We start from the raw sequence: 108911 nt of genomic DNA on the forward strand, positions 1-108911 counted from the left end.
ACGACGAACCTCTCGTGGGCCGGCAAGAACGTCGTCGTTGGCGGCTACGGCTACTGCGGAAAAGGCGTCGCGAAGAAGGCCGCCGGCCAGAACGCGAACGTCATCGTCACCGAGGTCGACTCCCGTCGCGCGCTCGAAGCCCACATGGAGGGGTACGACGTGATGCCGATGGCCGAGGCGGCCGAAGTCGGCGACGTGTTCATTACGACGACGGGCAACCGCGACGTCGTCACCCGCGAACACTTCGAGAAGATGCAGGACGGCGTCCTGCTCGCCAACGCGGGTCACTTCGACGTCGAGATCAACCTCGACGAACTCGCCGACCTCGCGGTCGACCAGTACGAGGCCCGCGACGGCGTCGACGCCTACGAGATGGACGACGGCCGCCGACTCAATGTCCTCGCCGAGGGACGACTCGTCAACCTCGCTGCACCGCTCGCACTCGGTCACCCGGTCGAGGTGATGGACCAGTCGTTCGGCGTGCAGGCCGTCTGCGTCCGCGAGCTCGTCGAGAACGGCGAGGAGTACGACGCCGGCGTTCACGACGTGCCCGACGACCTGGACCGCGAAGTCGCCGAGATCAAGTTGGAGGCGGAGGGCATCGAGTTCGACTCGCTGAGCGAGGAGCAGCGCGAGTACATGGGGTCGTGGGCCCACGGGACCTAACGGCTCACCGGTAAAGACAGTCTTCTCTGTGGGGTGGTCGAAGCCCCCGAACCGAGCGACCCAGCCCAGGTGTCGAACCGGTGCAGGTCGTCCGACTTAAGCCCGCCCACCTGCGAGTCGGAGTATGGCCGCCAACAGGAAAGGTGACAGGCGGGAACGCGAACTCGTCAACAGACTCGACGAGGCCGGATTCGCCGTGATGCGCGCGCCGGCCAGCGGCGGCGCGACGACGCGCGAACTTCCCGACGTGCTCGCCGGCAACGGCGACACCTTCTACGCCGTCGAGGCGAAGTCGAGTTCGGGCAACCCCATCTATCTCACCGGCGAGGAGGTCGAGGCGCTCGTCTACTTCTCGAAGAACTTCGGCGCGAAACCCCGTATCGGCGTGCGGTTCGACCGCGAGGACTGGTACTTCTTCCACCCGGCGGATCTCTACACGACCGACGGCGGCAACTATAGGGTCAAGAAGGAGACCGCGCTGGCCGACGGCGTCGACTTCGACGAGTTCGTCGGCACGTCGAAGAAGACGACGCTCGCCGACCACGCCGAACCGGACGACGGTCCCTCGAAGGGCGTCCGCGACGTGCTCAACGCGGTGAAGGAGGGCGTCGTCTCGGTCGACGAGGCGGCCGAGATGCTCGAGTGAGTTCCGGCCGTCTCGCGTCCGATTGGTCCGACTCGAGTTACACTGGCGCGGCGTCCGTCGTCGGCGCGGCGGCCACGCGTGGGTGGCTCCGTCCGAGTCGCTGGAGGCGCGAGGCGGGGAAGCCGTAGCGTCTCACGCCCTCGAGGTCGACCACGCCGTCGACGGCGCGGAGCGACTCGACGTAGGCGGCCTCGACGACCGGTTCGTGGCCGCCGTAGTGGACGTTGGTCTCGTAGTCGGCGACGGTGCGCCCCTCCTCGGTCTCGTACTCGTCGGCCCGTTCGGTCGTGAGCTCCGTCACCACGAGCACGCTGCCGGTCTCGCGGTCACGGGCGAACTCCCCCGGCGTGAAGCGGTGGTCGTCACACAGCTGTGGCCCCCGCTCGGCGATGGGGACGAACGTTCGGACGCCGCAGACCGCACAGACGGCACTCCGCTTGCCGGGCGGTGGGACGCGGCCCTCGTTCACTTCGATGGCGACACGGCGGAGATGTTTGCAGCGTGCGCCGCGGATCGCGTGGTCGGGGCAGGTACAGGAGCGTTCGTCGAGATCGACGACGTAGGTGCCGTGGTCGGTCTCGACGACGTAGCGGTCGTCCCGAAGCGGTCGGACGACCATCGGTTCGATCCGTGCGCGGAGCGCTCGTCCGGTGAAGCCGTCGGCTGGCAGGGTCGTCGGCGCGTTCGTGGGGGTCGATCGTGGTGACGCTGGTGTGTGTTCTGGATGCGTCATAGTGTATCACGAGGCTGTCGCCTCGTCGTCGACAGAGTTAGGGGATACAGACACCTAAGGCTTCGGCTGAGCCACGAGAGTCCGCGAATTCGTGGGTTTCGGGGGGTTCGAGAGGGGAGAGTTTCCGAAGTCCTTTTACTACGTCCGCGGAAACGGCCGGACATGGCTATCGAAGGGGAGACGCTCAAGGAAATCATCGTCTCCGTCGTCGCAGTCGGCTTCTTCATCGCACTCATCGTCGCAATCGGGGGCGTCTACGGCCCCAGTCTCACCGGGGCCGGTGGCTTCGCCCTCATCGGTGCGATCGTGTTGTTCGTCGTCGCGATGGCCGTCGTCGGCTTCTTCCTCTCGCGGTAGGCTTACGCCTCGCGTTCGCGCCAGTCTCGCACCTCGTCGGCCTCGTCGAGCGCCTTCTCGTAGTAGCTCATCGGATGAGCGATCGTCTCACAGCGCTTGTCCATGTTCACGCAGTCGCCGTAAGCCTGCATCGTCGCGCACGTGGGTGCGCCGAACTGCGTCCCGGTGTCGTCCCGGAGATACTCCGTCTGGTAGCGGACCGTCTCCTCGTCGAGTGCGGTGTCACGGTAGAAGCGGACGATCTCGTCGGTGTCCATCCCGATCCCGGTGAGAAAAGCGGTGAGCGCGAACGTCGAGTGGGCGTCGAGTTCGTTGTCGCGGCGGACCCGGTCGAGCAGATGCGACATACACGGCGGGAAGAGGTCGGGCGCGACGGTGTCGATGTCGCGGACGTCGCGGCGGTCGGCGAGCAGGTCTCTGAGCGTCCCGACCTCCTCGGCCAGCGAGTCGGCGAGGGCGTCGCCGCCGGCGGTGCCGCGGACCTGAAACGGCAACCCGTCGGCGACCCGGCGCTCGACCGCCTCGCGCAGGAGTCTCGAGAGGTCGCCGCGTTCGACGCGGACGGTGCCGTCGACGACCTCGCGGTTGACGAGCCGCCACCGCTCGCCCCAGTCGGGGTCGGCGAGCGTGAGATACGACCCGAGCGCGACCCGGTACCAGTCGGGGTCGCGACCGCGCTCGAGCGGTTCCGCCCGGACGTCGTCGGCCAGATCGAACTCCCGGAGCACGTCGTCCAGCGAGAGACGCCGCCGACTGGTGCTCTTGAGCCCGTCGTCGGAGGTCTCGAAGTCGTCGGTGAAGCGGTCGGCGGCGGTGGCGGCCTCGGCGGCGGCGTACTTCCGCACGGCCGCCGGGGCGTCGATGAGCGAGACGAGGATACGGGCGATAGGGTAGGAGAGCAGTTCGTCCTGCACGCTCCACTCGCGGGGGGTCTCGGACGCCGTCGTCCCCGAGAGCAGCGCCCGTTCGACCCGCTCTCGACCGCGGGCGACGGCCGGCGCGTCCTCGGCGACGAGCGTCGGCAGCGCGACGCCGGCCGCCTCGACCGCCTCACGCGCGCCTTCGAAGAACGGGTACCGAGCGTGGAGCGGATTCATCGCTCTCAGGTTTCGAAGCCCGACCGATAAACACGACGATATGCGAGGGTTGTGCCACGAGAGAACGAGACGAAACGGGAGAGGAGACGTCGACCGAGACGCCGAACCGTTCGCACACATCCAGAAGTCATATCCCGCCCCCCGAGTTTCACACGAGTATGGACGCCTACGAACGGATCACCCGGAACGTCTCCGAGGTGGTCACCGAGGACGAGGTCCGCGCGCTAGCCGAAGCACCCGACGGAAAGCGGGCGTACGTGGGCTACGAACCCTCGGGCGTCCTCCACATCGGTCACATGCTGACGGCGACGAAACTCATCGAACTCCAAGAGGCTGGTCTCGACGTGACGGTCCTGCTGGCCGACGTCCACGCCTACCTCAACGACAAGGGAAGCTTCGACGAGATCCGCGAGACGGCCGAGCGGATGAAAGAGCAGTTCCTCGCGTACGGTCTCGACGAGGAAAAGACCGAGTTCGTCCTCGGGTCGGAGTTCCAGTTCGACCGCGAGTACGTGCTGGACCTCCACGCGCTGGAACTCAACACGACGCTGTCGCGGGCCGAGCGGGCGATGGCCGAAATCAAGAGCGGCGAGTCGGCGAAGGTGTCGCAGGCGGTCTACCCGCTGATGCAAGCGCTCGACATCGTCTACCTCGACGTCGACCTCGCCATCGGCGGGATGGAACAGCGGAAGGTCCACATGCTCGCCCGCGACGTGCTGCCGGCGATAGAGGAGGAGTCGCCGACCTGTCTGCACACGCCGCTCATCGCCGATCTCTCGACGGGCGTCGGCAAGATGTCCTCCTCGACGGGGACGACCATCTCGATGGAGGACTCCACGGAGGACATCGAAGAGAAGGTCAACGCGGCGTTCTGCCCGCCGACGGCCCACCCCGACCCCGACGACGACGGCAACGACCGCGAGAACCCCGTCCTGCAGATCTTCGAGTACCACGTCTTCCCGCGGTTCCAGCAGGTCGTCGTCGAACGGCCGGAAGAGTACGGTGGGGACCTCACCTACGACGACTACGAGTCGCTCGAGGCGGATCTCGAGTCCGGCGAACTCCACCCGATGGACGCCAAGACCGCGCTGGTGTCGTACCTCGACGAACTCATCGCACCGGGTCGCGAGAAGATTCAGGCGTAGCAGCAGCCGTCACCGGGTTTTACAGACGCGACGGGAACACACTGGGACCGCAGTCAGTCGACGAACAGTCGAATGTCGTCGACAGCGTCGTCGTGGTCCCAGTGGGCGTCGTCGGGGACGGCGTCGAACCACTCGGTCTCGAGTTCGTCCCACGGTCCGAACGTCGGGTCGACACCGAGCGGTTCGCCCTCGACGGGTCTCATCCGGAGGACGACGTCGTAGCTCGTCGCCTCCCGGTCGTCGCCTTTCGTCGAGTGTGTGACTCTTTTGACTCGTTCCACTCGATCGACGGCGATCTTGGCGTCGGTAAGCGTCTCGCCGAGCCGTCGCCCGGCGGCCAGCCAGTCCTCGTCGTCGGCTACCGGCCCGTACGGGAGTCGCCACCCGTCTGGACTGTCCATCAAGAGGACCGCGCCGGTGTGGTTAGTGATGCCGACGACGACCAGTCCGCCGATGGCTGCGAAGTAGTCGAACCCCTCTCGGTCGTCGACGGTTCGCTCCTCGCTGAACGCGACGTCCGACCGCGTTCGGAGCGCGTTCGGGTCGGAAAGCGAGTCCATGGTTCACCTCTCGTCGCCGGCCTTCTTGTCGTTTGGGTGGAACGGCCGACTCAGGCCATCCCGAACATCGCCATCACGTTACCGACGAGTCCTTTCGCGATCAGTCCGAGACCGGCGAGCGAGAGCGTGATGCCGGCGGCGACGACGGGTGCACGGACCGCGACGACGGCGATACCGACGAGCAGGAGCACGACGCCGAAGAGTCCGGTCGTGCCGAGTTTGTCGAGCATGGCAGGGGAGTTTCGAGCGCCGGGAGTAAGCCTGTCGCTTTCGAGAGGGATGCGTAGGTGGCCGAGGTGGGTCGCCTCGACCTTACGAGTCCGGCGCGTCGTTCACGCGGACTGCCGCATCACGTGCCACGACATCGGGAAACTCGCCACGACGAGACCGTACACGCCGCCCATCAGCGGAGCGACGCCCAGCGAGGGCGCGAGCAGATAGCCGGAGGCGAAGCCGATCGGATCGAGGACGAGTGCGAGGACGAGTATCTGAACCGAGAAGGACTTCGAGTCGAACCACCGAGAGAGGGACCGTATCATGGAGGGACACCGACGTGTTCTCTGCACCCTCAATTAAAAATACGGCAACTGGTGTCGCCGAGTCCAACTCCGGGAACGACTCTCCCATGGCGCAGACCGTCCGAGTACCGGGAGATCACGTTCTCCCCCGAGTCGAGCGCGTTCTCCACACAGGAGTGGGTCGGCTTCGTCATCTTCGCCGTGTGGGGCGTCGTCCCGCTGGTGTTCGGCTACCGTCGGTTCGCTCGGGTGGACGTCGAGTCGTTCCTCGAACACGGAGCGAGACGCGGCAACAACACATAACTGTCCGGAGCCGTCACGTTCGAATATGGGCGAGTCTGGACAGCGGCGCGACCTCCGAATGCCGGACGACGACGAGGTGTTTGCAGTCGTAACGAACATGCTCGGCGCGAACCGCGTCGAAGTACGCTGTGCGGACGGCACCGAGCGGACCGCCCGCATCCCCGGGCGGATGCAGAAACGAGTGTGGATCCGGGAAGACGACGTCGTGCTCGTCGAACCGTGGGACTGGCAGGACGAGAAGGCCGACATCAGTTGGCGCTACGAGAAGTCCGCGGCCGAGCAGCTCCGCGAGGAAGGCCACATCCACTGACGACGGTCCACTGGCGACGCGGTTCGCTCTCGAAAAGTCCGGTACGACACCGCACGCGAAACTGCGCGGCGAGAGACGACAGACTGGAACAACAGTTATCCACTGTTGCGGACTGTTTTGACTGCTAGCTCGATAGGCACATCTGTACCCCTTTTCAGGCCGGGGTCCGTACAACAGGGTAAGATGACAGGGGAGTTCGAGTTGATCGAACCGGAGGAGGCCGAGGGGTTCGGCGACGAGTGGGAGGAGATCGACGTCTCCGACACCGACGCCGACCGGATCGCGCGGAAGCGCGACAGAGAGTTCAGCGAGTTCAGAAAGCGCATCAAAGACGCAGACCAGTTCAAGGTCGAGCAGTCGGTGTTCGACGACGCGACGTTCGCCGCCATCTACAAACTCGTTCAAGACGGCCACATCGACGCGTTCGGGGGTCCTATCTCCACGGGGAAGGAGGCGAACGTCTACGAGGCGCTCGGCCACGACGAGACGGACGTCGCGGTGAAGATCTACCGCATCAACGCCTCGAACTTCCGGCAGATGCGGAGCTATCTCGAAGGCGACCCGCGGTTCCAGGGGATCGGCAACGACAAGGGGAAGATCGTCCTCGCGTGGGTCCGCAAGGAGTTCGCCAACCTCGAACGCGCCCGGAAGGCCGGCGTGCGCGTCCCCGAACCGATCGCCGTCGAGCGCAACGTGCTCGTGATGGAGCTCGTCGGACTGGTCGAGGAACGCGCCCGGCGGCTCTCGGAGGTGAACGTCGAGAACCCCGAGACGGCCTACGAGGTCGTCCGCGAGTACATGCGGCGTCTCTACAGCGCCGGTCTCATCCACGGGGACCTCAGCGAGTACAACCTCATCATCCACGAGGGCGAACTCGTCGTCATCGACCTCGGACAGGCCGTGACGATCCACCACCCGAACGCCGACGAGTTCCTCCGGCGCGACTGTACGAACGTGGCGAGTTTCTTCACGCGTCAGGGGCTCGAGGTCGACGACGACGACCTGTACGAGTACGTCACCGACGTCGAACCCGACAAGTAAACGAAACGGCGACAGGTCGAAGTCACCCGGTCGTGTCGGCCCACGACGAGGAGTTGCCACGGGTCTTCGAGCGGTACGTTCGTTGCCAGTTCGAGCGGACGAAGTCCAGGTTCTGTTCGAACTGTTCGGGACCAACGACGCCACAGGTCTCCGAATCCGGGATGTGGGACCACGTCACGGTGAAGTTCTCCTGTGAGCGCTGTGGGCAGACACTCCACTCCGATGTCGCTACGAGTCTCCTCGATTACCCCGACACTATCGCGTTCGCTCGAACACACGGCGTCGACGTTCGTGAGACTGCAATCTGGGAACTCCCACTCGTCACGAACGACGAGACGACAGTCACGGCAGAACCGTTCCGCGTCCGGGTGACGTATCCACTCGACGGCGACGAACTCACCTTCGTCGTCGACGAGGAGTTCACCATCGTCGACGTGAGTGGGGAGAGTGACAGATACGATACGTAACAGGTCTTCTGCCGACGCGGCTACAGAAGTGAAGTTCTGCGGACAGTTATCCGGGCGAGACGACAGTAGACGAGTATGTACGTTCCGTTCCGAGATAACGTCCTCTTTCGCAACGCCAATCTCCGGCGACTCGTCTTCGGGCGACTGGTGACGAACGCTGGCGACAGCGTCTACGCCATCGCGGCGATGTGGCTGGTCTACGATCTGACCGGGTCGTCGGCGTACACCGGCCTTGCGGGGTTGCTCACGATGGGACCGCAGGCGCTGCAGGTGTTCATCGGACCGCTCGTCGACCACTGGCCACTCCGTCGAATCCTCGTCAGTACACAGGCCGTACAGGCTGTGCTCGTCCTCGTCATCCCGCTCGCGTCCTATCTCGACGCTCTCTCGGTCTGGGTCGTACTGACCGTGATGCCGCTCGTCTCGTTTCTCAACCAGTTCGTCTATCCGGCTCAGAACGCCGCTCTCCCTCGCATCGTCGACCAGGAGGACCTCGTCTCGGCGAACTCGCTGCTCTCCCTGGCGTATCAGGGTGTCGACATGGCGTTCAACGCGCTCGCAGGCGTCCTCGTCGCCGCCGTCGGTGCGGTGACGCTCTATCTCCTCGACTCCGTCTCTTTCGCCGTCGCGGCGGCGCTGTTCATCGGTCTCCGTGTGCCGAAGACGAGCGAGTCGGCGGGAGGAGAGGCTGAGAAAGACGCCGAACCGGGTGACGACCCCACGACGACGGCGGCAGCGGTCGTGACCGACGGTGGCGACGACGCCGACGGGTCAGCTACTGCCGACGTCGACGAAGACTCCTCGTACCTCGCCGACCTCCGCGCTGGACTGTCGTTCGTGCGCGGGACGATCCTGCTCCCGCTGCTCGTGACCAGCGTCGTCGCCAACGGGACGCTCGGCGGGGTGTGGGCGACGATGCCCGCCTTCGCCGACGCTCGCGGTGGTCCCGAGGCGTACGGGGTTCTCATGGCTGCCGTCGCCGGCGGGCTGCTCGTCGGTGCGCTCGTCGCGTCGTGGTTCGAGGAGTGGCCGCTCGGACGTCTCACCGTCGCGCTGTACGCGTTCTCGGGGTCGTTGTGGCTTGCGGCGGTAGCGTCGTCGTCGCTGGTGGGGACGGCCGGCCTCCTCGCGCTCGCGCTCGTTCCGGTCGGTATCTCGAACGTCATCGTCGTGACGATGTTCCAGACGATGGTTCCGGACGACCTGCTCGGGCGAGTGATGGCGACCATCGGGAGCATCTCGACGGTGGCGATGCCGCTCGGATCGGCCGCCGGCGGGCTGCTGGCGGACGCGACCAGCGCGAGCTACGTCGTCGCCGGCGGCGGACTGGGACTGCTGTTCGTCGCCGTCTACGTCGTCGCGATCCCGTCGCTCCGTCGACTCCCGCGGGCCGACGAACTGGAGACGCTCCGTCGAACGCCGACGGAGTGAACGGCCGGCAGTGCCGGTGTCACGGGTCGCCAGCGGGACGCAGCGCTAGCCGGAGCGTTTAGATGTGTGCGCAGTGATAACACTGATATGACCGCCGAGGTGAAAGTCTCCGAGTTCGACTACGGGGAGAGCGACGACGGAAAGCTACGCGTCACCGCGACGGTGCGAAACGAGACCGACGAACCGACTACAGTGACGCTCATCGCGAACGTGACAGCGGGGAAAGGCGAGAAGAAACAGGAGCTAGATCGGTCCGAGCGGTTCGAAATCGACGACGGTTCGAGTGCGGACGCGTCGTTCACGTTCGACGTCCCGTACACGCGTTTCGAGCGTAACGGGAGTCTCGACTTGGAGGTCCACTCCGAACGACAGTAGTCGGAGAGTCACACCGGGTAGAACGACGGGACGACGAGTGCGACGGATCGGCGGCGGAACCGTTTTCTGACGTCGACGACTACCGACGGTCGATGCAGTCCGCTCTCGACTGTCACCTCTGGTGGCGCTGGTGGCCGCACGCCTCGAGAGCGGACAGTCTCGCGGTCGTCGCCGCCGTGGCGTAACCCGGCGTCCCCGGTCGCGGGTGCTCACTTCGTTCTCTCGCGTATCGACCCCAAAGCACCAGCGACAGCACACCACCATGCACGAGTTCACCGTCACGCCGTACGCCGTCGAGGGCGACGTCGACTACGACCGCCTTCTCGAACAGTTCGGCGCGGACGAACTGACCGACGAACAGATCGCCGACTTCCCCCAGCCAGTCCACCACCTCGTCCGTCGTGGTATCTTCTACGCCGGACGCGACGTCGACCGCTTCACCGCGGCCGCCAACTGTGGCGACACCGTCTCTATCGTCACCGGCATCGGCCCCTCCGGGCCGATGCATCTCGGCCACGCCTACCACTTCTACCACGCGAAGTACCTCCAAGAACAGACCGGCGCGTACGTCTACATCCCACTCTCCGACGACGAGAAGCGGTTCTCGAAGGAGCTCTCCTTCGATGAGATTCACAAACACGCCCGCGAGAACGTCCGCGACCTCGTCGCCGTCGGCTTCGACCCCGACCGAACCAGCATCGTCGTCGACACCGCCGACGCCGACGTGGTCTACCCGCTGGCCGCCGAGTTCGCGACGGAGCTGACGCCCGCGACCGTCGAGGCGGTCTACGGCCCGCCGCCGAACGTCGGTCTCGGCTTCTACCCGGCAGTGCAGGCGACGCACCTCCTCTTACCCCAACTCGTCCACGGCCCCCACCCGACGCTCGTCCCGATCGCCGTCGACCAGGACCCTCACGTCCGCGTCTGCCGTGACCTGGCGGCGAAACAGCGGTACGACGTCGAGAAACCAGCGGCGCTGCTGTCGAAGTTCCTGCCACAGTTGGGCGGGAGCGGCGGGAAGATGTCGAGCAGCGACGACGCGCCGAGCATCCTGCTCACCGACGACCGAGAGACCGTCCGCGAGAAGGTGCTGAGACACGCCTACTCGGGCGGTCGGAGCGACGTCGAGGAGCACCGGGAACACGGCGGCGATCCGTCTGTCGACGTGGCGTACCAGCTGCTCTTCTACTTCTTCGAGGCGGACGACACCGAACTAGAGCGACTGGCCGCCGACTACCGCTCCGGCGACCTGCTCTCCGGCGAACTGAAGCGACACGCCGCCGACCGTATCGCCGACTTTCTCGAAGCCCACCAGCGGCGACGACCCGACGGACCGATCTCCGAAGTCGTCGAACCGTACCGGCTGACCGACGGCGAGCGCGACCAGCTGTCTCCGGAGGTGTTCGACGATGTGTGAGTGACGCGAACGCATCGCGGTTCGGAGACGTGACCGACCGCTCGCCGAGCCCGAGAGAGCCCTGTTCGCTCGGTGGTCGACCGACGAGTTCGCCGAACCAGCCGGTCTGTGAGAGGGCGTCTCCGTGTGTCGGTTCTCCGCACGGGGCGACGACGAACAAACGCTTAAACGGCTCGAACGGGTAGCAGCGTTCATGCAACACGTGAAGGTTCCGCAGGACCGCATCGGTGTCGTCATCGGTGACGGCGGTGAGACCATGCGGGAGATCGAGAGTCGGGCCGAGGTCCGGCTCGACATCGACTCCGAGAGCGGGTCGGTCGCCATCGACTCGGTCGGTGACCCCGTCACGGGACTCGCCGCTCCGGACATCGTCCGTGCCATCGGTCGCGGCTTCAAACCCGAGGTCGCTCTCTCGCTGCTCGACAACGACATGCGGATGTTCGACCTCATCGACATCGGCGAGGCGACGCGAAACAAAAACGACATGAAGCGACAGAAGGGCCGGCTGATCGGCGAGAACGGCCGGACTCGCGAACTGATGGAGGAGCTCTCCGGTGCCCACGTCGTCATCTACGGATCGACGCTCGGCATCATCGGCCAGCCCGAGGAGGTCGAGACGGTCCGCCGTGCCGTCGGGATGATCCTCGACGGCGCCCCCCACGGGGCTGTCTACTCCTTCCTCGAGCGGAAGCACAACGAACTCACTCGCGGCGCGCAGCTCTCGGGGCCTTCGGACGAACAGCTCTGAGCGGCGACGCCCACCGGGTTCGGCTCTCCTCTCCGATTTCGACCGCTCGGTGACCGCTGTTGTCCCCGACGACGGCTACTTATACCACCTCTTTGGGAGACCGTGACACGACGAGCCGTGGTACTCACGTCTTGCGTTTCTGTGGAGTGCGAATCGAAGTATTTTTATAGAACCACAGACAATCCTTGCGTGAATATGGCTCAGCGAATGGGTAATCAGCCGATGATTGTACTCTCGGAGGAGAGTCAGCGCACCTCCGGGAAGGACGCACAGTCGATGAACATCACAGCTGGGAAGGCCGTCGCCGAGTCCGTCCGGACGACGCTCGGCCCGAAAGGGATGGACAAGATGCTCGTCGACTCGTCGGGCGGCGTCGTCGTCACGAACGACGGCGTGACCATCCTCAAGGAGATGGACATCGACCACCCGGCGGCGAACATGATCGTCGAAGTGTCCGAGACCCAGGAGGACGAGGTCGGCGACGGCACGACGACGGCCGTCGTCATCGCCGGTGAACTCCTCGACCAGGCCGAGGAGCTCATCGACTCGGACATCCATCCGACGACCCTCGCCCAGGGGTACCGCCAGGCCTCCGAGAAGGCGAAGGAACTCCTCGAGTCGAAGGCTATCGACGTGACGAAGGAGGACCGCGAGACCCTCGTCAAGATCGCCGCGACGGCGATGACCGGCAAGGGTGCGGAGTCCTCGAAAGACCTGCTCGCCGAGCTCGTCGTCGACGCCGTGCTGGCCGTCGCCGACGACGACGGAATCGACATCGAGAACGTCTCCGTCGAGAAGCTCGTCGGTGGCTCCATCGACAACTCCGAGCTCGTCGAGGGTGCGGTCATCGACAAGGAACGCGTCGACGAAAACATGCCCTACATGGTCGAGGACGCCGACGTGGCCGTCTTCGACGGTGCTCTCGAAGTGAAGGAGACCGAGATCGACACCGAGGTCAACGTCACGGACCCCGACCAGCTCCAGCAGTTCCTCGACCAGGAAGAGGAGCAGCTGAAGGAGATGGTCGACGAGCTCGTCGACGTCGGTGCCGACGTCGTCTTCGTCGGTGACGGCATCGACGACATGGCTCAGCATTACCTCGCGAAGGAGGGTATTCTCGCTGTGCGCCGCGTCAAGAACAGCGACCTCAAGCGTATCGCCCGCTCGACGGGCGCACGTGTCGTCTCCAGCGTCGACGACATCGAGGCCGACGACCTCGGCTTCGCTGGCTCCGTCTCCCAGAAGGACGTCGGCGGCGACGAGCGCATCTTCGTCGAGGACGTCGAGGACGCGAAGGCCGTCAGCCTGTTCCTCCGCGGCGGCACCCAGCACGTCGTCGACGAACTCGAGCGCGCAATCGACGACTCCCTCGGCGTGGTCCGCACGACGCTGAAGGACGGGAAGGTCCTGCCCGGCGGCGGTGCACCCGAGACCGAGCTCGCTCTCGAACTCCGCGACTTCGCCGACTCCGTCGGCGGCCGCGAGCAGCTCGCAGTCGAGGCGTTCGCCGACGCGCTGGAGGTCATCCCGCGCACGCTCGCCGAGAACGCCGGTCTCGACCCCATCGACTCGCTGGTCGACCTGCGCTCGCGTCACGACTCCGGCGAGTTCGGTGCCGGGCTCGACGCCTACACCGGCGACGTCATCGACATGGAGCAAGAGGGTGTCGTCGAACCCCTCCGCGTGAAGACGCAGGCCATTGAGTCCGCCACCGAGGCGGCCGTCATGATCCTCCGCATCGACGACGTCATCGCCGCTGGCGATCTCTCCGGCGGTCAGATCGACCCCGACGACGGCGGCGACGACGAGATGCCGCCGGGCGGCGGTGGCATGGGCGGCGGTATGGGCGGCATGGGCGGCATGGGCGGTATGGGCGGCGCGATGTGAAGCAGGCGCTGAGCCACTAACGCCCACCCCCAGTCCGTTCCCGTATCGACTACCGACCGTCGGCCCGCGCGTTCCACGCGTTCACCGATCCGACTTTCTTTCGGCAGTTCCCTTCAGCCGAGAGCGACGGCGTCGCCGAGACGACCGCGTCGTCGACGCCGGCCACAACTCATTCCCGTTGCCCGCGAGGGAGTGACGATGGGTTGTCAAAATGGCAGACAATCGACGTATGTTTCTCAAGAGCGCGGGTGCAACGATGCTCGGCGTGTCGACCGCCGGATGCGCGGGGAACGGTTCCGAGGGGGACGACGGAACCACCGAGGCGACGACGACCACGACCGAGTCGACGGGGACGACCGACGGCGCGAACTCGTCGACGGCAGAGAGCGGCGACGTCGAGGGGACGGTGGGGTCGGAGTCAGACGCCGACCTTGAGATCACGGAACACACGTTCTTCCAAGAGGGGTCGACCGAGGGCGTCCGTGGGACGGTGACGAACGTCAGCGACAAGACGTTCTCGCTCGTCGTCGTCCACGTCAACCCCGAGAGCGAGGACGGCGACACGCTCGGACGGTTCGAAACCGACAGCAGCGAGTCGACCGACACGCTCGAACCGGACGCGACGTGGGAGTTCGAGGTCGTCTTCGACGGCGACCTCGAGTTCACCCAGTACACCATCTGGGCGACGGGACAGACGGAGGGGACCGCGGAGAACGCCTCGACCACGGGCGATTCGTCGGCCTGACGGCTCCGTCAGCGTCTGAGCTTCTTTTCGAAGAAAAACGAGCGACGATGGAGGCGTATCGGTCCTCTTACAGGAACCAGAGGACGAGACCGATGATCAACAGGAGCAGTCCGATTCCCGACGTAGCCGGCTCGGGGAAGATGAGCAGGATCGCTCCGATGATGATGAGCAGGCTAGCGCCACCCGTCGTTGGTGCGGATCGTCGTGCCATACCCCCACGTTCGACGGAGACAATCAAATGCGCTGTGGCCGATTGGCACACCGTTTCGTCACGACCGAATCGAGGCGGGCGACGACTCGGGGGATGCCATTGGCGTCAGCGAGAGGTACATCTCGAAGTCGAGCGGCTGGCGATCAGTGACAGTGAAGCCGGCCTTCCGGAACACGGCGAGTGCAGCGTCGTTGTCCCGAGCGACGTAGAGGACGAGTGCGTCGAGTCCCGCGGCGGCCTCTCGGCACACGTGACGCGTCAGCTCAGTCCCCAGACCGCGACCCTGAGCGCGGCGGTGGACGTAGATGAAGAACTCGGCGTCGTCACCCTTCCGTGGGACGAACCCCGCGTGGGCTACGATGTCGTCTCCGAGCCACGCGACGAAGCCCGTCCCGCGCTCGTGGAGTCGTCCGACCCACGCGCGAATCTCCCGCTCGTCGACCGGCGGGAGCCCCATCGACCGGTCTTCCGGCGCGTAGTCGCGATACATCGAGACGAGGGAACCGACATCGTCGTCCGTCAGGGGCAGAATCGACACCTGCTCTCCAGCCTCGCCGGTCGCCTGCGAACGGTCCGCCGGAGAGAGCCCACTGCCAGGTCGGATACCGTCGTCCACGGGGGTACACACAGTCGAGGCACTCATCGCTATCACCGTCTATACAACGGTGGTCGAGTCTCAAAGCCGTGTGCCAGCGTATAGACTGGCTTTTTGTACTCGCTGGCGACGCGCGTCGGACGAGCCGAGCAAGGCCGAGCGAAACGAGGCCCAAGAGGTCCGATGGGATTTGAACCGCGGTCGCAGCGGAGCCGCTCTCTGCTTCAAATCCCACGAGGCTCGATACCGGTCGCTCACTGTCGTTCGCAGAGAAGCGAGCACGATGGGATTTGAACCCACGACCGTCGGATTAGAAGTCCGACGCTCTATCCAGACTGAGCTACGTGCCCTCGTTCACAGCCACACGCGGTGGCCTAAAAAGCGATTTGGGTTGCGTTCACCCGTTGAACCGGTACAGCGACGTCACGTAGGGGAGGCGGTCGAACATCCAGTAGGCGACCGGCAGTCCGACGATCGTCACCGCGAGGAACGCCGCCACGTTCGCCCACAGCCAACTGAACCACCAGCCGACGAGCACGAAGTAGACGGCGCGGACGAGAAGCGAGTGCTGGCCGCGAGTCGCCTCGGGGGCGACCCTCGACCGCGGTTCCTTCAGCGACAGCACCGTCGGGACGAGATTGGTGAGCTTGATACCGATCGGGATGAGCACGATCGTCGCGTTGAGAGACCACGCGACGTTGACGACGGCGGGCGTCGCCCACCAGCCGACGACGACGAACCACAGCGCACGGATTACCAACGAGCGTTCGGCCATGCGTATCACTCGGTCGCCGAGCCGTATGTCGATTTCGTCGAGGGCACTGACATTCACAGGGCTTAACCTCGGGAGCGGTGTATGGCCACCTAATGAGAATCATCGGTACCGTCGGACTGCCGGGTAGCGGCAAAGGGGAGGCCGCCGCCGTCGCCCGCGAGGCGGGCATCCCGGTCGTCACGATGGGCGACGTGATTCGACAGGAGTGCCGCAACAGGGGGCTCAACCCCGCCGAGCACCACGGTGAGATCGCGACGGCACTCCGCGAGGAGTACGGCCTCGACGCCATCGCCGCCCGCTCGCTCCCGCTGATCCGCGACCACCTCGACGACCACGACACCGTCCTCGTCGACGGCCTGCGTTCGACGTACGAGGTCGACCGGTTCCGCGAGGCGTTCGGCGACGACTTCCTCGTCGTCAGCGTCGAGGCACCCTTCGAACTCCGCGCCGAGCGACTCGGCGAGCGCGGCCGCGACGACAGCGACAGCGACGTCGAACGCCTCCGCGCCCGCGACGAGCGCGAACTCGGCTTCGGGATGGGCGAGGTGATGGACGACGCCGACGTCGTCGTCGACAACACCGGTTCGTTGACGGCGTTCCGCTCGCGAATCCGGACGCTGCTCCGCGACGGTCCCGAGGCATCGACGGAGGCCGAGCGATGATCTACAGCGTCGACGTGCGCATCGTCGCGCCCGTCCGCGACACCGAGGTGACGGACCGCGTCGCCGACGCCGTCTCGAACCTCTTTCCCAACGCCGAACTCGAACACGAGGCGGGCCAACTCGTCGCCGAGACGCACACGCTCGACCCGTTCTCCGACAGACTCCACGAACAGGAGATCCTCGACACCGCCCGTCGAGAGTTCGAGAAACGCAAGACTGAGGAGGGCTTTTCCTTCGCGCTGAAGAAGCAGGCGGCGTTCAAGGGCGTCGTCAACTTCGCCGTCGGCAACCCCGACGAACTCGGCGACATCGACGTCCACGTCACCGTCCGCGAACCGAGCGTCGACGAGTTCATCGCCCACATCGCGCCGCCGACCGAGGACGGCAGACCCGTCGACACCGACCGCCGCGACTGAGAGCCCGGGCGCGCCGCGGCTCTCACTCGAACAGGTCGCCGTGACGCGCCGCGAGATCCGTGTACGCTCCGGAGTGGTGCGCCTCGAAGATCTCCTCGGGGTCGAGCGTCGTCTCCGAGAGCGGCGTAACGATAGCGGGGACGCCGCGGACGAACGACTCGGACGGGATGTCGTACCCTTCTGGAACGACGGCCCCGGACGCGACGATGCTCTGAGCGCCGACGGTGACCTCGGAGTTGATCGTCGCGTTGAAGCCGACGAGCGCGCCGTCCTCGACGACGGCGTCGTTCAGCACCGCACCGTGGCCGACCATCACCCGGTCGCCGACGACCGACGCGTGGAGCGTCGCGTTGTCGCCGACGTGGCTCTCGCGGCCGACGCGGACGAGGCCGACGTCGCCACGAAGCACCACGCCCGGCCAGACGCTGGCGTCGGCGTCGATTCTCACGTCGCCGACGAGCGTCGCGTCGCGGGCGACGAACGCTTCGTCGCTGATCTGTGGAGACGTACCGTCGAACTCGTAGTGTCGTCGATCGACCATGTGTTATGACAACAACCGACGAGACCAAAACGTTGTCTCCGAAGTCGACGTGACGCCAGTGGGCACACGACCGATGGTCGAGGGCGACCGGGTCAAGGCCGACGGGGAGAGGGCGGCCGAATCGGAGTCGAAAACGATCGGTGAAATCCTCACGGGACGAGGAGGACGGCCACCGCGAGGCCGATGAACACGACCTTCAGCGTGGTGTTGACCGCGACGACCTTCGACCCGAACGACGGCCCCCAGATGCCGTACTGGAACGGGATCGAGCGCTTGAACGTCGAGACGGTAAAGGAGACGATACCGCCGACGAGCATCGTCGCGACGGCCTGCCGCGGTGTGAACACCGACCCGATCTGCGGCGCGACGGTCGCCGCACCGACGGTCGTGTCGAACGTGAACGCGACGACGACGGGGACGGCCGCACCGGGGAGGCCGAGGATCGACGTGAGCGGCGCGGCCGCCTGCGTCACCGTCGTGAGGTCGGTCGTCTCGACGAGCAGCGTCACGAGCACGTAGACGACGGCGAGTCGCGGGACGATGCTGCGGAGCTTCGACCACGTCTTCTCGCCCGCCGTCCGGAGCACGTCACGCGGCGTCTCGTTCTCCTCGTCGGTCGCCGTCGACCGACCCGGTCGGCCGGAGCCGTCCGTCTCGGCCACGGCGGACGCAGACCGAGACCGCGTCCGTCCGTCGAGGAGGAGCGCGCCGGCGAGGACGCCGACGAGCGTGATGGCGAGTGCGATGGCGGCGCGAGCACCGACGTACATGAGCCCGACCTCCAGTCCGAGGATCGGGACGAGGACGGGAACGTAGAACGTGAAGATGTGCTGGACGAAGCCGAAGAACGTGTTCATCGTGACGGCGACGAGCGTCGCGCGGTCGTCGAGCGTCCCGGACTCGCGGAACTCCGCGAGCATGCCGTAGCCCGCCGTCGTCGACGCTGCGGTCGTGAGGATGGCGGTACCCACTTCGTCGGGGAGGTTCGCCGGGCGAGTGAGATATCGCGAGAGCGCGGCGATCCGTTCGACGAGGCCGAAGCCGACGGCGACGTTCGCGAGGAAGACGCCGACGGCGATGAACGCCGCGATGCGGGCGACTCGTGGGAGCACGTCGACGAGAAGCGGCGCGACCGACTCGGCGAGAGTGACGACCGACTGCACGGAGAGGTCTCGGAGAGCGACGGTCAAAGGGCCGTCGGTCGTTCTCGGACGGTGGAACCGACCGTCAGACGAACAGTCGGACCGCGCCGAACAGCACGAGCACGCCGAGCACGTCGCAGGTGTTGGTGACGACCGGGAGGACGACGTCGTCGGGGTCGAGTTCGAACCGGTAGGCGGCGTAGGTCGCCACGAGCGTGACGACGACGGCGAGGACGGCCAAGCAGACGCCGCTCGTGAGCGAGACGAGAAGCACCGTCGAGAGCGCCAACTGCGTCGACCCGAGCAGCGTCGTCAGGAGCCACGCACCCGCGCCGATGAGCGGGAACGCCGAGACGGCGAGGGCGACCGTCGCGATGGCGTTGCCGGCGAGTTCGTCGTCGGTCGGCGAAAACGAGAGCGTCCCGAGGTGGAACGACGTCGAGAGGCGGGCTGCGAGGATGCTCCCGAGGTTGCCCGCGGTGCCGATGGTGACCGGCACGAGAACCAGGAGCGAGGGGAACTGCAGCAGCGACCCCTCGAAGCTCCCGAGGACGAGGCCGCTGCCGATCTCGACGAGTGTTAGCACGAGCAGGACCGGGAGCATCGCCCGGGAGATCGCCCGAACGGTCCACTCGGTCGTCACGCGACCCCTCCCACGAAGAGGACGGCCCGGACGGCGACGAGCAGGAACAGGATACCGAAGACGTCGCCGGTCGTGGTCACCACTGGCCCGACGAGCGTGTCGGGGTTGTAGCCGCGGCGGTAGCCCGCGAAGACGACGGTGACGACGACGACGGTGAGCACCGTCCCCGAGAGGACACCCGCGACGAGTGCGATACCGAGCAGCGTCGGCAGTGGTGCGACGGTCCACCCCAGGAGCGTGAGCAGGAGGAACGCCGCCGCCGCGGCGAACAGACTCGCGAGGATGCCGTTGCCGAGGGCGGCGGCGACGGCCGCGTAGAGTCGTCGGTCGGCGCCGGTCACCCGAGGTTCGACCAACCCCTGGTGGAGGGCAGTCGCGATGCGTGCGCCGAGGCTCCCGTAGACGTTGCCACGAGTCGCGAGGAGGGCAGGGACGAGTACGAGCAGTCCGGGGACGGCTTCGAGTTCCGCCCGCATCCCCCCGAGGACGACGCCCGCGAGGAGTCCACCGAGGAGGCTGGCACCCAGCGCCGGGACCGCCTCGCGGTACGCCTCGACTGCGACCTCGCGCACGCTCATGTCCGGACTCACACACGGCGACGGCATAAATGGCCGTACAACCGACAGGCCCTGCCACGGTCTATCGGTTCCGACGAGTTTCGCCTGTCGCCGCGAACCTCGGAGTAGTCAACCGATGTCCGACCCGCGCGTTCGAACCGCACGTCCCACTCTAGAGGCGCGAGAACTGGAGGGCTGCATATACAACCACCAGAAGTATGTGCTTGGCGCGTCGTCATCCGATAGAACGAGCGCGACTCGCGGTGCGTCCACCCCCGTGGTGGGGTCGTGACAGTATTTTAGCTCGCACGTGCTCGGTCGAGCACGGTTCGCACTCTGGTTCACTCGTTCTACGCGACTGGAGTACACACTATGACCGGAATGCCTGCGGATGTCGACGAGGAGTATCAACGAGAACACTGCGACGTGTGTGGTGACGAAACCCCACACGACGTGACGATGGAGATTCAGGAGACGCACACGGACGCTCCCCGAGAGGAGAATCAGAAGTTCGCCAAGTCACCTTGCCGGGTCATCACTTGCAAACGCTGCGGGAACGAATCCCGGACTCTTCAGCGGTAACGACGCCGCTATTCGGCTCTTTTCGATCGTCGTACACCGACCGTCCGCTCGTCGCGAGCGACAGCCACAGGTCGTCGTCGCGGACCGACGTTGGTCGAGCTAGCGGTCATTCTCAGAGTCTTGGAATCACTGTACAATACTATCTTCGTGGGGGACGAACGTCTCTCTGTGAACGGTGACCGACTGTAACTGCGCGAGACAACGCAGAGGCGGCAGTCGTCGCCGAGGAGACAGCTATGACAACTCAGATCAACGCCGACGTCACCGTCGATGCTCGTGGAGCGACCTGTCCCGGACCGCTGATGGACCTCATCGGGAAGACGAAGACCGTCGACTCGGGGACCGTCATCGAACTACTGACCGAGGAGAAAGGGTCGACGAACGACGTGCCGGAGTGGGCGGCGAAGGCCGGTCACGAAGTGCTCGAAATCGTCGAACGAGACGGTTACTGGGCGATCTACGTGGAGAAAGCGTGATGGAACGGATCGTCATCGTCGGTGGCGGCACCGGCGGACTGGTGCTGGCGAACCGGCTCGCAGACGAGCTCCGAGCGGAGATCGACACCGGCGACGTCCGCGTGACCGTCGTCACCGACGATACGGACCACGTGTACAAGCCGACGTTCCTCTACGTCCCGTTCGGGAAGAAGACGGTCGCGGACGCGAAGCGACCCGTGGCCGAGCTGCTCGACCCCCGGGTCGAGGTGCGGTACGACAGGGTCGTCGCCGTCGACACCGATAGCGAGACCATCACGGTCGAAGACGGCAACGAGATCGTCGGCTACGACCACCTCGTCCTCGCGATGGGTGCACAGCTCTCCCCCGAGGAGGTTCCCGGCCTGACAGAGGGAGGGCATCACTTCTACGGTCCTGAGGGAGCGGAGGCGCTCCGCGACGCGCTGGCGACGTTCACCGAGGGCCACCTCGTGCTCAGTGTCGTCGGCGTGCCACACATGTGTCCCGCCGCGCCGCTAGAGTTCGTCTTCATGGTCGACGACTGGCTCCGCGAGCGCGGCCTGCGCGAGAACGTCGACCTCACCTACACCTACCCCATCATGCGGGCTCACGGGATGGAGTCGATCGCCGAGTGGGCGACGCCGCTGCTCGACGAGCGGAACATCCACCTCGAGACGTTCTTCAACCCCGAGAGGGTCGACCCGGAGGGGAAGATCATCGAGACGATGGAGGGTGAGGAGATGGCGTACGACCTACTCGTCGCCATCCCGCCGCACGCCGGAAACGACCTCGTGACGGAGGCCGGACTGGGCGACGACGGCTGGGTTGACGTCGACAAACACACGCTGGAGGCGACGAACGCGACCGACGTGTACGCCGTCGGCGACGTCGCGGACGTCCCGACGAGCAAGGCCGGGAGCGTCGCCCACTACGAGGCGGGCGTCGTCGCCGACCGCATCGCCAGCCGCGTCCGTGGGCAGGTGCCGACCGCCCGCTTCGACGGGAAGACCGTCTGCTTCATCGAGACGGGGATGGACGAAGCGACGTTCGTCGAGTTCGAGTACGGCCGCCAACCGCAGGTGCGTGACCCCTCGAAACTCGTCCACTGGTCGAAGCTCGGCTACAACGAGGCGTACTGGCTGACCGCACGGGGGCTACTCTAGGAGACAGTGATGACGAACACCAAGACGACTTTCGACGAGACGGTACCGGACGCGCTGGCGGAGGCCATCGCGGAGAACCCTCACGAGGTCGCACGGTTCCTCGAGCGACTCAACCTCGTCAACGAGTTTCTGGACGCGGCCGACGTCGCCGTCTCCGGACTCGACGACGACATGGTCGCGGAACTCGCCGGCACGTCGACGACGCTCGCGCTGGCCGCGAACGGACTTGCGACGTCCGAGACGGTCGAACTCGGCGAGACGGTCGGCGAGAACGCCGACGACCTCTCGGCGGCTATCGAGACGCTCGTCGGACTCCAGCGCGACGGGACGCTCGACGACCTCGCTGCACTGGGCGATCTGGTCTCGCTCGGGTCGGCGGCGCTGGACGACGAGATGGTCACGTCGCTGGCACACACGGGCGGACGACTCGGCGAACTCGCGGACACTGCTGCCGACGACGACACCGCTCGGGGGGTCGGGACACTCCTCACCGCAGTCGGTGCGGCGAACGCCACTGACGCCGAACAGGTCGGACCGGTCGGGATAGTCCGGGCGCTCCGCGACCCGGAAGTTCAGACCGGGATGGGGTTCGTCGTCGCGTTAGCGCGGGAGCTCGGACGGGCGAAGAACGCCTGAGAGGAGGAGAGAAAGCGCGACGCGTTGCCGGCAGGACAGCGGCGATTAGCCGAACGGACCGAGACCGCCACCGCCCATGCCGCCCATCCCGCCGCCGCCCTGGTTCTCGAGTTTCTTCATCATCCGCTTCATGTCGCCGTCGCCCATCTGCCCGAACTGTTTGAGCGTCCGCTCCATCATCTTGTGCTGCTCGAGCAGTTCGCGGACGGTCTCCTCGTCCTTCCCGCTGCCGCGGGAGATGCGTTCGATCTGTGAGGCACCGATGGAGCGGGGCTCTTCCATCTCCGCCTCGGTCATGGAGTCCATGATGACCTCGAACGACCGCATCCGGTTCTGCGTGACGTCCATCGCGTCGTCGGGCAACTGGTCCATCAGCCCGCCGCCGAGACCGGGGATCATGTCCATCACCTGGTCGAGGGGACCCATCTTGTTCATGGCGTCCATCTGACGCTTCATATCCTTCAGGGTGAACTTCCCCTTCATGATGTCCTCGGGGTTCCAGTCCTCGTCTTCGGCCTGCGTCTCCTGCATCGCGCGTTCGACGCGTTCCGAGAGCTGTTTGAGGTCGCCCATCCCGAGGAGTCGCGAGATGAACCCGTTGGGCTCGAACCGTTCGATGTCCTGGACCGTCTCGCCCGTTCCGAGGAAGGAGATGGACGAACCGGTCTCGTTGACGGCGGTCAGCGCCCCACCACCTTTCGCCGTGCCGTCGAGTTTCGTGATGACGACGCCGCCGATGCCGATCGAGTCGTTGAACTCCTTGGCCTGCTTCTTCGCGCCCTGACCGATGGCGGCGTCGAGCACGAGCAGGTTCAGGTTGGGGTTGACGGCTTCCTCGATCTCCTCGATCTCGTCGATGAGGTCCGCCTCGAGGGCGTGTCGACCGGCGGTGTCGACGATGTGGACGTCGGCGTCGTCGGTCGCCTCCATCCCCTCGCGGGCGATCTTTACGGGGTCCTCCTCGTCGGGGTCGCCGTAGAACTCCACCTCGGCGCGCTCACACATCTGCTTGGCCTGGTCGTACGCGCCGGGGCGGAAGGTGTCCGTCTGGATGACCGCTGGACGGAGCCCCTTCTTCGAGAACCACCACGCCATCTTGGCGGCGGTGGTCGTCTTCCCCGACCCCTGCAGACCGGCGAGCATGATGGTCTGCGGCTCCAGCGGGATCTCCGTGGAGTCGCCGACGAGCTTGACCATCTCCTCGTAGACGATCTTGAGGATGTGGTCGCGGGCGGTCGTCCCGCCCGGCGGCTCCTCTTCGAGCGCCCGCTCCTTGATGCTCTGTGAGAGGTCCATCACCAGCGAGACCTCGACGTCGGCTTGGAGGAGCGACCGCTGGATCTCCTTGACGATCTCCTCGACGTCCTCCTTCGAGAGCCGGGACTTCCCCTGCAGTTTGTCTAGCGAACTGCGAAGGGAACTCCCGAGATCATCGAGTACCATTTGCCGTCGCTACGCTGTGGAGTCGTTAAAGACTTTGCACCTGTGATTCGCGGGCGTGTGTTGGGTCACGAGCGAGAGCTGAAGCGGAATGCGAAGGGAACGGTATCGCTACCACTGCAGTCGAGAACATCTCGAAAGCCCACGCGCTCTCGCCGCGACCACCGCCTCCCCAACCGATTCCAACGGAATCGCCCTGCTCTTCACTTATAGCGATTAGCGGAAGTCTTCGTACTGTTCAACGTCACAGATTTCCCACCCTCAAAAATCTGCGTGCTGAATAGAGAGCGCATATGTTGCACGTTGGCACCAGAACGTTTTTTATGGCCTCAATTCTCAAAAGTGGCGTAGTGGTGACAGCTAGTGAACACACGCCCAGACGACTCGGGTTGGGTATTCTCGTGGTCAGCGTCACATACGCTCTGACGCTGACTGTAGCCGATGCGTGGGCAGCAGCCTTCACCGTGGGTTCAAGTACCACTGAAGTTGCTGAGCGACTTCCAGTCAGAATCGCGGGGGGGTTCCTGCTCGGATTTACACTGAACCTACTCGCCGCTCAGATGCCTGGGTCCCGACGACGCCATTTTCTCGTCTGGTGGTCGCTGGTGTATCTCAGCACCGTTGGAGTCATCATCGAAGGGAGAGTCTTCGCCCCCAACCTCGTCCCGCTGGCGACGGTTCCCTGGGACCTCGCAGCACAGGCCGCCGTCGCTGCCACCGTGGCTGCATCCCTCGCGTTCGTGCACGTTCCCGAGAGGACCTCCGGCGCCACCATGCCTGAACTCCCCGATGCCCGGCGGTTGCTCGTGGGGCTACTCGTGGGGACGATGACGTACGCGGTCCTGTACTTCGTCGTCGGTGCCCTCAATTACGCACTCGTGACTGGGCCCTACTACGAACAGAGTGTCGAGGGGCTGGTCAATCCACCATTGCAGGTCGTTTTTATGGTCTTTCTCGTCCGTGGAGCACTGCTGTCTATCTCACTAATCCCATTAGTGCGTACGGTCGAGACCCCTCGCCAGCGGGCCTGGATGGCCGCGCTGGCTGTTGGCGTGCTGACCGGATTTCTCCCGTTACTGACCCAGGTTGGTCGGCTCCCAGTAATCGTTCTCGTTGCAAGCAGCTACGAGATTGTGCTCCAGGTCTGTCCAACCGCTGTTGTGGTCGCCGCCATCCTTGGGAAGGACGCTTCCACATCGTTCCGGACTGAGATTAGGCAGATGTGGCGAGGGCGTTCAACCCAGTGAGTGCGTTACTGAGGTCAAACCCTTGCTGTAGGCGGGACTTGGATACTTGCTTGCGATTGCTTGTGTCCCCTCTGAGTGTTGCACGACGCCTCTGACAGCACCTGGAGAGGTCTCTGAGGCCGTGCTGAACTCAGCGCGCATAGTCAGCACTGTGTATTCTCGGTTATCGTGACCTCCCCATCCGAGTCAACTGAAACCGCGAGATGTTCACAGGACTTGAGATTACTCTCCCAGATAGCTTCGCCATCCATAGAGAGTAAAACAACGTAGGGCGGGTCATCCAAGATGTCCTCAAACGCGAGTTCATCTGTGAGTTCCATCGAGTGAGAACGGTCGTAGATTGCTGAACCGCTTTTCGAGTCGGTAATCTGGATCGTGAGTGTTAGATTACCTGCAGCCCAAATCGCGAATCTTGTAGACGATTTCGTTGATACTGTTTCCTGCTCACCTTCTGTGGAGGGTTCAGAAGATGATAGACAGCCACCCAACACGGAGAGGGAAACGCCTGATACATTGCGAAGAAATCTTCTCCGATATGATAGAGAGGGCATTGAGTAGATGGTTGATTAGTTGATAATATGCTTTCTGCTGCATACACCCTCTGTATGTGTCACGTACCTCCTGACAACTCCCCGAGAATAGACAGAGTGACTATCTGAATCCTTTTGCTAACTCCTAACACTCACTCTCGTAAAGACCTCGCCTGCGTGGGTCGTCGCACAGAGGCGACGAAGCCACGCCCCACGGTGGTTGCCCGGTTGTTCCACCACAGCTTTGAACTCGACCACTCCCCCGGACCTTTATCCGCGAGAGCGCCTCACCTTCTCCCGTGCTCGGTATCGTTCCCGACCTTCAGACGCTCGCGCTCTACCTCGGCGCGGCGGTCGCGCTCATCCTCGCGCCCGGTCCGGACACGATCTACGTCCTGACTCGCGGGATGCAGGGCCGGTCGGCGGGCGTCCAGTCGGCGCTCGGCGTCAGTACGGGCGTGCTCCTGCACACGCTCGCCGCGGCGCTCGGACTGGCGGCGCTGCTCCGCGCTGCACCGGCCGCCTACGAGGTGGTCAAGTACGCCGGCGCGGCCTACCTCGTCTATCTCGGCGTACAGGCCGTCCGGAGCGACGAGTTCGCACTCGAGGAGGGATCCGATCCGACGAACAGCTACCTCCGCGGTGTCGCGGTCAACGCGCTCAACCCGAAGGTGGCGCTGTTCTTCCTCGCCTTCCTCCCGCAGTTCGCCGGCAGCGGCCCCGACGCGACCGGTCGGATGGTCGTCCTCGGCGTCCTCTACGCGGCGATCACGGCGCTGTACCTCTCGGCCGTCGCGCTCGCCTCGAGTCGCGTCCGCCACGTCGTCGCGACCGACAGAGTCCGGTCGAAGCTCCAGTGGGGGGCCGGCAGCGTGTTCGTCGCGCTGGGGCTGTCGGTCGCCGTCGGCGGCCGGTAGCCTCACTCGTTGGCCAGTCGCCAGACGTCGACGTCGTCGCCCGTCTTCGGGTCGCGGTCCGCGGCCGCCTCGAACGCTTCGCGGACCGCCGTCTCGGCGGTGTCGAGGTCGACGTCGTCGACGTCGAGCGCGCCGAGGAGTATCGGCGCGCCGCTCCCCCGTGCCGCCGGCGAGTCCTCGAGGACGCTCCCGTCGTGTCCGATCGCCCGGATACGGGCGACGCGGTCCTCGTCGGGACCGGCGACGATCGCCTCGACACCCTCGTCGGCGGCGATCGACGACGCCCTCGTCGCCAGCGGGTCGACGGTCATCTCGCCGCGCTCCGTTCGGTAGGACCGGACCTCCTGGTCGAAGCGACGGACGAACTCGTCGACGCCGCCGGCGGGGCCGTGACAGACCGCGGCCACCTCGTCGTCGACGACGACGAGTCGCTCCCGCGACGTACTCTCGACGCGGTCGTCTTGGACGAGCAGTCGGTCCGCGGCTAGTAGTGCGCCGTCCGTACACTCGACACCGACGATGGTGCTCATACCCCAGCGGACACTCGCAAACGCAAAGAGTGCTGTTGCCGTTCGCACGTCGACCGTGAGCTTTGACTCCCGGTGGCTCGAACGACGAGCATGAGCCGCTTTCAGAACACCCGCCAGCCCGACTGGGACTGGTGGGGAGAGCTGTGGGACGATCCACACGCGACGCTCCGTGCACTCGACGTCGGCCAGGCGTCCTCGGTACTCGATCTCGGCTGTGGTGACGGCTTCTTCACGATCCCGTTGGCCGAACTCGTCGACGGGCCGGTCTACGCCGTCGACCTCGACGAGGACCACCTCGAACGCGTCCGTTCGGCGGCCGCCGAGGCCGGCGTCGACGTGACCACCGTCGCGGGCGACGCGCGAGCGCTCCCGTCGCTGCTAGCCGAACGCGTCGACTACGTCCTGCTGGCGAACACGTTCCACGGCGTCGACGACCCGGAGTCGCTCGCCGCGAGCGTTCGAGCGGCGTTGCGACCGGGCGGTCGCTTCGGCGTCGTCAACTGGCACGACCGCCCCCGCGAGGAGACGACCGTCGCGGGCGAGGTTCGCGGCCCGCCCGAGGAACTACGACTCTCGCCGGAGGCGACCCGCGAGGCGATCGAACCGGCCGGGTTCGACCACGTCGAGACGGTGGAACTCCCGCCGTATCACTACGGGGTCGTCTTCGAGCGACGCGACTAGTCGGAGAGAAGAGCGCGGCGAAGGCGAGCCGAACGCCTACTCCTCGTCGGCGAGGAGGCTCGACACCAGCGCTTCGGGGTCGAACCGTTCGAGGTCGTCGTACCCCTGTCCCGTACCGAGGAAGAGGATCGGCTTGCCCGTGACGTAGGCGATGGAGATGGCCGCCCCACCCTGCGAGTCGGCGTCGGCTTTCGTGAGGATGGCGCCGTCGATCTCGGCGGCCTCGTCGAACTTCTTGGCCCGCTGGACCGCGTCCTGGCCGGCGACCGCCTCGTCGACGAACAGCGTCATGTCCGGGTCGACGACGCGGTTGATCTTCTCGAGTTGGGCCATCAGGTCGTTGCTCGTGTGGAGACGACCCGCCGTGTCGCCGAGCACGACGTCGACGTCGTGGGCCTCGGCGTACTCGACGGCGTCGTAGATGACCGCCGCCGGGTCGCCGCCCTGTTCGTGGGTGATGAGCTTCCGGTCGAGGTTCTCCGCGTGCTTACGGATCTGCTCGTTCGCACCGGCACGGTAGGTGTCGCCGTTGGCCATCACCGACGAGAGTCCACAACTCTCGAGGTACTCGCTCATCTTGGCGATCGACGTCGTCTTCCCGACGCCGTTGACGCCGGTGAAGATGACGACGACCGGTTTGTCGGCCTGCTGGATGCGCTCCTCGAAGTCGAACTGTCCGACGCTGATGACGTCGAGCAGCGCGTCGTGCAGCGCCTCCTCGACGAGTTCCGCGGTCGTGTCGACCTGCTTGCGGGACTCGCCGATCATCTTCTCGCGGATGGTCTCGAGGATGCGCTCGGCGACGTTCATCTCGACGTCGCTCTCCAACAGCGCCATCTCGAGGGCCCACAGCGGCTCTTCGAGGTCTTCCTCCTCGATGATGATGCGACCGGTGGCGAACGCTTTCGCTCGCTTGAACCGACTGACGGTACTCTCGTCGTCGGCCTCGTCTTCGCTCGCGTCGATCGCGTCGGGGTCGGTGTCCCGCTCCGAACGGATCCCGACCGCCTCTGCCGGCTCGGCGGCCGCCCCGCCGGCCTCGTCGACCTCCTCGTCGACGAGCGACTCGGTGGAGGCGGTCGCGTCCGTCTCCGTCGCGACGGCGTCGTCGGACTCGTCGCCGACGTCGTCCGTCTCGGTCGGAGACGCGTCGGTATCGACGTCTGTCGGGTCGGCTTCGACGTCGGTCGACGCCGCATCGACGTCGGTCTCGGCCCCGGGGTCGGCTGCCGCGTCCGCTTCAGCCTCGGGTTCGGATTCGGCTGCTGCGTCCGCTTCAGCCGCAGCTTCGGCGTCGACCGCCTCCTCGACGTCGGCCTCCTCGGCCTTCTCCTCGGCGGTCTCCTCGACGTCTTTGCGGAAACTATTGAGCTTCTCCTTCAGTCCGTCGAACATCGGAGCTTACTCGTCGTTGCTCTCGTCTTCCTGCATCTGCTGCATCTGCTGCATCTGCTGTTGCTGCATCTGCTGCTGCATCTGCTGGGCCTGCTGTTCGAGCTCCTGGCTCTCCTCTTCGAGCCCCTCGACCTCGCCGCGGAGTTCGGCAATCTGCTCGTCGAGCAGATCCTGACGGCGGTGGAGCGCCTCGATGGCGTCGCCCTGCTCCTGCTCTGCTGCGTAGCCGCCGCCGAGCGAGACGACGACCTCGTCGATGTTCTGGACGTCCGCGCGGAGGTACGCGCCGCCGCCGAGCGGGACCTGCACCGTCGAGCCGGTCTCGAGCGTCTCGATGGCCTCGACGGCCTCGTCGATCTCGTTCTTCTCCGTCTCCAGGTCCTGAATCTCGCCTTCGACCTCGTCGATCTCTTCGTCGATCGCCTGCAGTTCCTGCGAGAGCTGCTGGAGCTGCTGCTGACCGCCGCCCATCATGCTGCGGTCACCTCCGAAACCTCGACGTGGGTGCGCTTGAGGCCGTGTTCGCTGCCGAACCGCGAGAGCACGTGTTCGCTCGCGACGTTCTCGTTTGTTGCTTCGACCTGCTTCGTGAAGGGCTTCCAGCCGTCGCGCGACCGGAAGCGACCGCTCACAGTAAACTGACTCATAAATAGGGTTGCGAGAGCGAGCGGGAAGTATCTTCCTACTCGGCTTTCCAAGCGGGGTCGTCAGTCGATGAAGCCCAGCGTGTCTTCGATGCGGCCGATCTCGGGACCGGTCGTCTCCTCACCGACGAGATAGCCGGCGTCGTTGGCGACGAGTCCGGAGCCGACGAGCGGCGCACCGTAGTTGACGGTGCCGATGTCCGCGTGGACGTCGAGATGCGTTTCGAGCGCCTCGAGTTCGGGTTCGTTGGACTTCGGGTGACAGAGGACGCCGCGGTTGTTCGCGACGGCCGCTGTGCCGACGGTCCGGACGCCGCCGAGGTCGCCGTGTTCGACGGGAACCTCGAGCGCCTCCTTCACCGCATCGAGCGCCTCGTCGCCGAGGTCGGGGTGGACCCACGCGCCGTAGTCGTTCGCGAGGACGACGTTGCCAGCGGCGTTGATGCGACCGGGGAGGTCGACGACCGGGAGATCAGTTGCGTCGGCGATGCGGTCCTTCTCGCGGTCGGTCGCACGGCCGGAGACGAGGATACCGTTCTCGTTGCCGGTGGCGAGCGCACCGACGGTTCCGGAGCCGCCGACGTTGGTTCCGACGACCGGAACGTCGAACTCCGCTTCGAGGTCGGCGACGAGTTCCTCACTCAGGTCGGGGCGGACGAGGACGACGTCGTTGGTCGCACGCGTGAAGACGCCGACGTACGACGATCCGGCGAAAGAGGCGCGAAGCACCGTTATTCGGCCGTCTCAGCCTCGACGACCGCTTCGCCTTCTTCTTCGAAGCGCGCAGCGCGCACGCGAAGCTTCTGCGGCGGGGACTGTCGTCCTCGCGACCAGACGGCCTCGTTGATGCTGGGGTCGAGACGGACGTCGCGCTCGTCGACCTTGAAGTGCTTCGCGAGGTGCTTGCGGACCTCTTTCATCGCGCGGTCGGCCTGTTTCTGTGTCGGTGCCTGCTTCACGCCACGGAGCGGGACGGTGACGACGCGCTCCTCGAAATCACTTGCGCTCATGGCTTACTCGTCGGTGTTGCTTCGCCGCCAGTTACGGCGCTTGGGGTTTCGCGTGACTTCCATGTCGGTCTTCATCATGACCCACGCGGGGACGCGGCTGTTCTGACGCTCCAGCTTTGCCAGACGCTTCTTCTTGGCCTTCGATTTCTTACCCATAGTAGGACAGAGTTCCCCTGCGCGCCATAAAGAGTTGTTCCTTTCACTCGGTCGCCACGGCGAGGACGTGGCGTTCGTGGCCAGAACAGCCAAACCCGTCGCGGCCGGCCATGTTACCATGGCACGCTCATTCCGCGGTGAGGACAGGGGAAAGACCGTCGTCGACGACGAGGGGAACACGGTCGGCACTATCTCGCTCGTCGAGGACGACCACGCGGAGATGGACGCGACGCCGGATCTGACGGGGGCGCTCCGGGAGTTCCTCGGTTGGGGTGACGACGACGACAGCGGTCGCCTCGAACGCGACCACGTCGACGAGATCGGCGAGGAGAAGGTCCGGTTGCGGAACGTCAGAGGCTGAACCGCGTCACCGTCTCGTAGGTCGGACCGTCGGGCGTCAACGTACTCTCGGTGAGTCGGACCTGTTCGACCCGAAACGATCCGAGGTTCGGTGGGTCTCCGCCGACGGCTCGCTGGACCGTCTCTTTGCCGCGAGCGTCTTTCATCCGTCCGAGCGTGACGTGCGGCGTGAACTCGTGGTCCTCGGCGTCGAACCCGATGGCGGTCGTCTCCCGCTCGACGGCCTCGTGGAGGCGCGTCATCTCGTCGGCCCCGTCTTCGACACCTGCCCAGACGACGCTGATGTAGTCCAGGCTCGGGAACACGCCTAGCCCCGCCACCGTCGCCTCGAACGGACCGACGGCGGCCGCGTCGACGGCGGTCTCGATCGCCTCCTCGACGTCGGCGAGGCGGTCCTCGTCGACGTCGCCGAGAAATTTCAGCGTGACGTGGGTCTGCTGGGGGTCGACGAGCGTGAGTCCTTTCGCATCGCGGAGCGGTTTCTGGACGTCGGCGACGGCGTCGGCGAGCGCGTCGGGGAGATCGATGCTGACGAACAGACGCATGCGTGAGTGTCACGCGGCGAAGCGAGTAAGCTTCTGCGGCGGACGGTCGCGGTGCGACCTGTGACGTAGGGCTTAACCACCGTGACCGCCAAAGCCGCGGTATGAGCGACGACCGCGACCGACCGCACCAGTTCTCCGAGGGGCAGGGACTCGACGAGGACTACGACGAGTTCACGCTCGACCCGCCGGAGCTCAAGATCGACCCGACGAAGGTCGACCCGGTCGACTCACACGTACTCGCCGACATTCTCGACGAGCGGAACGTCACCCACGACGAGGTCGACGTCCAGAGTCTCGTGGACGTGGGGCTGTCGTACATGCAGATCAACCGCTTCGAGGAGGCCACGGAGGCGTTCGACCGCGCCGCCAAGTTCGCCGAGGACGACTCCCTCGACGAACAGGAGGCGTGGGTGAACAAAGGAGCCGCACACGCCCAACTCGAGGAGTACGACGACGCGATCGGCGCCTACCGGGAGGCGCTCCGCATCGACGAGGACTCCGAGCACGCCGCCTCGGCACACACCAACCTCGCCTACGCGCTGTGGGAGTGGGGTCACACCGAAGACGCGCTCGAACACGCCGAGCGTGCCGTCGAGGTCGACCCGCGGTTCCCGCAGGCGTGGTACAACCGCGGCTTCTTCCTCGCGGAGCGGGGGCTCCACGAGGAGGCAGTCAACGCCTACGACAACGCGCTCCGTCTCGGGATGCGTAACGTGAACATCCTCGAGGAGAAGGCGCGGGCGCTGGAGGAGCTGGGTCGCGAAGAGGAGGCCGAGGAGCTGGTCGAACAGGCCGAGGAGATGCGCGAGGAGGCCGAGCGCGAACTCGTCGAGGAGTACTAGATGCTACTCAAGGAACGTGAGACACCCGAGGGACTACTCGTGTCGGTCTGTGACCCCGACTGCCTCGGCGAGACGTACGAGAGCGGTGAGGTGTCGCTGACCGTCACAGAGGACTTCTACGGCGGCGAGGAGGCGAAGGACGCAGACGAGGACGCGGTCGTCGACAGCCTCCACCGGGCTACCGTCGCCAACCTCGTCGGCGAGGAGACCGTCCGCGTCGCCATCGAGGCGGGCGTCGTCGACGAGGAGACCGTCCTCGACCTCGAGGGGACGTTGCACGCGCAGTTGCTCTGGCTACGGTAGAAAAGCCACGATGGGTCGTCGCGTTCGTCAGACGGTCGGGCGGTCGGGGCGCTCGGAACTGTTCTCTCGGACGTAGAGGTACGCCGCGAGCGCGAGCAACCCCGGTAGGAGGCCGGCGAAGAGGAGCGCGAGGATGCCCAGCGCCCACGCCGGCGCGTAGGAGACGCCGTGGCGACTCGCGTCCCGGTAGACCCAGTACGCCACAGCGAGTGGGACGACGAACAGGACCAAGAGGACGGCGAGTTCGACCGCGCCCGGAACCCCGAACTGCAGAATGACGGACATAGAGAGAAAGACGTCGGCCAAGGAGATAAACTCGTATCCCGTAACCTCCAGATGACAACTCTCGCGTCGAATGTAACCAGATGTAGTTCACTCGGGCTCTCACGACCGAAGACGTGTTATCCCCACAGTTCGTAGCCGTCTCCAATGAAAGCGCAGGAGTCGTACCCTATCGACGTCGCGGCCATCCGTGAGGATTTCCCCATTCTCGCGCGGAAGGTCGGTGGGGACGTGACCACGCCCGGTGAGGGCGAGGGCGACACGGAACCGTTGGTGTATCTCGACAACGCGGCGACGAGTCAGACGCCGAAACAGGTCGTCGAAGCGATCGTCGACTACTACTACGGCTACAACTCTAACGTCCACCGCGGTATCCACCAGTTGAGTCAGGAGGCCTCGGTGGCCTACGAGCAGGCGCACGACCGCGTCGCCGAGTTCGTCGGTGCCGACGGACGCGAGGAGATCGTCTTCACGAAGAACACCACCGAGGCGATGAACCTCGTCGCCTACGCGTGGGGGCTGAACGAACTCGGTCCGGGCGACCGGATCGTCCTCACGGAGATGGAGCACCACGCCTCGCTCGTCACGTGGCAGCAGCTCGCGAAAAAGACCGGCGCGGAGGTGAAGTACATCCGCGTCGACGACGAGGGTCGCCTCGACATGGAACACGCGAAGGAGCTGATCGACGAGTCGACGAAGATGGTCTCGGTCGTCCACGTCTCGAACACGCTCGGCACGATCAACCCCGTCGACGAACTCGCCGACATGGCCCACGAGGTCGGCGCGTACATCTTCGTCGACGGCGCGCAGTCGGCCCCGACGCGACCCGTCGACGTCGGCGACATCGACGCGGACTTCTTCGCCTTCTCGGGACACAAGATGCTCGGCCCGACGGGGATCGGCGTCCTCTACGGGAAGGAGGCGATCCTCGAGGAGACGGAGCCGTATCTCTACGGCGGCGACATGATTCGACGCGTCACCTACGAGGACGCGACGTGGGAGGACCTACCGTGGAAGTTCGAAGCCGGGACGCCGAACATCGCGCAGGGGATCGGTCTCCACGCCGCCGTCGACTACCTCGACGACGTCGGGATGAAGAACGTCCAGCGACACGAGGAACTGCTCTCGAAGTACGCCTACGACCGGCTGAGCGAGTTCGACGACATCACCATCTACGGCCCGCCAGGCGACGACCGCGGCGGACTGGTCGCGTTCAACCTCGACAGCGTCCACGCCCACGACCTCTCGAGCATCCTCAACGACTCCGCCGTCGCCATCCGCGCCGGCGACCACTGTACGCAACCGCTCCACGACAAACTCGGCGCGGCCGCGTCGGCGCGGGCGTCGTTCTACATCTACAACACGCGCGAGGAGGTCGACGAGCTGATCGAGGCCGTCGACGGCGCGAGAGAGTTGTTCGCCTGAAGCGGCGTGAGTCACGCGCTCCGAGATACGAACACACCTCGTCCGTTCCGTGTCGCTTTATTACGACTCACCGACTCACCGTAGCCATGACTCCACCCACGCTCTCCTGTGTCGCCTGCGGCGAGACCGTCGACGAGTGGACGGCCACACGCTGTGACTGCGGCGGACCGCGTTGGATCGACGTCGACGCCGACGACTTCGGCTGGGACGACGTCACCGACGAATCGGGCATGTGGCGCTACGGGTCGCTCTTGCCCGTCTCGTCGCCAGGCGGCCTCGGCGACGTCGCTGGCGACACCCCACTGGTTCGGACGCCCCGACTCGACGGCGTCGCCGGTGTGAACGTCCACGTGAAGTACGAGGCGGCGAACCCGACGGGAAGTTTCAAAGACCGCGGGAGCGCCGTCGGCGTCGCGTGGGCGCTCGACCACGGCGTCGACACCGTCGGCACCGTCTCGCACGGCAACATGGCGATGAGTATGGCCGCCCACGCCGCCGGCGTCGACCTCGACTGCGTCGTCCTCGTTCCGACGGACATCCCGGCCGAGCGGTTGGGGAACATCGCACAGTACGACCCGACGCTCGTCCGCGTCGACGGCGACTACGGGAAGCTCTACGAGCGATCGCTGGAGCTCGGCGCAGAGGTCGGTGTCGAGTTCGTCAACTCCGACGCTCCGCTCCGCGTCGAGGGGCAGAAGACGACGGTCGTGGAGGTGCTGGAGGCGTTCGCCCCCGACGTACCAGACGCGATCGTCCTCCCCGTCAGCAGCGGCGGGCACGCCAGCGGCGCGTGGAAGGCCGTCCGCGAACTCCGTCGGGCAGGAGCCATCGACCGCGTCCCGCGGCTCTACTTCGTGCAGGCGACGGCCTGTGCGCCCATCGCCGAAGCGTTCGAAGCCGGCGCGGACGAAGTGACGCCCGTCACTGCAGGGGAAACCGTCGCTTACTCCATCGCCAACGCGAACCCGCCGAGCGGGAACCGGACGCTCGCGGCGGCACGCGAGACGGACGGCGCGGTGCTCGCGGTCGACGACGAGGAGATTCTGACCGCCCAGCGCGCGCTCGCCGCACGGGCCGGGCTCGCGGTGGAGACGTCGTCGGCGACGACGCTCGCGGGCGCGAGACGACTGGCGGCGCGAGGGGAGCTCACCTCGGAGGAGGACGTCGTGCTCGTGGCGACCGGGAGCGGGTTCAAGGAACGCGGGACGAGTGAGACGCCCGACGTAGAGACGGTCGCGCTCGACGACCTCGAGACGGTGCTCGGGCGAACGCGGTAGTCGGGGCCCGTGTAGACCCCGTACCCCGGAATCCTTTTACAGCGCACTCACCTACGAACGCCCAACTATGGGCATGGGCTCCGACATGTATCGGCAGCAGATTCTCGACCACTACAAGAACCCGCGCAACTACGGCGAGATGGAGGACCCCACCTTCTCGCACGTCGGGGAGAACCCCTCCTGCGGCGACACGATCAAGATGGACGTCCGACTGGAGGACGACGGCGAGACCATCGAGTTCGTCTCCTTCTCCGGCGACGGCTGTGCCATCTCGCAGGCCAGCGCCAGCATGCTCTCGCAGAAGCTTCCGGGGACGAGCCTCTCGGAGCTGAAGGAGATGGACCGTGACGACATTGTCGACATGCTGGGCGTCGACATCAGTCCGATGCGCATCAAATGTGCCGTGCTGGCCGAGAAGGTCGCACAGGACGGTGCGAAGATCTACGAGGGCGAGATCGACCTCGACAAGACGAAGACCGAAGACTGAGCGGCGTCTCTTCGACTTTTCTCTGCTTTCTGGCCGCCTGCCGAGAGTCGTCTCTGGCGCGTGGCTTTGCCGACGTTTGATCGGCGGGAGACACGTACGCGAGGGTCTTTCAGAACGAGAGGCTACCTGCTCCCCGTCTCAACACCAACCTCGTACGCAAAGAGAGAGATCCGGGGGAAGAACCGAAAACCAACCGAAACTCGTGCCTATTCGGGCTTCAGACCGCCGTCCTGCACGCGCATGACGGCCTCACCGTCTGCCAAGTTGGGTGCGTCGACGAGGCGAACGATCCGCTTGTCGCCCTTCGACTTCCGGAGGTAGATCCGGAACGTCGACTTGTGGCCGAGGATGTTGCCACCGATGGGCTGGGTCGGGTCACCGAAGTAGGAGTCGGGGTTCGAGGCGACCTGGTTCGTCACCAGAATCGCGGCGTTGTAGAGGTTGCCGACGCGGTCGAGGTCGTGGAGGTGGCGGTTGAGCTTCTGTTGGCGGTCGGCGAGCTGGCCACGGCCGACGTACTCCGCACGGAAGTGGGCGGTCAGCGAGTCGACGCAGACCAGTCGGATCGGCCACTCGGTGTCTTCGTGTTCCTGTGCGAGTTCCTCGGCCTTCTCGGCCAGCAGCATCTGGTGGTTGGAGTTGAACGCCTTCGCGACGTGGATCTTGTCGAGGATGTCGGAGATGAGTTCGTCCATCGCGTCCTCGTCGTCGGGCGAGCCCTCGATCTCGCGGTCGTCCATCGCCGCCTGTAGCACTTCGTCGTCGAGGCCGCGGACCATGTCGTCGATACGCTCGGGACGGAACGTGTCCTCCGAGTCGATGAAGATGACGCTGCCACGGAGCCCGCCTGCCTCTTTGGGGAGCTGGACGTTGACGGACATCTGGTGGGTGACCTGCGACTTGCCGGCACCGAACTCACCGTAGGCTTCGGTGATCGACTGGGTCTCTAGTCCACCGCCGAGGAGGTCGTCGACCTCCGGAATCTGCCAGCTGAGTTTACCGATCTGCTGTCGGTGTTCGAGGACGGCCGTCCCGGTCTCGAAGCCGCCGATGTCGGCGGCGTTCTGGGCGGCGCGGACGATGTCGCTCGCCGTACTGTCACCGACGTCTGCCTTCGTCGCGAGGTCCGAGGGGCTCGCGACGGCGAGGCTCTCGTAGGTGTTGAAACCGGCGTCCGTGAGCTTGTCTGCGGTTGCGGGGCCAACTCCGGGGAGGTTTTCGAGGTCGTCGTCTGCCATCGTACTCACGGCTTGTGCCCGTCCGCACATAAACCCTCGTTAACAGCAGAGTGAAAGTGAAACTGGCGGACGGCGTGGGGTTCGATAGCACGCACTGGCGGGGGTTTAGATGCGATAAGCGCGCCTCGACGGACGAGAGGAAACGAGAAGAGGAGGGAGCGGCGGGTCGTCGCGGTGCTCTCCGCAGAGAGCGAGGACGAGTTCGCCGCTACTGCCAGGGGTGGCCGTCGGGCGTGTCGGGCCACAGCGGGTACCAGTACTGCTCCTCGCTTTCGATGCCCAACTCGCCGTCGAGGACGGTCTCCAGTTTGAACTCGAGTCGCTGGTCGCGCTCGTGGCCGCGCTTCGGGGCGAAGGGGTAGTACTTCCCGCGGCGGAACGAGTAGATCCAGTACGCCCGGGAGTCGTCCTTCCGGAAACCGAAGACGGCAGCCAGCAGTCGAGAGCCGTACCCCTGTTCGATGAACTCGTCGGCCGCGAAGTGGATGCTCGTGACGAGATCCTCGGGGTCGTCGTCCTCGAGGACGACCCAGTGGTAGCCGTGGTCGTCGGCGTGACGGCGGAAGACGGTCCCCGTCTCCTCCTCGCCGGCGGCGAGGATCGCTTCCACCTGGTCTAAGGTCTCGGCGAAGTCGGTGCTGTCGACGGAGGAGAAACAGAGCGCCGCCTCGCCGGCGGGGTCGAAGTCGAGGTCGGCCTCCATCGTCAGATACGCAGTGCTCATCCCGAAGAGGTCCTCAGGGTCGGCCGCGCGGGTCGCGTCGGCCTCGGCGCGGAGTCCCAGCGCCGACCGGAGCGAGTCGAACAGTCCCATACGCCACTCTGGGAGCGCGGGGGCCTTAGGTCGTTTCCACAGTGCCTCGAAAGAGAACGAAGTGACGAATCAGAGCGGAGTACCGAGTCGAAGACCAGAAGGCCGTTACCGTCCTTCCATCTCCTGTTCGAGTTCGCGGAGTTTCTCGACGCGCTTCTCGGTGCTCGGGTGCGTGCTGGCGATCTTGCCGATGAAGCCGCTCTTGATGGGGATGATGAAGAACGCGTTCATCTCCGCCTGCTCGCGCATGTCCTCCTTCGGCACGTTGTCCATCCGCCCCGAGATCTTCAGGAGCGCGGAGGCGAGCGCCGAGGGTTTCCCCGTGATGACCGCGCCGCCGCGGTCGGCGGCGAACTCGCGGTAGCGCGACAGCGCGCGGATGAGGATGAAGGAGATGATCCACACCGCGAGCGAGAGCAGGATGGCGACGATGACCGGCACACCGCCCTCGCGACGGTCGCCACCGCCGAAGAACCAGCCCCAGCGGACGACGAGGAACGCGATCGTCGAGAGGAACGACGCGATGGTCATGACCGCCACGTCGCGGTTCTTGATGTGCGCGAGCTCGTGGGCGATGACGCCCTCGAGTTCGTCCTGGTCGAGCGTCTGCATGATGCCAGTCGTGACACAGACGGCCGCGTTCTTCTGGTTGCGGCCCGTCGCGAACGCGTTCGGGATGCGGGAGTCGGCGACGGCGACCTTCGGTTTCGGCAGGTCGGCCTGCTGGGAGAGTCGCCCGATCGTCGCGTGCAACTCGGGGTACTCCTCCTCCGACACCTCCTTCGCACCCATGCTGTAGAGCGCGAGTTTGTCGCTGAAGAAGTACTGGACGGCGAGGAACGGTACCATCAGTACGAGGAACCCTACGTATCGTGTCTGCGAGATGACGGCCGCGAACACGAGATAGAGGGCGAACAGGAGGAACATAGTGAGGGCCATGCGACCCCTGAGTCCCCAGTCCGGTTTCCAATCCATGCGCGTCTCTAGCCGCTCCGATGTATAAACGCTGCCGGAGTTGGCCGTTTGCTGGCACGACGCACGGACGTCCAGACGTCGTGTGAACGAACCCCGTGTCACACGGCAACATATTCCTGCCGAAAAAATATTATAATTAGGGGTTGAACGGTTGGACATGGCAACACGCCAGACAGCCACCTCGGAGAACCACAAGTGTAGCTGTGGACAGACGTTCGCCACGACCGAGGACCTCGTAGCACACGCCCGACGGGAACACGGGCTGTGGGCACACTGACGCTCCCGCTCGACGCCCGAACGTAGCGTCCGACGTACTGCCGCCACACCAGCCTACTTGTTCTGCGCGCCCGACGTCAGGCGTATGACCGAAACCGTACTCGTGACTGGCGGACTCGGCCGCTCGGGCCGCTGGCTCGTCGACGGGCTCGCCGACGACTACCACACTGTTTGCGTCGACGTCGACCACCCCGGCTTCGAGATCGACCCACGCGAGAACGTCGACTTCCGCGCGCTGGATCTCACCGACCGCGGGTCGACCTTCGATCTCGTCACCGACCTCGACCCCGACGCCGTCGTCCACTGGGGAGCCATTCCGGCCCCCGAACGCCACGCCGGCGGCGACGTCTTCGAGAACAACACGCTGTCGACCTACAACGTCCTCGTCGCGGCCGGCCGCGTCGACGCCCGCGTCGTCTGGGCGTCCAGCGAGAGTTCCTACGGCTTCCCGTTCGCCCGCGAGAAGTCACTGCCCGACGAACTCCCCGTCACGGAGGCCCACGCCCAGCGTCCGGAGGACCCCTACGGGACCTCGAAAGTCGTCGGCGAGGAGATCGCGAAGATGGTCGTCCGCCGAAACGACGTCTCCGTGACCTCGATTCGGCCCTCGTGGATTCAGTACCCCGGCGAGTACAACTGTCGCGACCTCCCGAGCGTCGACTGGGACGACCCCGCCGACCTCGAAGCGGGCGCGGGGAACTTCTGGTCCTACGTCGACGTCCGCGACGTCGTGAGCCTCGTCGACGCCGCGCTCGACGCCGGCCTGCCGGGTCACGAGGCGTTCCACGCCGCGGCGACCGAGAACTATCTCGGCAGTTCCACGACGGAGGCGGTCGAAGCGTTCTTCGACCGACTGCCCGAGAGCTGCGACCTCGACGGCGACGACTCGGCGCTGTCGACGGCCAAAGCCGAGCGCCTGCTCGGGTGGACGCCCGCCCACTCGTGGCGCGAGGCGGCCGACGAGGACGTCGACGACCCCGTCCTGTACTCCTGAGCCACGTCAGAGCGATTCGCCGTCTATTTTCGACCGACGTTCGTTCGCCTCGGTATGGAAACCGTCCTCGTCACCGGCGGCCGCGGAAAGTCGGGCCGCTGGCTCGTCGACAGCCTCGCCGACGACTACCACACTGTCTGTGCCGACGTCTCGCATCCCGGCTTCGCCGAACAGGGAGCGAAGGGGATCGAGTTCCGCGCGCTCGATCTGACCGAGCGCGGGGCAGTCTTCGACCTCGTCACCGACCTCGACCCCGACGCCGTCGTCCACTGGGGAGCCATTCCCGTCGCCGGACGACATCCGGGCGGCGACGTCTTCGAGAACAACACGCTCGCCGCCTACAACGTCCTCGCGGCCGCGGGGCGGGTCGGTGCGCGAGTCGTCCAGGCGTCCAGCGACGGTGCCTACGGCTTCTTCGGCGCGGCCGAGACGCCTCTCCCGGACGAACTACCGATCTCCGAGGCACACGCCCTGCGCCCGGAGGACGACTACGGTCTCTCGAAGGTCGCCGCCGAGGAGGTCGCGAAATCCGTCGTCCGACGCGACGGCGTCCCCGTCGCCTCCATCCGTCCCACGTGGATTCAGTACCCGGGTGACTACCCCTGCCGCGACGGGGGCTACGTCTCGGACCTCGCGGCGGGCGCGGGCAACTACTGGTCCTACGTCGACGTTCGCGACGTCGTGAGTCTCGTCGAGGCCGCACTGGCGGGGACGAAGGACGGGAGCGTCGAGGGCCACGAGGCGTTCAACTGCGCCGCCCCGGACAACGCGCTCGGTCGAGAGCTGACCGAGTTGATGCGGGAGTTCTACGGGTCGCTCCCCGAGGACTGCTCGATCGAGGGCGACGCGTCGGCGTACTCGGTTACGAAGGCCGAGCGCCTGCTCGGGTGGACGCCCGCCCACTCGTGGCGCGAGGCGGCCGACGAGGCCGTCGACGACCCGGAGCTGACGGTCTGAGACGCGACCGCCGAACCTGTTCACTCCCGTCTCTCGTCGAAACGAGGGCCACGTATGGACTGTGGTCCATCCGTCAGAGAGGTATCAGCGATGGGGGTAGTTGCCTGGTGACCCAGTGAAAGAGCCGGAGATCGACCCACCCGCGGTGCGCTCTCTTATCTCGGTGGAGAGCCAAGTCTGCGTATGTCACGATATGAGGCCACCTTCGAAGTCGACTCGAAGACGGATTCGTACGCCGTCAGACGCATCGTCGAGCGCCTGTACGACACAGTTCGAGAAGAGTCACGGAAGGTCAGAGACGGGTCGGACGACGCGAGTGAACTGCTTCGAGAGTTCGAGGCGCTCCGCGATGCGGCGGAGCAGCCGACGGCGGGGAAGTTGACGGTTCGGTACGAACAGTACGACGATTTGGACAACTGAACGACCCGAGGCGAGGGCGAAACAACCCACCGACGCTCCGTGGCGAGTTCGACCAGGGAGAGGGTCGCACGGTGTAGTCGACGCAGATACCAGCCCTTTTCCCCCGTTGGGACCTCGTTCGGGTATGTCTTTCTTCGTGCCCCCCCTGACAGTACAGGGTGTGGCCTCGACTTCGGTGACGGCGGATATGCTCGTCGTCTTCGCGCTCATTCTCCTCGCGCTCGTCCTGTTTGCGACCGAGTGGCTCCCTATCGACGTCACCGCGATTCTGGTGATGGTGCTCCTGATGATACTCGAGCCGTGGACGCAGATCACCCCTCGCGAGGGCATCTCGGGGTTCGCCAGCCCCGCGACGATAACCGTCCTCGCGATGCTCATCCTGAGTACGGGCATCAACCGCACCGGCATCGTCCAGCGGCTTGGGCAGAAGATGGCTGCGTTCGCCGGCACGAACCGACCCAAACAACTCGCGGCGACCATCGGCATCACCGGTCCCGTCTCGGGGTTCATCAACAACACACCGGTCGTCGCGATTCTCGTCCCGGTGATTGCGGATCTCGCACACGAGGGGAAGACGTCGCCGTCGAAACTGCTCATGCCGCTGTCGTTCGCCTCGATGCTGGGCGGTACCCTCACCGTCATCGGAACGTCGACGAACATCCTCGCGAGCGACATCGCGGCACGACTCGGCGCCGAGTCGCCCGAACTGGGGTTGCAGGCGTTCGAGATGTTCGAGTTCACGAAACTCGGCGTCGTCGTCTTCGTCGTCGGTGCACTCTATCTCATGACCGTCGGCGTCCGTCTACTCCCCGAACGGGTTCCGGTCGAAGACGACCTCGTCGAAGAGTACGCCCTCCAGGAGTATCTCGCCGACATCGTCGTCCCGGCGAACTCGTCGTTGATCGGACAGACCGTCGGCGAGGCGTTGGGAGACGACGAACTCGACATCGACGTCCTGCAGCTGATCCGGTACGGTGAGCGGTTCTCCGAACCGCTGGCTCGCAAGGAGATCCACGAGAACGACACGCTCCGTGTGCGGACGAACCGCGGGACGCTCGAACGGATCATGAACGCAGAGGGGGTCACCTTCCTCGGCGGCCCACAAAGTGAGAGTGACCTGCACGAAGACGACGAAGAACCGGTTCTCGTCGAGGTCGTCATCCCGTCGGGGTCGTTCCTCGTGGGAGAGACTCTGGCCAGTTCGACGTTTCGGCAGCGCTACGACGCGAACGTCCTCGCCTTCCGGTCGCGTGGTGAAGTCGTCCGCGACCGGTTCGAGGACATCCGCATCCGTGTCGGTGACACGCTTCTCGTCCAGGCACCGCCCGACAGTCTGACGCGTCTCGTCCAGAACGAGGATTTCATCGTCGCCCACGAGTTCGACAACGTGAACTATCGGTCGGAGAAGATCCCCTTCGCAGTCGCCATCATCGCCGGCGTCGTGGCGCTGCCTGCACTGAACGTCCTCCCGATCGTCGTCTCCGCTCTCGCCGGAGTGGTGGCGATGATCGGGACCGGCGTCCTCAAGCCGAACGAACTGTACAAATCCGTCGAGTGGAACGTTATCTTTCTCCTCGCAGGAGTCATCCCGCTCGGAACGGCACTCCAACAGACCGGAGCGGCGTCGCTCATCGGGGAAGCCGTCGCCTCGACGGCGACGTTCCTCCCGGCGATCGGCGTGCTGTGGGTCTTCTACATCGCGACCGGACTCCTGACGAGCGTCATCAGCAACAACGCGAGCGTCGTGTTGATGATCCCCGTCGCTGCCAGCGCCGCGCAGTCGATCGGAGCGAACGCGTTCGCGTTCGTCCTCGCCGTGACCTTCGCAGCCTCGACCGCGTTCATGACGCCGGTCGGCTACCAGACGAACCTCTTCGTCTACGGCCCCGGTGGCTACACGTTCTCGGACTTCCTCCGAGTCGGTGCCCCTCTACAGTTGCTGCTGTCGGTCGTCACCGTGCTGGGAATCGCGTTCTTCTGGGGCGTCCGCGTGTAGGTCGCGGGTCGTCACGACTACCGACAGAGCGCCTCGCGTGTGGTCTCGTGGCGGTCGCGACGTCGGAGGTCGACCACCGTGATCGTGTACCGCACAGTATCGCAGTCAGTCCACAGCCCGGCAGTGAGAACTGCCGATACCACGGAACGTCGTGCTGATTGTGCCGAACTAGGTACCGTTTCGCCACAGAACCGACATTGTGGCCGAATGTCTACGATACTCCGTCTATTAGCGACATTCGGCCAAGAAAATTTGTGATTTGAAAACAGATACAGAACACTTATCCGTGTCGTCGGGTTGTGTTTGATTGCAATGGCAAACGGTAAGGTTGATTTCTTCAACGACACAGGCGGCTACGGTTTCATCTCGACGGACGACTCTGACGACGACGTGTTCTTCCACATGGAAGACGTCGGCGGCGAGGACCTCACGGAAGGAACCGAGATCGACTTCGACATCGAACAGGCCCCGAAGGGCCCGCGCGCGACGAACGTCGTTCGCAACTAACTAGAGTTTCGTCCAGTCGCCACACGGCGACACAGCGTAACTTCGTTTCTTCCACCGAGTCAGTCGCCGAGAGCCGTCAGTATCCGACGGAACGAGGCGCTCGGTAGCCACGAGTTCTAGCCACCAGTCTCCGATAGTTCTCGACAGACGCGAGCACCAGCCACCAGTTCGCGGGCCTTAAACGCCACGACCCCTAACGACACTCGATATGAGCGAGTTACGCGAGTTCTGCCCGCGCTGTGGCGACCCCATCGAGGAGCGGGAGGAACCGCTCCCCGGGGCGCCCCGTGAGAAGGACGCCGTTCTCTGTGACGCCTGCTACTTCGAGGACTTCGACTTCGTCGACGCCCCCGAACGTATCGAGGTGATGGTCTGCGCCCACTGCGGGGCCGTCTACCGCGGCAACCGCTGGGTCGACGTCGGCGCGAAGGACTACACCGACGTCGCCATCGAGGAGGTGTCGAACGCGCTGGGCGTCCACCTGAAAGCCCGCGAGGTGTCGTGGGCCGTCGAACCCGAACAGGTCGACCAGAACACAATCCGGATGCACTGTCAGTTCACGGGGATGGTCCGCGACACGTTCCTCGAAGAGGAGGTCGTCGTCCCGGTGAAGATCAGCCGGCAGACCTGCAAGCAGTGCGGTCGGAAGGCCGGCGGTTACTGGGCCAGTCTGGTGCAGGTCCGCGGCACCGAACGGGTGCCGACGTCCGACGAGGACGCCCGCGCCGTCGAGATCGCCCAGGAGATCATCGCCGACCGCGAGGAGGCGGGCGACCGCGGCGCGTTCATCACCGAGACTCAGGAGACCGACGAGGGCGTCGACATCAAGCTCTCGACGAACCAGCTCGGACAGACTGTCTCCAACCGCATCACGCGGGAGCTCGGCGGCCGCGTCGAGAGCTATCCGACGCTCGTGACCGAGGACGGCGACGGCAACGAGGTGTACCGCGTCACCTACGCGATCCGTCTCCCGAAGTTCACGCAGGGTGACGTCATCGACCCCGACGACGACGACGGACCCGTCCTCGTGACGAGCGCTCGCGGCAACCTGAAGGGGACGCGACTCGCGACGGGCGAACAGTACGAGGCCCGCTTCGAGGAGGGGGAGACACCGCCGGCGACGAAACTGGGGACCGTCGACGACGCCGAGGAGACCACGGTCGTCACCGTCGAAGACGAACACTCGGTACAGGTGCTCGACCCCGAGACGTACGAGGCGAAAACCATCGCCCGCCCGGAGTTCTTCGACCCCGACGAACCGACGGTCAGAGTGCTCAAGAGTCGCGCGGGGCTCCACGTCGTCCCGGACGACGCGGTCGAAAAGTAGCGAAAACGAACGGCGAGAAAGGCTCAGTCGGCGCTCGCGGGGCGCTCGGACCGCGCGTCGACCGAGAGGCCCTCCGGGCGCTGCTCGATGCCGTACTGGCGGAGGACCGCCTCGAACTCTTCTTCGGTCCGCCCGGCGCGTGAGGCCGCCTGCGAGAGTGTAAACGTCCCGCTGCGGTACAGTGTCAGAGCCTGTGTGAGGGCGTTGGAGTGCATCGGTGTACATACGACGGTACTTGGAGGAGGTATGTAAAGCTATCGTGAGAATCGCTCTCAGTATCTTTCGGATTCTCGTGTTAGGTTGTGACTATGTAAACTTCTATCCGAGTGCAGTTGAATATCTGGGAGTGGAGTTAACAATCGTTTAGAACCCGTCCGGCAATAATCGCCAACCCGGGACGAACGGACAGAAGAGCGCCTGTGTGGGTAGTTCACAGGAGACGATGGAGAAAGTATCACTCGTGAACGAGTAAAACACGCTGCGACGGAGACGGACTAGTTGTCGCCCCAGACGTCCGACAGCGGGTGGTCGTTCCGCCGTTCGGCGCTGGACTGTTTGACGCCGGACGACGAACGGTCGCCGCGTCGCCGACGCCGTCGGCCCGACCCTCCCGTGCGGGGGCCGCCCGACAGCTCGCCGAGCGCCGCCTGCGGGTCGAACTCGGGGAGGTCGGGGCTCGACATCCGCCTCACCTGATCGGCAAACCAGGCGGGCATATCCGGTTCGGCGCGGTCGAACAGGTCGAGCAGACTCGAGTCCGCGAGGTAGGTATCGCCGTAGTCGTCGGGCGCGCGAACGACCCGCCCGCAGGCCTGAATCACGGTCCGCAGCGCCGCGCGGTGGTACCACGCCCACTGACCCTCCTCCAGTCGACGAGCGACCCGCGAGTCGCTGGTGTTCAGATAGGGAGCCTTACACAGCACCTGCCACCGACAGAGCCCGCCTTTCAAGTCGAGCGCCTCCTCCATCTTCACCGAGAGGAACAGTTCGGGTTCGTCGGTCGCCTTCCACGCCTCCAGTTCGGCGTCGCGGTTCTCTCGCGTGTGCAGACGGACTCTGTCTCCGACGCCGAACTCCGCCAGCAGCGTCGCCAACTTCTCTTGAATCCCGTAAGAGTGCGCGTGGACGAGTCCCTTCTGGTCCGGATGTTTCGCCAGCAGGCGGACGAGCAGACGAGCGATCTTCGGGATGGTCTCGTCGCGGTGCTCGAACGTCATCTTTCCCTGCGTCACGTCGTACAGCGGCCGGTTCTCGACCGGGAACGTGTGGCCGACGTCGACCAGCGCGACGTTCTGGGGGTCGAGACCGACCTGTCGGCAGAACGCCTCCTTGTTCAGGATCGTCGCCGAGAGCAGCGCGAACTTGTTGCCGCGGTCCCAGACGGTGTGGTGGAGATACTTCTCGGGGTTGAGCGGTTTGACGACGAGTGCCGTGCCTGCGCCGTCGGGTTGGTCGACGACCCACGTCGTCGCGCTCGTCGGGTCGCGGTAGTCGTCGACGAACCACTTCAACTCGCCGTGAAGCTCTTGCAGGCGGTCGCGACGCGCGGCCTCGTCGGGCGTCAACTCCGGTTTCGCGAGCAGGTCGTCTTTCGCCCGCTTGCAGACGCCCATCAGCGTCTCGGCGAACCGCGACGCGCGGTCGACGGGGTCGTCCGCACCCGAGATATCGGGGATGCCGACGTCGTCCCAGACGGGGACCGTCCGGGGTTTGATCTCGATGGTAGCGTACATCTCCGCCCACTCCGCGAGGCCGTGCGCCTCGTCGACGACGACGACGTCCCGCTTCCTGAACACGTCCGACCCGGCAGTCTGCATGAAGTACGCGAGCGTCATCGCCGCGATAGAGCGCGAGGAGGCGATGGCGCGGTCCGAGAAGTACGGACAGCGATGCCGGACGGTGCAGTCGAACCCCTTCTCCCGGACGCAGGGCGCGCGGTTGACGGGCGTGTCGTGTTCGCCCGGGAGGATACAGTCGTAGTTGCCTTTCCCACGGATGATCTTCAGGTCGTCCAGCAGGTCGTCGGTGGCAACGTCGTCGAGCTGTGAGACCTGCGGCGTGGTGTAGTAGGCGTCGGTCGCCTCCTTCGGTTCGGCCTCGTCGGCGCGACGGGCACAGCCGGCGATGGCGCGGGCGAGGAGGGACTTGCCGCTCCCCGTGGGCGCACGGACGAGGACCACGTCGTTGCCGGCGGCGAACGCCTCCCGGACGTCGCGGAGCGCCTGCTTCTGGTTGCCCCGGTAACTCGGCGCCGGGAACCCCTCGAAGATACGGTCCGGGTTCACGTTCGTCCCTGTCTCCACTCCGGCCTAAATCCACCGTTCGGCGGTGCGGGAGCGGTCCGTCGGCAGTGCGTCAGAGTCGTCGTCGCCCGCGAGTCTCCCCCCTACCGTCGCGGCCTCACAACGCCGCGACGTCGTCCGCTGTCACCTCACGGTCGTCCGGCAACCGCTCGATACAGTCGAAACAGAGGAAGTGTTGACTGCCGTCGACGAGCTCCAGTTCGATGCCGCCAGTCGACTCGGTCTCGAAACTCCAGAAGTCGCCGATGCCGCCGGCGATCCGGACGGCCTTCCCACAGGCGTCACACGGTTCACTCGTCATCGTCTGAGAGAGTCCGCCGAGCGACAAGAGCCTTACCCGACGTACATTGATGTGTCGTGACACCGTCTGACAGATACGGATGGACGTGAACTGTGACGGCTGTGCCGGCTGTTGCATCGACTGGCGTCCGCTCGCCCCCGACGCCGACGACCACGAACGCCGCGGCCGCCGTCCCCCGCTCGACGACGCGTACAACCTCGTGCCGCTCTCCCGCGACGAGGTACGCGACTTTCTAGACGCGGGCTACGGCGACGTGATGACGCCCCGTCTCTGGGAGGCGACCGACGGCGACGACGCGGTGACGGTCGACGGCCACGACCTCGTCGCCGTCGGCGACCGACCGGTGTTCTTTCTCGGCCTGCGCAAACCGCCGAAACCGGTCGGCCCGTTCGGCCTCGACCGCCACTGGCTCGACACCTGCGTCTTTCTCGACCCCGAGACGCTCCGGTGTCGCATCCACGACTCGCCGCTCTACCCCCGGACCTGCAGCGACTACCCCGGGCAGAACCTCGCGCTCGACCGCGAGACGGAGTGCGAACGCGTCGAGATGGCCTACGGCGGCGACCGCCTGCTCGACGACACGCCGCCCGACAACGTCGGCCTCGCGCTCGGCCCGCAGGCGCTGGGCGCGAAACTGTTCGTCTACCCCGACCCCGAGGAGTTGACGGGCGTCGTCGACCGACTCCTCGCGGACGAACTCACCGCCGCCGACCGCGCTCGGTTCGTCGGCGTCGCCGTGGGGTCGAGTCCCGGGACGACGACAGTGGACGGGACCCGCGCCGAGGAGGCCAGAACGGAGGCGCGTGCCGCCGACTCGTGGGCCGGACAGGCGATCGAGGCGTGGGAGATGCGGGCCGACGAAACCGGGTCGCTGGCGACCGACGTCGAGTCGACGGGGGCGACCGTCGAGGAGGCGCGCGGCGCACCCGAAACGGAGGGATAATCCTCGTTCCAGCGGGAACAGTTATCCGCTCGCCGACCGTCACTCAGTACCATGAGAGTTCTCGTCACAGGGGCGACCGGGTTCGTCGGCAATCGCCTCGTCCCAGCCCTACTCGACGCCGGCCACGAGGTGACGGTGCTCGTCCGCGACGCCGACCGCTACAGCGGTCCCGCGGACGTGCGCGTCGTCGAAGGCGACCTGCTCGAACCAGGCAGTTTCGACCGTGCGCTCGACGTCGACGCCGCCTACTATCTCGTCCACTCGATGCAGTCGGGTGGCGACTTCGAGGAGCGCGACCGGCGGGCCGCACGCAACTTCGCCGACGCCGCCAGCGAGCGGGGTGTCGAGCGCGTCGTCTACCTCGGCGGACTCGGGTCGGGCAACGACCGACTGTCGAAGCATCTCCAGTCGCGCCGAGAGGTCGAGTACATCCTCGGTGAGGGCGACTACGAGCTGACGACGCTCCGAGCGGCCATCATCATCGGTGACGGGAGTGCGAGCTTCGAGATGGTCAAACAGCTCGCGAAGCGACTGCCGGTGATGATCACCCCGCAGTGGGTCCGGACGGAGTGCCAACCGATCGCCATCGACGACGTCGTCGCCTATCTCGTCGGCGTGCTCGACGTCCCCGAGACAGCCGGTGAGACGTACGAGATCGGCGGTCCGGACGTGCTGACGTACGGAGAGCTGCTCCAGCGGACGGGCGAGCGGTTGGGTCGACATCCCCGCATCGTCTCCGTCCCAGTGTTGACGCCGCGGCTCTCGGCCTACTGGGTCGACCTCGTCACCGACGTCCCCCGGAGCGTCGCCCGCCCCCTCATCGACGGGCTGAAGAACCCGGTCGTCGTCGAGGACAACCGGATTCGGGAGCTCGTCCCTATCGAGTTGACTCCCTTCGACGTCGCCGTCGAACGAGCACTCGGCGACGATCGGTCCGCCGCGACGCTGTCGCCGTCGGTCGAACCGACGCGAGCGGATTAAGAGCACGTGGGTCGAAGCACTCCGAGATGAGTCTGCTAGGGACGGAGTACGGCGAGGCGTGGACGTACGAGAGCATCGTCGGTGCGCTTCCGGGCATCGAACTGAGCGAGCCACAGGCCGTCGCGTTCCAGTTCGTCCTTTTCGAGGTGCTGATCCTCCTCTTCGCGTGGGTGTACGACCTCTGGAACGCGGCGCTCGCCGGTACCGCCGCCGTCGCCGTCGCCGTCGTCGGTAGCGTCGCGATGCTCCGGCTCGGAGCGGGGACGCGCTCGCTGGAACTGCCTGAGACGTACCGGCGCGTGCTGTTCGGGTCGAGCATCGAGGTCGTCCTCGCAGTGCTCGCGTTCATCGCGCTCGTCACCCACCTGTTCGTTTTCGACCCCCAGCAGGCCGCAGCGGCCGGCAGACCTGCGCTCCTCGATCAGCTGTTCGGTCCACAGCCACCCGTCGTCGTCGTCTATCTGATGCTCCTGGTGCTGTGGGATCTCTGCTATCGCATCGGCACCTCCTGGTGGACGGCCGTCGTCGCGTTGTGGCGGTCGTACCGCTACAGGTTCGACGACAAGACCGTCGGTGCGCTCCGCCGGCTGGACGCGACGAACGTGGGGTTCGCGGTGGCACAGCTGCTGCTCGTGCCGTTCCTGCTCGACGATCCGGTACTGCTCTTCGCCGTCGGCGGCCACGTCGTCGCGGTGACCGTCGTCTCGACGGCGGCGTTGGTCACACTGCGAGAAGCGTAGGGTGGTTACTGACCTTTGATCTCTTTGAACTGATCGAGTAGGTCGTCTGCTGAGTCTCCCGAGTCGAACTCGAGGCGGCCGTGGTACTCCGTGCGCATCTCGGAGAAGTCGGTGTCGACCTGACTCGTCTTCTGCGCACGACGCTCGTGTTCTTCCTCGTCATAGTCACCCATTGACATGGTATATGATGACTTAGAAACAGCTCGTTAAAAAGTTGACGATTAGAATGGAAGATGATGTAGGATTCGGCGGCGAGACGTCGGAGACGGCGACGTGAGGGCCGTGCGGAAGAGGTAAACCAACCCACAGAGTAATCACAGTCGTGGCACGACCCTTGCGATTCCGGTACGCACCCGGTACGTGGACGGAGAACCGGGTCCGGAACGACGTGTTTCATCCTCTCGACGGCAACCTCGGCGCGACGATGCGGTCGCCGTGGTTCAAACCGCCGTCGGACTACGAAGCCTCCCGTTTCGAGATGGACAACGGCGACATCGCCCTCCTGGCGTGGAACGACGAGGGTGCCTACTGGCTCGGCAACACCGAGACGCCGAGCAGCCTCTGGCGCACCGACAAGTTCGCGTTCGAGGAGGTCCCGTACCCCATCGCTCGCTGGGCCGAACGCGAACTGCTCGCGCAACTCCACGAGGAGTCGCCGTGGCTCGAACCGTTCCCCCACGTCTCGTGGTTCTTCCTCCCTGTGTTCCTCTCGAAGGACGGTCGACACACCACCCGCGAGTTCTTCGACGAGCACGCGGCAGGGTTCCCCGACGCGACCCGCGAGGAGGCGCTCGGGTTCTACGAGCGCTTCCTCCACACCGGCGCACTCGACGACTACCGAGAGCTGATGGCCGGAAAGCTCGGTACTTCACAGCAGGTGGATCTCGTCCGGATGTCGGCGTCGATGGGCGAGTTCAACGTCGCGAAGGTGCTTCACGACGCCGGCTACGATCTCACCCCCGAGATCGAGGTGACGACCGGCCACTCGCTGGACTACCGGGCGGACCGTCCGGGCGAGGACGGTACGCTCGTCGAGGTGACCCGACCGCTCCCGCCGAACCGGCGGTCGGCGAACACGCCCGTCGCCGCCGTCCGTGACACTGCCGAGACGAAGACGAACGGCCAACTCGAGAACCACGGCGGCGGCGTCACGCTGTTCGTCGACTGCTCATCGTTCCCCGACGACGACTGGTTCGCCGTCCGCGGCGAACAGCCCGAGGTGCGACACCGCCCGGCGGTCGTCTTCCGGGCACGACCGGACGGTCGCATCGAGGGCTACGCGAAGGGTTCGGTCCCGCTCGAGCTCCAGCAGGGGCTCGAGTGGGTGTAGGTCGGCGAAAGAAGTGGGGAGCGGTCGACTCGGTCGGCGTCAGAACGAGACCGGTTCCGGTCCGCTCTCGCCGATCGCGTAGGCGTCGCGGTCGCTGTAGAACCGTCGCCCGATTGCACGGTGACTGACACCCGTGAAGAGGGCGTCCCGGACGTCCTGTGGCCGCTCGTACGTCTCGGAACCGAGGCGTTCGAGTACCGTCTTGAGCGTCTCGGACCCGTTCTGGAGTTCGATCTCCTGGTCGCCGTGCGCTTCGATGAGTTCCTCGCTCGTCGCAGGGTACTCGTAGCCGTCGATCAGATCGTCAGTGCCGTTCAGGCGCATCGTACCAGGTTGTAGCCCGAAGATGATTATAATTGTTTTCCATGTACTACCTTCGACTCTTAACAGTCATTAATGGTCCTTAATGTCAGAACTGCTTTCGGTCTCCCCGCCAGAGGGAGAGGTATGTTGGACGCAGACGACGACGCCGACACTGGTGCGGCCGAGACGTCGACTCCGGAGGACGAGACGCCGGTCGCCGACCTCCACCTCCACACGACTGCCTCTGACGGAACGCTGACCGTCCCCGACCTCCCCGATGCCGCTCGGGCGGGCGGCGTCGACACCGTCGCCGTCACCGACCACGACCGTATCCACCCCGACCTCGAGGCCCCGGTGACGGTCCACGACGGGGTGATCGTGATCCGCGGGATCGAACTCCGCGTCGACACCAGCGAGTTCGCGGTCGACCTCCTCGGATACGCGGTCGACTCGACGCCGGAACTCCGCGCGGAGTTGACCCGGATACAGACCGACCGGAAGGAGCGCGCCCGGGAGATGCGATCCCGCGTCGAACGTCGACTTGACGTCAACCTCGATCTCGACGTCCGGGAGGGCGTCGGCCGGCCGCACGTCGCCCGGGCTATCGAAGAGAGCGAGGCCGACTACGACTACCAGGGGGCGTTCGACCACCTCATCGGCGGCGGCGGCCCCTGCTACGTCGCGCGCGAGATCACGCCGTTCGAGCGCGGCGTCGACCTGCTGTCGGCGTCGTGTGCCGTCGTCGGACTCGCCCACCCGTTCCGCTACCCCGACCCCGAGGCGGCGCTGGCGCTCACCGAACGACTCGACGCAGTCGAGCGCTACTACCCGTACGGACGCCCAGTCGACACGGACCGACTGGACGCCGTCGTCGCCGAACACGACCTGCTGGCGGTCGGCGGGAGCGACGCCCACGACACGACGCTCGGTCGTGCCGGGCCGCCCCGCGAGGCGTTCGAGCGGATCGCCGCTCGTCTGCCGAGAGCGTAGGCTTAAACCCCGTCGCTCCCGAAGTGAACGTATGCAGTGCCACTACTGCGACCGCGATGCCGCGTACGCCGCAGAGAAGGACGGCATCAAGGTCGGCCTCTGTGAGGAGCACTTCCGCGAACGGCTGGAGGAACTCGCAGAGTCCGACGAACTCGCCGCCCTCCGCGAGCAGATCGACGTCGACCGAACGGAGTGAACGTTTTCCGGCGCTCTCAGAGGAGCCGTCCCGAGAAGACGAACAGCCCCGCGAGGATCAACTCGAACGAGAGCGTCCCGACCGCCGACAGAGCCATGAACCGCCGGCCGTCGAGTTCGGAGAACCCCGCCGGGACGGTCAACATCCCCCGCGTGAACAGCATGCTGTTGCTCAGCGGCACCACGATTGGACCCCACCGCTGGAACCAGCCGTCGAACTTATTGAGTTTCTCCTCGCTGACCCGGAACCAGCGTTTTCCGAGCAGGTAGTCGCGTCCACCGCGCTCGGCGAGTTTGAACAGCGCGTACTGACCGACGGTCGCGCCCGCGACGGCGATACCGATGATGAGGACGTTCTCCGGCGCGAGGAGATTGGTGCGGTCTCCGACGAGGAGGATCGCCCCGGGAACGATGAGTTCGCTCGGCATGATGTACATCAGCATCGCCCCTTCGAGGACGAACACGGCGAGGAGAACGAGGAGTGCGTACTCGGAGCTGAGGAGGTCCTGGAGGTAAGACGGCATCTCCCCGAGTTGCAGCACGGTGGTCATCGTCAGTTCATACCCAACTCCCGAATAAATCAGTTGTGACCTCGTGTACGGGCGTTGAGAGGTGTGTAGCGCGTGTCCGAAGCCGGCTCGACGCCGCATCGTCCCCCGTGGCGCGGAGCTTCGCGTCGTTGGATCGTTTTCACGAGCGGAGTGAGTGAAGGGCGAGAAGACCGCAGTCTTCCCACGGGATGACGAAGTGAACGGAGCCTCGAAGAACAACGATTGTTCGGGGTGGGACGAACGCTCTGCGTTCGTAACCAGTGGCCTTGCTCTTCCGGTGAAACCGGAAGGAGACGCGCTTTCGGAAGCGCCGATAGCTTGGGAGACTGCCGTTCTTCGCTCGGCAGACTGTGATGAACACGCCCGCTCGATTCAGCGCGATCGCTGAAATCTCCCGGTCGTCGTCAAAAGGGCCTCCGACGACGCCGTCGAACAACTCCTTACCGACGACCGTATCGCCGAGATCAAACTGATCAGACGAATTATCTCATAAACCGACCGTTAACCATCAGACTGCGACCATCCAGCGGGGGCGGTGACCGAGAGTACCTGTTCGGACAGACTGTTCGAGTCGAGTGTTCTTCTCGACATACTTTCGTCGTAAAAATAGATTTTATCGAAAGGTAGAAACAACTAACTAATACGACATTTGTCGATATCTGTGACTGTCGGGAACCCCCGGCTGAAAGTAACAATGATCAGTAAACGCGGACAAAAATTGCTCGTCGTCTTCGTCGTCGTTACCGTCGCTCTGAGCGGTCTCGCAGGGGTCGTCGCAGCGCACGACGACCATCACAAGGACCGATCCGACAAGAAGCACGACGAGCACGAGAAGAACGAAGCCGACCAACAGCAGCGAAGCTACGCAGAGGAGTGGGCAAAACAGACGGGCTGGGACAACGACGCCGACCAGACCCAGAAGGTCGACCAGACCCAGAAATCCAGCCAGCGCGGCCACGGGAACGACCAGTCGCAAGACCAAGACGCCACCGAGTCCGCCGAGCTGGTCGCTTCCGGGGACGACATCGACCAAGAGCAGTCCCAGGAAGTGAACCAGAACGCTGCACAGGAGCAGGACGGCAAGCACAACGACCAGTCGCAGGACCAGGACGCGACTGCCGAAGCCAGTCAGACCGCCAAGGGAGAGGACATCACTCAAGACCAAGACCAAAAGATCCACCAGGATGCCAGCCAGTCGCAGGACGGCAAGCACAACGACCAGAGCCAGACGCAGAACGCAGAGGCCGAGGCCGGTCAGACTGCCGTCGGTGACGACATCGACCAAGAGCAGTCCCAAACGATCGAGCAGTCCGCCGAGCAGTCCCAGGACGGCAAGAACGGAGACCAGCATCAGTCGCAGGACGCGTCCGCGACGCAGGTGCAGGTCAGCTTCGCCGGCGTCGGTGGCATGGGGATGCAGGGCGCCTCCGTGACCCACGAATCGACCGACGGCCACTCGAAGGACACCGCCCACACCGCCGCGTCGGCGATGTGCACGGACTCACAGTGCGTCGACAGCGAAGCCTCGATGGCCGCCAACAGCGACGACAAGAGCAGTTCGGCCGACTCCGAGACCAACTCCGGAGCGGGTTCCAGCGAGATGGAACAGGAGGTCAGCGTCAGCAGCGACGACGGTGACTCCGACACCACGGTGAAACAGAGCCAGGAACGTTAACCCCAGCAGTTTCCGTCTCTACTTCCCGGGTATCGAAACCCGACTACTTTTTTACACGTCTCATCCGCTAACTTCGGCTCACGCTTACTGACAGCTCCAGGTAGGGCTCTGCGGGCGTGTTGAATAGAGCGCGCGTATCCATCATCGAGTTACACAACGTCGCTCACCATTCATTGTGAGAGGTGTTGGTTAACGAAGACAATCTCCCTAACCCGAGAAGTAGGAATGACTAGCCCTCCGAAATAGAAGTACTGACCTCTCCCAAATGATACCCGATAAGTGATGGTGCAAACTTTTAGACAATCATTTCCCTAGAAGACAAGAAAATCAAATTTGTCCACCTATATTTATATACTCTAAAGACGAATGTATAAACGCCCACGGTTTCTGTGGGCGATTGAGCCGGAATGCCATCTCTGGCGCAGGCAGTACTGCCTATCCAGAGGTCGTAGATCGGTTCCCAATCTCGACCTCCTCTGCAAAGGGGAGGTCGAGGTGTTGCTGACAATCCTGATACGAGACAGACCCTTTCTATTCAGCACACCATCCTTGTCAAAACTCGAGTAACTCGACAGAACTCGGATCGAGAGGGAGCGATGCGGTTTTCCACGCCCCGACCGAACTCGGTCCATGAACCTGACAGACCGGCCACGTCGACTCCGCACCGACGGCGTCCGCCCGCTGATCAGCGAGACGCGACTGGACGCGACGGACCTCATCGCCCCGGTGTTCGTCGACGCGACGACCGACGAACGCGTCCCCATCGAGACGATGCCGGGTCACGAGCGCGTCCCCGTCGACGAGGCTGTCGCCCGCGTCGAGGAGATCCGCGAGACGGGCGTCGAGGCCGTGATGCTGTTCGGCATCCCGAACGCGAAAGACGAGTACGGGTCGCGCGCGTGGGCCGAGGACGGCGTCGTCCAAGAGGCGACCCGCCGCATCAAAGCCGAGACGGACACCTACGTCGTCACCGACGTCTGTCTCTGCGAGTACACCAGTCACGGTCACTGCGGCGTCGTCGAAGACGAGGCCGCCGAGAACCCCCGACTCACCGTCCGCAACGACGAGACGCTCGACCTCCTGACGAAGACGGCCGTCTCACAGGCCGAGGCCGGGGCCGACATGGTCGCACCCTCCGCCATGACCGACGGGATGGTCGGCGCCATCCGGCAGGGACTCGACGAGGGAGGATACACGGACGTCCCCATCATGAGCTACGCCGCGAAGTACGAGTCCGCCTTCTACGGGCCGTTCCGCGACGCCGCCGACGGCGCGCCCGCCTTCGGCGACCGCCGCCACTACCAGATGGACCCCGCCAACGCCCGCGAGGCGATGCGCGAGGTCGAACTCGACGTCCGACAGGGTGCAGACGTGTTGATGGTCAAACCCGCACTCCCCTACCTCGACATCGTCCGGGCCATCCGCGAGGAGTACGACCACCCCGTCGCCGCCTACAACGTCTCCGGCGAGTACGCGATGCTCCACGCCGCCGCCGACAAGGGGTGGCTGAACCTCGAGGAGACCGCCGTCGAGTCGCTGCTCTCCATCAAACGCGCCGGCGCGGATCTGATCCTCACCTACTTCGCCGAAGACGTGGCCGAGGCGCTCTGAACGAGCGACGGTCGACGACGGCGCGACGTTCGCTCCGCGACGTCCTCGGCGTTGTCGAATCGGCCTGTCGACTGTCTTATTCACCCGCCTCTGTGGCGCGACAGAGTGATGTCGGTCGAGCGATAGTATGCTAGAGCATGTCTGACAAATTACCACGGCGACGGCGGTTTCTCCAGTCGCTGGCACTCGGAGTAGGCGTCGGCGTCGCAGGCTGTTCCACGAACGACGACGGGAGTACCGGAACACCGGGCGAATCACCTGCGGACACACCGCCATCGACGACGGCGTCGCCGACGGACGAGACGACAGAACCACCGAACGTCGACGACCTCCAGTACGCGGCACCGCGGGCCGTCGACGACTTCGACGCAGTGGTCGAGGAGCGGAAACTCGCCGCGCTGCGGCAGGTGCTGGCCGCAGACGGGGTCGGGTCACAGGTCACGGAGGCCGTCTCGTCGACGGCGTACCACCGCATCTACGACGGGGTCGACTTCGTCGAGATCCTCGCTCCGCACGAGATGTCCGTCACCGGCAGTCTCGACGGGGGGCAACACACCATCGAGTTCGGCGACATCAGGCAGATCCGGGGGCTCGTCGACCGGCGGAACGACCGGTTGCTGAAGGTGGACGTCCGGACCCGCGAACCGCACGTCATCGAGCGGTCGTACGACGGCCTCAACATGGACACCGTGAACGCGGCGCTGGAGCATCCCGACGTCGCGGCGGCACTGGAGGGCAAAGACTGGTACGTGCTCGCCGCGGACTACTCCATCATCACGGCGTACTCCGAGGAGTATCCTATCGGCGTGGTGACGCCGGTACTGTTCAACTGGAACAACGACCAAGGGGAGTTGGTCGCCGTCGGGGCCGCAGTGACCACGAAGACGTTCAACGACCAGATCGAGGAGAACGAGGTGCTCGACGTCTACCGACCGACCTCGGAGTCGCCCGACCCGCTCGCGGACATCGTCGCGGAGGTCCAGAACACCGACCCCGGCGACTATCGGGAGGGGACGATCGACCCACCGGGGGCGATGGACGACGAGAACTGGGAGATACGTCGACCGTCACAGACCATCGAGCAGGGTGACTGGACGGTCACGTGGGAGAACACGCTCCACGACGCCTACCGCGTGGAGGCGTCGTACAAGGGGAAACCGGTGTTCGGCCGCGAGACGAAGGTGCCGTGGATGCTGAGCGACTACGAACCGTTCGGCATGGCGGGGCCGGGGACCCCGAGCGGCCGCCGGAACTGGCACTTCTGGGACACGCTCGGCTTCACCGGTCCGGGCGTCATCGAGAAACACGACTTCGCGGACGGGTTCCGCATCCGCGGCACCTACCATACGGGGTCGCTCGACCACTGGGAGTGGCGGTTCGGGCAGAACTGGGCACCCTACCGCTACCTCATCGACTGGAACTTCCACGACGACGGCACCGTCGACGTCACCTCGCGTCACCCGACGACCGGGTTCCGGACCACCAACGGCTACCCGAAGTACACGTTCCACTTCGCCGTCGACCCGGCCTTCGAGTCGGCGACGGTGAGCACGGACGACGGGAGCGGCTGGAGCGCGGTGACCGAGGAGTCGCGCATCGACCGGAGCAACGTCGACCGGATTCGCGTCGAGAACGCCGACGGCCCGGAACGCCTCGTCGTCGAACGGCCGGGGATGCGCACCTACGCACTCCAGTACGACCCCGAACTCGTCGAGTACGAACAGACGCTCGACGGCGTCGCGGCGGAGATGCTGACCGACCGGGAGTATCTCGACCCGGAGAACTACCTGCGGGGGAACTCCGTCGACGGTGAACGCCTGTACCTGCGGATGTACTCCGACCGCGACACGAGTCAGGGGACGCACGCGACGACCGACCCGTTCGCGTTCCGCTTCACGATGCGGGCGGAGAACTACTGAAGGGCGTGAGACAGAGATGAGACTCACACGACGCGACGCGCTCGCACGAGTCGCCGCGACGACGGCTGTCGGCGGCATCACCGGTGTCGCCGGCTGTACCGGTGGCACTGGTGGAACGACGGAAGAGACGACCGAGGCAACGACCGCGACGACGACGGCGGCGGCGACGCCGACAGCGACGGCGGCCGAGACGGGGACTGGAACGTCGACGCCGACACGCGGTGAGTACACCGTCGGGATGTACACCGACCTCTACTTCGACCCCGTCGGGTTGCACGTCGAACCGGGCGAGACGGTGTCGTTCGAACTCGTGAGCGGGGCCCACTCGGCGACCGCCTACCATCCCGACAACGAGAACGCCTTCGAGCGGCGCATCCCCGAGGGAGCACCCGCGTGGGACACCGGCGTCTTCGGCGAAGTCGGTGCGTTCCGGAACGTCACCTTCGAGACGGAGGGGACGCACGACTACTACTGCATCCCGCACAAGATGGTCGGCATGGTCGGTCGGATCGTCGTCGGGAGCCCCGGCGGTCCGGCGGAGGAGAGCGAGAACCCTGACTTCCCGCTCCCGGACTCGACCCGCATCACCGAGGAGGGGTCGATCGCGTTCGACGACTGGCAGAGTGAGCAACAGTGACGCCTGCGCACCGCGGAGCGACGACAGCCGACACATAATTTCGATAACAGCTGTTTCACAACTACTTCCGACAGACGTCCACAACTGAACGAAATACAACCTTATATCGATTAAACTGTTCTAAATTTCGAACGTATGTCCACGATCATCACACTATTCTTGTTCTTTTCAACCCTGTGATTTATGTAGTGCCTCACCATGAGCCACGACCGTGATCGAGAACACGAATATAAATCAGTTTGGTGAATCGTTGTGTGAACGTCCAGCTACGCGGGTAAACGGTGGTGGATTGCTGTGATATCGCTGCCACTGCAGGTCGATCCGTCTACCGTCGCGAACGGCATCAACTACGTGTGGATTCTGGTGGTGTCGTTCCTCATCTTCTTCATGCAGCCTGGCTTCGCGCTGCTGGAGGCGGGGCAGGTCCGCGCGAAGAACGTCGGCAACGTGCTGATGAAGAACATGACCGACTGGGCGCTCGGCGTGCTCGTCTACTTCGTCGTCGGGGCGGGCGTCGCGACCGTCGTCGGCGGGCTGACGTCTCCCGGCGGCGTCGACCTCGCCAGTGCGTTCGCGTACGTCGGCGACTCCGGTGCGTGGCTCGATTGGCTCTTCGGCGCAGTGTTCGCTATGACGGCAGCCACCATCGTCTCCGGCGCCGTCGCCGAACGGATGAACTTCAAGGCGTACGTGCTGTTCGCGGCGCTCATCACGGGGTTCATCTACCCTGTCGTGCAGGGGCTGACGTGGTCCGGCGGGCTGCTCGCCGGGTCGGGCTTCGTCGGACGGGCGCTCGGCGTCGGCTACCTCGACTTCGCCGGTGCGACGGTCGTCCACATGGTCGGCGGCGTCGCCGGTCTCGTGGGCGCAAAGATGGTCGGTCCGCGGAAGGGCCGCTTCGACGAGAGCGGTAACAGCCAGCCCATCCCGGGGCACTCGATGCTCCTGGCAGTCTTGGGGACGCTCATCCTGGCGTTCGGCTGGTACGGCTTCAACGTCGGCACGCAGGCGACGGTGCTCGCCGTCGTCGACGACGGCAGCCTCCAGTTCATGGGCGAGGCGCTCGGCCGCGTCGCCCTCGTGACGACGCTCGGGATGGGTGCCGGCGCGGTCGCGGCGATGGTCGTCTCCACCTCGTGGCAGGGGAAACCCGACCCGCTGTGGATGGCCAACGGACTGCTCGCCGGCCTCGTGGCAGTGACGGGCGCGGTCCCCCACGTCACGTGGTGGGGCGGCCTCCTGCTCGGTGCGCTCGGCGGCGCGATCGTTCTGCCCGCCTACCGGTTCACTGTCGACACGCTGCGGATCGACGACGTCTGCGGCGTCTTCGCGGTCCACGGTGCGGCCGGCGCGCTCGGCACGGCGCTCATCCCCGTGTTCGGCGTGGGCGGCTTCATGGGCGTGAACCAGCTCGCCATGCAGGTGCTCGGCGTCGTCGTCATCGCGCTGTGGACGGTCGTCGCCTCCGGTGTCGTCTTCGGCGTCGCCGACGCGCTGTTCGGACTCCGCGTCTCCGACGAGGAGGAGACCGAAGGGCTCGACCAGGGCGAACACGGCGTCGTCACCTACCCCGAGTTCGTCGGCGACAGCGGCCCCGAGTCCGCGCTCGGCAAGCCCGTCAGAGCGGACGGCGGGTCCGAGTTGGCCTCTGTCGCCGACTCGGTCGGTGGGAGTGCCGACAGTCCCGGAGGTGACGGCGAATGAGCGAGTCGAACCGCGACGAGACGACCGACGAGGTCGAACAGTCGAACGACGGCGACATCAAGCTCGTGATGGCGGTCGTCCGTCCCGACCGCCTGAGCGAGATCAAGACGGCGCTCGCCGAGGTCGGTGCGCCCTCGCTGACGGTCACACAGGTCTCCGGCCGCGGCAGTCAGCCCGCGAAGAAGGGGCAGTGGCGCGGCGAGAGCTACACGGTCGACCTCCACCAGAAGGTGAAAGTCGAGTGTGTCGTCGCCGACATCCCCGCCGACGACGTCGTCGACGCCATCCGCGACGCCGCGAACACCGGCGAACCCGGTGACGGGAAGATCTTCGTCGTCGACGTCGAGCGGGCGGTACAGGTCCGCACTGGCAAGGAGGGAACCACCGCGGTCTGAGCAAAGCACGTCCCGGTAGGTCCGCGCTAACCCAGCCGAGTCGTCTCCGCTCGTTCGGCCCTCCACGAACCTCACGTCGACCGAACTGCGGCTCTTCTCACGCCGATCGAACGTCTCGTCGTCGAACTGCGTCGACTCCGACGTCGGCGTCCGCGTCGACGGGAACAGCTCCGTCTCCGCCGCCGCGCTCGCTCGTTACTCCCCAACTCGGTGCCGTCGTCGGCGCCGTCGCGCACCGGACGAACGCCGAGAGTTCCGTCAGTTTCCGCACAACGATCGTCCAGCCGAGTGGCAACATTTGTCCGCATATCCCCGAGACAAGGCCCTTATACACACTATATATGCTTGTAGTTCTATCGAACGTCCAGTTCAGATCCAAATAATTTGTCTTTGTCGTCATCATACTTATTACCCTCCACGTGCAGACTGTTGACTGGATACGGTTGACAAACATGGCCTCGAATTCAGAAAACATCGACAACTGTCCAAGCACCACTAGCAAAGCACCAGCAGAGGGGAGCGAATGAGTCTCTCGGCCCTCTCACTCCAGACGGGCATGGACGCCGTCGTCACCGGCGTCAACCTCGTGTGGGTGCTCACCGTGACGTTCCTCATCTTCTTCATGCACGCCGGCTTCGCCATGCTCGAAGCCGGGCAGGTGCGCTCGAAGAACGTCGCGAACCAGCTGACGAAGAACCTCCTGACGTGGAGCGTCGGCGTCGTCGTGTTCTTCCTCGCCGGGTCCGCCGTCTCGACGATCGTCGGTGGGATCACCGGCGGCGGGTCGTACTCCGTCGCCGGCGCGTTCATGGACCTCTACGCACCCGACGCGGCGAGCGTCACCGCGTGGACCGACTGGCTGTTCGGCGCGGTGTTCGCCATGACGGCGGCCACCATCGTTTCTGGAGCTGTTGCCGGTCGGGCGAAGCTCCGCGCGTACATCAGCTACACCATCGTACTCGCGGCGGTCATCTACCCCGTCGTCGTCGGCTTCACGTGGGCCGGCGGCTTCCTCGGCGCGATGGGCTTTCAGGACTTCGCGGGCGGGATGATCGTCCACGGGATGGGCGGCATCGCCGGCCTCACCGCCGCGTGGATCATCGGCCCACGGATGGACCGCTTCAACCCGGACGGCTCGGTGAACGTCATCCCCGGCCACTCGCTGTCCTTCGCGGTGCTCGGGACGCTCATCCTGGCGTTCGGCTGGTACGGTTTCAACGTCGGCACCGCCGCCGCGCCGCTGGCGATGGAGGGTGGCGAGGTCACGCTCGGTTCGTTCGCCTACGTCGGCCGCGTCGCGCTCGTGACGACGCTCGGCATGGCCGCCGGCGCGATCGGTGCCGCCGGCGTCGCGATGTACAAGACCGGTAAGGTCGACACGCTCTACGTCGCCAACGGGCTGCTGGCCGGCCTCGTCGGCATCACCTCCATCGCCGACGCCATCGTCTGGCCCGGCGCGCTCGTCGTCGGCCTGCTCGCCGGCGCACAGCTTCCCGTCGTCTTCGGCTTCGTCGAGAAGCGCCTGCAGATCGACGACGTCTGTGCGGTGTTCCCGGTCCACGGGAGCGCCGGCATCCTCGGTGCGCTCCTGTTCCCGTTCTTCGCGACGGGGCTCTGGAACGGGACCGCGTCGTTCGTCTCGCTTGCGATCCCGCAGGTCGTCGGCGTCGCGGTCATCGCCGGGTGGACGGTCGCGGCGACCTACGTCGTCTTCCGCGGCATCAAGACGCTGGGCGAACTCCGCGTCACCTCCGAACACGAACGCGAAGGGCTCGACACCTCCGAACACGGCGTCGACACCTACCCCGAGTTCGGTAAACCTGAGACCGTCACCGACGGCGCGGGCGTCCCCCTCGACGGGAACGTCCGGACCGACGGCGGCGTCGAACCGGCATCGGTCGCCGGTGAGATCGGTGGCGTCTCCGACGTCTCTGGAGGTGACGACGAATGAGCGACGCGCCGAACGACGGCGAGATCAAACTCGTGATGGCCGTCGTCCGCCCCGACAAACTCGCCGACGTGAAGCGCGGCCTCGCCGAGATCGGCGCGCCGTCGCTGACCGTGACGAACGTCTCCGGCCGCGGCAACCAACCCGCGAAGAAGGGGCAGTGGCGCGGCGAGGAGTACACCGTCGACCTCCACCAGAAGGTGAAGATCGAGTGCGTCGTCTCCGAGATTCCGGCCGACGACGTCGTCGACGCCATCCGCGAGGCAGCGTACACGGGCGAACTCGGTGACGGGAAGATCTTCGTCCTCGACGTCGCCGACGCCGTGCAGATCCGGACAGGCGAGCGCGGTCGGGACGCGGTCTGACGACGTCGGACACGGGGCCGACCCTGCGAGTTCGGTCGGCGACGACGACCCAGTAACTACTATCCGCCACCCGTGCGAACTGCCGCCACATGAACCACGAGCGTTCACGCGACCTCTACGACCGGGCTCTCTCAGTGATGCCCGGTGGCGTCAACTCCTCGGTGCGTGCGACCCGACCGTACCCTTTCTTCGTCGAGCGCGGCGACGGCGCACACGTCGTCGACGCCGACGGCAACCGCTACGTCGACTACGTGATGGGCTACGGCCCGCTGTTGTACGGCCACGACGCCCCCGAACCGGTGCAAGCCGCCGTCCAGAAGCATTCCAGCGCCGGTCCGATGTACGGCGCGCCCACCGAGATCGAGGTCGATCACGCCGAGTTCGTCGCCCGCCACGTCCCGAGCGTCGAGATGATCCGGTTCGTCAACAGCGGGACGGAGGCGACCGTCTCGGCGGTGCGTCTCGCCCGCGGCTACACCGGCCGCGACAAGATCGTCGTCATGCAGGGCGGCTACCACGGCGCCCAGGAGTCGACGCTCGTCGAGGGCGACGCCGACCACCCCCGACCCAGCACCAGCGGCATCCCCACGGAGTTCGCGAAGCACACGCTGCCGGTCCCGTTCAACGACGCCGAGGCGGTTCAGGAGGTGTTCGAGGAGCACGGCGACGAGATCGCGGCGGTGCTCGTCGAACCGATCCTCGCGAACAAGGGCATCGTAATGCCGGTCGACGGCTACCACGAGACGCTGCGGGATCTCTGTGACGACCACGGGTCGCTGCTGGTCTTCGACGAGGTGATCACCGGGTTCCGGGTCGGCGGTCTCGGCTGTGCGCAGTCGAAGTTCGGCGTCACGCCGGACGTCACCACCTTCGGGAAGATCGTCGGCGGCGGCTTCCCCGTCGGCGCCATCGGCGGGAAGTCGGAGATCATCGAGCAGTTCACGCCCGCCGGCGACGTCTTCCAGTCCGGAACCTTCTCGGGGCATCCGGTGACGATGGCCGCGGGCCACGAGTATCTGAAGTACGCCGCCGAGAACGACGTCTACGAGCACGTCGACCGTCTCGGCGAGAAGCTACGCAGGGGGATCACGGAGATCTGTGCGGATCAGGCCCCCGAGTACACCGTCGTCGGCACCGACTCGCTGTTCAAGACGGTGTTCACCCGCGACGCGCCGTCGACGCTCGACGGTCAGTGCGAGACCGGATGCCAGCAGCGCCCCGACTGCCCCCGGTACGACCACTGTCCGAAGACCGGTGGTGACGTCGCCGACGCCGAGACCGAGCGCTGGGAACGTATCTTCTGGCACGAGATGAAAGAGCAGGGCGTCTTCCTCACGGCGAACCAGTTCGAGTCGCAGTTCGTCTCCTACGCCCACACCGAGGAAGACATCGAGCAGACGCTGGAAGCGTACAAGAACGCGCTGTAACGCGCGTTGCGCGGGACGTCCACTACGCCGTGAGCGACGTGGTCGCCTCGCGCTCCGAGCGGGTGACGCGTAGTTCGATTCCGTCGGGCGCCACCGACACCGTCACGTCGTCGACGGCGCGGCGGTACTCCGAGGCGTGTTTGCCCGAGCGCCGGACGCGAAGCCGTTCCGAGAGGAGGTCGAGCTCCGTGAGCAGATCGAGCTTTCGGTAGGTCGTCGAGAGTGCGAGATCGCAGCGCTCCGAGAGTTCGCTCGCCGAGAGCGCCTCGCCGTCGGTCGCCGCGAGGATGCACCGACAGTCGGCGTCGTCGAGCGCGTCGAGCATCGCCTGGACGGTCTCATCGTCGTCGACGGTGACGGTCTGCTCCGAACGGGTCGGCTGTGCGGCGGCGGCGAACTGACTCTGGCTCATATCTCATAGAAGTCACCGAGCGACGACTAACTGTCAGCCCCGATAGCGTGGGAGGTTTATATACTCCGGCGAGAGACCTCCCGAGACGGCCGTGTGTTGGTGTTTGACACGGTCGTCAGGACCCGTCTTCGAGGACGTCGCCGAGGAGCTTCGTCTGGGCGGCCGCGAGATGTTCCCGCAGCGTCGACTGGTTGATGTCGAGCGCCGCCGCGATCTCGGTGGCGTTCGCGCGTCGTGGATGGTCGAAGTAGCCTCGCTCGTAGGCGGTCTGGAGCACCTCGAACTGGCGGTCGGTGAGTTTGCTGCGGTCGACGAAGACACTGTCACCGGGCGACTCACCGACCGGCGACCGGACGAGGCGCTTGATGTCGAGTCCGGGGAACCGATCGCGGAGCGCGCCGATAGCGGTCTGTAACTCGACGTAGTCGGCCGCGTAGAACACGACGGTCAGCGAGCCGCGTCGGGCGAAGTAGCGGTCGACGGGACAGCCGAACTCGCCGAGACAGCTACAGGGGCAGGAGACGTCCTCGTGATCGATCCGGTAGAGATGCTTGTTCCCGTACGAGAAGATCGGGTCGACCGGGAGGGTCGCCGGGTCGTGGTCCGTGTCGACGACGAACTCGGTGACGCTCGTCGACTCCGGCGTCGAGACGACGCTCGTCGAGACGCTGTCGACGACCGAGTCGGTCGTCGCCGACACCGACGCGATGGGACACACTTCGGGAGAGTCGAACTCGACGGTCGCGCGGATCCCGGACGACATGAGCGTGATACCGAGTTGTGGGTGGGTAAACTTGAGGATACGGGTCTGCAGCCACGGACGGGTCGAGCGAAGCGACGAGACGACACGGAGTGCGAGGCGGCAGGCAAACGCGAGATGGGGCCGACACGGCGACCGTTAGGGGTTGTCGTAGCCGGCCGGAAGACCAGTGGTCCTCGGCGAGCCACCGGGTTCGATTCTCGCGGAGAAAATCGACGAGCGTCTACGATACCCCTCTCAGTCCTCGGCGACGAGTTCGATCCGGCGACCGTTCAGCGAGTCGGCGGTGAGTTCGTACAGTTTGATGTCGAGATCGCGTTTCGACTCGCCCCAGATCTCGAACAGCGGCCGTTTCGCCTGCCCGTACTGGACGATGCGTTCGGTCGTCATCTCGTCGGTGGTGATACGGTCGAGCGACCCTTCGGCGATGACGCTCCGGTAGGTCTCGCCCTCCTCCTCGTAGACGACGAGGCGGACGCTCGGCGACGAGGAGAGGAACTGTCGTTTCTGACTCTCGGGCGTCGAGACGAGACGCATGTAGAAGCGACGCTCCTCGGGGTCGTATCCGTAAGAGATGGGTATCGCGTAGGGTTCGTCCCCCTGTGCGAGCGAGAGGACGCCGGTCTCGTGTCGTGCGAGGACCTCGTCGATCTCCGCGGGGGTCATCTTCGTCTGTTGGTCCAGAGCCATTCTCGTACCTTGGGATACTTGGGTGACAGGTAATGACTGTTGCTCTTGTGGTGGGCGACGAACGGCGTTCAGACGACGACGCGTTCACCCGTCGATGCTGACTCGTAGAGCGCGTCGATGACCCGCATGTCTACGAGACCGTGTCTCCCGTCGGGTTCGGGCGGACGGTTTCGCTGTAGACAGTTGGCGAAGTAGTCGAACTCCTCGCGCATCTGGTCGACCGGGTCGGGGTGGATCTCCCGGTCGGCGTCGTCCGTCGAGAGCCGTAACACCTTCTCGCTCTGCGGGAAGAACAGCCCCTCGAGCGTCAACTCGCCGTCGGTGCCGACGAGGCGGAGGCTGGAGGCGGTCCGAGCGCTGTGACTCGCGGTACAGGACGCGAGAACGTGGTCGGGGAACTCCAGTTGGAACGCGGTGTGTTCGTCGGTTCCCTCGTATGCCGCCTGTTCGGCCTCGGTGCGAGCGTAGACGGCCTGCGGGTCCGCGTCCAGCACGAAGCGGATCGTGTTCAGCGGGTAGATACCGATGTCGTTGACGGTCGTGCCGCCGGCCAGATCGGGGTCGAGTCGCCAGGAGTCCTCGCTCGCGAACTCGAGCATCGTGTCGGACATATGCCCCAGCACGCTCACGACTTCGCCGACGGCGCCGTTCCGGACCAGTTCGCGGGCCCGTCGAGTGATCGGTTCGGTCTGGACTCGGTAGGCGACCATCAGCGGGACGTCGGCGTCGTCGCAGCTCTGCACCATCGCCTCGGCGTCCGCGACGTCGGCGGCCATGGGTTTCTCACAGAGGACCGCCTTCCCGTGGTCGGCCGCGGACTCGACGTACTCGCGGTGGAGCGCGTTGGGTGTACAGACGTACACCGCGTCGTAGCGGTCGGTCGCCGCCCCGTCGTGGAACTGCTGGTACGAGAGGGTCGCCGTTACGGTGTCGACGTCGGCCGCGACCGACTCGGCCTTCTCGGTCGACGAACTCACGAGCACCGTCGTCTCACAGGCGGTGGCGTCGGCCACCGCCGGGATCGCCTGCTCCCGCGTCCACCATCCGAGGCCGACCATCGCCACGCGGATCGGGTCCTCGTCGGTCGGCCGCTCCCAGTCGCGGGTCAGAACGTCGTCGAGTACGCCATCGAGTGCCATGTCCGGCCGTTCCGTCCGGAGAGGGAAATAAAACGTCCCCGAGGAGAACAGCACCGACCGGCGTTTTCGACGAGCGACGCGGCACTGTGTGACTCGGTTCCCGACGAAGCGAGGGGAGTCACGCGTCGCTGAAAGCCCGCCGAGAGACCGACGACCCGCAGACCACACAGCCGTTGTCGAGGAGGGCGTCACGCATCGACTCGTTGACCAGTATGGACTCGGCGCACTCCGGGCAGACGAACGTGTAGTCCGTACTGTCTGTCACGATACAGTATAGTAGGGAAGCCAGTCCTATATCAACCCCGGTGGTTCTCCGAGGCCGGGAACCGGTCGGTCGGGTTGACACTCGGTGTGGTCGTCCCGTTCTCGGCCGACGGGAACCGCCGAGAAAGCGTATATCCGTGGCGCACGTCTCTCCGAGTGAACTGGGTCGCGGCGGCGGTGACGTCACCGCTACGCCGCCAGACCGGTCAGGGAGCAACAGACGATGAACGACGATACGGTCGACGAACTGGATGAAGCACAACACCCGACCACCGAGACGGCAGCCGAGGGGCCGGTCGTCGGCTTCGAACTGACACTCGCCCGGAACAAGCCGGCAGAGTGTACGCTGTTTCTCGTCGAGAAAGGGGGTGACTCGTCGGGCGACGCTTGGATCACGGCGAGAGAGGGCGCGTTCGTCGACCTCGACTCGTCGAGATAGTCACTCACGGCGAGGACAGCGAGACGAACGCGGTCTCGGAGACGGGCGCACCGCAGACGGGACAGCCGCTCGCGAGCAACGCACGCCGCATCTCGCCGTCGACCTCGAACGCTTCGCCGCGCTCGGGACAGACGAACTCGAACCGGTCGGTGTGAATCTGGGTCATGGGTAGGTCAGTCTCCTCCGAGCGTCCCGTCTCATCGCCGGGACACCTCGTCTTCGTCTCCGTCGACGCCGCCGTCGGTGACGACCTGCCGGATCTCGACGGCGTCGACGCCGGTCAGCGAGACCGAGAGCGTGTCGAACTGCGTGCTGAACTCGCTGGGGAAGTTCCGCTCGGCGTCGATGCGGACGCGCTCCGCGAGGAGCGCGGCGTCGGTGAGTACGCCGAGTTTGCGGTAGACGGTCGACAACGGGACGTCGCAGGCGGCGGCACACTCCTGTGCCGTCCGGGCGCGCTCGCCACAGGTGACGAGGATGCGCCGACAGACGCCGTCGTTGAGCGCGTCGAGGACGGTGATCGGGTCCACGTCGTCGGGCGTCGGGTGTGTGCTGTGCGTGAGTGCGGGATGGGAGACCTGCATCGAGGAGACTGTCATAGCTCTAGAGACGGACGCTTCCCCGAGGTAACTTACACCGCGATATCCGGGGTCGTTTAAGTACTCACGCCGACCCGTCGGCGTCCGACCCGCCGAAGTCGGTGTCGAGTCGCGCCCGCGCGTCGCGCCACGCCGCGACGAGCCGGTCGGGGACGGGGTCGGTCTCCCAGTGGTCAACCCGGTCGCGGTCGTCCAGCCACTCGACCGTTCGTCGGACGCCCTCCGCCCACGAGACGGTCTGTTCGTGGCCGAGCTCCGCCTTCGCCTTCCCGTTGTCGAACACCGTGCTGTACTGGAAGTGGTCTCGTAACGGTTGGGTCCGCTCGGGGACGAGTTCCGAGAGGACGTCGGTCGGGACGTGGACGAGTTCCGGTTCGGGAGCGTCGAGGGCGGCGGCAACCGTTCGATGATACTCGTTCCACGTCAGATGCTCCTCGGCGGTGACGTGGTAGGTCTCGCCCTCGACCCCCTCCGTTTCCACTGCAGACACGAAGGCGCGGGCGACGTCGTCGCGGTGACAGGGGGCCCACACCGACGTGCCGTCGCCGTGGACGACGATGGGTCTCCCCTCGCGGATGCGACTGACGTAGCTCGTCGCGTCGCCGAGCGTGTGGATCAGTCGGCCACCCTCGCCGTAGGTGTGCCACGGGCGGAGGACGGTGACGGGGAACCCCTCGTCGACGTGGGCGGCGAGGAACCGATCCTCGGCGGCGGCCTTGTTCGCGCCGTACTCGCTCGTCGGCGGGTGTCGCGGCGTGTCCTCCGCGAGCGGCATCCGGGAGACCGGGCGAGAGTAGACGTCGATGGTGCTACAGAAGACGTAGCGGTCGATGCGGCCCGAGAAGGCGCGGATCGCGCTCTCGGCGTCCTCGGGCGTGAAACAGACCATGTCGACGACGGCGTCGACGTCGACGTCCGCCATCTGTCGCTCGAAGCGGTCGTAGTCGGTGCGGTCGCCCTCGAGGAAGTCGACGCTGTCGGGGACCCTGGGTTCCGTCTCGCCGCGCGTGTAGCAGGTGACGTCGTGACCCCGCTCGACCAACTGTCGGGTGATACCGGTGCTGATGAGGCCGGTACCGCCGACGAGGAGTACGTCCATGGCGGGGAGCACTCGCCACGGCGGTAAGTAGCCACGGACCGCGGCACTGGGTCGTCGGTGTCGTCGACCGACGGTCGGTCGTCCGTCGACAGTCAGTCGTCCACCGAACGCGAGCCGCGCGGATATTTATGGCCGAGGCCGCCGAACGGTGGGGCATGGACAGCCCTCCATCGGCTAACAGCGCAGTCGAGAAGCGGGACTCCTCGTCGGGGACCGCCGTCGGCGACCTGCTCCCCCGGGCGAGCGTCGACTCGAGGTGGTGGTACTGGATCGCCGCCGTCCCGCTGTTCGCGCTCGTCGGCACCGTGTTCGGGGTACTGTTCGGCATCGTCGGCTTCGTCGGGTTCTTCTTCGGCGTCGGCTTCGACGCCGGGATGCTGTCGGTGCTGCCGTTCGTCGCCGTCGCGCTGGCGGTCACCCTCGTCGCGGCCGTCGGCGGCCTGCTGACGCTCGTTTTCCCGCTCGCGATGTACGTCGACGCGCGGGCGATCACCGAAGCGGCGGCAGACTACGAGTGGCGACCCGACCCGGCGCTGTACGGGCTCGTCGCCCTCGCAGGCGCGCTGACGACGACGTTCGTGGTCACCGTGCCGCTGGCGCTGTACTACCTCTACCGGCGTCACGAGACGGTCGGAACGCCCTGACCCAGCGACGACCCCTCCGTCGCCCGTCTGCGACGGCCCCCCACGCGGGCGACGGGAACTGGTGGCCTTTTCACGGTCGGACGCAGAGACGTGGGTATGAACCGTGGGACGCTTCGACTCGCGACGCGAGGCTCCGACCTCGCGCTGCGACAGGCGGCGAGTGTACAGGAGGCGCTCGAGAGCTACCGATACGAGGTCGAGATTCAAGAGGTCGACACGCGCGGCGACCAGTTGAAAGACGAACTCATCCACCGACTCGGGAAGACCGGCGCGTTCGTCCGCAACGTCGACCAACGCGTGATCGAGGGCGACGCCGACCTGGCAGTCCACTCGATGAAAGACATGCCGACCGAACAGCCGGCGGAACTCACCGTCGCCGGCGTCCCCGAGCGCGCGCCGGCGTTCGACGCGCTCGTCTCGCCCGAGGGGTACGAGTTCGACGACCTCCCCGTCGGGTCGACCGTCGGCACCTCGTCGCTGCGTCGGAAGGCGCAGATCCTCAACGCGCGGCCCGATCTGACGGTCGAGCCGCTGCGCGGCAACGTCGACACGCGTATCGAGAAGTTGCTCGCGGCCGACCTCCAGACCGAACACGAAGAGCGGCTGGAGGCGTCGAAAGACGAGAAGGGTCACGCCGGCGACGACGACTACGAGGCCGAGTACGAGCGGTCGGTCGAGGAGTGGTTCGACGACCTCTCTGAGCTCGAACGCGGCGCGCTCGAACACGACCTCGACGTCGAGTACGACGCTATCGTCCTCGCGGAGGCGGGGCTCCGCCGGAGCGGCCTCCACCACCACGTCGAGTTCGAGCGGCTCCCGCGCGCGAAGTTCGTCCCCGCACCCGGACAGGGGGCGCTCGCCGTCACGGCCGCCGACCCGGACGTCGTCGAGACGGTCAACACGGCCGTCGACCACCCGCGGACGCGCATCGAGACGACCGTCGAGCGGACGGTGCTCGAGGAACTCGGCGGCGGCTGTGTCGCACCCATCGGAATTCACGCCATCCTGCAGGGGTCGTACGTTCACACGGAGGTGCAGGTGTTGAGCCAGGACGGCGAGGAACTCGTCGAATCCAAGCGTGATCTGCCGGTCGACGACCACGCGAACGGGGCCGTCGAACTCGCGGCCAGCCTCCGTGACCGCGGCGCGGCCGACCTCATCGAGGCGGCGAAACGCGAGACGAGCGACGAGGGGACTCGAAACGAATGAGCGACTCGAGCGAACCGAACGAGCACCGCGTCGGGAAGGTCTACCTCGTCGGTAGCGGCCCCGGCGACCCCGAGTTGATGACCGTGAAGGCGCGTCGACTCGTCGAGGAGGCCGACGTCGTCCTCCACGACAAACTTCCCGGCCCGGAGATCCTCGGACTCGTCCCCGAGGAGCGCCGCGAGGACGTCGGCAAGCGCGCCGGCGGCGAGTGGACGCCACAGGAGTACACCAACCGCCGACTCGTCGAGCTCGCGGAGGAGGGGAAGATGGTCGTTCGACTGAAGGGTGGCGACCCGTTCGTCTTCGGCCGCGGCGGCGAGGAGATGGAACATCTCGCCGAAAACGGGATCCCGTTCGAGGTCGTCCCTGGTATCACCTCTCCCATCGGCGGTCCCGGGGTCGCAGGTATCCCCGTCACGCACCGCGACCACACCTCCTCGGTGTCGTTCGTCACCGGTCACGAGGACCCGACGAAGGAGGAGTCCGCCGTCGACTGGCAGGCGCTGGCCGACACCGGCGGCACCATCGTCGTACTGATGGGCGTCGGCAAACTGCCGCAGTACACGCAGGCGCTGCTCGACGCGGGCAAATCCCCCGAGACGCCCGTCGCGCTCGTCGAACGGGCGACGTGGCCCGACATGCGCGTCGCGACGGGGACGTTGGAGACCATCGTCGACGTCAGGGATAGCGAAGATATCGAACCCCCCGCCATCACCGTGATCGGCGAGGTCGCGGCGACTCGCGAGAGAGTCGTGACGTTCCTCGCGAACCGAACGGGCGAGTACGAGGAGGAAGGAAGCGAATGAGTCAGCAGGTCCGCGTCGCCGTCTTCCGCCCGGACGACGAGCGCATGGCCGACGCCGTCGAACTGCTCGACTCGCTCGGGGCGACGGCCGTCGCCGATCCGATGCTCGAAGTCCGACCGACCGGCGAAGCGCCGCACACCGACAACGCCGACTACGTCGTGCTGACGAGCAAGACCGGCGTCGAACTCGCCGCCGAGGCGGGGTGGGAGCCCGGCGACGCCGTCGTCGTCGCGATCGGCGACAGCACCGCCGACGCGCTCCGACGGGCCGGCTACCGCGTCGACCGCGTACCCGAAGAGTTCACCTCGTCGGGGTTGGTCGAGCTGCTCGCCGACGAAGTGAGCGGGAAGCGCGTCGAAGTCGCCCGCAGCGACCACGGGAGTCCCGTGTTGACCGACGGCCTACGCGAGGCCGGTGCCGACGTCACCGAGACGGTGCTGTACCGACTCGTGAAACCCGAGGGCGCAGGGGAGTCCGCCGAGATGGCCGCCGCCGGCGATCTCGAAGCGGTCCTGTTCACCTCGTCGCTGACGGTCGAACACTTCCTCGACGCCGCCGAGGAACGCGGCGTCCGCGAGGCGGCGATCGAGGGGCTGAACGACGCCGTCATCGGCACCATCGGAGAGCCGACGAAGGAGACCGCCGAGTCCTACGGTATCACGGTCGACGTCGTCCCCGACGTCGCCGACTTCGAGGAACTGGCGTGTGCCGTCGTCGAGACGGCCGCGCCGACGTACCACGAGTAGAACGTTTCCCGGAGAGGGTGTTCAACCGCCGTGGCGCGTGGCTTCGCGCCGCTCGTCGGCGCGTAACACTCGTGCGAGGGATGAGCGAACGCCAGTGAGCGAATCGGTTGGGGAGGGTGTGGCTGTGCTGTACGGGCGGGACTGAAGGGGGACGTATTCTCGACGACGGCGGACGCAGCAAGCACCGCAGCGAACGTAGTGAGTGAGGCGCGCAGCGAGACCCCCGAGTCGAGAATACGTGGGCTTTCAAGGACCGCGAGCAACGCTACGAGTTCGCGACGACGCATCAGAGAGTTGTACAAACCAGAAAACCCGGCCGCACTCGTTACGTTTACCCCGCACAGTCCCAGATTCTCGAACAGTGGCAACCGAGTCGAACGTGACGAGTGCGTCGAGGAGTTGGCGGTCGGTGGCGACGGTCGCAGGCTGGCAGACGGCCGCGAGCCTCTGTTACTACACCATCTTCGCGGCGACCGGGTTCGTCCGCGACGCCTTCTCGCTCTCGGAGTCGCTGGTCGGCGTCTTTCTTACTGCCGCGTTACTCGGCTACACGGTGATGCTCTTTCCAAGCGGCGCGGCCGTCGACGGCTTCGGCGAGAAGCGGCTGATGATCGTCGGCCTCGCGGCGCTGGCCGTCGCCGCCGTCGCCGTGTCGCTGGCACCCTCCTACGGCCTGCTGTTGGGCGCCGGCGCCGTGCTCGGGGCGGCCTACTCGACGGCGATGCCCGCCTCGAACCGCGCCATCGTCGCCAGTTCGCCGCCGGGGCGACAGGGGCTCGCGATGGGACTGAAACAGGTCGGCGTCACCGCCGGCAGCGGCGCGGCGTCGCTGGTCGTCACGGGCGTCGCCGCCGTCGCCGCCTGGCAGGCGGGGTTCTGGGTCGTCGCGGCGCTCGCCGGCGGCTACGCGCTCGGCTTCGTCGCGCTCTACGACGGCTCTCGCGGGAGCGGCGAGTTCTCGCTGCCAGACCTCTCGGGGCTGTGGGACAACCGCGCCTACGTCCTGCTCGTGGCCGCCGGTCTGTTCGTCGGCGCGTCCATCTTCTCGATGCTGGGCTACACCGTCCTCTACGTGCAGGACGCCGTGGGAGCGAGCGCCGCCGCGGGCGGTATCGTCCTCGCGCTGACGCAGGTGACGGGGAGCGTCGGCCGCATCGGTGCCGGCAGTCTCGCGGACCGCCTCGGCGGCGCGAGAGGGGCGGCCACCGTCGCGCTCGGACAGATGGGCGTCTCGATCCTGCTGTTCGGTACCCTCGCCGGCGGCGAGTGGTCGCTCCCGGTCGTCGTCGGCCTGTTCGTGGGACTCGGCCTCTCGGTCCACGGGTCGACCGGCGTCTTCTACTCCTGTCTCTCCGAACTCGTCGACGGCGACGACATCGGCGGCGCGACCGCCGGGGGACAGACGGCCATCAACGCGGGGGGGCTCGTCGCCCCGCCGCTGTTCGGCCTCCTGGTCGAGACGGGCGGCTACGGCCTCGGCTGGGGGCTGTTGACCGGGACAACGCTGGCGGCGACGGCGCTCTTCGTCGGCGTACTCTGGCGGCTGTAGCCGCCGCGTCGGCAGGAGTCGACAAGAGTCGGCAACGTCACTGACGGACCAGCCACGGCAGCGACGCGTGCATCGGCCACGACGGGGAGTATCGGACGGCCGGCTCGGAAGACGGCGTCGGGACGCCCGCGGCGTCGAACAGCGTGTTCTCCCAGAGGGTCGCCGTCGCCGGCCGGAACGCCGGCGTCTCGCGCTCGACGTCGAGCGCCCACAGCGTCCCGCCCGCCGCACCGAAGACGCGGCCGTGTCCACCGATCCAGCGGTCCCGGTCGCGGCCGTCGACGGCACTCGACTCCCCGTCGAGCGTCACCGTCGCCTCGAACGTCGCCGGCGGCATCCCGAGCTGGTCGCGTCGGCTGACGACGTGGACGCCGTCGTCGTCCCGTTCGACGCGGCCGTCGGCGGCGACGTAGGGGATCCGCGAGGTGAGTCGGAAGAGGTGTGCGATCGGGCGGTCACCGGCGTCGACGCTGAAGACGTACCGACCGGGTGTCCCCCGGTGCCAGACGTAGGTCTGGAGTCGGAGTTCGGAGAACGATCGACCCAGCCGCGCGGGGGTTCCGCGCGGTCGCAGGTCGGTCGCGCCGAACGCGACGACCGAGAGCCACGCCGTCTCGTCGAACAGCGACAGGTCGAGCGGGGTCGGCAGTCGAGGGCGGAGCAGGTCGGGGTCGACCGGCCAGTGGAGACAGACGACGTCCTCGGCGGTCATCGTCGCCACCGACGGGCGCACGGGCGGAGTCATCCGTGCGGACAGTCGGCCGACGGTGGTATCACCGTTCCGGCGGCAGCGACCACACCGAGAGCGAGCGTTTAAATCCGAAACCGCCCCAATCGGGAGTGATGGCAGGTCCCGTTCCCGAACTTCACGACCGCGCGGTGGCGTGTGCCGACCGGTTGCGCGCGGTCGACTCCGTGCTCCTCGCCTCGCACATCGACGCCGACGGGCTCACCAGCGCCGCCGTCGCGTCGGCGGCGCTCGAACGCGCGGGAATCCCGTTCGACACCGTCTTCTCGAAACAGCTCGACGCCGAGGAGATCGCCGCCATCGCGGCGACCGACCACGAGACGGTGCTGTTCACCGACTTCGGGAGCGGCCAACTCGACATCGTCGCCGAACACGAGGCGGCGGGCGACTTCACGCCCGTCGTCGCCGACCACCACCAGCCCGCCGATGCTGAGACCGAGTTCCACCTCAACCCCTTACTCTTCGGCATCGACGGGGCGAGCGAACTGTCGGGCGCGGGGGCGAGCTACGTCCTCGCACGAGCGCTCGAACCCGAGGGAGGAGACAACAGAGATCTCGCCGCGCTCGCCGTCGTCGGCGCGGTCGGCGACATGCAGGACTCCGAGGGCGGCCTGCAGGGAGCCAACGAGGGCATCGTCGCCGAGGGCGTCGAGGCGGGGGTTCTCGACCCCGCGAAAGACCTCGCGCTCTACGGTCGGCAGACCCGTCCCCTCCCCAAACTGCTGGAGTACGCCAGCGAGCTCCGAATTCCGGGCGTCTCGAACGACGAAAACGGCTCTATCGCCTTCCTCTCCGACCTCGGACTCGACCTGAAGGCCGACGGCGAGTGGAAGCGGTGGGTCGATCTCACACAGGAGGAGCGCCAGACCGTGGTCAGCGCGCTGATCAAGCGCGCCGTCTCGAAGGGCGTCCCGCCGGATCGGGTGAACACGCTCGTCGGGACGACGTACAGCCTCGTCGACGAGGAGGAGGGGACCGAGTTACGGGACGTCAGCGAGTTTTCGACGCTCCTCAACGCGACGGCCCGCTACGACCGTGCGGACGTGGGTCTCGCGGTCTGTCTCGGCGACCGCGGAGAGGCGCTCGACCGCGCGCGGAAGCTGTTGCGAAACCACCGGCGGAACCTCTCGGAGGGGCTCCAGTGGGTGAAGACCGAGGGCGTCACGGTCGAAGAACACATCCAGTGGTTCGACGCCGGGGCGCGCATCCGCGAGACCATCGTCGGCATCGTCGCCGGGATGGCTGTCGGCGCGGACGGCATCAGCCGCCGCAAACCCATCCTCGCGTTCGCCGAGAAGGGCGACGAAGAGCTGAAGGTCTCGGCCCGCGGCAGCCACTTCCTCACCGAAAAGGGGCTGGACCTCTCGGTCGTGATGCGCGAGGCCTCACGACACGTCGGCGGCGACGGCGGCGGTCACGACGTCGCCGCCGGCGCGACGATCCCCGCAGGGAAGCGAGCGGCGTTCGTCGCCGAGGCCGACCGGCTCGTCGGCGAACAGTTGGGGTAACGAATCGGCCGGCGACCTTACGAGGCTGTTGTGCGTCACGTCGAGTAGAGCAATGGCTGACGACGACGCGAACGACGCAACAGGCGGGACGGATCTATCGAGACGCCACTATCTGGCCGGCGGGGTCGCGGCCCTCTCTGTCGGAACCGCAGGCTGTGTCACGACGGGGTTACGACTCGAAACCGAGGACGTCGAGTCGTCGGACGTCTTCGACTCCGTGTCGCTCTCGGAGTCGTGGACGGCGAGCACCGCGACGGCGAAGGTGAAACTCACCGAGAGCGGAGCCAAGGAGTCGAACGTCCGGGGGTTGACGACCGTCGCTTCCGACGGCAGCAGCACCTGGGCGGGAACGGTCGACGCCGGGCAGACGAGCGTCTCGAACGTCCTCCTCCCCGTCGGCGAGTCGGCGACTATCGTCGCCGCCAACGGGAGCAAAGAGTTCGTCGGCGAGGTGAGCGTCCGAGTGGTCGGATCGACGGTTCCGTAGAGACGAGCCCGTCAGAGGCAGGCTCTTTCGTATCGCCCCATATAATTTACCGAGGTGGCAGACGCGGGTGGATGTCGCTGTACCCGTCGCGTCGACTCGGGTGTCGCGACGTCATCGTTGCGGGAAGCAAGAGTACAGCGGTTCAGCTATCGTGAGACACCGTGAGCGACGCCCCGACCGAGTTCGTGTCCCGACGTCGCTGTGAGCGCTGCGCGCATCGGTCCCGACCCGGAGACGTCGTCCACAGAACCATCCGGGTAACGCGCTAGTTTCTCTCGGAGACGAGGAGGACTCGGACGTCTCCCCCCTTTCCAGAAAGACCGGCGTCGCGGTGACGGTCATCCCGAGGTGCAGAGCGATCAGCGTCCCATCTCGTCGATGCGCGAACGGTAGCGTTCGGGACACCGACCCCGGAATAAACCATAGCGTGCGATACGAAATTCCCGCCGCGACCAATCGTCCGACTTTTCTCTCTGCCCGCGAACTCCCGAGTATGACCGAGTTCGACCCCGAGAAGTTCGAGGACAAGTACGTTCACTACTTCCAACAGCTCCAGCGGGCGTACAAGAACGCCTTCGAGACGATGAACGAGCAGTACGACTCCGAGCTCATCCACGGTATCGACCAGCAGATACTGAACGAATCCGAACCGTTCTACGAGGACGGCGAGTTCTACGTGCAGCTCCCCGAGAACCCGACCGAGCGGTTGACCGCCATCGTCGCCGACGAGGAGAAGGTGGAGACGACGTTGGAACGATACGTCGACGAGATCGAAGCCGAGCTACACCGAGTGTTCGGCGTCGACCGTAACTGAACTCGCGCGCACGCGTGAACCAAAGGCCTAAGAACGCAGACCCCCAACCCCGGAGCATGAGCACGGAGAGCCAGGACACCGACGACCTCAAAGACCGCGTGACAAACTTCCTGCGCCGAAACTTCCCGCAGATTCAGATGCACGGCGGGAGCGCCGCCATCCAGGACCTCAACCGCGAGACGGGAGAGGTCACCATCCTCCTCGGCGGTGCCTGTTCGGGCTGCGGTATCTCGCCGATGACGATCCAGGCGATCAAGACCCGGATGGTCAAGGAGATCCCCGAGATCAACGAAGTCCACGCCGAGACGGGGATGGACGGCGGCGGCGGCGGGATGGGCGACAGCGGCGGGATGAGTCCGTCGTTCCCCGGCGAGACGAGCGACGACGACGGCGGCAGCAGCGACGAAGGTCCGCAGGCCCCCTTCTAGCGAAACCGACTTTTCTCCGTTTTCGACAGGTGTGAGCGGTGCCGCCGGCCGCTGGCCGTCGACAAACAGGAGGTTTATCCTACCGAGCGTCGGACTCACCTGTATGACCAGCGAGTCCCCCCGGAACGTGTTGTTCGTCGTGATGGACACCGTCCGGAAGGACCACCTCACGCCGTACGGCTACGACCGACCGACGACGCCAGGGTTGGAGGCGTTCGCCGAGGAGGCAACCGTCTTCGAGCAGGCAGTCGCACCGGCTCCCTGGACGCTCCCGGTGCACGCGTCGCTCTTCACCGGGATGTATCCGAGTCAACACGGGGCCGACCAGGAGAACCCCTATCTCGACGGCGCCACGACGCTCGCGGAGACGCTCTCTGCGGCGGGGTACGACACCGCCTGTTACTCCTCAAACGCGTGGATCACACCCTACACCCACCTCACGGACGGGTTCGACGACCAGGACAACTTCTTCGAAGTCATGCCCGGCGAGTTCCTCTCGGGACCGCTCGCGAAGGCCTGGCAGACGCTCAACGACAACGACGCGCTGCGCGCCGTGGCGGACAAACTCGTCAGCCTCGGCAACACCGCCCACGAGTATCTCGCCGGCGGCGAGGGGGCGGACTCGAAGACGCCCGCCGTCGTCGACCAGACGATGGAGTTCGTCGACGACTCCGAGCAGTTCTTCGCGTTCATCAACCTGATGGACGCACACCTGCCGTACCACCCGCCGAAGGAGTTCAGAGACGAGTTCGCCCCGGGCGTCGACTCGACGGACGTGTGTCAGAACTCCAAGGAGTACAACTCCGGCGCACGCGACATCGACGACGACGAGTGGGAGGACATCAGAGGGCTCTACGACGCGGAGATCGCCCACATCGACTCGCAGTTGACTCGCCTGTTCGACCACCTGAAGGAGACGGGACGCTGGGACGACACGATGGTGGTCGTCTGTGCGGACCACGGCGAACTCCACGGCGAACACGACCTCTACGGCCACGAGTTCTGCCTCTACGACCCGCTGGTGAACGTGCCGCTGATGGTGAAACACCCCGAGTTAGAGGCGGACCGCCGCGAGGACCAGGTCGAACTCGTCGACCTCTATCACACCGTCCTCGACTCGCTCGGCGTCGACGGCGGCACGCCGGCGTCGCCCGGCGACGACGTCGTCGCGCTCGACCGGACGCGGTCGCTCATCTCCGGGAGCTACCGGCAGTTCAAACGCGCGGACGCTACGGACCCCGGCCAGCGCGGCGACGGGAAGTACGCCTTCGTCGAGTACTCCCGTCCGGTCGTCGAGCTGAAACAGTTGGAGGAGAAGGCCAAGGACGCCGGAATCACCCTTCCCGAACAGTCGCGCTACTACTCGCGGATGCGGGCGGCCCGTCGGCGCGAGGCGAAGTACGTCCGCATCGACCGCATCGAGGACGAGGCGTACCGCATCGACGAGGACCCCGAGGAGACGACCAACCTCGCGGACTCCGAGGACGACCTGATCGCCGAGACCGAGGCGACGCTCGCGGAGTTCGAGGAGGCCGTCGGCGGCGCGTGGGACACCGCAGACGACGCGGACGTCTCCGACGACGCGGTCCAGGAGATGGACGAGGAGGCCCAGGAGCGACTGCGCGATCTGGGCTACATGGAGTAGCCGCGAGGACCGACGGAGCGTCGAGCGCGGCGACTCGGGTCGGCCCGGCTCAGGCGGTCAACTGCAGACCGACGACGCCGGCGACGATAGTGCCGATGCAGGCCAGTCGGGCCGCAGTCACCGGTTCGTCGAAGAGGACGATACCCAAAGCCGCCGTGCCGACGGCACCGATGCCGGTCCAGACGGCGTAGGCGGTGCCGACCGGGAGCGACTGGACGGCTTTCGCGAGGAGTCCGACGCTGAGTGCCATCGCGACCACCACGACGACCGAGGCCCGGAGGTTCGAGAACCCGTCGGCGTACTCGAGGTTGACGGCCCAGATCGTCTCGAAGAGGGCGGCGACGAGGAGGACCCCCCAGGCGAGTCGACTCATTACGTCCGACCAGTCGGCCCAGCGCGAAGTAGTCGACGATTCTCCTCTCAGCGGAGTTCCCGGCCTGACTCCCACGCCCGCAACAGCCCCGCGAGGACTCGGTTCGTCGGCACGTCGATATCGTGCGCGTCGGCGCGGTCGACGACGGTCCCGGTGATGGCGTCGACCTCGGTGCGTCTCCCGCTGTCGACGTCTTGGAGCATCGACGACCGGTTCCTCGCCGTCCCGTCGACGACGTCGTCGAGTGCGGCACGGGCGACGCGGTTCGGTAATCTCACCCCCTCGGCGCGGGCGACGCGAGCAGCCTCGCGGGCGGCCGCGTGGGCCAACTCGGCGGCGTCGCCGTCGCCGAGCGCACCGTTCTCGACGCGAGCGAGAGCGGTGACGGTGTTGATACCCGCGTTGACGGCCAGTTTCTCCCAGCGTCGCCGGGGCATGTCGGTCGCGACGAGCGTCTCGACGTCGGCGTCACGAAACGCCTTCCCGACCCGTTCGGCGAGCGACGAGGGGCCGCCGTCGAGCGCTCCGAGGGCGACTTCGCCGACGCCGGTGCACGCGACGTGGCCGGGTTCGCGGAGACGTGCGCCGTACGTCGCGGTGCCTGCGAGCACGGGCGTGTCGAGTCGGTCGGCGAGAATCTCCTCGGTCAACCCGTTCTGCAGCGAGAGCACCGCGTCGAACGAACCGGTGGCGAGGGCGTCGGCGGCCGTGGGGGTGTCGAACGACTTGACGGTGACGACGGCGAGGTTGGCCGTCAGGTGGCGACCGTCGGTCACCGCGTCGGGGGAGACGTGAGCCTCCAGTTCGCCGGTGACGCGGAGACCGCCCTCGCGGACACGGGCGACGTGCGGGTCGCGACCGACGAGCGTCACGTCGTGTGCGCGCGCGAGGAGCCCACCGAGGAGACTCCCGAGGCTTCCCGCACCGAAGACGACGATATCCATACGCTCACGTCGACGGCGGGGATGAAAAACGGGCGCGGTTGCGGTCGGTTCGCCGGACACCGACGCGACCGGTCAGTCCTCGGTCCAGTAGAACAGGTTCTCTCTCGGTGCGTCGCAGTTCGGACAGCGCTTCGGGAGGTTGTCGGTGAGCTTGTCCATCTCGCCGCAGTCCCCACAGCGCCAGACGAGCTCCGCCTCGCCAAACTCGTGGCCCGAGCGCTCGTGTTCGATGGACAACGACTCGATACCGTCGCGGGTCGTCACGAAGAAGCCGTCGTCTCCCAGTCCACGGATGGTCCCGATCGGGTCGCCGCCCTCGGTGTACACCGTCGTTCCGATGGACACTTTGGTCGTCTCTTGGCTCATGTAGTGTGTGTACGCGTGCCAAGGGCATAAAGTCGGGCGGCAGAGGACGAACCGCTCGGTGCGAAACAGTCAGGGCAAAAATCGCAGCGACCGCTCTCTCACATGAAGTCCGCGATGCCGGACTGCTTGTTCTTATCGTTCTCGAACACGCTCTCGAGAGAGCGTTCGAGGATGGCGAGTCGCTGTTTGGTGTACTCGCGACAGCCGAACTCCTCGGCCACCTCGATGGCGACGTCCATGTACTTGTTCACCGACCCCTGGTGGACGGTCAGGTTCACGCGACCGCCACACTCCCGGCAGTCGCCGGTGAGCGGCATCCGCCGGTACTTCTCCCCGCAGTCGAGACAGCGCGTCTCCTGGCGCGAGAAGGCGCGGAGGTTCCCGATGAGGTCCGGCAGGAAGTGCCCCTCGATGACGCGTTCGGCGACGTCGGTCTCGTCGACGGCGCGGAGCTTTCTGGAGAGGAGCAGTTGGGCGTCCATCTTGTCCATCATCGACCCGAGCGTCTTGTACGCCGAGAGATCCGGCCCGAGCGCGATGTCCGTCGTGTCGTGGGTGTGGTCGAACCCGGCGTACTCCGAGTCGGTGCCGAGGGTGTCCTCCGCGATGGCGATGAGGTCCTCGACGTCGCCGGGGTCGGCCATCTCCCTCGTCGCCTCGTAGAACTCCCTGGGATACTCCCGGACGACGTCCATGTTGTGCGCCTCGTCGTCGATCTCCGAGGGGTCGATCCGGGAGGACATGACCAAGGGCGCGTCCATCCGCCCGCCCCGTTTGTCCGGGAGGAACTCCTTCGAGAAGTTCAGCAGGCCGTCCATGAGGAGCATGACGCAGTCCTCGTCGCCGTCGCATTGGCCGCTGGCGATATCGTTGACGACGACAGTGTGTGTGTCCTCAACGGTGAGACAGTAGGTGTGTTCGGTGGTGCTTTCGGTGTAATCGACCGACGTAACGCGGTCACGGTCGAAATCGGCACCGCCGTCGGCCACAACAGCAGCACCATCATCGACGCTCTCTGTAACCGGTTTTAGCGACGAAGTCGGGAGTTCATCACCGACCGAGAGTTCGGTCGCACGAACCGTGGATACACCATCATTCCAGCGGAGCATTCGGTGGTCGGGAGTGACAGTGAGAGACCGACCCGACTCGGTTTCGATTCGAACGAGGTGGGCTGGTGACTGGTGTTTCGAGACTGCCTCGACAGGTTTCACGACGCGAGTACCGTCCTCGTCTATCGACGGCACGAACACCTCGCCGTCGAGTTCCTGCACGAGCGTCCCGAAGTCGTCCGTGTCGGGGTCGTCGAGTCGATCCTCGACGAACTGTTCGATTCGGTCGTGATGCCACGACTCGTCCTCGTCCTGGAACCAGAGTTTCGTGTCCGGGTGGAAGCAGTTCCGCCGCTTCGCCGCGTGGAAGTACGGATGGGCGTACCCGACCGCCGCCGAGGTGAAGCCGACGACCCGCCCGACCGTCGCCGCCGACGTGTGGGGGGCCATCCCGAAGACGAGTTCGCCGATCAGGTCGTCGCGTTCGTTCACCTCATAGAAGGGAGGTAGATCGTAGAACTTCTCCAGCAGGTCGTCGACGAAGTCGGCCGTCTTCAGCATGTGTTCGGCCGCGCCGTCCGAGAGGACGATGTCCTGCACTTTGAGTTCGACCAGCTGGTCGTCGAACCGCAGGGGATCACCGTCGATGTCCTCCTCGTAGCCGAGTTGGCGGAAGTGGTCGGCCGTGACGTCCAGTTCTTCGGGTCGGACCGACGTGACGGGCAGGTCCGTCATGTCGTATCGGACGGTGCCGTCTTTGAACGCGGTGACGCCGTTCTTGGCGCGGAGGACGCCTTTCTCGATGGCTTCGGGCGTCTTGTGCGCGGAGGTGAGCCCCTTCACACCCTTCAGGATCTCGAAGGAGGCCTCGCGCTCGCCGACCGTCTCCATCGCCGAGTGGAACTCGTCGTTCAGGTCGACGGTGTGCCACTCGGGGCTCTCGATCTCGCGTTCGCAACGCGGACACTCGACGCGACCCGACTCGTCGGGTTCAGCCTCGATGTCGCACTCCTCGCAGACGAAGTGGGGTTCAGTGTGGCTTCCACACTCGGGACAGTTCGGCTTGTAGCTGTGGTGTCCGCAGTCGGGACACTCGCGTGCGCCGACGAGCAGATCCAACACGCCGCGTTGCCCGCGGTCGTTCATCTGACGGGCAGCGTCGGCGACGTTGCGCTGGCTACCGCCGGCCTCGCTGATCGGGAACAGCGTGTGGACCGCCGGCGAGAGATCGCGGCTCTCGGACTTCTCCGGTCGGCCCATCCGTGCGCCGATGCGGGTCGGAGCGCGCTCCTGGAGGGCGAACGGGGCGACTTCCTCGACTGCCGTCGTCGCGTTGTCGCCGTCGTCCCACCGTTTCGCCTCCTCGGAGAGGTCGTCCCACTCCTTTCGAAGGCCGTCGGAGACGCCGAGCGACCGGACGAACGGCCGCCACTCCGGGATGCGGAGCGCGTCCGGCGTCTGGGAGTGCGGGAGGAGGAGCGCTTCGAGCGCCGTCCGCGTCGCCTCGGTGTGTTCGATGGCGAGGATCCCCTCGACGACGTCGCCGTCGGTGACGGCGTCGGCCAGCGTCTCGAACTGGTCGACCGAGATGTCGTGCCAGAGGTAGGTGTACTCGGGGTGCAGCGGCGCGTCGTACTCGTCGGCCCACTCTAGCGCCTTCTCGGTGGAAGGGTGGGCGAGGTCGACGTGCGGGTCGTCCCGCATCGCCTGGACGTCCGCGCCGGCGTGTTCGAGGTCCTGCACCCACCACTCGTGGGTGTACGACGCAGGAGCGAGCGGGTGGTTGTTCTCGACGAACTCGCCGTAGTTGACCAAATACTCTCCGAGGTCGAGGATCTTCTCGACGCCGTTTCGGAGTTCGAGCGCCGTCTCGGGGTCGTCGATGCGACGGACGTCGCCGTTAGCGAGGCGGACGGTCGGCCCCTCGATGGAGTCGACGGGGATGACGCCGCCCGCCTTCCCCGGTCGCTCGGTCTTGATCTGGGTTCCCGTCGCGAGGAAGTCGTCGACGAGATGCATCGTCGCCGGGTGGACGCCCGCGGTCGCGAAGCCGTGGTTACGGGCGCGACCGTAGCGGAGTCGGAACCCGCCCGCTTCGCTCGGGTGGCCGAAGACGGGGCGGCCCGCGATGAGGTCCCGAAGATACTTCGTCGACGGTTCGACGCGGGGCGGTCCCTGCGGTTCGTCGGGGTCGACGTCGCCTTCGGTCTCGGATTCGTCTCCGTCTCCGTCGGCTTCGTCGTCGCTCTCGTCGCCGTCTGGAGCCGCCTCCTCGTCGTCACTCTCGTAGTAGCTGCCGTCGATGAGGTCCTGAAGCCACGGCCAGTCGACCTCGTCGAGACCGCGGGTGTAGCGCTGGATCTTCGGGGCCTTCAGGGCGATCCCCTCGGCCATGACGAGACACATCCCACCGCGGGCGCTGTTGGTGTCGACGCGTTCGAGGTCGCGGAACCCCGAGACCTCCTCGTCGCCCGTCGCCTCGCCGTCCAGCATGATGGGCATGTGTTCGGCGATGAACTTCGTCTCCTTGCCCTTCGGCGAGTACTGGAGGCCCGTCTCCTTGTCGTAGAGGGCGACCTCCTCGGCGTAGCGTTCGACCTCGTCGCTCCGGGCGTTGTACTCCTCGATACCGAGCAGCGAGCGGGCGTAGTCGGCGACCAGCACGGAGAGTGCCTGCGCCGTCCCGCCGGCGGAACGGATCGGCCCGGCGTAGTAGACGTTGACGAACTCGGTACCGTCGTCGTTCTGGAGGATCTCGACGCGGTCGATCCCCTCGATCGGAGCGGCGACGACCCCCTCGGTGAGGAGAGCGACCGCCGTCCGAACTGCGCCTTCGACCTTCCCGGCCTTGCTGTCGAAGTCGCCGACGGTCCCCTCGACGAAGTCGGTGACGAGTTCGAGCGCCGCCTCCTCGCGGGACATCTCGCCTTCGAGTTCGCGGACGCGCTCGGCAACGCCCGGAATCCCCAAGATGTTCTCGACGCGGTCGGCCATGTCTTTCGCGACGGGAATCTCGATCTCGGTCGCGGGGTCGTAGCCCTGCGCGCGGGCCGCCTCGGCGCGGTCGAACGCCTCGTCCAGTCGGTCCTCGATGCGGGCGAAGTAGCGTTCGTCTTCCGGTCTCATTGGGGTCCGAGCCTCACAGCCACAGGTCGAGGTCGGTCACGTCGTCGTGTTCGCGTTCGAGCGCCTCGTCGAACGCGCGGAGGTGGACCTCACCGGCGAAGACGGTCGCGGCGTTGAGGTGGCCGGCGAGCGTCTGCCCGCTGCGCCGCGAGAGGACGACGTGGGTGTGTGCGAAGTGGTCGCCGTCGTCGGACTGCGTCCGACTGCCAGAGGGACTCTGTCCCTCGCTGTCGAGGAGAGAGACGTTGCCGACGCAGGAGGCGACCTCGAGCGGTTCGTCGAACGTCACCGACTGGTACTCCTGATCGTCTTGGTCGTAGTACCAGAGTTCGGCGTCCTGGACCGCACCCATGGCGGTGAACCAGGCGGCGTCGATCTCCTCGCGAGCGGCGAACTCCTCGATCTCCTCGCGCCAGTCCGCACCGTGTTCGAGTCGGGCGACGAACTCGCGACTCGCAGTGACCTCCCGATAGTTCATAGCCCGAGCGACGGGTGACGGCGACAAAAATCCCACCGTTTGGGACGGTCCGACCGGAACCGCCGCTGGTCGAAGTGGGTGGTCGGCCGTCAGAAACGGGAAGGTGGCGACTGTCGACTACCGCCAGTCGTCGAGCAGCGGCGCGTCGTCGGCTCGCACCGACACCCACGCGTCGTCGCAGGTGATGTCGGCGATAATGAACTCCGCCGACGGGGAAGTGGAGTCCACCGAGGCCATGACCTCGGGAGCCGACACGTCGATGGCAGTCGTGTCTGTCGCCATGTATGTGACTCACTGTCACAAACATATAAACGCGTCGAAACCGACACGGGATTGCTCCGCCGGATGAGTAAAATCGAGATTTCAGCCTACGACGGATACTTACCGCGACACGTCCGAGTGGCAGGATATGTCGTACCGAACCACGAAAACAGTGAAAACTGTTAACACGATTAACAATCGTGAGAATACGGTAAACTTATCAGAACCGGTCAAAAAGGGGGAGTGGGATGACAGACAATAACAGCCTTTCGCGCCGTCGCTTCCTGCAGGCGACGGGCGGTGCAGCCTCCGCAGTCGCCATCGCGGGATGTACCGGTAACGATGGCTCGGACGGCTCCGACGGTGGGAGCGGAAACCAGAGCGGCAACAACAGCGGCGGCGGCAACGCCAACCGCGACATGAAAGAGGGGTATCTCCAGCTGACGAACTCCTCGATCGAGACGCTGGACCCCGTCGCCAACACCGGCACCGCAGGCGGGACGGTCATCGTCAATACGTACGACTCGCTGATGATGTACCCCGACGGCGAGGCCGCGGTCGAACAGCTGCTGGCCTCCGAGTACGAGTCCTCCGACGACAACACGACGTACACGTTCACGCTCAAGGACGCCACGTTCCACAACGGCAACGACGTCACCGCACAGGACTTCGTCTACTCCTTCGAGCGACTCGCCGCTTCCGACAACAGCCGTCGGACCTACTTCATCCTCGACTCGCTGGGCGTCGCCCACGAGACCAAGACGGTGACGCAGGACGGCGAGGAGACCGAGGTGTACAAACCCGGGACGCTCGCCGTCGAGGCCGTCGACGAGAAGACGCTCGAGATCACCCTCGAGAAGCCGTTCCACGCCTCCCTCGAGATGCTCGCCTACGCCTCCTTCGCGGCGGTTCCGGAGGGTATCGTCGGCGACGTCGAAGGCCACGACGGCGAGATGGAGTACAACAAGTTCGCCAACAACCCGGTAGGCTGCGGCCCCTACCAGTTCGAGTCGTGGGAGAAGGGGACCGCCGTCGAGGTCAGTAAGTTCGACGACTACCATGGGACGGCCGCGAAGAACGAGGGTGTCCACTGGCAGATCATCGAGGACACGCAGGCGCTCTACAACTGGGGCCAGAACAAGAACGCCGACGTCATCGGTATCCCCTCCTCGGAGTACAGCGCGGACAAGATCTCCGTCGACGAGGAGGACGACCTCGGTCGCGAGATCGGTACCTACGGGCCGATGCGGAACGGCGACACGGCCAACTACATGTCGATCCCCGAGATCTCGGTGTACTACGTCGGGTTCAACATGGAGGCCGTCCCGAAGCCAGTCCGACAGGCGTTCGCCCACGCGATGAACCAGCAGACGATGGTCGAAGAAGTGTTCAAGAGCCGCGGCGAACCCGCGTACCACTTCACGCCGCCGTCGATCTACCCCGGAGGGGCGAAGGAGTACGCGAGCCACGCCGAGGGGAGCTACCCCTACGGCTACAACACGTCCCAGCTCGACAAAGCCCGTCAGGTGATGGAAGACGCCGGGTACGGCCCGGACAACATGTACGAGATCCAGTGGACCCAGTACGAATCGACGACCTGGGAGGACATGGCGAAGATCCTCCGCGACCAGCTGCAGTCGGCACACATCAACATGAGCATCGAGAAGGCGCCCTTCTCGACGCTGCTGAAGCGCGGTCGCAACGGCAACATGGAAGTCTACACGCTCGGGTGGATCGCCGACTGGCCCGCGCCGGACAACTTCCTGCAGCTGCTGAACCCGCCGCAGACCGACACGTCGAAGGCGGCGCCGACCTCGTACATCAACTGGAGTTCGGAGTCCGGCGCCGCCGCACAGCAGGCGACGGACGCCTGGTCGACGATCTCGAACAACCTCGGGCCGACCGACCAGGCCGGCAACGCGCGGTCCGAGGCGTACGTCAAGATGGAGGAAGCCAACTGGGAGGACGTCGGCTTCATCCCCGTCTACCACTCGCTGGGTGAACGCTTCTGGTACGACTGGCTCGACCTGGCACCCCACGGTGGCATGGGCGCCGAGCGCCAGAAGTACCACGAGGCCGAACTGAGCGAGCGTAAATAACCCCGGACGCTCGTCAACTTTTTCGTACGCACAGGCCGTCTACTGCCCAGTTTGTCAGAAAGTATGGGCAAAGGTTGCATGAAGCAAAACGGAAGACATAACCATGACGATTCGGAAAGTGACGCATAGTATGACCAGTGGTATGGCACATCAGAGGGTCGCCCCATGAGTCGGTGGCAGTACTTCCTCCGTCGGTTACTGCTGTCGATCCCCGTCGTGCTGTTCGGGACGACCATCACGTTCATGATCATCAGACTCGGACCGCTCGACCCCGCGGCGGCGATTCTGGGACCGACGGGTGACCCCGCCGCGTACAACCGGATACGCGAGCAGCTCGGCCTCACACAACCGCTGTGGCAGCAGTACTTCGACTTCATGCTGCGGCTGTTCACCTTCGACCTGGGCAACTCCTGGGTCATCAGCTCCGGGACGAGCACATACGAACTCATCAGTATCTACGCCCCCCGGACGATCTGGCTCGGCTTCTGGTCGGTGCTCATCGCCCTGTTCGTCGGGATCCCGCTCGGCTTCTACGCCGGACTCAACCCCAACACGTTCAGCGACTACACCGCCTCCTTCGGCGGGATCGTCTGGCGTGCGATGCCGAACTTCTGGCTCGCGATCATCTTCGTGAGCCTCCTCTCGCAGTCCGAACAGCTCATCGGCTGGAACTGGAAGACGTGGCTCGTGACGACGCCGGTCGTCACGTCGCCGCAGATCGGCTTTCTCACCGATCCGCTCTCGCTGGTGACGAACCCCGGCACCACGTGGCCGAACCTGGTCGCTGCGATCAAACAGATCGCCCCCGCGGCGATCGTGCTCGGCTCCTCCTCGATGGGTAACGAGATGCGTATCGGCCGCACCGCCGTCCTCGAGACGATCAACTCCAACTACGTCGAGACCGCCCGCGCGAAGGGCGTCTCCAACCGGACGATCGTCTGGAAGCACGTCTTCCGGAACGCGCTCATCCCGCTCGTTCCCGTCATCACCGGTGAGGCGTTCCTCCTCATCGGCGGATCCGTGCTCGTCGAGACGGTGTTCGCAATCAACGGACTCGGCTGGCTGTTCTTCCAGGCGGCCATCCAGGGCGACCTCCCGCTCGTGGGGTCGCTCATGTTCATCTTCATCCTCCTTCTGGTGGGGACGAACATCCTGCAGGACTTCCTGTACACGATCATCGACCCACGAGTCGGCTACGACCAGAGCTAACCAATGAGCAACACACAACAAACGGACGAGGTACCGCTCAGACAGCGAATCAGCGAGAACCCCCAACCGGCGATGGCGTGGGCGCTCGCCGGCGTCGTTCTCCTCGCCATCGAGTTCGGTGCGGTCGTCGGCGTCTTCGTCGACATTCTAGCCGTCCTCGTGAACATCCTCCCCGGCAACCCGGGGATCGGCGCGGTGCAGTCTCTCGAGGGACTCGTCGAGAGCATCCCGACGCTGCTCTCCCGGGAGGTCATCCCGAACCAGGGGTACTGGAACGGCCAGGGCTGGGAGAACACGTTCCTCGGCCTCGAACCGAAGTACGCCTGGCTCGTACGGAGCGCCCTCGTGTACGTCTACGCGTTCCTCGGGTTCGCGTGGGCGTGGAACGGCTACACCCGCTTCCGCCGGCACTACCGCTACGCCGACTGGACGCCGCGCGACGACGTCATCGACCGACTGCGTGGTCACACGTGGGGACAGTTCGGCTTCGTCGTCGTGTTCTTCTTCATCGTGATGGCCGTCTTCGCCCCCGCACTCGGGCCGACGACGGTCGAGGCGAACATCATCGACCCCTACTCCAACAGTCTCCAGTACTGGGACGGCGAGGTCGGCACCGCCAACGGCGAGGTCGCAGAGGCCACCGTCGGCACGGCGAACCTCCAGTCGGGATCGCAGGGGACCGCGAGCGAGAACTACGGCCCGTGGACGTACGACGACTACAACCGCTTCCACCCGTTCGGGACGACGACTAACGGGAAGGATCTGTTCACCAACATGGCGACCGGTGCGAGGATCTCGCTGAGCATCGGTCTCGTGTCGATGGGGGCCGCGGGCCTCATCGCGCTCACGCTGGCGATGGTGACGTCGTACTACAAGGGTCTCACCGACCTCTTCGTCATCCTGACCTCCGACTCGATTCAGGCACTGCCCATCCTGATGGTGCTCATCCTCGTGATGGTGGTGTTCCAGGGGACGTGGTTCGCCGAACTGTACGACGGCGCGGTGTTGATGATCGGTATCTTCATCCTCACGCAGTGGCCGTTCCTCTGGCGGGCGATCCGTGGCCCCGCGTTGCAGACGGCCGAACAGGAGTGGATCGACGCGGCGAAGAGCTACGGACAGAAGCCGTTCGTCATCATGGAGAAACATATGGCACCGTACGTCATCGGCTACATGCTCGTCTACACGTCGATGAGCCTCGGCGGGATCATCATCGCCGTCGCCGGACTGTCGTATCTCGGCCTCGGTATCAACCCGCCGACCCCCGAGTGGGGACGGATCATCTCCGACGGCCAGCCCTACGTGGCGAGCGCTTCGTGGCACATCTCGCTCATCCCGGGGGTTCTCATCACGCTCGTCGTGACCGGGTTCAACGCGCTCGGCGACGGCATCCGCGACGCCATCGACCCACAGAGCGGGACCGGTGAAGGCGAGAACACCGAGGCGATGGCAGGAGGGTCCGGCGCATGAGCTCGCAGACTACCACCGACCGCGACCGCAGCAGCGAGGAACCGATCCTGTCGATCCAGGACCTCCGGACCGTCTTCTACACGGACAAGGAGGTCATCCGCGCGGTCGACGGCATCAGTTTCGACATCCACCCCGGCGAGACCGTCGGCATCGTCGGCGAGTCCGGATCGGGGAAGTCGGTGACTGCCCGGTCGATCATGGGGCTCGTCGACAGCCCCGGCCGCATCGAGAACGGTCGCATCGAGTTCAGAGGCGAGAACCTCGTCGGCAAGAGCCAAAAGCAGTGGCGGAAGATCCGTGGCAATGGTATCGCCATGGTGTTCCAGGACCCGCTGACGTCGCTGAACCCGGTGTACACGGTCGGCAACCAGATCAAGGAGGCGCTCCGACTCCACCAGGGGCTCTCCGGGCAGGCGGCGACCGAAGAGGCGATCAGCCTGCTCGAGGCCGTCGGGATCCCGGACGCCGGTCGGCGGGTGCGCGAGTACCCCCACCAGTTCTCCGGCGGGATGCGCCAGCGGGCCGTCATCGCGATGGCGCTGGCGTGTGACCCCGAGCTGCTCATCTGCGACGAGCCGACGACGGCGCTCGACGTCACTATCCAGGCACAGATCCTCGAACTCCTCAACGAGCTCCAAGAGGAGCGGGATCTCGCCATCATGTTCATCACGCACGACATGGGCGTCATCGCCGAGATCGCAGACCGCGTCAACGTGATGTACGCCGGCGAGATCATCGAGACCGCGTCGGCAGTCGACCTGTTCGGGACGCCGAAACATCCCTACACGCAGGGGCTGTTGCGGTCGATCCCCGGCAGCCACGAACAGGGCGAGCGGCTGTGGACTATCGAGGGCGACGTCCCCACGCCGAACGAGGAACCGACCTACTGTCGGTTCGCACCGCGGTGTCCCAAGGCGTTCGACGAGTGTGAACGCGTCCACCCGGTGTCGGTGCCGGTCGAAGACGGCGCACAGGATCACACGACGGCGTGTCTCCTCTACCCCGAGGACCGCTCGGAGACGGAGGCCGTCGCGCTGCACGAATCCCGTTCGACGACAGGAGGTGACACCGAATGAGCAGACAAGCGAGTATGCAATCGACGACGAGTAGCCAGCCCGGCGAGACGCTCATCGAGGTCCGCGACCTGAAGAAGTACTACGATGGTGGCGGGCTGTTCGGAGGGGATCCGGTGAAGGCGGTCGACGGAGTGAACTTCGACATCAACCGCGGCGAGACGCTCGGTCTCGTCGGGGAGTCCGGCTGTGGGAAGTCAACGCTCGGTCGGACGCTCATCCAACTCGAGGAGGCGACCGACGGCGAGGTGCTGTTCGACGGTACCGACGCGACGACGCTGTCGGGCTCGGAGCTGAAACAGTGGCGACGGAACAGCCAGATGGTGTTTCAGGACCCCGAGTCGAGTCTCAACGACCGGATGACTATCGGCGAGATCATCCAGGAGCCGCTTGACGTCCACGAGGTTGGTTCGCCGCGTGAACGCCGCGAGAAGGTCAAGGAACTGCTCGACACGGTCGGCCTCCGGCCGGAACACTACTACCGCTACCCCCACCAGTTCTCCGGCGGGCAGCGCCAGCGCATCGGCATCGCCCGTGCGCTCGCACTCGAGCCGGAGTTCATCGTACTGGACGAGCCGGTCTCCGCACTCGACGTCTCGGTGCAGGCGAAGATCCTCAACCTCCTGGAGGACCTCCAAGAGGAGTTCGGCCTCACGTACCTGTTCATCGCCCACGACCTCTCTGTCGTTCGGCACATCTGTGACCGCGTCGCCGTGATGTATCTCGGCAACATCATGGAGCTGGGTCCGGCCGAGGCGCTGTTCGACGACCCGGCGAACCCCTACACCCACGCGCTGCTGTCGGCGATCCCGGAACCGGACCCGACGGCCGAGCGCGACCGCATCACGCTCCGCGGGACGCCGCCGAGTCCGCGCGACCCGCCGTCGGGCTGTCCGTTCAGCACGCGCTGTCCGGTGAAGATCCGCCCCGAGGAGTATCGCGACCTCGACGACGAGCTGTGGCTGCGCATCGAGATCCTGCGCGAGGTGCTTCGCGAGCGATCGCGGGCGGAGAAGTCTCTCTCCGACCGGGCACGCGAACTGCTCGGGATGGAGACGCGCTTCTCGGACATCACCGAGATCCACCAGGAGCTGTTCGGCGACGTCGAGGTTCCCTCGCGGATCCAGACGCACATCGACGAGGTCGAACAGTACGTCCAGGCGAACAAGGACAGCGAGGCCCGCCAGTACCTGCTCGAAGAGTTCGGCAGCGAGTGTGACGTCGACCAGCCGGAGCACCACGTCGTCGGCGAGACCGGCCGTGCGAGCCTCTGTCACCGGCACAAGTCGGAACACGAGGAGCCGGGCGTCGTCTACGAAGAGAAGGTCAGGCAGACCTCACAACTCGACTGAGCTCCGATGAACGTCCGACGAGTCGGTCTCCAGACGCTCGACGCACTCACCTACGCCATCGTCATGACGGCGCTGCTGTTCGCCGTCTCGACGGCGGTGAGTCTCCTCTTGGGGTACGGCCTCGTCGGCACCAAGCATCTCCTCTTCTTCGTCGGGTTCGCCATGTTCGGCTACGGCGCGTTCCGTCTCCAGCCGGTGAAGCCGTGGAAGGACGACGAGCGATCGAGCGACGACACGCCGAGGGGCGTCCAGCAGTTCGCGCTGCGACTCGTCCCCGAGGGCTACCGCGTCCACTCGCGACACCGACTGTCGACGGGGACGAAACTGTTCGTCGCCAGCGTGTTCGTCCTCGGGACGTCCGCGGCGATGGAGTTCGTCTTCGGCGTCAACGCCGTCTAGCTCCGGGACGTCGCCCGCCTCGGGAGTCCGACACGTTTTACCGCGTCCGTCGTCGAACGGTGTGTATGCCAGACACCACCGAGGGAGATGACGTCGACTACGCGGAGCGGCTCGCCGCGAGTTCCGACGTCGGGAAGAACGCGTGGCAGGCGACGCTCGACGAGATGGACGCACTGGCCGACGAGTTCGAAGCCGAGGGGTGGCAGACGGTGACCATCGCCGCCGGTCACACCGCCCCGGAGAACCCCTCGACGGGTGAAGGAGACCGCTTCGGTCTCACGCACGTCGTCCCGAACAACAAAGCCGAGGAGTTCACCGACCTGTTCGAGGAGGGTGCGTTCCCCCAGTACGAGGTGTACCGCAACGAGATCGAGGGGCGAGAGTTCGTCGTGACGGTCCTCTCGGACCCCGAGAAGGAGGCGGCCATCCTCATCGCCGGGTCGTACGAACTGCGTCACGCGCCCGGCTGTGTGAAGGCCGCAAAGCGCGAGGGGAAGATGTACACGCACGTCCAGACGCTCGACAAGACGCATCTGGGGTCGTTCGAACACGACGACTACACCCGCTTCTTCCCGAACGCCGACCGCATCGAGAACTGGGTCAGAAGCGGGAACTGAGTCCCGTCTCTCGGTCGCACCCCTTCGTAGAGTACAAGAGGCGGCGGCCTGTACGGCAGGGTATATGAACGTAGCCGACGCGATGACGCCCCGGTCGGAGGTCGTGACTGTCGAACTCCCGGGTACCCGCGACGACGTGCTCGAGTACCTACAGGAGCGCGGCTTCTCCTCCGTCCCCGTGGTGAAAGAGACCGACGACGGCGAGGAGTACCGGGGGCTCATCTCCCGCGACGACCTTATCGAACATCCCGACGAGGACCAACTCGCCATCCTGATGCGCGAGGTGCCGACGACGACGACCGACACCGACCTCGAAGACGCCGCTCGACTGATGGCCCGAGAGGGTGCCCGTCGGGTTCCGGTGGTCGACGAGAGCGGCGACGTCACGACGCTCGCGGGGATCGTCACCGTCACTGACGTCGTCCGCGCCATCGCCCGCGGCGACATCGACGGGGAGACCCCGGTGGGCGAACTCGCGGCGACCGACGTCAACGCGACCTACGTCGGGACGCCGCTGACCGTCGCCGAGCGCGAGATCTTCTACGCGAACGTCCCCTACGCGGTCGCGCTCGACGAGGACGGCCGGATGACCGGCATCCTCACCGAGGTCGACATCATCGACGTCGCACGCGTCGTCGAGGGCGAAGACGACACCGGCGAGAGCCTCGCCGACGAGGACGATGAGTGGATGTGGGAGGGGATCAAGGCCGTCGGCAACCGCTATCTGCCGACCCGCAACGTCGAACTGCCGAGCGAACCGGTGAGCGAGTTCATGAGCGACGACCTCGTCACCATCTCGCGGAAGAAGTCCGCCGAGGAGGCGGCCCAGATTCTCATCTCCAACGACATCGAGCAGATCCCGCTCGTGAGCGGCGACGCGCTCGTCGGCATCGTCCGCGACGTCAACCTGCTGGAGGCACTATGAGCGAGGGTGCAAGGGAGAGTGAGAAACTCACCGAGCTGGCGAAGCGCCGCGGGTTCTTCTTCGGGTCGGCGCAGGCGTACGGCGGCGTCGCCGGCTTCTACACCTTCGGTCCGGAGGGGGCCGCGTTGAAGCGGAACGTCGAGTCGTCGTGGCGCGAGCAGTTCACGACGAAACTCGGCAACGAGGAGATCGAAGCGCCGACGATCATGCCCGAACCCGTCTTCGAGGCGTCGGGCCACCTCGACGGCTTCGACGACATGCTCGTCGAGTGCGGCGAGTGCGGCGAGTCCCACCGGGCGGACCACCTCGTCGAGGACAACACCGACGTCGAGGAGGCCGAGTCGTTACCGATCCCGGAGGTCGAGGAGCTCATCGCCGAGTACGGCCTCGAGTGTCCGAACTGTGGCGCGCCGCTCGCCGGCCGGGAGGTCGTCGACTTCAACCTGATGTTCGAGACCTCCATCGGCCCCGGCAGCGGTCAGCCCGGCTACCTCCGTCCCGAGACCGCACAGGGCATCTTCGTCGAGTTCCCCCGACTGAAAGAGTACGCCCGCAACCAGCTGCCGTTCGGCATCACGCAGGTCGGTCGGGCCTACCGCAACGAGATCAGCCCGCGGAAGGGGATCGTCCGGACCCGCGAGTTCACGCAGGCGGAGTTAGAGCAGTTCATCGACCCCGAGTCCGACGAACCGCCGCTCGAGGACGTCCGCGACGTCGAGGTCGTCCTCTACCCGGCGGTCGAACAGGAGGCCGAAGACGTCGAGTACGTCGAGACCACGATCGGCGACGCCGTCGACGACGGCACCATCGCCAGCGACTGGGTCGCCTACTTCCTCGGCGTCGCCCAGGGCTGGTACGAGGAGGTCGGCGTCGACATGGATCGGTTCCGCTTCCGGCAGCATCTTGCCGGCGAGCGCGCCCACTACGCGAGCGACTGCTGGGACGCCGAAGCGGAGTTGGGCGGCGACTGGGTCGAGATCGCCGGGTTCGCCTACCGTGGCGACTACGACCTCTCGAAACACGAGGAGTACGGCGACGACTCCTTCACCGTCTTCCAGCAGTACGACGAGCCGAAGACGGTCGAACGCGCCGTCGTCGACCCCGACATGAGCGCACTGGGACCGAAGTTCGGCGGGCAGGCGACGGCCGTCGCCGAGGCGCTGCAGGAGCTGGCCGACCGGAACCCCGACGCGTTCGACGGCGACGAGGTCACCGTCGAGGTCGACGGCGAGGAGCTGACCGTCGACGCCGACGTCGCGAACTTCGGCGTCGAGGAGCAGACCGAATCCGGCGAGCACGTCACGCCGCACGTGGTCGAACCCTCCTTCGGCGTCGACCGGACCGTCTACACGGTCATCGCGCACGCGTACGCGGAAGACGAGGTCGCGGGCGAACAGCGGTCGTTCCTCCGACTCGAACCCGAGGTGGCACCCACCTCGGTCGGGGTGTTCCCCCTCCTGAGCAACGCCGAGGAGTTGACCGAGCGGGCCGACGCCATCGTCGACGACCTGCGCGCGGTCGGACTGTCGGTCGCCTCCGACGAGTCGGGCAACATCGGCCGTCGCTACCGGCGACAGGACGAGGTCGGCACGCCGTTCTGCGTCACCGTCGACTACGAGGGGCTCGAGGGCGACGGTCCCGACACGGTGACGCTCCGCGAGCGCGACTCGACCGGCCAGATCCGGCTGCCGGTCGACGCGCTCGTCGAGGAGGTGCTCGCGGTGCAGAGTGGCGCGAAGACGTTCGACGACCTCCGAGACGCCTACGAGACGGTCGACACCGACGAAGCGTGAGCGAGATCGGCCGGCGACTCGTCCACGTCAGCGGCACGGCTCTCCCGGCCCTCTACCTGCTGGGCTGGGTGACGTGGCAAGAGTTGGGGCTGTTGCTCGTCGTCGGCTCGGTCGGCGTGGCGATACTCGAGCTCTTGCGTCTCCAGGTCGGTCTCGACTGGTGGATCTACCGCGAACTCACCCGCGAGTACGAACAGGACAACCCGGCGGGGTACGCGCTGTACTTCTTCAGCATGACCGCCGTCGCGCTCGTGTTCGACCCGCATATCGCGGTGCCGGGGATGCTGATGCTCACCATCGGCGACCCGATCAGTGGCGTTCTAGGGTCGAACGAGGCCGGGACGGCCAAACAGGCTGGCGTGCTGCTCGTCATGTTCGGCGTCTGTTTCGCGCTGGCGTGGCCGTTCGTCGCCGCGCAGACACCGTTTCCGGTCGCCGTCGCGGCGGCGGCAGTCGGCGCGCTCGGGGCGACGCTGGCCGACGGGCTGAAGCCGGTCGTCGCGGGCTACGTCGTCGACGACAACCTCTCGATTCCGCCCGCCGCGGCGGTCGGTATCTGGACCGTGCTGGCGCTGTTCGGGTGAGGACGAGGACCGATTCGACGGCAGCACGCGGCGTCGGTGAACGGCGTACGACGGCCGCGGCGGAGGCCTACCCTTATTAATCGTCTCCGACAACGACTCCGTATGACGGTCTACGAGAGCGACTTACCCGGCGTCGGAAAGAAACACGAGATCGAACTCGACGACGGGTCGCGACTGGTCGTCGTCACACACCACGCCGGCAAGCGAGAAGTGTACCGCCGGCCCTCGGAGGACGCCGACTCCGAGAAGCTGTTCGAGCTGTCGGACAAACTCGCCCGACAGGTCGGCACGATCCTCGAAGGGGCGTACTTCCAGCCCGTCAAGACCGACCGCATCGAGACGCTCCTGGCCGGCAACGTCGTCATCGAGTGGGTCGACGTCGACGCCGACTCGTCGCTCGTCGGCGTGACGCTGGCCGAGGCGGACGTCCGCCAGCGGTACGGCGTCTCCATCATCGCCATCCAGCGGGGCGACGAGACGATCCCGAGCCCCGGCGCCGACGTCGCCATCGAGGCGGGCGACACACTGGTCGTGCTCGGACAGAAAGACGCCTGCCGATCGTTCGTCGGCTACGTCTCCGGTGACGAGGACTGATGGCGGCCGGGCTCGCACAGATCGGACTGCTGTTCTTCGGCGTGGCCGTCGCGGGGGTCATCGCGGCCCGTATCGGCCTGTCGGTCATCCCCGTGTACGTCGTCGCCGGCGTCGTCCTCGGGCCGAACGTCGCCGGCGCGTTCGACCTGCTGTACGTCGAGGCTGGCGAGACGACGACTGTCCTCGGCGAGTTGGGGATCATCCTGCTGTTGTTCTTCCTCGGGCTGGAGTTCAGCATCGACCGACTGCTCTCGACGCGAGACCGCATCACGAGCGCGGGCCTCATCGACATCGTGGTCAACCTCCCGATCGGCGTCGCCATCGGGCTGGTGTTCGGCTGGTCGCTGGTCGAGTCGCTGCTGCTCGGCGGCATCGTCTACATCTCCTCCTCGGCGATCATCACGAAGTCGCTCATCGACCTCGGATGGATCGCCAACCCCGAGAGCGAACCGATCCTCGGCATCCTCGTCTTCGAGGATCTCGTCATCGCCGTTTACCTCGCTATCGTCGCCTCGCTGGTCGCCGGCGGGAACGGACTGCAGGAGACGGCGACGAACGTCGGCGTCGCGATGGCGTTCCTGCTCGTGCTCGTCGTCGCGGTGTACTACGGCGGGCAGTGGTTCGAGCGCGCCCTCGACGTCGACGGCGGCGAACTGTTCGTCCTGCGGGTGCTCGGCATCGCCGTCCCCGTCGCGGCGCTCGCGCTCGCGCTCGGCGTCAGCGAGGCGGTCGCGGCGTTCTTCGTCGGAATGGGGTTCTCCGCGACGAAGCACAAAGAGCGCATCGAGAATCTGCTGACCCCCGTCCGCGACGTGTTCGCGGCGGTGTTCTTCGTCTGGATCGGGCTGGGGACGGATCCGGCGGTCATCGTCGACGTGGTCGGCCTGCTCGCGGTCGCCGTCGTCCTGACCGCGCCAGCGAAGGTGGTGAGCGGCTACTACGGCGCACGACAGTTCGGGCTGGACGAGCGGCGGTCGTTCCGGACGGGCGTGACGATGGTCACCCGCGGGGAGTTCTCGCTCATCATCGCGGCGACGGCCGCCGCGGGGACGACAGAGGTGATGACACAGGTGATCCCGGCGTTCGCGGTCGGCTACGTGCTCGTCATGAGCGTGCTCGGGTCGGTGTTGATGCAGTACGCCGACCAGCTTGAAGCGGTCGTGCTACGGCGCGGGTCGACGAGTTGACGAGGCGAACCCCGTGTCGCCGTGACACGACTCGTAACCCTTGCCGCCCCGAAAGCGTTTAATAGCCCGCATCGACAACGAATCACCAATGGAAGGGACTCGTCCGACCGACGCTCGCACTCTCGCGAGCGCCGCCTCCCTCCTTCTCCGACGACGAGTCCGACGACCGGGCCTTTAGGCCCACTCTTATCTTCACCCCGACCCCGAGTTCCCGACTACAGACTCACAAGCCTCTGTACCGCCTATAGGCATCTCTGCGACTTTATTTCAGAAATTAGAAACCAAGAATTTAATACTCTCAACGGCAGACGTTGAGGTACATGACAAAGCGCGTCGCCCTCGCGTTCAGCGGAGGACTCGACACGACAGTTTGCGTTTCACTACTCAAAGAGGAGTACGGCTACGACGAGGTCGTCGGCGTCACCGTCGACGTCGGCCAACCGGAGTCGGAGTTCGAGGAGGCAAAGGAGACGGCCGACGCACACGGGTTGGACATCCACGTCGTCGACGCCAAAGACGAGTTCGCCGAACTCTGCTTCGACTCGGTCCGCGCGAACGCGACGTACCAGGGCTACCCCCTCGGAACGGCGCTCGCCCGTCCGATCATCGCCAACGCCATCCTCGACGTCGCCGAGGAGGAGGACTGCGACGCCATCGCCCACGGCTGTACGGGCAAGGGCAACGACCAGCTCCGTTTCGAGGCCGTCTGGCGCACCTCCGACCTGACGGTGATCGCTCCCGTCCGCGAGATGGGACTCACTCGCGAGTGGGAGAAGCAGTACGCCGACGAGAAGAACCTGCCCGTCCAGTCGGGTAACGACGGCGTCTGGAGCATCGACACGAACCTCTGGAGCCGTTCCATCGAGGGCGGCCAGCTCGAAGACCCGAGCTACGTGCCGCCGGAAGACATCTACGAGTGGACCGACGACCCGGCGGAGGCGAACGAGCCGGCGCTCGTCGAGATCAGCTTCGAGAACGGCTACCCCGTCGCCGTCGACGGCGAGGAGATGGACCCCGCCGACCTCATCGAACACCTCAACGACCTCGCCGGAAAGTTCGGCGTCGGTCGCACCGACATGATGGAAGACCGCATGCTCGGGCTGAAGGTGCGCGAGAACTACGAGCACCCCGCGGCGACGGTGCTTCTCACTGCCCACGAAGGGCTCGAACAGCTCGTACTCACGAAGGAGGAGCGTGACTTCAAGACGCAGGTCGACGACCAGTGGTCCCAGAAGGGCTACGAGGGACTCGTCGACGCGCCGCTCGTGAAGGCGCTCGAGGGGTTCATCGACGAGACGCAGACGAAGGTCACGGGGAAGGTGACGGTCAAACTACAGGGCGGGCAGTGCCGCCCGGTCGCCCGTGAGTCCGACTACTCGGTCTACTCCGAGGAAGTCGCCTCCTTCAACACGGAGACCGTCGGCGACATCACGCAGGAGGACGCCACGGGCGTCGCCAAGTACCACGGCTTCCAGGGCCGCCTCGCCAACGACGTCGCAGCAGGCGTCGAGAAGCCCGAGTTGGCGGCGGACGGAAGCGGCGCAGACGAGAGCGAGGAGTAACCGATGAGCGAGGACACCTCCGACGACACGGGCGTCGTCCGCCGCGAGCGCTTCAGCGGCGGCCCCGCGCGGGGGTTCCTCTCCAGCCTCGCGGCCGACGAGCGCATCTTCCACGCCGACCTCGCCGTCGACCGCGCGCACGTGGTGATGCTCGCCGAGCAGGGGATCGTCGACGACGACACCGCCGGCGAGATCCTGCAGGCGCTCGACGACGTCGAAGACGCCGGCCACGGCGCGCTCCCCGACGGCGAGGACGTCCACGAGGCGATCGAGTCTGCGGTCATCGACCGCGTCGGCGCGGAGGGCGGGAAGATGCACACCGCTCGCTCGCGCAACGACGAGGTGGCGACCTGCATCCGCTATCGCCTCCGGGAGGACGTGCTCGACGCCGTGGAGAACACGATCGCGTTGCGCGAGGCGCTGGTGGACGTAGCGACGGAGCACACCGAGACGGTGATGCCCGGCTACACCCACCTCCAGCCCGCCCAGCCGACCACCGTCGCGCACTACCTCCGCTCGTACGAGGCGGCGGTCGCCCGCGACACGGCCCGGTTGCTGGACGCCTACGACCGCATCAACCAGTCGCCGCTCGGGTCGGCAGCGTTCGCGGGGACGCCGTTCGACGTCGACCGCGAACGCACGGCCGAACTCCTGGGGTTCGACTCGGTGCTGTCGAACTCGATGGACGCCTCCGCCGCCCGCGACTTCCTCGCGGAGACGCTGTCGGCGCTGGCGACGCACGCGACGACGCTGTCGGGACTGGCCGAGGACGTCATCATCTTCGCCAACAAGGGGTACGTCGACCTCTCGGACGACTACTCGTCGACGTCGTCGATCATGCCCCAGAAGAAGAACCCCGACACGCTGGAGCTCGTTCGTGGGACCGCCGGCGACGCCGTCGGCGGCCTCACCGGGTTGCTGACGACGCTGAAGGGACTCCCACGGGCGTACAACCGCGACCTCCAGCGGGCCCACGGCCATGCCTTCGACGCGGTCGACGCCGTGGCCGACGCCACCGACGTCGCCGCCGGGGCGGTGGCGACCGCGACGTGGAACGCCGAAGTTCTCGCCTCGGAGGCCGCGGACGGCTTCTCGACTGCGACCGGCGTCGCCGACCTGCTGGCGATGGCGGGCATCCCGTTCCGGACGGCCCACGAGATGGTCGCGGAGGCGGCCGCAAAGGCTAACGGGGGGAATCCGAGCGTCGCAACACTTGACGCGGTCGCAGAGGAGGTGTTAGGTGCGTCGCTATGGGAGTATGTGACTCGCGACGCCGTCGAAGCCGCGCTCGACCCGGCCGAGAGCGTCGCGTCTCGCGACTCGCAGGGCGGTCCCGCACCGACGGCAGTCGCCGCCGACCTCGAGACGGCGGCGAGCGAGCTCGCGAGCGACACCGACGCGCTCGCGACACGTCGCGACGACCTCCTCGCGGCCGCCGACGAACTCCGCACGGAGGTGGCACGCTTTGACTGACCGACTCCGACGCCGACAGCGACGCCCCCGACGGGACGCCGTCGTGGCACCGAACCCGCGGCCGCCACGACTGCGACCACCGTCCCCCTCCGGGGACAACTAATACTATCTGAACTCCGCCATCCGATTCAGACACGGACGATACAGAGCTTCTAACACCCGTAGCGTAGCCTGCAGTTAGTGTGAATTTTCTTACAACTTCGATGGGTTTATGGTATCGAACGTCGAACGCTGGAGTACACCATGACCGAAGCAGAATGCGTCGAATGTGGGGGCGACGTCGCCCTCTCGGACGACCTGGAGACGGGAGAGATCATCGACTGTGGAACCTGTGGCGCAGAGCTCGAAGTCATCGACGTCAACCCGCCAGTCCTCGACCGAGCACCGGAGCTCGAAGAGGACTGGGGGGAGTAAATTGCACAGTACGAGCTCACAGCGTCGGCTGACGCACGCCCACGAGGGGTGGTCTGCGTGAAAGTCGGTATCCTCTACTCCCGTATCCGCAAAGACGAGAAGCTTCTCCTCTCGGAGCTCCGCGACCGCGGCCACGAGGTGACGAAGATCGACGTTCGCAAACACCAGTTCGGCCTCGACGGGACGACCGCACCGGTCGACGACCTCGATCTCGTCGTCGACCGCTGTCTGTCGACCTCGCGGTCGCTCTACGCGACGCAGTTCCTCGACGCCTACGGCGTCACCGTCGTCAACGGTCCCGAGACGGCCGACGTCTGTGCGGACAAGGCCAAGAACAGTCTCGCGCTCGCACAGGCGGGCGTCCCCACCCCCAAGACGGACGTGGCGTTCACGAAGGAGAGCGCCATGGAGTCGATCGAGAAGTTCGGCTACCCCTGCGTGCTCAAACCCGTCGTCGGGTCGTGGGGACGGCTAATGGCCAAGATCGACTCGGAGAGCGCCGCCGAGGCGATCCTCGAACACAAGGCGACGCTCGGTCACTACGAGCACAAGGTGTTCTACGTCCAGGAGTTCGTCGAGAAGCCCGGTCGCGACATCCGCGTGCTGGCGACCGACGGCGAACCGGTGGCCGCGATGGTCCGCTCGTCGGACCACTGGCTGACCAACGCCGCGAAGGGGGCGACCGTCGAGTCGTTCGACCTCGACGACCGCGCGCTCGAACTCGTCGAGCAGGCGAGCGACGCCGTCGGCGGCGGCCTGCTCGGCATCGACCTCATGGAGACGGGTTCCGACTACACCGTCCACGAGGTCAACCACACCGTCGAGTTCAAGGCGCTGAACGACGCCGTCGGCGACGACGTCGACGTTCCCGCCACCGTCGTCGACTGGCTCGAAGAGAAGGCCGCCGAGGCCGACGACGCCGACGAAGTGGAGGTGTCGGCGTGACGGAGACGCTCTCCGCCGCCGTCGTCGGCGGCTCGGGCTTCACGGGCGGCGAACTGCTCCGCCTGCTCGACGGCCACCCGGAGTTCGAGATCGCACAGGCGACCTCTCGGGAGTACGAGAAGAAGACGCTCGGGTCGGTCCACCCGAACCTCCGTCATCTCGACGTCCGGTTCAGCGACCCGACCGACCTCGAGAGCGTCGACGTGCTGTTCGCGGCGACGCCCCACGGCGTCTCGATGCAGCACGTCGACGCGTTCCAGGAGGCTGCAGACACCGTCGTCGACCTCTCGGCGGACTTCCGGCTGGACTCGGAAGAACAGTACGACGAGTGGTACGACGGCCACAGCTGTCCCGAGTATCTGGAGAAGTCGGAGTACGCACTGCCCGAGATAAACAGAGAAAACCTGCCTGGGGCGGAGCTCATCGCCGCGGGTGGCTGTAACGCGACGGCGACGATCCTCGGTCTGAAACCGTTGTTCGAGGCAGGAATCTTAGAGGGCGACGAGCAGGTCGTCGTCGACGTGAAGGTCGGCTCCTCGGAGGGCGGCGCGAGCGCCGGCAAGGCCTCCAGCCACGCCGAGCGTTCGGGCGTCGTCCGTCCGTACGCGCCGATCGGCCACCGCCACGAGGCCGAGATCGAGCAGTTCCTCGGTCTCGACGTTTCGTTCACCGTCCACGCCGTAGACATGATCCGCGGCGCGTCAGCGACGTGCCACGTCTTCCCCGATGGCCCCGTCACGAAGGGCGACATGTGGGGCGCGTATCGGGAGAGCTACGAGGACGAACCGTTCATGCGGATGGTCGCGGGCGGCGGCGGCGTCTACCGCTACCCCGAACCGAAGGCCGTCGCCGGGACGAACGTCGGCGAGGTCGGCTTCGAGGTCGACCCCTCGAACAGGCGTCTCGTGCTCTTTTCGGCCATTGACAACATGATGAAAGGCTCGGCCGGGCAGGCGGTCCACGCCGCCAACGTCGCGCTCGGTCTCGAAGAGACAGCAGGGTTAGAGTTCACCGGCTTCCACCCCGTCGGAGCACCGTAGGGGAGCCACCACAGAACACCAATGACGAGCGAATACACGCGCGAGGACCTCCTCGCCGCACACGACGATCTCATCGACGCACAGGCTCAAGACTGCCTCTACACGGACGGAGGCGAGCCGCGAGAGCCGCCGGTCGTCGTGAAGATCGGCGGCGCGCGCGCCGTCGAACCCGCGGGCGCGGTCGAGGACATCGCACACCTCGTCGCCAACGGTCGGCAGGTCGTCGTCGTCCACGGCGGGTCGACGGCCGTCGACGAGACCCTGGAGGAACTCGGCGAGGAACCCACCTACGTCGAGACCCCCTCGGGCGTCTCGGGTCGCTTCACCGACGAGCGCACGATGGAGGTGTTCACGATGGTGATGCCCGGGAAACTGAACACCGAGCTGACGGCGACGCTCCGCGAGGCGGGCGTCGACGCGCTCGGCCTCTCCGGCGTCGACGGTGGCCTCTTGACGGGCAAGCGCAAGTCCGCCGTCCGCGTCGTCGAGGACGGCAAGAAGAAGATCAAGCGCGGCGACCACTCCGGGAAGATCACCGACGTCAACGCCGAACTGCTGGAGACGCTCCTCGACGGCGGCTACACGCCCGTGGCGACCGTTCCGATGCTCGCCGACGACGGGGTTCCCGTCAACGCCGACGCAGACCGTGCGGCCGCCGCCGTCGCCGGTGCGCTCGGTGGCGAACTCGTCGTGCTCACCGACGTCGAAGGTGTGTACGAGGATATCGACGACCCAGAGTCGCTCATCTCGTCGGCGTCGACGCCGGCCGAGTTGGACGCGCTGAAGGACGCCGCCGAGGGGTTCATGACGAAGAAAGTGATGGCGGCCACGGAGGCGCTGGAGGGCGGAGCCGCGAAGGTGATCGTCGCCGACGC

General features: G+C 65.9%; 127 protein-coding genes and 1 tRNA gene (2 of these 128 only partly in view). 79 read left to right on the top strand and 49 right to left on the bottom strand.

Going from position 1 to position 108911, the window contains the following annotated elements:
- Positions 1–666, top strand: the 3' portion of a protein-coding gene (locus tag BSG17_RS07395) for an adenosylhomocysteinase (protein ID WP_089822552.1). 621 nt of this gene lie to the left of the window's left edge; only the last 666 of its 1287 coding nucleotides appear in the window; its start codon lies beyond the left edge, outside the window; it ends in the stop codon at positions 664–666.
- A 124-nt stretch (positions 667–790) separates the two neighbouring features.
- Positions 791–1312 carry a Holliday junction resolvase Hjc gene (gene hjc / locus BSG17_RS07400; RefSeq protein WP_089822554.1) on the top strand — a complete coding sequence of 174 codons (522 nt, stop codon included), beginning with the start codon at positions 791–793 and terminating at the stop codon, positions 1310–1312.
- Positions 1313–1349: 37 nt separating this feature from the next.
- Here the strand turns inward: hjc and BSG17_RS07405 are convergent, their stop codons facing one another.
- Complete coding sequence (locus BSG17_RS07405; protein WP_089822556.1) at positions 1350–2045, bottom strand: SWIM zinc finger family protein; 696 nt, start codon at positions 2043–2045, stop codon at positions 1350–1352.
- 162 nt (positions 2046–2207) lie between these two features.
- Here BSG17_RS07405 and BSG17_RS07410 point away from each other — a divergent pair, with 162 nt between their 5' ends.
- Positions 2208–2402 (top strand): DUF7472 family protein, encoded by a 195-nt coding sequence (locus tag BSG17_RS07410; protein ID WP_089822558.1) that lies wholly within the window; start codon positions 2208–2210, stop codon positions 2400–2402.
- Between the two features lie 2 nt (positions 2403–2404).
- Here the strand turns inward: BSG17_RS07410 and BSG17_RS07415 are convergent, their stop codons facing one another.
- Positions 2405–3499: a DNA primase large subunit PriL gene (locus BSG17_RS07415; protein WP_089822560.1), complete on the bottom strand. Its 1095-nt coding sequence runs from the start codon at positions 3497–3499 to the stop codon at positions 2405–2407.
- A gap of 158 nt (positions 3500–3657) precedes the next feature.
- On the opposite strand from BSG17_RS07415, the gene BSG17_RS07420 reads away from it, so the two are divergent.
- Positions 3658–4644 (top strand): tyrosine--tRNA ligase, encoded by a 987-nt coding sequence (locus BSG17_RS07420; RefSeq protein ID WP_089822562.1) that lies wholly within the window; start codon positions 3658–3660, stop codon positions 4642–4644.
- A 53-nt stretch (positions 4645–4697) separates the two neighbouring features.
- Here the strand turns inward: BSG17_RS07420 and BSG17_RS07425 are convergent, their stop codons facing one another.
- From BSG17_RS07425 to BSG17_RS07435, 3 genes are all read right to left on the bottom strand, one after another.
- Complete coding sequence (locus BSG17_RS07425; protein WP_089822564.1) at positions 4698–5204, bottom strand: hypothetical protein; 507 nt, start codon at positions 5202–5204, stop codon at positions 4698–4700.
- A gap of 50 nt (positions 5205–5254) precedes the next feature.
- Positions 5255–5434 (bottom strand): DUF7470 family protein, encoded by a 180-nt coding sequence (locus BSG17_RS07430; protein ID WP_089822566.1) that lies wholly within the window; start codon positions 5432–5434, stop codon positions 5255–5257.
- A gap of 102 nt (positions 5435–5536) precedes the next feature.
- Positions 5537–5740, bottom strand: a complete 204-nt coding sequence (locus tag BSG17_RS07435) for a DUF8141 family membrane protein (RefSeq protein WP_089823038.1) — start codon at positions 5738–5740, stop codon at positions 5537–5539.
- A gap of 54 nt (positions 5741–5794) precedes the next feature.
- Here BSG17_RS07435 and BSG17_RS07440 point away from each other — a divergent pair, with 54 nt between their 5' ends.
- The 10 genes from BSG17_RS07440 (at position 5795) to BSG17_RS07490 (ending at position 14446) form a co-directional block, all read left to right on the top strand.
- On the top strand, positions 5795–6025 hold the full coding sequence (locus BSG17_RS07440) for a hypothetical protein (RefSeq protein ID WP_089822568.1): 231 nt from the start codon (positions 5795–5797) through the stop codon (positions 6023–6025).
- 25 nt (positions 6026–6050) lie between these two features.
- The gene (gene eif1A / locus BSG17_RS07445; protein ID WP_089822570.1) at positions 6051–6335 is read left to right on the top strand and encodes a translation initiation factor eIF-1A; all 285 of its coding nucleotides are present in this window, start codon (positions 6051–6053) and stop codon (positions 6333–6335) included.
- 183 nt (positions 6336–6518) lie between these two features.
- Positions 6519–7376 (top strand): serine/threonine-protein kinase Rio1, encoded by an 858-nt coding sequence (gene rio1, locus BSG17_RS07450; protein ID WP_089822572.1) that lies wholly within the window; start codon positions 6519–6521, stop codon positions 7374–7376.
- Positions 7377–7408: 32 nt separating this feature from the next.
- The gene (locus BSG17_RS07455; protein WP_170864739.1) at positions 7409–7843 is read left to right on the top strand and encodes a DUF7351 domain-containing protein; all 435 of its coding nucleotides are present in this window, start codon (positions 7409–7411) and stop codon (positions 7841–7843) included.
- Positions 7844–7918: 75 nt separating this feature from the next.
- Entirely contained in the window at positions 7919–9274 is a 1356-nt protein-coding gene (locus BSG17_RS07460; protein WP_089822576.1) for an MFS transporter, read from the top strand.
- Between the two features lie 87 nt (positions 9275–9361).
- Positions 9362–9649, top strand: coding sequence for a hypothetical protein (locus BSG17_RS07465; protein WP_089822578.1), 288 nt, complete (start codon positions 9362–9364; stop codon positions 9647–9649).
- A gap of 262 nt (positions 9650–9911) precedes the next feature.
- A complete protein-coding gene (locus tag BSG17_RS07470; protein ID WP_089822579.1) occupies positions 9912–11066 on the top strand; it encodes a tryptophan--tRNA ligase in 1155 nt (384 codons plus the stop codon).
- A gap of 193 nt (positions 11067–11259) precedes the next feature.
- On the top strand, positions 11260–11814 hold the full coding sequence (locus BSG17_RS07480; protein ID WP_089822583.1) for a KH domain-containing protein: 555 nt from the start codon (positions 11260–11262) through the stop codon (positions 11812–11814).
- A gap of 222 nt (positions 11815–12036) precedes the next feature.
- Positions 12037–13701 (top strand): thermosome subunit alpha, encoded by a 1665-nt coding sequence (thsA, locus tag BSG17_RS07485; RefSeq protein WP_089822585.1) that lies wholly within the window; start codon positions 12037–12039, stop codon positions 13699–13701.
- Between the two features lie 229 nt (positions 13702–13930).
- Entirely contained in the window at positions 13931–14446 is a 516-nt protein-coding gene (locus BSG17_RS07490) for an FxLYD domain-containing protein (RefSeq protein WP_089822587.1), read from the top strand.
- A 67-nt stretch (positions 14447–14513) separates the two neighbouring features.
- Here the strand turns inward: BSG17_RS07490 and BSG17_RS26860 are convergent, their stop codons facing one another.
- The 4 genes from BSG17_RS26860 to BSG17_RS07505 form a co-directional block, all read right to left on the bottom strand.
- The gene (locus BSG17_RS26860; protein ID WP_170864740.1) at positions 14514–14657 is read right to left on the bottom strand and encodes a hypothetical protein; all 144 of its coding nucleotides are present in this window, start codon (positions 14655–14657) and stop codon (positions 14514–14516) included.
- A 58-nt stretch (positions 14658–14715) separates the two neighbouring features.
- Positions 14716–15273 (bottom strand): GNAT family N-acetyltransferase, encoded by a 558-nt coding sequence (locus BSG17_RS07495; RefSeq protein WP_170864741.1) that lies wholly within the window; start codon positions 15271–15273, stop codon positions 14716–14718.
- A 254-nt stretch (positions 15274–15527) separates the two neighbouring features.
- Positions 15528–15602 (bottom strand) — tRNA-Arg (locus tag BSG17_RS07500).
- A 47-nt stretch (positions 15603–15649) separates the two neighbouring features.
- Positions 15650–16027, bottom strand: a complete 378-nt coding sequence (locus tag BSG17_RS07505; RefSeq protein ID WP_089822591.1) for a YccF domain-containing protein — start codon at positions 16025–16027, stop codon at positions 15650–15652.
- 92 nt (positions 16028–16119) lie between these two features.
- Here BSG17_RS07505 and BSG17_RS07510 point away from each other — a divergent pair, with 92 nt between their 5' ends.
- Together BSG17_RS07510 and BSG17_RS07515 are read left to right on the top strand one after the other, a co-directional pair.
- Entirely contained in the window at positions 16120–16689 is a 570-nt protein-coding gene (locus BSG17_RS07510) for an AAA family ATPase (RefSeq protein ID WP_089822594.1), read from the top strand.
- Positions 16686–17105 (top strand): RNA-binding domain-containing protein, encoded by a 420-nt coding sequence (locus BSG17_RS07515; RefSeq protein ID WP_089822596.1) that lies wholly within the window; start codon positions 16686–16688, stop codon positions 17103–17105. The genes BSG17_RS07510 and BSG17_RS07515 overlap by 4 nt, the downstream gene beginning before the upstream one ends.
- A gap of 22 nt (positions 17106–17127) precedes the next feature.
- Here the strand turns inward: BSG17_RS07515 and BSG17_RS07520 are convergent, their stop codons facing one another.
- The 4 genes from BSG17_RS07520 to BSG17_RS07535 form a co-directional block, all read right to left on the bottom strand.
- Positions 17128–17646: a gamma carbonic anhydrase family protein gene (locus tag BSG17_RS07520; RefSeq protein WP_089822598.1), complete on the bottom strand. Its 519-nt coding sequence runs from the start codon at positions 17644–17646 to the stop codon at positions 17128–17130.
- Positions 17647–17795: 149 nt separating this feature from the next.
- Positions 17796–18809, bottom strand: coding sequence for a nucleoside recognition protein (locus BSG17_RS07525; RefSeq protein WP_089823040.1), 1014 nt, complete (start codon positions 18807–18809; stop codon positions 17796–17798).
- 64 nt (positions 18810–18873) lie between these two features.
- Positions 18874–19431 carry a magnesium transporter gene (locus BSG17_RS07530; RefSeq protein ID WP_089822599.1) on the bottom strand — a complete coding sequence of 186 codons (558 nt, stop codon included), beginning with the start codon at positions 19429–19431 and terminating at the stop codon, positions 18874–18876.
- Positions 19428–20009, bottom strand: coding sequence for a magnesium transporter (locus BSG17_RS07535; RefSeq protein ID WP_089822601.1), 582 nt, complete (start codon positions 20007–20009; stop codon positions 19428–19430). The genes BSG17_RS07530 and BSG17_RS07535 overlap by 4 nt, the downstream gene beginning before the upstream one ends.
- A gap of 360 nt (positions 20010–20369) precedes the next feature.
- On the opposite strand from BSG17_RS07535, the gene BSG17_RS28920 reads away from it, so the two are divergent.
- From BSG17_RS28920 to BSG17_RS07555, 4 genes are all read left to right on the top strand, one after another.
- A complete protein-coding gene (locus BSG17_RS28920; protein ID WP_089823042.1) occupies positions 20370–20570 on the top strand; it encodes a DUF7835 family putative zinc beta-ribbon protein in 201 nt (66 codons plus the stop codon).
- Positions 20571–20806: 236 nt separating this feature from the next.
- The gene (locus BSG17_RS07545; RefSeq protein ID WP_089822602.1) at positions 20807–21046 is read left to right on the top strand and encodes a sulfurtransferase TusA family protein; all 240 of its coding nucleotides are present in this window, start codon (positions 20807–20809) and stop codon (positions 21044–21046) included.
- The gene (locus BSG17_RS07550) at positions 21046–22188 is read left to right on the top strand and encodes an NAD(P)/FAD-dependent oxidoreductase (protein WP_089822604.1); all 1143 of its coding nucleotides are present in this window, start codon (positions 21046–21048) and stop codon (positions 22186–22188) included. Before BSG17_RS07545 ends, BSG17_RS07550 begins: the two co-directional genes overlap by 1 nt.
- A gap of 9 nt (positions 22189–22197) precedes the next feature.
- On the top strand, positions 22198–22824 hold the full coding sequence (locus BSG17_RS07555) for a helical membrane plugin domain-containing protein (protein ID WP_089822606.1): 627 nt from the start codon (positions 22198–22200) through the stop codon (positions 22822–22824).
- A 45-nt stretch (positions 22825–22869) separates the two neighbouring features.
- On the opposite strand, the gene BSG17_RS07560 is transcribed toward BSG17_RS07555, so the two are convergent.
- Positions 22870–24267 (bottom strand): signal recognition particle protein Srp54, encoded by a 1398-nt coding sequence (locus tag BSG17_RS07560; protein ID WP_089822608.1) that lies wholly within the window; start codon positions 24265–24267, stop codon positions 22870–22872.
- A gap of 320 nt (positions 24268–24587) precedes the next feature.
- Between BSG17_RS07560 and BSG17_RS07565 the strand changes: the two genes are divergently transcribed.
- On the top strand, positions 24588–25511 hold the full coding sequence (locus BSG17_RS07565) for a hypothetical protein (protein WP_139246566.1): 924 nt from the start codon (positions 24588–24590) through the stop codon (positions 25509–25511).
- Between the two features lie 143 nt (positions 25512–25654).
- Here the strand turns inward: BSG17_RS07565 and BSG17_RS26865 are convergent, their stop codons facing one another.
- Entirely contained in the window at positions 25655–25831 is a 177-nt protein-coding gene (locus tag BSG17_RS26865) for a hypothetical protein (RefSeq protein ID WP_170864742.1), read from the bottom strand.
- A 509-nt stretch (positions 25832–26340) separates the two neighbouring features.
- On the opposite strand from BSG17_RS26865, the gene BSG17_RS07570 reads away from it, so the two are divergent.
- Positions 26341–26958, top strand: coding sequence for a LysE family translocator (locus BSG17_RS07570; RefSeq protein WP_089822612.1), 618 nt, complete (start codon positions 26341–26343; stop codon positions 26956–26958).
- Between the two features lie 2 nt (positions 26959–26960).
- Here the strand turns inward: BSG17_RS07570 and BSG17_RS07575 are convergent, their stop codons facing one another.
- Positions 26961–27488, bottom strand: a complete 528-nt coding sequence (locus BSG17_RS07575) for an Ntn hydrolase family protein (protein ID WP_089822613.1) — start codon at positions 27486–27488, stop codon at positions 26961–26963.
- A 90-nt stretch (positions 27489–27578) separates the two neighbouring features.
- Here BSG17_RS07575 and BSG17_RS07580 point away from each other — a divergent pair, with 90 nt between their 5' ends.
- Complete coding sequence (locus BSG17_RS07580; protein WP_089822615.1) at positions 27579–28169, top strand: class I SAM-dependent methyltransferase; 591 nt, start codon at positions 27579–27581, stop codon at positions 28167–28169.
- A gap of 36 nt (positions 28170–28205) precedes the next feature.
- Here the strand turns inward: BSG17_RS07580 and ftsY are convergent, their stop codons facing one another.
- Genes ftsY through BSG17_RS07610 form a run of 6 tightly spaced genes read right to left on the bottom strand, consistent with a single transcriptional unit; the run spans position 28206 to position 31374 of the window.
- On the bottom strand, positions 28206–29564 hold the full coding sequence (gene ftsY, locus BSG17_RS07585) for a signal recognition particle-docking protein FtsY (RefSeq protein WP_089822616.1): 1359 nt from the start codon (positions 29562–29564) through the stop codon (positions 28206–28208).
- Positions 29565–29570: 6 nt separating this feature from the next.
- Positions 29571–30035, bottom strand: coding sequence for a prefoldin subunit alpha (pfdA, locus tag BSG17_RS07590; protein ID WP_089822617.1), 465 nt, complete (start codon positions 30033–30035; stop codon positions 29571–29573).
- Positions 30035–30211, bottom strand: a complete 177-nt coding sequence (rpl18a, locus tag BSG17_RS07595; protein WP_089822620.1) for a 50S ribosomal protein L18Ae — start codon at positions 30209–30211, stop codon at positions 30035–30037. The genes pfdA and rpl18a overlap by 1 nt, the downstream gene beginning before the upstream one ends.
- A 60-nt stretch (positions 30212–30271) precedes the next feature.
- Positions 30272–30937: a translation initiation factor IF-6 gene (locus BSG17_RS07600; RefSeq protein ID WP_089822623.1), complete on the bottom strand. Its 666-nt coding sequence runs from the start codon at positions 30935–30937 to the stop codon at positions 30272–30274.
- A 2-nt stretch (positions 30938–30939) separates the two neighbouring features.
- The gene (locus BSG17_RS07605) at positions 30940–31218 is read right to left on the bottom strand and encodes a 50S ribosomal protein L31e (RefSeq protein WP_089822625.1); all 279 of its coding nucleotides are present in this window, start codon (positions 31216–31218) and stop codon (positions 30940–30942) included.
- A gap of 3 nt (positions 31219–31221) precedes the next feature.
- A complete protein-coding gene (locus tag BSG17_RS07610; protein ID WP_009367057.1) occupies positions 31222–31374 on the bottom strand; it encodes a 50S ribosomal protein L39e in 153 nt (50 codons plus the stop codon).
- A gap of 118 nt (positions 31375–31492) precedes the next feature.
- Here BSG17_RS07610 and BSG17_RS07615 point away from each other — a divergent pair, with 118 nt between their 5' ends.
- Positions 31493–31735, top strand: a complete 243-nt coding sequence (locus tag BSG17_RS07615) for a hypothetical protein (RefSeq protein ID WP_089822627.1) — start codon at positions 31493–31495, stop codon at positions 31733–31735.
- Here BSG17_RS07615 and thpR read toward each other — a convergent pair.
- The gene (gene thpR / locus BSG17_RS07620; protein WP_089822629.1) at positions 31725–32279 is read right to left on the bottom strand and encodes an RNA 2',3'-cyclic phosphodiesterase; all 555 of its coding nucleotides are present in this window, start codon (positions 32277–32279) and stop codon (positions 31725–31727) included. The genes BSG17_RS07615 and thpR overlap by 11 nt on opposite strands.
- A gap of 101 nt (positions 32280–32380) precedes the next feature.
- Here thpR and BSG17_RS07625 point away from each other — a divergent pair, with 101 nt between their 5' ends.
- Entirely contained in the window at positions 32381–33121 is a 741-nt protein-coding gene (locus tag BSG17_RS07625) for a tetratricopeptide repeat protein (RefSeq protein WP_089822631.1), read from the top strand.
- Positions 33122–33424 (top strand): DUF424 domain-containing protein, encoded by a 303-nt coding sequence (locus BSG17_RS07630; protein ID WP_089822633.1) that lies wholly within the window; start codon positions 33122–33124, stop codon positions 33422–33424. It begins immediately after the preceding gene.
- A gap of 27 nt (positions 33425–33451) precedes the next feature.
- On the opposite strand, the gene BSG17_RS07635 is transcribed toward BSG17_RS07630, so the two are convergent.
- A complete protein-coding gene (locus BSG17_RS07635) occupies positions 33452–33709 on the bottom strand; it encodes a hypothetical protein (protein WP_089822635.1) in 258 nt (85 codons plus the stop codon).
- A gap of 144 nt (positions 33710–33853) precedes the next feature.
- On the opposite strand from BSG17_RS07635, the gene sufS reads away from it, so the two are divergent.
- From sufS to BSG17_RS07650, 3 genes are all read left to right on the top strand, one after another.
- Positions 33854–35131 carry a bifunctional cysteine desulfurase/selenocysteine lyase SufS gene (gene sufS, locus BSG17_RS07640; protein WP_089822638.1) on the top strand — a complete coding sequence of 426 codons (1278 nt, stop codon included), beginning with the start codon at positions 33854–33856 and terminating at the stop codon, positions 35129–35131.
- An 86-nt stretch (positions 35132–35217) separates the two neighbouring features.
- Positions 35218–36408 (top strand): threonine synthase, encoded by a 1191-nt coding sequence (gene thrC / locus BSG17_RS07645; RefSeq protein ID WP_089822640.1) that lies wholly within the window; start codon positions 35218–35220, stop codon positions 36406–36408.
- A gap of 67 nt (positions 36409–36475) precedes the next feature.
- Complete coding sequence (locus BSG17_RS07650) at positions 36476–36895, top strand: iron-sulfur cluster assembly scaffold protein (RefSeq protein ID WP_089822643.1); 420 nt, start codon at positions 36476–36478, stop codon at positions 36893–36895.
- Between the two features lie 206 nt (positions 36896–37101).
- Here BSG17_RS07650 and radA read toward each other — a convergent pair whose 3' ends face one another.
- The 3 genes from radA to htpX form a co-directional block, all read right to left on the bottom strand.
- Entirely contained in the window at positions 37102–38133 is a 1032-nt protein-coding gene (radA, locus tag BSG17_RS07655) for a DNA repair and recombination protein RadA (RefSeq protein ID WP_089822644.1), read from the bottom strand.
- Between the two features lie 208 nt (positions 38134–38341).
- Positions 38342–38947 carry a PspA-associated protein PspAB gene (gene pspAB / locus BSG17_RS07660; RefSeq protein WP_089822646.1) on the bottom strand — a complete coding sequence of 202 codons (606 nt, stop codon included), beginning with the start codon at positions 38945–38947 and terminating at the stop codon, positions 38342–38344.
- 105 nt (positions 38948–39052) lie between these two features.
- Positions 39053–39922, bottom strand: a complete 870-nt coding sequence (gene htpX / locus BSG17_RS07665) for a zinc metalloprotease HtpX (RefSeq protein ID WP_089822648.1) — start codon at positions 39920–39922, stop codon at positions 39053–39055.
- Between the two features lie 361 nt (positions 39923–40283).
- Here htpX and BSG17_RS07670 point away from each other — a divergent pair, with 361 nt between their 5' ends.
- From BSG17_RS07670 to BSG17_RS07695, 6 genes are all read left to right on the top strand, one after another.
- Positions 40284–41192: an NAD-dependent epimerase/dehydratase family protein gene (locus tag BSG17_RS07670; RefSeq protein WP_089822650.1), complete on the top strand. Its 909-nt coding sequence runs from the start codon at positions 40284–40286 to the stop codon at positions 41190–41192.
- A gap of 54 nt (positions 41193–41246) precedes the next feature.
- Complete coding sequence (locus BSG17_RS07675; protein ID WP_089822653.1) at positions 41247–42149, top strand: NAD-dependent epimerase/dehydratase family protein; 903 nt, start codon at positions 41247–41249, stop codon at positions 42147–42149.
- Between the two features lie 183 nt (positions 42150–42332).
- Complete coding sequence (locus BSG17_RS07680) at positions 42333–42569, top strand: hypothetical protein (protein WP_089822655.1); 237 nt, start codon at positions 42333–42335, stop codon at positions 42567–42569.
- Between the two features lie 187 nt (positions 42570–42756).
- Complete coding sequence (locus BSG17_RS07685; protein WP_089822657.1) at positions 42757–44565, top strand: SLC13 family permease; 1809 nt, start codon at positions 42757–42759, stop codon at positions 44563–44565.
- Between the two features lie 312 nt (positions 44566–44877).
- Positions 44878–45072: a cold-shock protein gene (locus BSG17_RS07690; protein ID WP_089822659.1), complete on the top strand. Its 195-nt coding sequence runs from the start codon at positions 44878–44880 to the stop codon at positions 45070–45072.
- 208 nt (positions 45073–45280) lie between these two features.
- A complete protein-coding gene (locus BSG17_RS07695; protein WP_089822661.1) occupies positions 45281–46399 on the top strand; it encodes a 60S ribosomal export protein NMD3 in 1119 nt (372 codons plus the stop codon).
- Between the two features lie 23 nt (positions 46400–46422).
- Here BSG17_RS07695 and BSG17_RS07700 read toward each other — a convergent pair whose 3' ends face one another.
- The 3 genes from BSG17_RS07700 to BSG17_RS07710 form a co-directional block, all read right to left on the bottom strand.
- A complete protein-coding gene (locus tag BSG17_RS07700) occupies positions 46423–46614 on the bottom strand; it encodes a DUF7317 family protein (protein ID WP_089822662.1) in 192 nt (63 codons plus the stop codon).
- A gap of 279 nt (positions 46615–46893) precedes the next feature.
- Positions 46894–48684, bottom strand: coding sequence for a helicase C-terminal domain-containing protein (locus tag BSG17_RS07705; RefSeq protein ID WP_089823044.1), 1791 nt, complete (start codon positions 48682–48684; stop codon positions 46894–46896).
- Positions 48685–48799: 115 nt separating this feature from the next.
- Positions 48800–49003 carry a DUF7561 family protein gene (locus BSG17_RS07710; protein ID WP_089823046.1) on the bottom strand — a complete coding sequence of 68 codons (204 nt, stop codon included), beginning with the start codon at positions 49001–49003 and terminating at the stop codon, positions 48800–48802.
- A gap of 79 nt (positions 49004–49082) precedes the next feature.
- Between BSG17_RS07710 and BSG17_RS07715 the strand changes: the two genes are divergently transcribed.
- From BSG17_RS07715 to BSG17_RS07725, 3 genes are read left to right on the top strand one after another with little or no spacing between them, the layout of a single operon-like run.
- Positions 49083–49946: a YkgJ family cysteine cluster protein gene (locus BSG17_RS07715; protein WP_089822665.1), complete on the top strand. Its 864-nt coding sequence runs from the start codon at positions 49083–49085 to the stop codon at positions 49944–49946.
- 51 nt (positions 49947–49997) lie between these two features.
- Positions 49998–50927 (top strand): NAD(P)H-binding protein, encoded by a 930-nt coding sequence (locus BSG17_RS07720; protein ID WP_089822666.1) that lies wholly within the window; start codon positions 49998–50000, stop codon positions 50925–50927.
- Positions 50928–50953: 26 nt separating this feature from the next.
- Complete coding sequence (locus tag BSG17_RS07725) at positions 50954–51667, top strand: DUF7530 family protein (protein WP_089822668.1); 714 nt, start codon at positions 50954–50956, stop codon at positions 51665–51667.
- 5 nt (positions 51668–51672) lie between these two features.
- Here BSG17_RS07725 and BSG17_RS26870 read toward each other — a convergent pair whose 3' ends face one another.
- The gene (locus tag BSG17_RS26870) at positions 51673–51846 is read right to left on the bottom strand and encodes a DUF5786 family protein (RefSeq protein ID WP_170864743.1); all 174 of its coding nucleotides are present in this window, start codon (positions 51844–51846) and stop codon (positions 51673–51675) included.
- A 143-nt stretch (positions 51847–51989) separates the two neighbouring features.
- On the opposite strand from BSG17_RS26870, the gene BSG17_RS07730 reads away from it, so the two are divergent.
- Positions 51990–52997, top strand: coding sequence for a DUF5784 family protein (locus tag BSG17_RS07730; protein ID WP_089822670.1), 1008 nt, complete (start codon positions 51990–51992; stop codon positions 52995–52997).
- Between the two features lie 39 nt (positions 52998–53036).
- On the opposite strand, the gene BSG17_RS07735 is transcribed toward BSG17_RS07730, so the two are convergent.
- A complete protein-coding gene (locus BSG17_RS07735; RefSeq protein WP_089822672.1) occupies positions 53037–53321 on the bottom strand; it encodes a DUF5789 family protein in 285 nt (94 codons plus the stop codon).
- A 123-nt stretch (positions 53322–53444) separates the two neighbouring features.
- Between BSG17_RS07735 and BSG17_RS07740 the strand changes: the two genes are divergently transcribed.
- Both BSG17_RS07740 and BSG17_RS26875 read left to right on the top strand, forming a co-directional pair.
- Entirely contained in the window at positions 53445–54290 is an 846-nt protein-coding gene (locus BSG17_RS07740) for a PHP domain-containing protein (protein ID WP_089822674.1), read from the top strand.
- 31 nt (positions 54291–54321) lie between these two features.
- Entirely contained in the window at positions 54322–54486 is a 165-nt protein-coding gene (locus BSG17_RS26875) for a DUF6757 family protein (RefSeq protein ID WP_170864744.1), read from the top strand.
- A 16-nt stretch (positions 54487–54502) separates the two neighbouring features.
- Here the strand turns inward: BSG17_RS26875 and BSG17_RS07745 are convergent, their stop codons facing one another.
- Positions 54503–55036 (bottom strand): DedA family protein, encoded by a 534-nt coding sequence (locus tag BSG17_RS07745; RefSeq protein ID WP_089822676.1) that lies wholly within the window; start codon positions 55034–55036, stop codon positions 54503–54505.
- A 694-nt stretch (positions 55037–55730) separates the two neighbouring features.
- Here BSG17_RS07745 and BSG17_RS07750 point away from each other — a divergent pair.
- From BSG17_RS07750 to BSG17_RS07775, 6 genes are all read left to right on the top strand, one after another.
- A complete protein-coding gene (locus tag BSG17_RS07750; protein WP_211609082.1) occupies positions 55731–56711 on the top strand; it encodes a midas domain-containing protein in 981 nt (326 codons plus the stop codon).
- A 630-nt stretch (positions 56712–57341) separates the two neighbouring features.
- Positions 57342–58322 (top strand): porphobilinogen synthase, encoded by a 981-nt coding sequence (gene hemB / locus BSG17_RS07755; protein WP_089822680.1) that lies wholly within the window; start codon positions 57342–57344, stop codon positions 58320–58322.
- Positions 58323–58459: 137 nt separating this feature from the next.
- Complete coding sequence (locus BSG17_RS07760) at positions 58460–60241, top strand: DUF3558 domain-containing protein (RefSeq protein WP_089822682.1); 1782 nt, start codon at positions 58460–58462, stop codon at positions 60239–60241.
- Positions 60242–60257: 16 nt separating this feature from the next.
- Positions 60258–60878 carry a plastocyanin/azurin family copper-binding protein gene (locus tag BSG17_RS07765; RefSeq protein ID WP_089822684.1) on the top strand — a complete coding sequence of 207 codons (621 nt, stop codon included), beginning with the start codon at positions 60258–60260 and terminating at the stop codon, positions 60876–60878.
- Positions 60879–61175: 297 nt separating this feature from the next.
- Positions 61176–62582, top strand: coding sequence for an ammonium transporter (locus BSG17_RS07770; RefSeq protein ID WP_089823048.1), 1407 nt, complete (start codon positions 61176–61178; stop codon positions 62580–62582).
- A complete protein-coding gene (locus BSG17_RS07775) occupies positions 62579–62977 on the top strand; it encodes a nitrogen regulatory protein GlnK1 (RefSeq protein WP_089822686.1) in 399 nt (132 codons plus the stop codon). Before BSG17_RS07770 ends, BSG17_RS07775 begins: the two co-directional genes overlap by 4 nt.
- A 97-nt stretch (positions 62978–63074) precedes the next feature.
- Here the strand turns inward: BSG17_RS07775 and BSG17_RS07780 are convergent, their stop codons facing one another.
- Positions 63075–63380, bottom strand: a complete 306-nt coding sequence (locus BSG17_RS07780; RefSeq protein ID WP_139246568.1) for a hypothetical protein — start codon at positions 63378–63380, stop codon at positions 63075–63077.
- Positions 63381–63500: 120 nt separating this feature from the next.
- Here BSG17_RS07780 and BSG17_RS07785 point away from each other — a divergent pair, with 120 nt between their 5' ends.
- The 3 genes from BSG17_RS07785 (at position 63501) to hemL (ending at position 66717) form a co-directional block, all read left to right on the top strand.
- Positions 63501–64928 (top strand): ammonium transporter, encoded by a 1428-nt coding sequence (locus tag BSG17_RS07785; protein WP_170864745.1) that lies wholly within the window; start codon positions 63501–63503, stop codon positions 64926–64928.
- Positions 64925–65290: a nitrogen regulatory protein GlnK1 gene (locus BSG17_RS26880; RefSeq protein WP_170864746.1), complete on the top strand. Its 366-nt coding sequence runs from the start codon at positions 64925–64927 to the stop codon at positions 65288–65290. Before BSG17_RS07785 ends, BSG17_RS26880 begins: the two co-directional genes overlap by 4 nt.
- Positions 65291–65379: 89 nt before the next feature.
- Positions 65380–66717, top strand: coding sequence for a glutamate-1-semialdehyde 2,1-aminomutase (gene hemL / locus BSG17_RS07790; protein ID WP_089822691.1), 1338 nt, complete (start codon positions 65380–65382; stop codon positions 66715–66717).
- Positions 66718–66739: 22 nt separating this feature from the next.
- On the opposite strand, the gene BSG17_RS07795 is transcribed toward hemL, so the two are convergent.
- The 5 genes from BSG17_RS07795 to BSG17_RS26885 form a co-directional block, all read right to left on the bottom strand.
- A complete protein-coding gene (locus BSG17_RS07795) occupies positions 66740–67129 on the bottom strand; it encodes a helix-turn-helix domain-containing protein (RefSeq protein ID WP_089822694.1) in 390 nt (129 codons plus the stop codon).
- A 115-nt stretch (positions 67130–67244) separates the two neighbouring features.
- The gene (locus BSG17_RS07800) at positions 67245–67892 is read right to left on the bottom strand and encodes a helix-turn-helix domain-containing protein (RefSeq protein ID WP_089822696.1); all 648 of its coding nucleotides are present in this window, start codon (positions 67890–67892) and stop codon (positions 67245–67247) included.
- Between the two features lie 234 nt (positions 67893–68126).
- A complete protein-coding gene (locus BSG17_RS07805; protein WP_089822698.1) occupies positions 68127–68579 on the bottom strand; it encodes a pyridoxamine 5'-phosphate oxidase family protein in 453 nt (150 codons plus the stop codon).
- 68 nt (positions 68580–68647) lie between these two features.
- Positions 68648–69718 carry a D-xylose 1-dehydrogenase Gfo6 gene (gene gfo6 / locus BSG17_RS07810; RefSeq protein ID WP_089823050.1) on the bottom strand — a complete coding sequence of 357 codons (1071 nt, stop codon included), beginning with the start codon at positions 69716–69718 and terminating at the stop codon, positions 68648–68650.
- A 118-nt stretch (positions 69719–69836) separates the two neighbouring features.
- Positions 69837–69983, bottom strand: a complete 147-nt coding sequence (locus tag BSG17_RS26885) for a DUF7560 family zinc ribbon protein (RefSeq protein WP_170864747.1) — start codon at positions 69981–69983, stop codon at positions 69837–69839.
- 222 nt (positions 69984–70205) lie between these two features.
- Here BSG17_RS26885 and BSG17_RS07815 point away from each other — a divergent pair, with 222 nt between their 5' ends.
- Positions 70206–70421, top strand: a complete 216-nt coding sequence (locus tag BSG17_RS07815; RefSeq protein WP_089822700.1) for a DUF7511 domain-containing protein — start codon at positions 70206–70208, stop codon at positions 70419–70421.
- Between the two features lie 4 nt (positions 70422–70425).
- Here the strand turns inward: BSG17_RS07815 and BSG17_RS25930 are convergent, their stop codons facing one another.
- The 3 genes from BSG17_RS25930 to BSG17_RS07825 form a co-directional block, all read right to left on the bottom strand.
- Positions 70426–70587 carry a DUF7560 family zinc ribbon protein gene (locus BSG17_RS25930; protein ID WP_139246569.1) on the bottom strand — a complete coding sequence of 54 codons (162 nt, stop codon included), beginning with the start codon at positions 70585–70587 and terminating at the stop codon, positions 70426–70428.
- A 31-nt stretch (positions 70588–70618) separates the two neighbouring features.
- Positions 70619–71020 (bottom strand): winged helix-turn-helix domain-containing protein, encoded by a 402-nt coding sequence (locus BSG17_RS07820; RefSeq protein WP_089822703.1) that lies wholly within the window; start codon positions 71018–71020, stop codon positions 70619–70621.
- A gap of 64 nt (positions 71021–71084) precedes the next feature.
- Positions 71085–72119 carry an NAD-dependent epimerase/dehydratase family protein gene (locus BSG17_RS07825; RefSeq protein WP_089822705.1) on the bottom strand — a complete coding sequence of 345 codons (1035 nt, stop codon included), beginning with the start codon at positions 72117–72119 and terminating at the stop codon, positions 71085–71087.
- A 155-nt stretch (positions 72120–72274) separates the two neighbouring features.
- Between BSG17_RS07825 and BSG17_RS07830 the strand changes: the two genes are divergently transcribed.
- From BSG17_RS07830 to BSG17_RS07850, 5 genes are all read left to right on the top strand, one after another.
- On the top strand, positions 72275–72763 hold the full coding sequence (locus BSG17_RS07830; protein WP_139246570.1) for a hypothetical protein: 489 nt from the start codon (positions 72275–72277) through the stop codon (positions 72761–72763).
- 96 nt (positions 72764–72859) lie between these two features.
- Positions 72860–73972: a hydroxymethylbilane synthase gene (hemC, locus tag BSG17_RS07835; protein WP_089822711.1), complete on the top strand. Its 1113-nt coding sequence runs from the start codon at positions 72860–72862 to the stop codon at positions 73970–73972.
- A complete protein-coding gene (gene cobA / locus BSG17_RS07840; RefSeq protein ID WP_089822713.1) occupies positions 73969–74778 on the top strand; it encodes a uroporphyrinogen-III C-methyltransferase in 810 nt (269 codons plus the stop codon). The genes hemC and cobA overlap by 4 nt, the downstream gene beginning before the upstream one ends.
- Positions 74775–75524 (top strand): uroporphyrinogen-III synthase, encoded by a 750-nt coding sequence (locus BSG17_RS07845; protein WP_089822715.1) that lies wholly within the window; start codon positions 74775–74777, stop codon positions 75522–75524. The genes cobA and BSG17_RS07845 overlap by 4 nt, the downstream gene beginning before the upstream one ends.
- 361 nt (positions 75525–75885) lie before the next feature.
- Entirely contained in the window at positions 75886–77073 is a 1188-nt protein-coding gene (locus BSG17_RS07850) for an MFS transporter (protein ID WP_089822717.1), read from the top strand.
- A gap of 37 nt (positions 77074–77110) precedes the next feature.
- Here BSG17_RS07850 and BSG17_RS07855 read toward each other — a convergent pair whose 3' ends face one another.
- Positions 77111–77818 carry a YqjF family protein gene (locus BSG17_RS07855; RefSeq protein ID WP_089822719.1) on the bottom strand — a complete coding sequence of 236 codons (708 nt, stop codon included), beginning with the start codon at positions 77816–77818 and terminating at the stop codon, positions 77111–77113.
- A gap of 98 nt (positions 77819–77916) precedes the next feature.
- On the opposite strand from BSG17_RS07855, the gene BSG17_RS07860 reads away from it, so the two are divergent.
- From BSG17_RS07860 to BSG17_RS07880, 5 genes are all read left to right on the top strand, one after another.
- Positions 77917–79329, top strand: a complete 1413-nt coding sequence (locus BSG17_RS07860; RefSeq protein ID WP_089822721.1) for a RecJ family nuclease — start codon at positions 77917–77919, stop codon at positions 79327–79329.
- A 52-nt stretch (positions 79330–79381) separates the two neighbouring features.
- A complete protein-coding gene (locus tag BSG17_RS07865) occupies positions 79382–79816 on the top strand; it encodes a hypothetical protein (RefSeq protein ID WP_089822722.1) in 435 nt (144 codons plus the stop codon).
- Between the two features lie 493 nt (positions 79817–80309).
- The gene (locus BSG17_RS07870; RefSeq protein ID WP_089822724.1) at positions 80310–80630 is read left to right on the top strand and encodes a DUF5783 family protein; all 321 of its coding nucleotides are present in this window, start codon (positions 80310–80312) and stop codon (positions 80628–80630) included.
- Positions 80631–80686: 56 nt separating this feature from the next.
- Positions 80687–81058, top strand: coding sequence for a NifU family protein (locus BSG17_RS07875; RefSeq protein ID WP_089822726.1), 372 nt, complete (start codon positions 80687–80689; stop codon positions 81056–81058).
- A 103-nt stretch (positions 81059–81161) separates the two neighbouring features.
- Positions 81162–82703 carry a sulfatase gene (locus BSG17_RS07880; RefSeq protein WP_089822728.1) on the top strand — a complete coding sequence of 514 codons (1542 nt, stop codon included), beginning with the start codon at positions 81162–81164 and terminating at the stop codon, positions 82701–82703.
- A 49-nt stretch (positions 82704–82752) separates the two neighbouring features.
- On the opposite strand, the gene BSG17_RS07885 is transcribed toward BSG17_RS07880, so the two are convergent.
- The 6 genes from BSG17_RS07885 to BSG17_RS26890 form a co-directional block, all read right to left on the bottom strand.
- A complete protein-coding gene (locus tag BSG17_RS07885) occupies positions 82753–83076 on the bottom strand; it encodes a DMT family transporter (protein ID WP_089822730.1) in 324 nt (107 codons plus the stop codon).
- Positions 83077–83123: 47 nt separating this feature from the next.
- Positions 83124–84020 (bottom strand): ketopantoate reductase family protein, encoded by an 897-nt coding sequence (locus BSG17_RS07890; protein WP_089822732.1) that lies wholly within the window; start codon positions 84018–84020, stop codon positions 83124–83126.
- Positions 84021–84092: 72 nt separating this feature from the next.
- On the bottom strand, positions 84093–84386 hold the full coding sequence (locus BSG17_RS07895; RefSeq protein WP_089822734.1) for a DUF7130 family rubredoxin-like protein: 294 nt from the start codon (positions 84384–84386) through the stop codon (positions 84093–84095).
- A 98-nt stretch (positions 84387–84484) separates the two neighbouring features.
- A complete protein-coding gene (locus tag BSG17_RS07900; RefSeq protein WP_089822736.1) occupies positions 84485–88561 on the bottom strand; it encodes a DNA-directed DNA polymerase II large subunit in 4077 nt (1358 codons plus the stop codon).
- 13 nt (positions 88562–88574) lie between these two features.
- The gene (locus BSG17_RS07905) at positions 88575–89039 is read right to left on the bottom strand and encodes a PPC domain-containing DNA-binding protein (RefSeq protein WP_089822738.1); all 465 of its coding nucleotides are present in this window, start codon (positions 89037–89039) and stop codon (positions 88575–88577) included.
- 117 nt (positions 89040–89156) lie between these two features.
- Positions 89157–89321 (bottom strand): DUF7556 family protein, encoded by a 165-nt coding sequence (locus BSG17_RS26890; RefSeq protein WP_170864748.1) that lies wholly within the window; start codon positions 89319–89321, stop codon positions 89157–89159.
- A gap of 227 nt (positions 89322–89548) precedes the next feature.
- Between BSG17_RS26890 and BSG17_RS07910 the strand changes: the two genes are divergently transcribed.
- The 18 genes from BSG17_RS07910 to BSG17_RS07995 form a co-directional block, all read left to right on the top strand.
- Entirely contained in the window at positions 89549–91399 is a 1851-nt protein-coding gene (locus BSG17_RS07910; protein WP_089822740.1) for an ABC transporter substrate-binding protein, read from the top strand.
- Positions 91400–91564: 165 nt separating this feature from the next.
- On the top strand, positions 91565–92608 hold the full coding sequence (locus BSG17_RS07915) for an ABC transporter permease (RefSeq protein WP_089822743.1): 1044 nt from the start codon (positions 91565–91567) through the stop codon (positions 92606–92608).
- 3 nt (positions 92609–92611) lie between these two features.
- The gene (locus BSG17_RS07920; protein WP_089822745.1) at positions 92612–94078 is read left to right on the top strand and encodes an ABC transporter permease; all 1467 of its coding nucleotides are present in this window, start codon (positions 92612–92614) and stop codon (positions 94076–94078) included.
- Positions 94075–95154, top strand: coding sequence for an ABC transporter ATP-binding protein (locus BSG17_RS07925; protein ID WP_089822747.1), 1080 nt, complete (start codon positions 94075–94077; stop codon positions 95152–95154). Before BSG17_RS07920 ends, BSG17_RS07925 begins: the two co-directional genes overlap by 4 nt.
- Entirely contained in the window at positions 95151–96503 is a 1353-nt protein-coding gene (locus BSG17_RS07930) for an ABC transporter ATP-binding protein (protein ID WP_089822749.1), read from the top strand. Before BSG17_RS07925 ends, BSG17_RS07930 begins: the two co-directional genes overlap by 4 nt.
- A 6-nt stretch (positions 96504–96509) precedes the next feature.
- Complete coding sequence (locus BSG17_RS07935; RefSeq protein ID WP_089822751.1) at positions 96510–96902, top strand: DUF7555 family protein; 393 nt, start codon at positions 96510–96512, stop codon at positions 96900–96902.
- A 65-nt stretch (positions 96903–96967) separates the two neighbouring features.
- Entirely contained in the window at positions 96968–97519 is a 552-nt protein-coding gene (locus BSG17_RS07940; RefSeq protein WP_089822753.1) for a DUF7529 family protein, read from the top strand.
- Between the two features lie 64 nt (positions 97520–97583).
- A complete protein-coding gene (locus BSG17_RS07945; RefSeq protein WP_089822755.1) occupies positions 97584–98444 on the top strand; it encodes a CBS domain-containing protein in 861 nt (286 codons plus the stop codon).
- Positions 98441–100237, top strand: a complete 1797-nt coding sequence (gene glyS / locus BSG17_RS07950; protein WP_089822757.1) for a glycine--tRNA ligase — start codon at positions 98441–98443, stop codon at positions 100235–100237. The genes BSG17_RS07945 and glyS overlap by 4 nt, the downstream gene beginning before the upstream one ends.
- Positions 100234–100821 carry a diacylglycerol/polyprenol kinase family protein gene (locus BSG17_RS07955; RefSeq protein ID WP_089822759.1) on the top strand — a complete coding sequence of 196 codons (588 nt, stop codon included), beginning with the start codon at positions 100234–100236 and terminating at the stop codon, positions 100819–100821. Before glyS ends, BSG17_RS07955 begins: the two co-directional genes overlap by 4 nt.
- A gap of 102 nt (positions 100822–100923) precedes the next feature.
- Positions 100924–101415: a cation:proton antiporter regulatory subunit gene (locus BSG17_RS07960; RefSeq protein WP_089822761.1), complete on the top strand. Its 492-nt coding sequence runs from the start codon at positions 100924–100926 to the stop codon at positions 101413–101415.
- A complete protein-coding gene (locus BSG17_RS07965) occupies positions 101415–102602 on the top strand; it encodes a cation:proton antiporter (RefSeq protein WP_089822763.1) in 1188 nt (395 codons plus the stop codon). Before BSG17_RS07960 ends, BSG17_RS07965 begins: the two co-directional genes overlap by 1 nt.
- 320 nt (positions 102603–102922) lie before the next feature.
- Positions 102923–104164, top strand: a complete 1242-nt coding sequence (locus BSG17_RS07970; RefSeq protein ID WP_089822766.1) for an argininosuccinate synthase — start codon at positions 102923–102925, stop codon at positions 104162–104164.
- Between the two features lie 3 nt (positions 104165–104167).
- Positions 104168–105637, top strand: a complete 1470-nt coding sequence (argH, locus tag BSG17_RS07975) for an argininosuccinate lyase (RefSeq protein ID WP_089822768.1) — start codon at positions 104168–104170, stop codon at positions 105635–105637.
- A gap of 243 nt (positions 105638–105880) precedes the next feature.
- Entirely contained in the window at positions 105881–106051 is a 171-nt protein-coding gene (lysW, locus tag BSG17_RS07980; RefSeq protein WP_009367138.1) for a lysine biosynthesis protein LysW, read from the top strand.
- 57 nt (positions 106052–106108) lie between these two features.
- Positions 106109–106996 (top strand): lysine biosynthesis protein LysX, encoded by an 888-nt coding sequence (gene lysX, locus BSG17_RS07985; protein WP_089823052.1) that lies wholly within the window; start codon positions 106109–106111, stop codon positions 106994–106996.
- A complete protein-coding gene (argC, locus tag BSG17_RS07990) occupies positions 106993–108036 on the top strand; it encodes an N-acetyl-gamma-glutamyl-phosphate reductase (protein ID WP_089822770.1) in 1044 nt (347 codons plus the stop codon). Before lysX ends, argC begins: the two co-directional genes overlap by 4 nt.
- Before the next feature lie 21 nt (positions 108037–108057).
- On the top strand, positions 108058–108911 hold the 5' portion of the coding sequence (locus tag BSG17_RS07995) for an acetylglutamate/acetylaminoadipate kinase (RefSeq protein ID WP_089822772.1). 103 nt of this gene lie beyond the right edge of the window; only the first 854 of its 957 coding nucleotides appear in the window; the start codon lies at positions 108058–108060; its stop codon lies beyond the right edge, outside the window.

Origin of the sequence: Halogranum amylolyticum (assembly GCF_900110465.1) — an archaeon.
GTDB classification, from domain to species: Archaea; Halobacteriota; Halobacteria; order Halobacteriales; family Haloferacaceae; genus Halogranum; species Halogranum amylolyticum.

Bases quoted from the DNA above. Each gene is read 5' to 3' on its own strand.
- BSG17_RS07700 (WP_089822662.1), bottom strand. From the start codon at position 46,614: ATGCACTCCAACGCCCTCACACAGGCTCTGACACTGTACCGCAGCGGG.
- BSG17_RS07515 (WP_089822596.1), top strand. From the start codon at position 16,686: ATGATCTACAGCGTCGACGTGCGCATCGTCGCGCCCGTCCGCGACACC.
- BSG17_RS25930 (WP_139246569.1), bottom strand. From the start codon at position 70,587: ATGACCCAGATTCACACCGACCGGTTCGAGTTCGTCTGTCCCGAGCGC.
- htpX (WP_089822648.1), bottom strand. From the start codon at position 39,922: ATGGATTGGAAACCGGACTGGGGACTCAGGGGTCGCATGGCCCTCACT.
- BSG17_RS07545 (WP_089822602.1), top strand. From the start codon at position 20,807: ATGACAACTCAGATCAACGCCGACGTCACCGTCGATGCTCGTGGAGCG.
- BSG17_RS07490 (WP_089822587.1), top strand. From the start codon at position 13,931: ATGTTTCTCAAGAGCGCGGGTGCAACGATGCTCGGCGTGTCGACCGCC.
- sufS (WP_089822638.1), top strand. From the start codon at position 33,854: ATGAAAGCGCAGGAGTCGTACCCTATCGACGTCGCGGCCATCCGTGAG.
- BSG17_RS07605 (WP_089822625.1), bottom strand. From the start codon at position 31,218: ATGAGCGCAAGTGATTTCGAGGAGCGCGTCGTCACCGTCCCGCTCCGT.
- BSG17_RS07925 (WP_089822747.1), top strand. From the start codon at position 94,075: ATGAGCTCGCAGACTACCACCGACCGCGACCGCAGCAGCGAGGAACCG.
- hemL (WP_089822691.1), top strand. From the start codon at position 65,380: ATGAACCACGAGCGTTCACGCGACCTCTACGACCGGGCTCTCTCAGTG.
- BSG17_RS07960 (WP_089822761.1), top strand. From the start codon at position 100,924: ATGACGGTCTACGAGAGCGACTTACCCGGCGTCGGAAAGAAACACGAG.
- BSG17_RS07775 (WP_089822686.1), top strand. From the start codon at position 62,579: ATGAGCGAGTCGAACCGCGACGAGACGACCGACGAGGTCGAACAGTCG.
- BSG17_RS07815 (WP_089822700.1), top strand. From the start codon at position 70,206: ATGAACGACGATACGGTCGACGAACTGGATGAAGCACAACACCCGACC.
- BSG17_RS07470 (WP_089822579.1), top strand. From the start codon at position 9,912: ATGCACGAGTTCACCGTCACGCCGTACGCCGTCGAGGGCGACGTCGAC.
- BSG17_RS07550 (WP_089822604.1), top strand. From the start codon at position 21,046: ATGGAACGGATCGTCATCGTCGGTGGCGGCACCGGCGGACTGGTGCTG.
- hemB (WP_089822680.1), top strand. From the start codon at position 57,342: ATGAACCTGACAGACCGGCCACGTCGACTCCGCACCGACGGCGTCCGC.
- BSG17_RS07695 (WP_089822661.1), top strand. From the start codon at position 45,281: ATGAGCGAGTTACGCGAGTTCTGCCCGCGCTGTGGCGACCCCATCGAG.
- pfdA (WP_089822617.1), bottom strand. From the start codon at position 30,035: ATGGGCGGCGGTCAGCAGCAGCTCCAGCAGCTCTCGCAGGAACTGCAG.
- BSG17_RS07610 (WP_009367057.1), bottom strand. From the start codon at position 31,374: ATGGGTAAGAAATCGAAGGCCAAGAAGAAGCGTCTGGCAAAGCTGGAG.
- BSG17_RS07745 (WP_089822676.1), bottom strand. From the start codon at position 55,036: ATGACCACCGTGCTGCAACTCGGGGAGATGCCGTCTTACCTCCAGGAC.
- BSG17_RS07725 (WP_089822668.1), top strand. From the start codon at position 50,954: ATGAGTCTGCTAGGGACGGAGTACGGCGAGGCGTGGACGTACGAGAGC.
- rpl18a (WP_089822620.1), bottom strand. From the start codon at position 30,211: ATGAGTCAGTTTACTGTGAGCGGTCGCTTCCGGTCGCGCGACGGCTGG.
- BSG17_RS07870 (WP_089822724.1), top strand. From the start codon at position 80,310: ATGACCGAGTTCGACCCCGAGAAGTTCGAGGACAAGTACGTTCACTAC.
- cobA (WP_089822713.1), top strand. From the start codon at position 73,969: ATGAGCGACTCGAGCGAACCGAACGAGCACCGCGTCGGGAAGGTCTAC.
- BSG17_RS07405 (WP_089822556.1), bottom strand. From the start codon at position 2,045: ATGACGCATCCAGAACACACACCAGCGTCACCACGATCGACCCCCACG.
- BSG17_RS07885 (WP_089822730.1), bottom strand. From the start codon at position 83,076: ATGAGTCGACTCGCCTGGGGGGTCCTCCTCGTCGCCGCCCTCTTCGAG.
- BSG17_RS07480 (WP_089822583.1), top strand. From the start codon at position 11,260: ATGCAACACGTGAAGGTTCCGCAGGACCGCATCGGTGTCGTCATCGGT.
- gfo6 (WP_089823050.1), bottom strand. From the start codon at position 69,718: ATGGCACTCGATGGCGTACTCGACGACGTTCTGACCCGCGACTGGGAG.
- BSG17_RS26875 (WP_170864744.1), top strand. From the start codon at position 54,322: ATGCAGTGCCACTACTGCGACCGCGATGCCGCGTACGCCGCAGAGAAG.
- BSG17_RS07720 (WP_089822666.1), top strand. From the start codon at position 49,998: ATGAGAGTTCTCGTCACAGGGGCGACCGGGTTCGTCGGCAATCGCCTC.
- BSG17_RS26860 (WP_170864740.1), bottom strand. From the start codon at position 14,657: ATGGCACGACGATCCGCACCAACGACGGGTGGCGCTAGCCTGCTCATC.
- BSG17_RS28920 (WP_089823042.1), top strand. From the start codon at position 20,370: ATGCCTGCGGATGTCGACGAGGAGTATCAACGAGAACACTGCGACGTG.
- BSG17_RS07615 (WP_089822627.1), top strand. From the start codon at position 31,493: ATGGCACGCTCATTCCGCGGTGAGGACAGGGGAAAGACCGTCGTCGAC.
- BSG17_RS07465 (WP_089822578.1), top strand. From the start codon at position 9,362: ATGACCGCCGAGGTGAAAGTCTCCGAGTTCGACTACGGGGAGAGCGAC.
- BSG17_RS07670 (WP_089822650.1), top strand. From the start codon at position 40,284: ATGACCGAAACCGTACTCGTGACTGGCGGACTCGGCCGCTCGGGCCGC.
- BSG17_RS07505 (WP_089822591.1), bottom strand. From the start codon at position 16,027: ATGGCCGAACGCTCGTTGGTAATCCGTGCGCTGTGGTTCGTCGTCGTC.
- BSG17_RS07715 (WP_089822665.1), top strand. From the start codon at position 49,083: ATGGACGTGAACTGTGACGGCTGTGCCGGCTGTTGCATCGACTGGCGT.
- BSG17_RS07420 (WP_089822562.1), top strand. From the start codon at position 3,658: ATGGACGCCTACGAACGGATCACCCGGAACGTCTCCGAGGTGGTCACC.
- BSG17_RS07830 (WP_139246570.1), top strand. From the start codon at position 72,275: ATGGACAGCCCTCCATCGGCTAACAGCGCAGTCGAGAAGCGGGACTCC.
- BSG17_RS07565 (WP_139246566.1), top strand. From the start codon at position 24,588: ATGGCCTCAATTCTCAAAAGTGGCGTAGTGGTGACAGCTAGTGAACAC.
- BSG17_RS07520 (WP_089822598.1), bottom strand. From the start codon at position 17,646: ATGGTCGATCGACGACACTACGAGTTCGACGGTACGTCTCCACAGATC.
- BSG17_RS07875 (WP_089822726.1), top strand. From the start codon at position 80,687: ATGAGCACGGAGAGCCAGGACACCGACGACCTCAAAGACCGCGTGACA.
- BSG17_RS07760 (WP_089822682.1), top strand. From the start codon at position 58,460: ATGTCTGACAAATTACCACGGCGACGGCGGTTTCTCCAGTCGCTGGCA.
- BSG17_RS07945 (WP_089822755.1), top strand. From the start codon at position 97,584: ATGAACGTAGCCGACGCGATGACGCCCCGGTCGGAGGTCGTGACTGTC.
- BSG17_RS07915 (WP_089822743.1), top strand. From the start codon at position 91,565: ATGAGTCGGTGGCAGTACTTCCTCCGTCGGTTACTGCTGTCGATCCCC.
- BSG17_RS07410 (WP_089822558.1), top strand. From the start codon at position 2,208: ATGGCTATCGAAGGGGAGACGCTCAAGGAAATCATCGTCTCCGTCGTC.
- BSG17_RS07425 (WP_089822564.1), bottom strand. From the start codon at position 5,204: ATGGACTCGCTTTCCGACCCGAACGCGCTCCGAACGCGGTCGGACGTC.
- BSG17_RS07900 (WP_089822736.1), bottom strand. From the start codon at position 88,561: ATGAGACCGGAAGACGAACGCTACTTCGCCCGCATCGAGGACCGACTG.
- BSG17_RS07575 (WP_089822613.1), bottom strand. From the start codon at position 27,488: ATGAGCACCATCGTCGGTGTCGAGTGTACGGACGGCGCACTACTAGCC.
- BSG17_RS07795 (WP_089822694.1), bottom strand. From the start codon at position 67,129: ATGAGCCAGAGTCAGTTCGCCGCCGCCGCACAGCCGACCCGTTCGGAG.
- BSG17_RS07555 (WP_089822606.1), top strand. From the start codon at position 22,198: ATGACGAACACCAAGACGACTTTCGACGAGACGGTACCGGACGCGCTG.
- thpR (WP_089822629.1), bottom strand. From the start codon at position 32,279: ATGCGTCTGTTCGTCAGCATCGATCTCCCCGACGCGCTCGCCGACGCC.
- BSG17_RS07750 (WP_211609082.1), top strand. From the start codon at position 55,731: ATGATCAGTAAACGCGGACAAAAATTGCTCGTCGTCTTCGTCGTCGTT.
- glyS (WP_089822757.1), top strand. From the start codon at position 98,441: ATGAGCGAGGGTGCAAGGGAGAGTGAGAAACTCACCGAGCTGGCGAAG.
- BSG17_RS07535 (WP_089822601.1), bottom strand. From the start codon at position 20,009: ATGAGCGTGCGCGAGGTCGCAGTCGAGGCGTACCGCGAGGCGGTCCCG.
- rio1 (WP_089822572.1), top strand. From the start codon at position 6,519: ATGACAGGGGAGTTCGAGTTGATCGAACCGGAGGAGGCCGAGGGGTTC.
- BSG17_RS07965 (WP_089822763.1), top strand. From the start codon at position 101,415: ATGGCGGCCGGGCTCGCACAGATCGGACTGCTGTTCTTCGGCGTGGCC.
- BSG17_RS07845 (WP_089822715.1), top strand. From the start codon at position 74,775: ATGAGTCAGCAGGTCCGCGTCGCCGTCTTCCGCCCGGACGACGAGCGC.
- BSG17_RS26880 (WP_170864746.1), top strand. From the start codon at position 64,925: ATGAGCGACGCGCCGAACGACGGCGAGATCAAACTCGTGATGGCCGTC.
- BSG17_RS07690 (WP_089822659.1), top strand. From the start codon at position 44,878: ATGGCAAACGGTAAGGTTGATTTCTTCAACGACACAGGCGGCTACGGT.
- BSG17_RS07675 (WP_089822653.1), top strand. From the start codon at position 41,247: ATGGAAACCGTCCTCGTCACCGGCGGCCGCGGAAAGTCGGGCCGCTGG.
- argH (WP_089822768.1), top strand. From the start codon at position 104,168: ATGAGCGAGGACACCTCCGACGACACGGGCGTCGTCCGCCGCGAGCGC.
- hjc (WP_089822554.1), top strand. From the start codon at position 791: ATGGCCGCCAACAGGAAAGGTGACAGGCGGGAACGCGAACTCGTCAAC.
- BSG17_RS07865 (WP_089822722.1), top strand. From the start codon at position 79,382: ATGGCTGACGACGACGCGAACGACGCAACAGGCGGGACGGATCTATCG.
- BSG17_RS07910 (WP_089822740.1), top strand. From the start codon at position 89,549: ATGACAGACAATAACAGCCTTTCGCGCCGTCGCTTCCTGCAGGCGACG.
- BSG17_RS07635 (WP_089822635.1), bottom strand. From the start codon at position 33,709: ATGTCCGTCATTCTGCAGTTCGGGGTTCCGGGCGCGGTCGAACTCGCC.
- BSG17_RS07460 (WP_089822576.1), top strand. From the start codon at position 7,919: ATGTACGTTCCGTTCCGAGATAACGTCCTCTTTCGCAACGCCAATCTC.
- BSG17_RS07625 (WP_089822631.1), top strand. From the start codon at position 32,381: ATGAGCGACGACCGCGACCGACCGCACCAGTTCTCCGAGGGGCAGGGA.
- BSG17_RS07415 (WP_089822560.1), bottom strand. From the start codon at position 3,499: ATGAATCCGCTCCACGCTCGGTACCCGTTCTTCGAAGGCGCGCGTGAG.
- BSG17_RS07510 (WP_089822594.1), top strand. From the start codon at position 16,120: ATGAGAATCATCGGTACCGTCGGACTGCCGGGTAGCGGCAAAGGGGAG.
- BSG17_RS07685 (WP_089822657.1), top strand. From the start codon at position 42,757: ATGCTCGTCGTCTTCGCGCTCATTCTCCTCGCGCTCGTCCTGTTTGCG.
- BSG17_RS07765 (WP_089822684.1), top strand. From the start codon at position 60,258: ATGAGACTCACACGACGCGACGCGCTCGCACGAGTCGCCGCGACGACG.
- eif1A (WP_089822570.1), top strand. From the start codon at position 6,051: ATGGGCGAGTCTGGACAGCGGCGCGACCTCCGAATGCCGGACGACGAC.
- BSG17_RS07970 (WP_089822766.1), top strand. From the start codon at position 102,923: ATGACAAAGCGCGTCGCCCTCGCGTTCAGCGGAGGACTCGACACGACA.
- BSG17_RS07800 (WP_089822696.1), bottom strand. From the start codon at position 67,892: ATGTCGTCCGGGATCCGCGCGACCGTCGAGTTCGACTCTCCCGAAGTG.
- BSG17_RS07650 (WP_089822643.1), top strand. From the start codon at position 36,476: ATGGGCATGGGCTCCGACATGTATCGGCAGCAGATTCTCGACCACTAC.
- BSG17_RS26865 (WP_170864742.1), bottom strand. From the start codon at position 25,831: ATGGAACTCACAGATGAACTCGCGTTTGAGGACATCTTGGATGACCCG.
- BSG17_RS07680 (WP_089822655.1), top strand. From the start codon at position 42,333: ATGTCACGATATGAGGCCACCTTCGAAGTCGACTCGAAGACGGATTCG.
- BSG17_RS26890 (WP_170864748.1), bottom strand. From the start codon at position 89,321: ATGGCGACAGACACGACTGCCATCGACGTGTCGGCTCCCGAGGTCATG.
- BSG17_RS07785 (WP_170864745.1), top strand. From the start codon at position 63,501: ATGAGTCTCTCGGCCCTCTCACTCCAGACGGGCATGGACGCCGTCGTC.
- BSG17_RS07820 (WP_089822703.1), bottom strand. From the start codon at position 71,020: ATGACAGTCTCCTCGATGCAGGTCTCCCATCCCGCACTCACGCACAGC.
- ftsY (WP_089822616.1), bottom strand. From the start codon at position 29,564: ATGTTCGACGGACTGAAGGAGAAGCTCAATAGTTTCCGCAAAGACGTC.
- BSG17_RS07805 (WP_089822698.1), bottom strand. From the start codon at position 68,579: ATGGCTCTGGACCAACAGACGAAGATGACCCCCGCGGAGATCGACGAG.
- BSG17_RS26870 (WP_170864743.1), bottom strand. From the start codon at position 51,846: ATGTCAATGGGTGACTATGACGAGGAAGAACACGAGCGTCGTGCGCAG.
- BSG17_RS07920 (WP_089822745.1), top strand. From the start codon at position 92,612: ATGAGCAACACACAACAAACGGACGAGGTACCGCTCAGACAGCGAATC.
- BSG17_RS07880 (WP_089822728.1), top strand. From the start codon at position 81,162: ATGACCAGCGAGTCCCCCCGGAACGTGTTGTTCGTCGTGATGGACACC.
- BSG17_RS07580 (WP_089822615.1), top strand. From the start codon at position 27,579: ATGAGCCGCTTTCAGAACACCCGCCAGCCCGACTGGGACTGGTGGGGA.
- thrC (WP_089822640.1), top strand. From the start codon at position 35,218: ATGACTCCACCCACGCTCTCCTGTGTCGCCTGCGGCGAGACCGTCGAC.
- BSG17_RS07630 (WP_089822633.1), top strand. From the start codon at position 33,122: ATGCTACTCAAGGAACGTGAGACACCCGAGGGACTACTCGTGTCGGTC.
- BSG17_RS07935 (WP_089822751.1), top strand. From the start codon at position 96,510: ATGAACGTCCGACGAGTCGGTCTCCAGACGCTCGACGCACTCACCTAC.
- BSG17_RS07905 (WP_089822738.1), bottom strand. From the start codon at position 89,039: ATGAACTATCGGGAGGTCACTGCGAGTCGCGAGTTCGTCGCCCGACTC.
- BSG17_RS07825 (WP_089822705.1), bottom strand. From the start codon at position 72,119: ATGGACGTACTCCTCGTCGGCGGTACCGGCCTCATCAGCACCGGTATC.
- BSG17_RS07430 (WP_089822566.1), bottom strand. From the start codon at position 5,434: ATGCTCGACAAACTCGGCACGACCGGACTCTTCGGCGTCGTGCTCCTG.
- BSG17_RS07740 (WP_089822674.1), top strand. From the start codon at position 53,445: ATGTTGGACGCAGACGACGACGCCGACACTGGTGCGGCCGAGACGTCG.
- BSG17_RS07855 (WP_089822719.1), bottom strand. From the start codon at position 77,818: ATGACTCCGCCCGTGCGCCCGTCGGTGGCGACGATGACCGCCGAGGAC.
- BSG17_RS07560 (WP_089822608.1), bottom strand. From the start codon at position 24,267: ATGGTACTCGATGATCTCGGGAGTTCCCTTCGCAGTTCGCTAGACAAA.
- BSG17_RS07930 (WP_089822749.1), top strand. From the start codon at position 95,151: ATGAGCAGACAAGCGAGTATGCAATCGACGACGAGTAGCCAGCCCGGC.
- thsA (WP_089822585.1), top strand. From the start codon at position 12,037: ATGATTGTACTCTCGGAGGAGAGTCAGCGCACCTCCGGGAAGGACGCA.
- BSG17_RS07890 (WP_089822732.1), bottom strand. From the start codon at position 84,020: ATGGATATCGTCGTCTTCGGTGCGGGAAGCCTCGGGAGTCTCCTCGGT.
- BSG17_RS07940 (WP_089822753.1), top strand. From the start codon at position 96,968: ATGCCAGACACCACCGAGGGAGATGACGTCGACTACGCGGAGCGGCTC.
- BSG17_RS07710 (WP_089823046.1), bottom strand. From the start codon at position 49,003: ATGACGAGTGAACCGTGTGACGCCTGTGGGAAGGCCGTCCGGATCGCC.
- BSG17_RS07735 (WP_089822672.1), bottom strand. From the start codon at position 53,321: ATGCGCCTGAACGGCACTGACGATCTGATCGACGGCTACGAGTACCCT.
- BSG17_RS07780 (WP_139246568.1), bottom strand. From the start codon at position 63,380: ATGATGACGACAAAGACAAATTATTTGGATCTGAACTGGACGTTCGAT.
- BSG17_RS07860 (WP_089822721.1), top strand. From the start codon at position 77,917: ATGGCAGGTCCCGTTCCCGAACTTCACGACCGCGCGGTGGCGTGTGCC.
- radA (WP_089822644.1), bottom strand. From the start codon at position 38,133: ATGGCAGACGACGACCTCGAAAACCTCCCCGGAGTTGGCCCCGCAACC.
- hemC (WP_089822711.1), top strand. From the start codon at position 72,860: ATGAACCGTGGGACGCTTCGACTCGCGACGCGAGGCTCCGACCTCGCG.
- lysW (WP_009367138.1), top strand. From the start codon at position 105,881: ATGACCGAAGCAGAATGCGTCGAATGTGGGGGCGACGTCGCCCTCTCG.
- pspAB (WP_089822646.1), bottom strand. From the start codon at position 38,947: ATGGGACTGTTCGACTCGCTCCGGTCGGCGCTGGGACTCCGCGCCGAG.
- BSG17_RS07895 (WP_089822734.1), bottom strand. From the start codon at position 84,386: ATGAGCCAAGAGACGACCAAAGTGTCCATCGGAACGACGGTGTACACC.